We start from the raw sequence: 84,648 nt of genomic DNA, 5'->3' as shown, positions 1-84,648 counted from the left end.
ACCTCGAGGTCGACCAGCCTCGGCTAGTCGTTCCTCACCAGGCGGTGGGCACCGGTGACCCGGTGCCCCCCGCCTACGCCCGTATCACGAGGCACCATGACAGAAGAGGGGGGCCGTGATGTCCACGACCGTCTCATCGTCGACCGTTGACGGTCTCATCAGCGGCCTCGACACCAGTTCCATCGTCAACCAGCTCATCGCCGTCGACTCGAGCGTCAAGACGCGGCTGCAGAGCGGTGTCAGCGCCGCCCAGCTGAAGGTCACCGCCTACCAGTCCGTCAACGCGAAGATGGCGGCGCTGCAGACGGCGGCCGACAACCTGCAGAAGGCGACCGCGTGGTCGCCGGCCACGGCGACGTCCTCGCAGGAGGGTGTCTCCGTGGCGACGACCGGCTCCGTCCTGCCGGGAGCGTTCAGCGTCACCGTCACCCAGGCGGCGAGCGGGCGCTCCGTCACCAGCAGCGCCCTGACGACGGACTCGACCGGCAAGATCACCTCGAGCCTGCCGCACGTGCCGTTCGACATCGTGAAGCCCGACGGCTCGTACGTCACGATCGCGCCGACGTCCGGCACCCTCAGCGCCGTGGTCGACGCGGTCAACAAGGCGGAGGGCATGGGGTTGCGCGCCGTCGCGATCCGCGTCAGCAGCAACGAGTACCGCCTCCAGATCACCTCCACCGGGACCGGTTCGTCCGGCGGTGACTTCAAGGTGGTCAAGGCCGCGAACGGCGCGACGGCGACGTCCGGCGCGGCGGGGACGTACGGCACCGCGTACGGCAGCATCGACGAGACCGCAGGCAACGCCGGTTTCGCCCAGGGCGTGCCGGCGGCCGACGCCCGGATCGAGCTCACCGCCGGCGGAGTCTCCCTGGGGACGCTGACCTCCGGCAGCAACACCTTCGGCGACGTCGTCCCCGGGTTGTCCATCACCGTGTCCGAGGCGGCGAAGGGCAAGACGTCCAGCATCACCGTGGCGAGCGACCCGAAGGCTGTGGCGAGCTCCGTCAAGGCGCTCGTCGACGCGGCGAACGCCGTCCTGTCGGACATCGCCCTCCAGACCCGGGCCGGCGTCACCAACGCCAACGGGTCGGTCACCGGTGGTGGTGTCCTGCGAGGCGACAGCACCCTGCGGTCGCTGCAGCAGCAGGTGATGAGCGCGGTGACGACCGCGCTCGGCGGCACGCGGTCCGCAGCGGAGGTGGGCGTCCAGTCCACGCGGGAGGGTGCGCTCACCTTCACGGAGAGCACCTTCCTCTCCGCCCACGCCAAGGACCCGGCCGCTGTCCAGAAGCTCGTGTCGCCGGCCTCGGCCGGGATCACGGGCGTCGAGGGCCTGGCCGAGCGCCTGCGGGCGGTCACGGTGACCGCCGTCGGTGACCTCAAGCTCACCGGCGCGAGCACCGACGGCATCCTGCGCTCGGCCGTCACCGGCCAGGAGTCGACGATCAAGGACCTCACGGCCCGGATCGCCGAGCAGGACCAGCGGCTGGCGCAGAAGAAGGTGCGGTACCAGAAGTACTACGCGGCGCTGGAGGTCCAGCTGGGCAAGCTGCAGAGCCAGTCCTCGTGGCTGGCCGGTCAGCTCGGCAGTCTGCCGAGCTACAGCAGGGACTGAGCAATACCCAGGAGGCCGGGGAGAGCGTGCGCTCTCCCCGGCCTTCGTCGTTCCCCGCCGCCTTCCGGGTGAACACCGGAAACCGTCGGAGAGACGCTGAGGAAAGGCCTCTCGCCGCCGATGGAGAGCCAGCACTCCCCGACACCACGGAGGACCACCGCATGACCACGACGACGTTCGGCCGGAACGCCAACCGCTACCTCGGTGACAGTCTCGCCACGGCGAGCCCGGCCACGCTCCTCGTCATGCTGTACGACCGCCTCGTGCTGGACCTGCAGCGCGCCGAGCAGGCGCAGCTGGCCGGCGACCGCGAGACGGCGCACGTCAACCTCGTCCACGCCCAGGACATCGTCCACGAGCTGCAGGCCAGCCTGGACGTGACGGCGTGGGACGGCGGGCCGGGCCTGCGCGCCCTCTACACCTGGCTCGTCAAGGAGCTCGTGGCCGCCAACCTCAGCGGCGACGCCGCGCGCACCGCGACTTGCCGCACCGAGACCGTCGAGCCCCTCGCGGAGGCGTGGCGGCAGGCGGCCCTGGAGCACCTCGCGGGCGCTCCGGCCGCCGGCCACGGTGTCGCGTGACACCGGCCCGCCACCTGGCCGAGGCGCCGCCCGAACTGGCCGAGCTCCTCGAGGCCGCGCCCACCTCGGTGCCCGTGCCTCCCGCCCCGGCTGAAGACCCCTGGCGCACGGCCTGGAGCGCCGCGCTGCGCGCCGTGGAGCTGGACGTCGCCGCCGCCGAGCGCCTCATCGAGCGTCTGCACAGCGACGACGAGGCGCCCGAGGCGCCGCCCGCCCGCGACTGGGTCGCGCCCGCCCTGCTGGGCCCCGTGCCGGCGGAGTTCGCCGAGCTCGCCCGCGAGCTGCTGCAGCGTCAGCTCGACGTCAGCGAGCGCCTGGCGGAGGCCATGGTGCAGACCCGCTCGCAGCGGCGCGCCCTGGCCAAGCTGGACCGCGCCGAGCGCCCGCCGGTGTTCGTCGACCGCGCCCTGTAGGCGCCCCTCAGGGCCGGAGGTCCCGGCCCGCCGCCCTCAAGTCCTCTAGATACTGAGCCGAACAGGTGACCATGCTCTCCCGTCTGCGCGACCTGCGCGTCGCCACCAAGCTGTTCGCCGGGTTCGGCGTCGTCTGCCTCCTGCTGACCGCGGTCGTCGCGCTCGGCATCGTCAAGCTGGGCACCTCCCAGCGCACCCTGGAGGCCATGGCCGTCAACGGCCTCGGCTCCGTCCAGAACGTCGAGCTCGTCCGCGCCGACTACGTCCAGACCCGCCTGGACCTGGCCAACCTCGTCATGGTCGAGGGCGCCGACGAGATCGCCAAGGCCGAGGCGAAGATCGTCGAGACCGACGAGGCCCTCGACCAGGCCTGGGCCGCGTACCTCGCCAGCCAGCCCGCCGCCCCGGCCGCCGAGCGCGACCGCTTCGCCGGCCTGCTCGCCGACTACCGCCAGGGCCGCGAGGCGCTGATCCCGCTGGCCGTGGCCGGCGACACGCAGGGCTTCATCGAGAAGCGCGCCGCCACGACCACCCCGATCGCCCTGGAGGTGGACGCCCTCCTCGACACCCTCGCCGAGGTCGAGTCCCAGGCCGCCACGGACATCGCCGCGCAGGGCTCGTCGGCCTACCACACGGCGGTCACGCTGCTGCTGATCGCCGGTGCGGCGGCCCTCGCGTTCGCGATCGCCGTCGCCGTCCTCATCTCCCGCTCGGTCGCCGGCCCGCTGGCCCGCACGCTGACGGTGGTGGAGGGCCTGGCCGGTGGCCGCCTGGACCAGCGGGTGGACTACACCTGCGCCGACGAGGTCGGCCAGCTGGCCGCCGCGGTGGACGCCACCATGGACAAGCTGACGGGCACGATGCGCCGCATCGCCGACTCCTCGACCACCCTGGCCGCCTCCAGCGAGGAGCTGTCGGCGGTGGCCACCCAGCTGTCCTCCGGGGCGGAGGAGTCGGCCACCCAGTCCCAGGTCGTCTCCGCCGCGACGGAGGAGATCAGCGCGAACATCGGGACCGTGGCCGCGGCCGGGGAGCAGATGACCTCGGCGATCCGTGAGATCGCCACCTCCACCTCCGAGGCCTCCTCCACCGCGGCCTCCGCCGTCAGCGCCGCGACCAGCGCGGGGCAGACCCTGGAGCGCCTGTCGGCCTCCTCCCGCGAGATCGGGGACGTGGTCAAGCTGATCACCTCCATCGCCGAGCAGACCAACCTGCTGGCGCTGAACGCGACCATCGAGGCCGCCCGCGCCGGGGACGCCGGCAAGGGCTTCGCGGTGGTCGCCGGGGAGGTCAAGGAGCTGGCGCAGCAGACCGCGCGGGCCACCGAGGAGATCGTGGCGCGGGTGAACGCCACCCAAGCCGACGCCTCCGCGGCGGCCGGGGCGATCAGCGAGATCACCGAGGTGATCGCCCGCATCGACGGCCTGCAGGCCACGATCGCCGCGGCGGTGGAGGAGCAGTCGGCGACCACGAGCGAGATGGTCCGCAACGTCACCGAGGTCTCCACCGGCAGCCAGGAGATCGCCACGAACATCTCCGGGATCGCCGCCAGCGCGGACCAGACGACCTCGGGGGCCACCCAGACCGCCCAGACCGCTGGGGAGGTCTCGCGCGCGGCGGCCGAGCTGAACGACCTGGTGGCCTCCTTCACCCTGCCCCGCTGAACCCCGCCACCACCGACCCACCGCACCCCTCCCCGTGATCTTGCAGGGAAACCCAGCAAGATCACGCTGATCATGGATGGGGGAACGCTCACCCGTCCATGATCACCGCGGGGGAGAGGGGTGCGGGCGGTCGACGGGGGAGGAACCCGCGGCACGACGGACCGCGTAGACACCCAGCGCAGACACCGAGCACAGCGCCCGGCAGGTGCCACGAGCCCCTGCCGGGCGCTCCGTCGTCCCTGCCCGAGAGCGCCCGCCGGTGATCCACCCGGGCCGGAAGTCCCTCTCAAGCGGGGGCCGCTCGTGTCCGAAGCACATCTAGAACCCGCGCCACCCGCCACCACCGGCACCGTCGCGGGACCCGACACCCCGCTCGCAGGAAGCCGGTCTCCATGCCCCTCACGAAGAACGGCGTCTCCGCCGCCGTCCCCGCCGCCCGCACCGCGCCCGCCGCCCCGGCCACGCGCAAGGACGCGCGCGAGTCCGACGAGGCGCGCCGCCGCGCCCGCACCGTCGCCAAGCAGCAGCAGGCCGCCGAGCGCATCGCCGCGGCCACCACCGAGCTGTCCGCGCAGACCACGCAGTCCGCCGAGGCCTCGCGCCAGCTGCGCGACGCCATGCAGCAGATCGCCGCCGGCGCCGAGGAGGCCTCGGGCGCCACCCAGGAGTCGCTGGCCGCCACGAACCAGGTCGCCGCCAGCATCAGCGTGCAGCAGCAGACCAGCCAGCGCGTGCGCGAGACGACCACGACGCTGCAGGCCCTGCTCGGCGAGACCGCCGAGGGCATCAGCAGCCTGGTCTCCAACGTCAGCGAGGCCGCCGACCGCCAGACCGCCTCGGTCGAGACGATCACCGAGCTGGAGAAGCAGGCCGAGGAGATCGGCACCATCGTCGCCGCCGTCGCGCGCATCGCCGACCAGACGAACCTGCTGGCCCTCAACGCCGCCATCGAGGCCGCCCGCGCCCGCCAGCACGGCAAGGGCTTCGCCGTCGTCGCCGACGAGGTCCGCACCCTCGCCGAGACCTCCGAGCGCTCCGCCAGCCAGATCCGCGAGCTCATCGACTCCATCCGCAGCGGCGTCACCGCCGTCGCCGAGGGCGTGCAGGCCTCGGCCGAGACCTCCCGCGGCGAGGTGGAGAAGGGCCGCGCCATCACCGCCCAGCTCGCCCAGATCCGCGGCGACATGGTCGTCATCCTCGACGGCGCCGGCGAGATCGCCTCCGCCGCGACGCAGGCGGAGAAGGCCTCCCAGGACGCGCAGCTGCGCGCCGAGGAGATCGCCGCCGCCGCCGAGCAGCAGTCCGCCGCGGCCGAGGAGGTCCTGCAGACCGTCGACCAGCAGGGCGCCGCGCTGCAGCAGAGCGAGCGGGCCTCCGAGCAGCTGTCGGAGATCGCCGACGAGCTGCGCGGCTCCGCCGACATCGGCAAGTCCGCCGAGGAGGTCGCCGCCGCCGCCGAGGAGCTGGCCGCCGCCGCCGAGGAGATCAACCGCGCCGCCACCCAGATCTCCCAGGCCATCACCGAGATCAGCCAGGGCGCGCAGGCGCAGTCCACCAAGACGCAGGAGTCCTCCAGCGCCCTGAACCAGATCGAGCAGGGCGCCCAGCTCGCCGAGTCCCGCGCCGGCACGGCCGTGGAGAAGGCCGACGAGATGATCGCCCAGCTGGGGGTCAACAAGACCGCCGTCGACGCGATGATCACCGCGATCTCGACCGCCTCGGCCGCGGCCAAGGACAGCGTCAAGCAGGTCGTCGAGCTGGAGATCGTCTCCCGCAAGATCGACAAGATCGTCGACGCCATCGCCAACGTCTCCATCCAGACGAACATGCTGGCCGTTAACGGGTCCGTGGAGTCCGCCCGCGCCGGCGAGTACGGCAAGGGCTTCGCGGTCGTGTCCACCGACATCCGCAACCTGGCCCGCGACTCCGCCGACAACGCCGAGCGCATCAAGGACCTCGTCAAGGAGGTCCAGGACCGCATCGTCGCCGTGCGCGCGGACCTGGAGGAGACCTCCCGCCAGGCCCTCGTGGAGGTCGAGCGCGCCAAGGCGAGCACCGCCCGCCTCGTCGAGGTCGAGCGCGACATGGGCGCCGTGCGCAGCGGCAACGAGCAGGTGCGCGCGGCCTCGCAGGAGATCGCCGCCGCCCTCGGGCAGGTCAAGACGAGCCTGGACCAGATCTCCGCCGCCGCCAACCAGGCCGACACGCTCAGCACCCAGGCCTCCGCGGCCGCCCGCCAGCAGAGCACGGGCGCCGAGGAGCTGGCGACGGCGATCGAGGAGATCGCCGCGCTGGCCGACGAGCTGCAGCAGCCCTGAGCACCCACGTCCCCCGGAGGAGCGCCGTGAGCGAGACCACGAGCGAGGCCACGCACGACGTGGCCCCCTCCACCCCCGGCGACCTCGACGAGGTCACCGGGGTGGAGACGAACGACGGGGCGCGGCTGCCCGGCCAGCGCCCCGCCCCCGCCGGGGAGGAACTCCCCGGCGAGGTCGCCGGCGAGGAGGAGGACGACGACTACGTCACCTTCGAGATGGCCGGCGAGGCGTACGCGCTGCAGATGGAGCGCGTGCAGGAGATCATCCGCGTCCCTGAGCTGATCCGCGTCCCCCTGGGGCCGGCGGCCCTGGAGGGCCTGGCCAACCTGCGCGGGCGCGTCCTGCCCGTCGTCAGCCTGCGCCGCTGCTGCGGCCTGGGCGACGCCGAGCACACCGAGGCCACCCGCGTCGTCGTCGTCGAGGCCGCCGGGGCCACCCTCGGCCTCGTCGTCGACCGCGTCACCGCGGTCGTCTCCGTCGAGCCCGGGCAGGTGGAGAGCGCCGAGGGCGTGCAGGCCACGGTGCGCTCGGAACTGCTGGCCGGGGTCCTCAAGCCCCCGCCCGGCAAGGGCGCCCACGCCGCCGCGCGCATGACGACCGTCCTGGACGTCCAGCGCCTGGTGGCCACCGAGTTCGCCGTCCTGGCCCGGCGCGCCGCCGCCACCCGCTCCAGCACCGGCTGGGCGCCGGCGGCCGGCGCGGGGGAGGAGGACACCTCCGACACCCTGGAGCTGGTCAGCTTCGCCGTCGACGGGCAGGAGTACGCGCTGCCCATCGACCGCGTGCAGGAGATCGTCCAGGCCCCCGAGCGCGTCACCGCGGTGCCCAACGCCGCCGCGCGCGTCCTGGGCGTCATGGACCTGCGCGGCGGGCTGCTGCCCGTCGTCAGCCTGCGCCAGGTGTTCGGGCTGGAGGTGCCGCCGCTGGCGGCCAACAACCGCATCGTCGTCGTGACCGTCGAGCGCGAGGGCCGCGAGTCCCTCGTCGGCGTCGTCATGGACACCGTCCGCGAGGTGCTGCGGGTGCCCGCGGCCCTCGTCGGCGCCCTGCCGCACGTCGTCTCCGGCGGCGGCACCTGCCGCGAGGTGGAGTCGGTGTGCCGGCTGGAGGACGGCAAGCGCCTGGTGTCCGTCCTGTCCGCCGACTCGCTCGTCGACGTCGGCGACCTGGACGACCTGACCGCCGCCGGACCCGGCGGTGCCCGCACCCGAGCCGGTGCGGACCTGGAGGAGGGGGACGACGTGAGCGACGACGGCCGCGGGGACGACGAGCTGCTCGTCGTGTTCCGCCTGCAGGGCGAGGAGTACTGCGTGGCGGTCGACGCCGTGCAGGAGATCATCCGCGTCCCCGAGACGCTGGTGCGGGTCCCGCGCACCCTCGACTTCGTCGAGGGCCTGGTCAACCTGCGCGGCGCCGTGCTGCCCGTGGTCGACCTGCGCACCCGCCTCGGCCTGGACCGCAGCGCCCGCGACGAGCGCCAGCGCATCGTGGTGCTCATCATCCGCGGCGTGCGCACGGGGTTCGTCGTGGACTCCGTCGCGGAGGTCCTGCGGGTCGGCGGCGCCGACCTGGAGGCGGCTCCCGAGCTGTCCCCGGAGCAGGCCGAGGTCGTCACCCGCGTCGCCAACCTCCCGCACCAGGACCGCATGCTGCTCGTCCTCGAACCCGGCCAGCTGCTGGGTGGCGAGCAGGTCGCGCGCCTGGTCGAGGAGGTCCCCGCCGCGGCGGACGCGGCGTGAGCGGGGGAGCCGTCCGGTGGTGAAGGTCCTCGTCGTCGACGACTCCGCCCTCATGCGCAAGGCCCTGTCCTCGATGCTCACCGCCGCCGGTGACGTCGACGGCTCCGGCCCCGTCGAGGTCGTCCTCGCCCGCAACGGCGAGGACGCCCTCGAGGCCATCCCGCGCGAGCGGCCCGACGTCGTCACCCTCGACGTCAACATGCCCGTCATGGACGGGCTGACGTGCCTGTCGCGCATCATGGCCGAGCACCCCGTGCCCGTGGTGATGGTCTCCTCCATCACCGAGCGGGGGGCCCTGGTCACCCTGGAGGCGCTGGAGCTGGGCGCGGTCGACTACGTCGCCAAGCCCGGCGGCACCGTCTCGCTGAACATGGCCGAGGTGGCCGACGAGCTGGTGCGCAAGGTCGTCCGCGCCGCCCGCGCCCGGGTCCGCGCCGGCGGTTCCCTGACCGCGCGGCTGCGCCGGCAGCGGGAGGAGGCGCACGCCGCCGGTCCCCGCCGCCGCGACGGTGCCCCGGCGCGCGCCGGGGCCGCGGCGGCCGGCGGCGGCACCCGCGGCACCGGCAGCACCGGCAGCACCGACCTGGTCGTCGTCGGTTCCAGCACGGGCGGGCCCGCGCTGCTGTCGGCGCTGTTCTCCGCCCTGCCGGCGGACTTCAGCGCCCCCGTCGTCGTCGCCCAGCACATGCCGGCCTCCTTCACCGGGGCGCTGGCCGCGCGCCTGGACGCCGCCTGCCCGCTGCCGGTGCAGGAGGTCACCGCCCTGGTGCCCGTCCTGCCCGGCCGGGTCTACGTCGCCCGCGGCGACGCCGACCTGGTCCTGGCCCGCCGCGGCGGCGGGCTCGTCGCCCGGCCCGCCCCGGCCGGGGCCGGCTACCGCTGGCACCCCAGCGTCGACCGGCTGGTCACCAGCGCGCTGGAGGTCGTCGACCCCCGCCGCACCGTCGGCGTCCTGCTCACCGGCATGGGCGACGACGGCGCGCAGGCCATGACCGAGCTGCACGCCCGCGGCGGGCGCACCATCGCCGAGTCCGAGGAGTCCGCCGTCGTGTGGGGGATGCCCGGCCAGCTCGTCGCGCGCGGCGGCGCCACCCGCGTCCTGCCCGCCGACCAGATCACCGCCCAGCTCACCGGCTGGGTCTGAGACACCCCCCGACACCCCTCAGCACCCCCGCACCACGAGACACCCCGAGGAGAGCCCCATGGGCCTGGTCAAGCGGTCGCCCGAGCAGGGCGCCCCCGACGCGGACCGGCGCGAGCACGCCCGCGACCGCGCGGGCCTGCTGGCCCAGCTGCACGACGCCGACCCCGAGGCCCGCCGCCGCGCCGCGCTCGACCTGGCCGACGACGAGGACGCCCTGCCGGCGCTGCTGGCCGCCGTGCGCACCGAGTCCGTGCCCGCCGTCCGCGACGCGCTGCTGACCGGCGTCGCCGAGCACGACACCGCCGGGGTGGCGCGCTCGCTGGCCGCGCTGCTGGGCGACGACGACGCCGCCGTGCGCAACGCCGTCGTCGTCGCCCTGCAGACCATGCCGCGCGGGGCCGCGGCCGTCGTGGACGACCTGCTCGCCGACGACGACGTGCGCGTGCGCACGCTGGCCGTGATGGTCCTCAGCAGCCTGCCCCACGCCCGCGTGGGCGCGTGGCTGGAGGCCGTCGTGGACCGCGACGGCGACGAGAACGTCGTGGCCGCCGCCGTCGACGCCGCCCAGCTGCTCGACGAGGACACCGCCGGCCGGCTCGCCGGCGCCGCCGCGCAGCGGTTCCCCGCCAACCCCTACCTGGGCTTCCTCGCCGGCCTGCCGGCGGGCGGGCGGTGAGCGTCCCCGCGGGGACGCCCGCCCGCACCGGCACCGCGGCCGGTGACCTGCTCACCGACGCGCAGTTCGCCCGCGTGCGCGAGTGGGTGTACCGGCGCACCGGCATCCAGTTCGGCGACAACAAGCGCTACTTCGTCGACAAGCGCGTCACCACCTGCGTGCGCGCCCACGGCAAGGACTTCGCCGCGTGGTTCGCCGCGCTGCGCGGCGGGGACGAGCGCCTGGCGCAGGTCCTCGTCAACGAGCTCACCGTCAACGAGACGTACTTCCTGCGCGAGGACCACCAGTTCGACGCCCTCGTGCACAGCGTGCTGCCGCGCGTGCTCGCCCAGCGGCGCGCCGACCGCGACCGCAGCCCGGTGCGCGTCCTCAGCGTCCCCTGCTCGACGGGGGAGGAGCCCTACTCCATCGCCATGCGGCTGGTCGCCGACTGGCCCGAGCTGGACGAGGTCGACGTCGAGGTCGTCGCCGCCGACATCGACACCCGCGTCCTGGACCAGGCCCGCGCCGCCGAGTACGGGCCGCGCTCCATGCACCGCGTCCCGCCCGCGTGGCGCAGCAGGTTCTTCGAACCGGCCGGCGCCGAGCGGTACCGGGTCGTCGCCGACGTGCGCGAGGCCATCGAGTTCACCACCGCCAACCTGTGCGACACCACCGCCATGCGCGCGTTCCGGCAGTTCGACGTCGTGTTCTGCCGCAACGTCCTCATCTACTTCGACGAGGTGTCCGCCCGCCGCGCCGCGGAGAACCTCTTCGGTGCCCTGCGGCCGGGCGGCTACCTCTTCCTCGGGCACTCCGAGTCCATGAGCCGCATCTCGCCGATCTTCGACCCCGTCCGCCTCCCTGAGGGCATCGTCTACCGGCGGCCCGCGATCGGAGCCACCCCGTGAACGAGCCCCCCGAGCAGCACGACCCGACGGACCCGATCGACCTGGCCGACCTCGGGCCCGGCCGGCACGCCCTCGTCGTCGACGACGCGCCGACCGTCCGGATGTACCACGGCGGTGTCCTGCGCGCCGCCGGGTTCACCGTCCACGAGGCCGGCAACGGCTTCGAGGCCCTGGAGCTCCTCCTCGGCGCCGCCTTCGACCTCGTCGTCGTCGACGTCAACATGCCGCAGATGGACGGCTACGAGCTCGTGCGCCGCCTGCGCGCCGAGGCTCTGGCCCCCTCCTGCCCCGTCGTCACCATCAGCACCGAGTCGCAGGAGGCGGACGCCGACGCCGCCTACCGCGCCGGCGCCAACCTGTACCTCGTCAAGCCCGTCGCCCCCGCCCTGCTGGGCGCGGTGGCGGAGCTGCTGACGTCGCCCCTGCCGTCCGGGAGCCGGTCGTGACCAACCCCCTCCTCGCCCAGTTCGTCGCCGAGTCCGCCGACCTGCTCGCCGACGTCGACGAGGGTCTGCTGCGCCTGGAGCAGGACCCCGCCGACGCCGACCTCGTCAACGCGGTGTTCCGCGCCGCGCACACCTTCAAGGGTTCCTCCGGGCTGTTCGACCTGCCCGACCTGACGCGGCTGACCCACGCCGCCGAGGACCTCCTGGACGCCGTGCGCGCCGGGAAGCTCGGCCTCACGCCCGAGATGACCGACGCCCTCCTGTGGGCGTTCGACACCGTGCGCCGCTGGATGCCCGTCATCGAGGCCACCGGGTCGGCTCCCGCCGACGCCGGCCGTGAGGCCGACACGCAGGCGGCCCTGCTGCGCTCCTGGCTCGGCGAGCCCGCGCCCGCCGGTGCCACCGCCGGCAGCGCTCCCGCGGCGGCAGCGCCCGCGGCCGCCGCCGACCTGCCCGCGTGGGTCCTGGCCGTGGGCGAGGAACCGCTGCGGCAGCTGCGCAGCTGGCTGGAGACCACCGGCGCGACCCTGCGCGCCGTGCGCTACGAACCGGACGCCGCCTGCTTCTTCCGCGGCGAGGACCCGCTGCACCTGCTGCGCCAGGTCCCCGCCCTGGAGTCGCTGCGCATCAGCGCCCCGGACCCCCTCGGCGGCATCGACGAGGTCGACGAGTACGAGTGCGTCCTGCAGTTCACCGCGCTGACCCGCGCCGCGACCGGCGAGGTCGCGCACGTGTTCCGCTACGTGCCCGACCAGGTCCAGGTCGCCGAGGTCGGCGCCGCGAACCTGGCCCGCCTGCTCGACGGCGGCCCCGCGCAGGCGCCCGCCGGCGACCCCGCACCCGGTGCCCCCACCGGCGGCGGCACCGCCGACCCCCTGCACGTGCTGCTCCTGCAGGCGCAGTGCCGGCTGCTGGCCACCGACGGCGGCGACGCCGCCCGCACCCGCGCCGCCGGCGAGGTGGCGCTGCGCGTGGCGGCCGCCGCCGGCGAGGACACCGGCGACGGCGAGGAGGCGCTGCGGCGCTTCGCGGCCACCGGCGACTCCGGTGCCCTGGCCGGGTGGATCGTCGAGCTCACCGCCCGCACGACCGCCACCTCGTCCCCGGCCGCCCCCGACCCGGCACCGGACCACGAGGACCCGGTGCGCGAGGTCGCCGCGGCCCCGGCGGCCACCACCGCCCCCGCCACCACCGCCCCCGCCACCACCGCCCCCGCCAACGCCGCCGCCACCGCCACCGCCCGGGAGGCGACCGGTGAGCCGGAGCACGCCGGCGAGGAGGCCTCCCGCGCCTCCCGCGTGCTGAAGGTCGAGCAGGGCAAGGTCGACCAGCTGCTCGACCTCGTCGGCGAGCTCGTCGTCGCCAAGAACGCCCTGCCGTTCGTGGCGCAGGAGGCCGAGGACGCCGGTTCGCGCGCCCTGGCCCGCCGCGTCATGGACGAGTACGCCGTCATCAGCCGCGTCAGCGAGGAGCTGCAGCAGGCCGTCATGGACGTGCGCATGCTGCCCGTGTCCACGGCCTTCGCCCGCGCGCCGCGCCTGGTGCGCGACCTGTCGCGCAAGCTGGGCAAGCGGGTGCGCCTGGTGCAGGAGGGCGAGGAGACGGCGGCCGACAAGGACGTCATCGAGATGCTCACCGAGCCGCTCGTGCACCTGGTCCGCAACAGCCTCGACCACGGGATCGAGACGCCCGACGAGCGCGAGGCCGCCGGCAAGCCCGCCGAGGCGACCCTGACGCTGCGCGCGGCCCCCGACGGCGACGCCGTGCTCGTGGAGATCGTCGACGACGGCCGCGGCATCGACACCGACGCCGTGCGGCGCAAGGCCTACGAGCGCGGGCTCATCGACGAGGCGGCCCTGGAGACGCTGTCGGAGGAGGACGCCGCCGCGCTCGTCTTCGCGCCCGGGTTCTCCACCGCCGAGGTCATCTCCGACGTCTCCGGCCGCGGGGTCGGCATGGACGCCGTGCGCAGCTCCATCGAGCGCCTGGGCGGTTCCGTCAGCACCACCAACCGCCGCGGTGAGGGTCTGACCGTCCGGCTGCGGCTGCCGCTGACGATGGCGGTCTCGCGCGTCCTGCTCATCACCGCCGGCGGGCAGCGCTTCGGCGTCCCCCTCGACGACGTCGTGGAGACCGTGCGCGTCGACCGCGCCGACGTCAGCCACGTCGCCGGCCGTCCCGTCCTGGCCCTGCGCGACGACGTCGTGCCGCTGGTCGACCTCGGCGCCCTCCTCGGCGCCGGGGCGGGGACGGGCACCGGTGCGCTGAACGTGCTCGTCGTGCGCACCCCCACCGGGCCCCTCGGGCTCGTCGTCGACCGCTTCCACCAGAACACCGACGTGATCCTCAAGCCCCTCGAGGGGTTCCTGGCCGGCACGCCCGGCTACTGCGGCACCGCCCTGCTGGGCGACGGCCTCGTCCTGCTGGTCCTCGACGTCAAGGAGCTGAACTCCCGTGCCGCTGCACTTCGCTGAGAGCACCGCGGTCCTGTCCGGGACCGTCACCGTCGACGAGGCCGAGCCGCTGGCCGGCTGGCTGCGCCAGAACCCCGGCGCGCAGCTCGACCTGGCCTCCTGCGACCACCTGCACACCGCTGCGCTGCAGGCGGTCCTGGCCGCCCGGGTCAAGGTGTGCGCGGCTCCTGCCGATCCCTTCCTCAGGGCCTGGGTGCTGCCGCTGCTCGCCGCCGCGCCCGACGTCCCCGCTCCCCACCCCGTTGTCCTCGAAGAGGTTGCACCATGACCACTGTGATGCTGGTCGACGACTCGCCCACCATGCTGATGAGCATCAAGTCCGTCCTGACGAAGGCCGGCATCGACGTGGAGACCGCCGCGGACGGCCAGGAGGCCCTGGACCGCATCAAGGGCGGCCTGAAGCCCAACCTCGTCATCAGCGACGTCAACATGCCGCGCCTGGACGGCATCAGCTTCGTGCGCGAGGCCCGCCGCGCGGGCCTGCGCTTCACCCCCATCCTCATGCTCACGACCGAGTCGGAGCAGACCAAGCGCGACGAGGCCAAGGCCGCCGGCGCGACCGGCTGGCTCGTCAAGCCCGTGCAGCCGGACGCGCTCCTGACGGTCGTCCGCCAGGTCGTCCCGGGCGCCTGAGGTGTCCTGGTTCACGAAGGGACGCGCCGTGGAGGAACCCGCAGGACCGGTGGTCGACCGCGAGGCGTCCGCCGAGGTGCTCGGCCGCTCCCGCGAGCTGATCGACGTCCTGTCCGACCAGCTCGGCGACGTCGTCACCGGCACCGAGGAGGCCGCCTTCGGCGTCATGTCCGAGGTGCAGCAGGTCGACGCCGAGGTCGAGGCCCTCAGCGGCCTGACCCGCGAGCTGCTGCAGCGCAGCGAGGACGGCGCCCTGCAGGTGGCCAGGACCACCAGCTCCAACGCCGCCGAGGTCGAGGAGCTCGTCCAGCTGGTCACCGACCGCGACCGGGCCGTGCTCGACCTGGTCGGCGAGGTCCGCGCCCTGGACCGCGAGGTCGACGCCATCGCCGCCGTCGCGCACGCCACCACGATCCTGGCCCTCAACGCCAAGATCGAGGCCGTGCGCGCCGGGGACGCGGGGGAGGGGTTCTCCGTCGTGGCGGACGAGGTCCGCGAGCTGTCGCGGCAGTCCGCGCAGGCCGCCAGCAGCGTCCGCGCCGGCATCACCCGCGTCACCCAGCTCATGGAGGACCGCCTCGGCAGCGGTGACGGCGCCGGCGGCAGCAGCTCCGAGGCCATCAACGCCCGCCTGGAGGGCATCGCCGCCGCCCAGCACCAGGCCGCCGAGGCGCTGTCCGCCAGCGTCCACGGCACGCAGGAGGCCGCCGCCCGCATCGCCGCCTCCGTGGAGTCCCTGGGCGTGCGCACGACCTCCGTGCTCGCGCAGGCGCAGTTCCAGGACATGACCCGCCAGGCCGTCGAGGGCGTCGTCGCCTCCCTCGCGCAGCTGGGCGGGCAGCTGGGCACCGTGGCCGACCACCTGCGCGGCGCCGCCGGCGCCGAGGCGCTGGCCACGCTGGACGACGCTGTGGCGGCCCTGCGCGGCTCCTACGTCTCGCACCGCCAGCGCGCCGTGCACGCGGCGCGCGAGGGGACGGCCCCGGTCGCGCAGACCGCGGCGATCGAGCTGTTCTGACACGGCCGCCGCAGGGGCCGGTCCCGACCCGGGACCGGCCCCTGCGCGTGCGCCGGTCCGCGCCGCGACGGCCGTCCGGGGCCGGCGGGCGCTCCGCCACGCGGGGGACCCCGGGGCCCGGGCGGTCAAGGCGGAGTCCCGCACCGCCGATCCACCGCACGTGAAGCGTTGGCGCAGAGGCGGCCCCCAAGTGGCGACGGCGGAGCTCAAGGCCTTCACCACGGGCTCCTTCTACCTCATCGGCGGGGTCGCGACCGCGCTGACCACCCGGGCGGCGTGGCACGACCCCGCCCCCCGCACGGTCGTGCTGCTCGTGCTGGCCGCGATCGCCGTCGGCTGCGGCGCCGGTCTGCTGCGCTGGGGGCGGCACCTGCCGCAGTGGAGCTTCCACGCCGTCGTCGGCAGCGGATCGAGCATGCTGGCCGCCGCCGTCGTCCTCAGCGCGGACGACGTGGTGGCGACGGCGGTGGCCGGTCTCTTCGTGTTCTGCGCCGTCGACATCCTCTACTTCTTCAGCGGCGCCCGCGCCCTGCTGCAGACGGGCCTGCTGCTGCTGGCCGTCGCCGTCAGCCTCGGTCTGCGCGGCACCGACCCCGGTGCGGTGGCCGCGCTGGTCCTCGCGCAGGTCGCGGTCGTCATCGTCATCGGGCGCCTGGTCGCCCGCGCCGAGCAGGGAGCCCTGGACAGCCTGACCGGGCTGCCGAACCGCCGCGGGTTCGACGAGCGCCTCGACCAGGCGGTCGCCACCGCCCGGCGCACCGGAGCGCCGCTGGCGGTGGCGCTGGTCGACGTGGACCACTTCAAGGAGGTCAACGACCGCGGTGGTCACCACGCCGGGGACGCCCTGCTGCGGCGGCTGGTCGCCTCGTGGCTCGCCGTCCTGCCCACGGGAATCCTGCTGACCCGCCAGGGCGGCGACGAGTTCGCGCTCCTGGCCCCGGGCAGTTCCGCCGAGCAGCTGCGGCGCTCGTGCGAGCGACTGCTGGAGGTGTCCGCGCCGAGCGCCGTCTCGGCGGGAGTGGCCGACCTGGGAGAGGGGGAGGACGGCGCCTCCCTCGCGCGCCGCGCCGACAGCGCGCTGTACGCCGCGAAGGCGGCCGGCCGCGCCCGCACGTGCGTCGCCGACCCCAGCGACGAGGCGCTGGGCGCCGACCTGGCCGCGGCCGTCGCCGCCGGCGCCGTGGAGGTGTTCCTGCAACCCGTCGTGACCCCGGCCACCGGAGAGCCCGTCGCGGTGGAGGCCCTGGCGCGCTGGCGGCACCCCCAGCGGGGGTGGGTCTCGCCGGCCACGTTCATCCCCCTGGCCGAGCGCACCGCCCAGGTCGGTGCCCTGGGTCGGCTGGTGCTGGAGCGCGCGTGCCGCGACGCCCTGCACCTGAGCGCCGGTCTGGACCGGGACCTGCTGCTGACGGTGAACACCTCGGGGCAGCAGCTCGTGGCGGTCGACTTCGTGGAGGACCTGACCGCTGTGCTGCGGCGCACCGGGTGGCCCGCCCACCGCCTGGTCGTCGAGGTGACCGAGAGCACCGTGGAGATCGCCTCGACCGCGGCGCTGGACGCCCTGCAGCGGTTGCGGGACGTCGGCGTGGCGGTCGCCATCGACGACTTCGGCACGGGCTACTCCGCCTTCAGCCACCTCGACACGCTGCCGGCGGACTACCTCAAGCTCGACGCGGCGTTCACGGCGGGGACCACGACGAGTCCCCGGCGCGCCGCGATGCTGCGGGCGCTGCTGGACCTGTGCGCGCAGCTGGGCATCACCGTCGTCGCCGAGGGCGTGGAGACCGTCGAGCAGGCCGAGCTGCTCGACGCCCTCGGCTGCCCCCTGGCGCAGGGGTACTACTACGCCCGCCCCGCCCCGGTGCACGAGCACCTCGAGCGGGTCGTGCCGGCCAGCGGCGGGGCGGGGAGCTCCGCCCCCGGACGCCACCCCGAGGGGACTACCGAACGCGCTCAAGTGCTCTAGACGGACACCCGATGCTCCACGTGAGTGACCGGCCGAAGAGAGCGCCGGCGAAGTCGTCACGAGGAGCGACGATGCCCACCAGCACGCAGGACCGCCCCGCCCGGGCTGCGATCCGCCCGACGGGTGAGGAACGCACGTTCTCCGCCGACGAGCTCATCGTCTCCAAGACCGACCCGCGCGGGATCATCACCTACGCCAACGACGTGTTCCTGCGCGTCGGCGCGTACCAGCTGCACGAGGTCATCGGCCAGCCGCACAACCTCATCCGCCACCCCGACATGCCCAAGGCCGTCTTCAAGCTGCTGTGGGACACCGTCTCCAGCGGCCGCGAGCTGTTCGCCTACGTCAACAACCTCGCCGCCGACGGCGCGAACTACTGGGTGCTGGCGCACGTCACGCCCTCGTTCGGGGCGGGCGGGCGGATCGTCGGCTACCACTCCAACCGCCGCAAGCCCGCCGCCTCCGGCGTCGCCGCCGCCCGCGAGCTGTACGCGGCGCTGCGCGCCGAGGAGCACCGCCACTCCAGCGGCCGCGCCGCCGTGGAGGCGTCCACCGCCCTGCTGACGCGCCACCTGGCCGAGCGCGGCGTCACCTACGAGGAGTTCGTCTGGTCGATCGTGCCGGACGGGGAGGTCTGACGATGGCCCTGTTCCACCGCGGCGCCGCGGGCGCCGACAGCGAGCTGGAGACGTACCGGGCGATGGTCCGCCAGGTCGTCGAGGTGTGCGAGAAGGCCGCCGCCGGCGACCTGGAGGCCCGCGCGGGCGGCGTGCCCGGCGCCGAGGCCCACCCCGACCTCGTCGCCCTGCAGAACGGCGTGAACCGCGCCCTCGACGTCTCCGACGCGTTCGTGCGCGAGGCCGGCGAGGTCCTCACCGCCGCCGCCGAGGGCCGCTACCACCGCCGCCTGCTGCCCGGCGGCATGCGCGGCGCCTACCGCCAGAGCGCGGCCTCCATCGACGCCGGCCGCTCCAGCATGCAGGTCGCCTCGGGCCGCATCGAGGAGGCCCGCACCGCGCGCCTGGACCTCGCCGACAGCTTCGAGGCGGGCGTCATGGGCGTCTCCGAGCAGCTGGCCACCGCCTCCACCGAGCTGAGCGCCTCCGCGCAGGGCCTGTCCGCCGCCGCGGGCGCCGCCAGCGCCGAGGCCGACCAGGCGTCGGTGACGATGGAGGCCCTCACCCGCGCCTCCGAGGAGATCCAGCAGGTCGTCTCCGTCATCAACGCCATCGCCGGGCAGACCCGGCTGCTGGCCCTGAACGCGACCATCGAGGCCGCCCGCGCCGGCGAGGCCGGCAAGGGGTTCGCCGTCGTGGCCGCCGAGGTCAAGGAGCTGGCCGACCAGACCGGCCGCGCCACCGAGCAGGTCAGCACCCAGGTCGGCAGCATCCGCTCCCAGGCCGCCGGCGCCGTGCAGGCCATCTCCGGCATCAACGCCACCATCGGCGAGATGAACGGCCTCGTCGACGGCGTGCGCACCGCCGTCGACGGCGGCGGCGGCTGGGGCGGCGACGGCGACATCACCGGCCTGTCGCAGCTGGCCGAGGAGCTGCGCACGCAGATCAGCGGGTTCCTGCACGGCATGCGCGCCTGAACCCGGCAACGCCGACCGAGCGCCCGGACCGCCTGCACCGCAGGCGGTCCGGGCGTCCTCACGTGGGCGTCGACGGTACCTGCGACGGGTCGCCCGACAGCTCGCCCACGGGCGCCTGGTAGGCGATGAGCGCCGAGCGCAGCACGAAGTTGCGCCCCGAGCGCTTGGCCGCGTACAGCGCCTTGTCCGCCGCGGCCACCAGGTCCGCCGCCGAGCGCATCCCCGAGCGACGCTCGGCCACCCCCAGGCTCGCGGTGATCCGCGGGTAGGCGTCCGGGCCGACGGTGTCCTCCACCGCCGCGCGGATGCGCTCCAGCAGCACCGCCGCGCCCTCCTCGCCGGTGTCCGGCAGCAGCAGCGCGATCTCCTCCCCGCCGAAGCGGTACGCGCCGTCGCTGCTGCGCAGCTGCGAGGTCACCACGTCGGCCACGATCGTCAGCCACTCGTCGCCCACCTGGTGCCCGGCGGTGTCGTTGACCCGCTTGAAGTGGTCCACGTCCAGCATCGCGAACGACAGCGGCCGCTCCTGCCACGCCGCCTCCGCCCACGCCGCGGCCAGGTCCTGCTCCAGCTGGTGCCGGTTCGCCAGCCCCGTCAGCGGGTCCGTCACCGCCTGCCGGCGCGTCAGCTCGTGCAGGCGGACCGCCCCCAGGTGCGCGGCCGCCGCCAGCGTCAGCGCCTCCAGCGCGTCCACGACGTCGCCCGGGTCGGCGCCCTCCGCCTCACCCGCACCGCTCGGGTCCGCGCACAGGCGCACGTGCAGCACCCCCAGGACGCTGCCGGAGCCGATCAGCGGCAGCACCACCTCCCCGTCGCCGGTGCGCCGGCGCCCGTCCGCGCCCACCGCCGCGACGATCGAGGCGTCGCCGTCCGGGCGCGGGGCCTGCGGCTGCGACCACGCCGCGCACGTGAACGCCCCCGGCGCCCCGTCCGCCGCCGTCCACAGCGACGCAGACCCGCCGCTGACCCGCGCGCTGCTGGCGACCACCTGCGCGGCCAGCGCCTGCGTCGAGGAGCACGTGGCCATCGCCCGCCCGGCCGCCAGCACCGCGCGCAGCTGCCCCGCCGTGCGCTCAGCGTCCTCGCGCCGGCGCGCCGAGCCGGCCCGCTCCTCGTGCAGCGCACCGGACAGCGCCGCCAGCGCCGCCGCCACGTCGTCCAGCTCGCGCACGTCCGTGGCCGGCAGCTCGGCCACCCGCTCCCCGCGGTGCACGCGCTGCAGGACCCCGTGCACCGCGCGCACCGGACCGTCCAGGTCGCGCACCAGCCGCCGGCCCTGGTGGGCGAACACCGCCGCCGCCAGCAGGCCCACCGCCACGTCCAGCGCGGCCAGCGCCAGCAGCGTGCGGCTGCGGTCGCGGCGGGCCGCGTCCCGGCGCGCCGTCGCCAGGGACAGGGCGCGCTCGTGGGCCTCGCGGTAGGCGCCGAGGGCCTGCGCGCTCACGGCCGGCACGCCGCGCGCGCCCGGCGTCCCCTCGCGCTCCCACGACTGCGCCCACGCCTGCTCGGCCAGCACGACGTCCAGCAGCCGCGGCCCCAGCACCGGGTCCAGCGCCAGCCGCGCGCGCAGCCGCTCCCGGGCCGCCGCGAGCGCGTCCGCCGACCCGTCCCCGGCCGCGGGCCCGCCCCCCAGCAGCGCCCCGCGCAGGTCCGCCTCGCGCGTCAGGACGGCGTCCTCGTGGGCGGCCAGCGCGTCCACGACCTCCACCCACGCCACGACGTCCGCGCGCTCGGCGCGCACCACCCCGGCGCTCAGCGCCGCCAGCGCCAGCAGCTGCAGCACCACCGCCGCGCCCACCGCCACCAGCGCGCGCCGCCGCGAGGCGCGCAGGGAGGTCGGCCCCCGCCGGCGGCCGGGCCGCGCCGGGGCGGTGGGCAGGGCGGTCGGCGCGGCGTCAGCGGCCACGGGCAGACAGCGCGTCCGGCGCCGGGGCGGGCAGCACCCGGTCGCGACCGGCGGCCTTGGCCGCGTACAGCGCCTCGTCGGCGCGCGCCACCAGCGACTCGTCGCTCTCGGCGCCGTCCCACTGCGCCACACCGCCGGAGAACGTCTGCCCGTCGGCCGTCGCCGCGCGCAGCTCGTCGACGACCTCGACGGCGGCGACCGCCGGCAGGCCCGGCAGCAGCAGCAGGAACTCCTCCCCGCCCCAGCGCGCCAGCACCCCGCGCCCCTGCAGCCGCGCCCGCCAGCCGGCGGCCGAGCCGACCAGCAGCCGGTCACCGGCCGGGTGGCCGAAGGTGTCGTTGTAGGTCTTGAAGCGGTCCAGGTCCAGCAGCGCCACGCACAGCGGCAGGCCCTCGCGCCGCGCCCGGTCCAGCTGCCGCGCCAGCTCCGCCTGCCCGCTGCGGCGGTTCGGCAGCCCCGTCAGGGCGTCCGTGCGCGCCAGCGCCGCCAGCTGCCGCGCCTGGTCCTGCACCTGGCGCAGGAGCCCGCTCATGCGCACCACGACGAGCAGGAACAGGGTGATCGAGGTGAGGATGACCGCCCACACCTCCAGGTCGCGGTCCAGCACGACCTGCACGGCCAGCGTCCCCGGCGACAGCAGGCTCGCGGCTGTCAGCGCCACCAGCCGCGCGCGGGTCAGCTCCGCGCCCTCGCGCGGCGGGGAGTCCGTCAGCCGCCGCATCGACGGGTGCAGCGCCGCGCCCGCCGTGCACAGGTAGGAGGACAGGAACAGCGGGTCGGCCGCCGTCGCGTCGAAGCCGGCGGCGGCGCCGTACAGCTCCGCCAGCTGGTAGACCGCGTCGGCCAGCAGCATGAGGAACGCGCCCGTCACCAGCAGCCGGAACGCCGCCGTCCGCGCGCCCGAGCTCGTCAGCAGCTGCACCAGCACCGCCAGCAGCAGCACGTCCCCGATCGGGTACGCCGCGCCCACCGCCCGCGCCGTCGCGGACGCGGTCGTGTCCAGCAGCGACGGCTTGACCAGCGTCACCCACATGAGCAGCGAGAACCCGACGACGAGGATCGCGCTGTCCACGAACCCGTCCCGGCCGCGCCCGCCCTGCCGGGTGCGCACGAACCGCCAGAACCCCGCCGCCAGCAGCGGGTACGCGGCCAGGTACGCCACGTCGGCCACCGACGGGAACGGCTCCAGGCCCAAGACGTCGAGGACGGTGTAGCCGACGTCGCCGAGCGCCCAGGCGCTCATCCCCGCGCCCACGAGCAGCCAGCCGCCCGGGCGCACCGGGGCGTGCCGGCGCACGCCCGCGAACACCACGGCGGCGCACCCCACCGGCACGACGCAGAACAGCGCCGAGCGAGCCGGCCCCTCGGGCAGCGCCACGACCAGCGCCGCCAGGGCGCCGCCCACCACCAGCAGGGCGCGCACCAGCGGCAGAGCGGGACCGTTCACACCCGCCCCATCGACACCCGCGCGCCCCGTGAGCAGGTCAGCGGGGCAGGTTCACCCCCACGGCGCGACGGCGGGCGTCCCCGTCGCGCTGCGCAGACCGACGCGCACCCGGACGAGGGACCCCTGCGGTCCCGTCTGCACGAACAGGCCGTCCGCCAGGCGACGGACGATGCTCAGCGCGTCACCACCCAGGACCTGCTCGTGGACCGGACGGGTGCCCTCGGCGCGCAGCTCGACGACGACGTCGGCGGGGGTCACCCACACGGCCACCCGCGCCGGGGCCCCGCCCGCGGCGCGCGCGGCCGCGACCTCGTGGACGGCCTGCACGAGGTCGTCCACCCGCTCCGGCGGCAGCCCGGCCGCGAGCGCGGTGCGCCGGCACAGCTCGCGCACGTCGCGCAGCGCGGCCAGGGCCACCGTGAGGGACGGGGCGGGCGGCCGGGGCGCGTCCACGACGCGCCGGTCCCCGAAACCCGGTTCGAGACAGGCGGTCCCGTGGCGCGTCGGCGCGGCCTCCATACCTCGACGGTACGTCGCCGAGCGGTGTCCGGACACCCCGGGCGCGGCGGCGGTCCCCACCGGGCGTCACCGCCTCGCGGCGCCCCGTCACCCCCGCCGTGATCATGGAAGGTTGACCCCTCACCTGTCCATGATCACCGTGATCTTGCTGGAACTCCCTGCAAGATCACGGCGGGGTGGTGAGGGGCACGGTGCGACCCCGACTGCGCGGGCCGGGCGCTCGAGCGCGCCGACCGGCCCGCGTCCCAGCCCCCCGCCCCTGCGGTGATCATGAATGGCTGACCGCTCACTCATCCATGATCACCGTGATCTTGCTGGGAGTCCCTGCAAGATCACGGAGGGGAGGCGGCGGTCGCGAGGTGGGGGAGCGGAAGTCAGCGCGGGGGAGGGGAGAGGGCGTCAGCCGACGACCTGCAGCTCCTCGGCGGGCGCCGGCCGGCCCAGGTGGTAGCCCTGCGCGTAGGGCACGCCCAGCCCGTGCAGGCACTCCAGCTCCTCGGCGACCTCCACGCCCTCGGCGATGACCGCGGCGCCGCTCTCGGCGGCGAACACGGCCAGGCTCGCCGCCAGCGCGCGGCGGGTGGGGTCCAGGTGCACGTCGCGGATGAGGCTGACGTCCAGCTTGAGGAAGTCCGGGCGCAGCGCGAGCACGTGCCGCAGGCTCGCGAACCCCGCCCCCGCGTCGTCGACCGCCAGGCGCAGGCCCTCGCGCCGCAACCCGGCCAGGTTGGCCAGCAGGACGCCGTAGTCGTCCACCGGCTCGTGCTCGGTGATCTCCAGGACGAGCCGGTCCACCGGGGCGCCGGCCAGCGCTCGCACCAGCTCCGGGCTGCAGGCGGTGCGCGGGCTGACGTTCACCGACAGCAGCCCCGTGCCCGGCCAGGCGGCCAGCGCCGCGCGCAGCGCGTCCAGCTCCAGCGGCACCCCCGCGCCCACCCGGGCGGCGTCGCCGAACCAGGCGTCGGGCGTGCCGGTGGGGAAGCGGCTGAGGGCCTCCGCGCCCAGCACCGAGCGGTCGGCCACGGCCACGATCGGCTGGAACACCGGCCGCGGCCCGCCCGCCGCGCGCAGCGCGTCCAGGCGCCGCAGCACCTCGCGGCGCTCGTCGGCGGCGTGCTCGGCCTCGTCCACCGCCCCGGCCACCACCCGGGCCACCACGTGCAGGACGGACGCGTCGCGCGCGCGCAGCTCCGGCAGCGGGCGCAGCGAGGCGCCCCACAGGCTGCCGTACAGGCGCCCGTCGCGCCGGTGCACGGGCACGCCCAGGTAGGCGCGGGCCCCCAGGTCCCGCGTGATGGCGAACGGCACGGCCCCGGCGTCGGCCAGCAGGTCGGGCACGACGACGCTGGTGCGCCCGTCCACCAGGCGCTGGCACACCGACTCCGCCACCGGCCAGGCGCGCTCGCGCAGGTCCGGCACGGTCTGCGCCTGCGCGGCCTGCACCACGCGCCAGGAGGTCCCGTCGGTCACGCACACGCCGACGACGTCCAGGTCCAGCTGCTGGCGGGCCATCTCCAGCAGGTGGGCGACCCGCTCCGTCCACGCCGGCCCCGCGGGCACCGCGCCGCTGCCGGCGCCGGAGGGACCCAGCAGCGCCGGCGCGGCCGGCAGCGCGGTGACCGGGCAGGCGGCCGCGCGGGCGCGGTCGGCGGCCAGCGCGGCGTCGGCCTGCCGCCAGGCGTGCGCCAGCCCCGTGGCGGCCCGCCGCGCCGCCCAGCCGGTGCTGACCGCCGAGCCGCTGGCGGCTGCGGCCACGCGCAGCCGGTCGGCCAGCGGCCCGGCCTCGTCGGGCCCGGCGCCGGGCACGAGGGCCGCGAACCGGCCCCCGGCCAGCCGGGTCAGGACCCCCTCGCCCAGCCGCGCCTGCAGGGCGTGCGCGGCGCGGCGCAGCAGCGCGTCGCCTGCGTCGTGCCCGACGCGCTCGTTGACCTGCGGCAGGTCCTCCAGCTGCACGAGCACGACGCTGGCGGTGGTGCCGTAGCGCTGCGCGCGCTCCTCCTCCTCGCGCAGGGCCCGCTCGAAGCGGGCCCGGTCGCCCAGGCGGGTGACGGGGTCCACCTCGTGGGGGGCCGGGGCGCCGCCGCCCGGCGCCGAGCGGGCCGCCTCGTGCTCCAGCACGGTGGCCAGCAGGTCCGCGGACAGCTGCACGCCGTCCAGCGCGACGTCGGTGTGCCGCACGCGCCGCAGCGACCCGGCGCACACCGTGCCCAGCAGCGTGCCGTCGGCCGCGCGCATCGGGACGGTGAGGTAGGAGGCGAACGGCAGCCCGTTCAGCTCGCGGGCCCGCACCCACGCGGGCACCGCCGACACGTCCTCGGCGAAGCGCGGCGCGGCCCCCTCGACGGCGGCGGCGCAGTAGGTGTCCGTCCACGCCATGACGTCACCGGCGTCGACACCGACCTCGGCGGTGTCCAGGGCCGAGAGGACGACGTAGTCCTCCCCGTCGCGGCGCGAGACGACCCACAGGTCCATCCCGAGCACCGAGTGCAGGAAGCGCAGCGTCGCACCGGCCGCCGAGGTGAAGTCCACGGCCCGCCCTCCCTCCTGCCGTTCCGCGGGGCTCCACAGCATCGCCCCGGACGTACGAGTTGTCACATTCGCAGTACCCAGCGTCATCCCGCGCGCGGGGGCGGGACCGCCGCCCTCCGTCACGCGCGGAACCTGGCCGGCTCGGCCGGCTCGCCGGTCCCGCCACCGGTCCCGGAACCGGTCTCCCCGTCGCAGCGGACCGCGCCGCGCCCGCCCTCCTTGCCCGCGTACAGGGCCGCGTCGGCGCGCCGCAGGGTCTCGGCCACGCCCGTGCCCGGCCACCACTGCGCCAGGCCCACGGTGCAGCTCTGCCCGTCCGGCACGACCGCCAGCAGGCGCTCGGCGACCGTGCGGGCGTCCTCCAGGGCGCACCCGGGCAGGGCGAGGGCGAACTCCTCCCCGCCCCAGCGCGCGATGGTGTCCACCGTCCGCAGCTGGCCCGCCGCCGCGAGCGCGAAGTCGCGCAGCAGCGCGTCCCCGGCCAGGTGCCCGCGGGTGTCGTTGTAGCGCTTGAAGTGGTCCAGGTCCACGATGCCGAAGGTCAGCGGCTGCCCGCTGCGCACGGCGCGGGCGACCTCGTCGGCGGCCGCCTCGTCCCAGCGGCGCCGGTTCGCCAGCCCGGTCAGGGGGTCGCGGTCGGCCGCGCGCGAGAGCCGGCGCAGCAGGTCGGCGCGCTCGACCGCGCCGGCCGCCTCCCCGGCCAGCGTCTGCAGCATCGCCGGCACGTGCGCCGGCAGCGCGCCCAGCCGCGCGCGCCAGAGGACCACCAGCACCCCCAGCGCGCCGTGCGGTCCGCGCACCGGCTGCCACGCCGCCGAGGACCCCGCCCCGGCGCCCAGCGCCTGCAGGACGTCCCGGCGCACGCCGGGGTGGGACAGGGCGTCGGCCGCGAAGACGAGGTCGTGCCCGGCGAAGGCGCGGGCAGCCATCGTCGCCGGGCCGTCCAGGTCCACGACCACGGCGGGCACGCGCGGGCCGGCCGCGCCCGTGGTGCGCAGGTGCCCGTCGCCGTCGGCCTCCAGCAGGTACACCCCGTCCGCCCCGGCGATCTGGCGGGCGGCCGCGCAGATCGCCTCGCGGGCGTCGTCGGCGGCGGCCAGGTCCCGCGAGCAGCGGGCCAGCACGCTCAGGTGCTGCGCCTGCAGCCGCAGGTGGGCCACCAGCCGGTGCACGAGGAAGCCGACCAGGCCGCTGGCCCCCAGCCACAGCACCACCCGCCGCCACTCCTGCAGCGGGTACATCGGCGCCCCCACCACCAGCAGCGGCACGACGAGCGTCGCCGCCCCGCACGCCAGGGCGGCGGCCACGGCGCGCCGGCCGTGGTGCAGGGCGACCGCCACCACCGGCGCGATGAGCACCGGCGTCAGGCCGCTGGCCGCCCCGTCCGCGCCGTGGCGCACCAGCCCCAGCGGCGCGAAGGAGGCCAGCAGCGGCGCCGGTGCCCACGCCGCCGGCAGCCGGTGCCACGGCAGTGCCACCTCCAGCGCGAGCAGCAGCGCGTAGGCGGCGGTCCCGGCCACGATCCAGCCCGGGTGGTGGTTGTGCGGCGGCAGCAGCGTCACGGTCACGGTCAGCGCGCTGAGCACCGCCAGCGGGGCGGCGCGGCGCAGCCGCTGGCCGGGCGAGCGCGGGCCCTCAGGGCGTTCGTCCACGTCGTGATCTCGTCACCCGGACGGGTGACCTTGACCCTCACCTGTCCCTCGCCGCCCCTCCGCGGGGGGCCGAGGTGTCAACTCGTCGTGAATTCGTGTGAACACCTCGTGTCGCCTGCAACGTTCACGGCGGTGCGGACGATGGTGGTGGTGACGCGGCTCACGCCGCGCCGGCAGACCGGCCCGAGACCCGACCCGCGACAGCGCAGGAGCCCACCATGTCGAGCACCCGACCGAGCATCGCCGCGTGCCTCGTCCTGCAGGGCGGGGGCACCCCGCCCGCGCTCGAAGCCGACGTGCGCAACCTCGTCGCCGTGGCCGACGAGGTCGTCGTCTACGACACCGCCGACCACCTCGTGCCCGGTTCGGCGGCCTTCGAGGCCACGCTGCACCCGGCGGTCACCGTCGTCAGCGGCTTCTGGGCCGACGACCGCCGGCGCGCCCAGCAGGCCGCGATGGCGCACGTGGCCAGCGACTGGGCGCTGTGCCTGCTGCCGGGGGAGAAGGTGTGCACCGACACCGAGCAGCTGCGCGCGCTCCTCGTCGAGGCGCAGGACGCCGCGGCGCTGTCGGTGCGCGTGGACGACGTCGTGCGCGGCACCCACCGCTCGCCGCGGCTGCTGCACCGCAGCGGCGCCGGCGCGCCGGCCACCGGTGCGGTCGGCGGCGTGGCCGGCGGGCTGGACGAGGAGGCCGTGGCCGAGGTGCCCAGCCGCGTGCTGACGGTGTGCCAGCCGGTGGCCACCACGGCGAACCTGCCGCGCCAGCGCGGCGTCTTCGACCGCGTCTGACACCCCCACCGGTCCGGCCCGACGGCCGTCCCGCGTCCACCGCTGCCCCCACCTGTCGTGATCATGGACGGCTGAACGCTCACACATCCATGATCACGACGAGTTCCCGCCGTGATCTTGCTGGGGAACCCAGCAAGATCACGGAGGGGGTGGTGGAGGTGGCGGGGGAGCGGGTGGTTCAGCGGCCCGAGGTGGAGAAGTGCTGGTAGTCCTTCAGCGACGACCAGTCCCCGCCCCAGGAGAAGCCGTGGCGGGCGAAGGCGCGGACCACCGGGTCCTCGGCGGTGATGACGCCCGGGGCGGGCGTGCGGTCCACGAAGGCGCGCCCAGCCTCCGGCAGCACCGTCGTGCCGCGCACGTACGGGTTGCGCACGGGGTTGACGTCGATCGCCGTGCCGTAGCTGTGCTCGGAGAAGCGGGTGCCGCCGGTGGTCGTGCGGCAGTTGAACGCCGAGGTGTTGTCGGCCGCCATCGAGGCGTCGTCGGAGCCGCCGAACTCGTCGACCGGGCGCACTGAGGCCAGCGGGAAGCGCAGCGCGTACAGCTCGCCGAACACCGCGGCCACCGCGCCGGCCACGTCGGCGTGCACGACCAGGCGGCCCACCTGCGCGCGCCCGGCGTCGTCGACGTGCGTGACGGTCACCGCGCGCAGGTCCTGCGGGCCGACCGGGCACCCGGGGCGCCAGGAGGCGGGCAGGTCACCGGCGCCGACGGGGTCGATCCGGGCCACGTACGCCGGCAGCGGCGGGGCCGCGCGCACGGCGCGCTCGCGCCGCTCCACCTCGTCGGCCGTGCCCGTGCCCGCGGCCGCGGCGGCCGAGCCGCCCGCCGGCAGCGCGAGGGCCAGCAGCGCGGTGAGCAGGAGCCGGCCTGAGCGGCGGGGCGACGGGCGCACGCGGCAGACCGTAGCCGCCCGGCGGCGCTGCGTCGCGCGCAGCGCACGGCGGGTGCCTCGCGCGGAGCGGGCCTCAGGCCGGGGACCGCTCCGGGCGGGGGGCGGCGGCGTTCTCCTGCGCGGTCAGGTCCACCGCGCGGGCGGCGGCGTGCGCGGCGACGGCGTACAGGTACACGGCCGGGCCGGCCATCTCCATGGCCTCCTCGACCGTCTGCAGGGTGCCGTAGAGCATCCCGCCCTCGTCGACCCCGGCGGAGGTCAGGACGTTGGCGACCATCTCCATGCCGACGGCCCCGCCCACGTACAGGGCGCCGCCGAGCAGCACCAGGGCGGCGGTGCGCCGCGGCAGGGCGCGCAGGAACCCCAGGAAGGCCAGGGCGACGACGGCCACGGCGGGCAGCGCGGCGGCGACCCACGCGTAGGCGAAGACGCCGCCGCTGCCGACGACGGCCGTCATGGGCTCGACGAACTTCTCGTGCAGGGCGACGAGCTCGTCCAGGGACAGGTAGAGGAACCCGGCGCCCAGGACGACCCAGTGCCACCGGAACCGGCGGCGCTCCAGGACGGCGCGCCGGCCGACCTCCAGGGTGACCAGTCCGGCCACGCACAGCAGCATCGCCGAGTACCAGGCGGGCAGGTTCTGCTCGTTGTTGACGTCGACGAACTTGCGCGCGGAGACGACGACGCCGGCGTCCACCCCGAGCGCGACCGTCAGCAGCAGGAAGGCGTAGCTGGTCGCCACGAGGACGGCGGTGACGGCCAGCAGGACGGTCAGCAGGTGGCGTGGTCTGACGGACACGGTGAGCACGTGGTTCCCCCTCGGCCGGCGGGTCCGCTGATCGGGTGACCCCGGACGGGCGCACACGTTAACGCTGGTTGAACGCCGGATGGACGTCTTCGTTCACCCGATCGGCCCTCTCAGGACTGTTGCACCACAACGGGTTCACGCTCGGCCACGTTGAGCAACCGCCCGTCGTCCAGGGTCAGGACCCTCGTCGCGCGGTGCAGCGCGTCGTCACGGTGGGCGAGCAGCAGGACGGCGCGCCCGGCCGCCGCGTCGAGCAGGTCGTCCAGCAGCGCTCCGGCCGTCGCCGTGTCCAGCCCCTCGCCCGGCTCGTCCAGCACGAGCACGTCCACCTCGGCCAGCAGCGCCCGCGCCAGGGCCAGCCGGCGCCGCTCCCCGCCCGACAGCGGTGCCCCGCCGTCGCCCAGGGGCGTGGACAGCCCCCGCGGCAGCGCCGCCGCCCACGTGTCCAGCCGCACCCGCGCCAGCACGTCGAGCAGCTGCGCGTCGCTCGCGCCCGGCGCCGCCAGCAGCAGGTTGTGCCGCAGCGAGGTGGCGAAGACGTGCTCGTCGTCGGCGACCAGCCCGACCACCGAGCGCACCGCGTCGCCGGCCAGCTCGCGCACGTCCACCCCGTCCAGCTCCACGCGCCCGGCGGCCGGGTCCAGGAAGCGCAGCAGGACCGCCGCCAGGGTCGACTTGCCCGACCCCGAGCGCCCGCGCACCGCGACGACGTCGCCCGGCAGCAGGTCCAGGTCCAGCCCGCGCAGCGCCGGGCGGTCGGGGTCCCAGCCGGCGACCAGGCCGCGCACCCGCACGCCGCGCCCGGCCGCCGGGCGCGGCGGCAGCGGCCGCGGGTCCGCGCTCTCGTGGGCGCGCACGGGTGCGCTCAGCAGCGCCGCCGTGCGCCGGTCGGCCTGCCGCGCGCGCACCCGCGCCCGCGCCACCTCCGGCAGGGCGCGCACCCCCTCCAGCGCGGGCAGCGCCGCCAGCACGGCCACCGCCGCCCACGCCGGCCCCGTCCCGGCGACGGCCCCCGTGGCGGCCAGCGCCACGCCCAGCAGCGCCAGCCCGGTGCCGCCGACGGCCAGCGCCGACGTGGCGGCCGCCGCGCGCGAGCGCGCCCGCTCCAGGGAGGCCAGGTCCCTGCCGCGCGCGCGCAGCACCGCCAGGGCCTGCTCGCGCGTGCCGAGGCTGTGCAGGTCCTCCAGCGCCAGCAGCGTCTCGGCGGCCGCGGTGCCCACGGCGGCCAGCTCGTCGCGGTGGCGCTCGGTGCGCCGCTCGGCGCGCGCGGCCAGCGCGGGCGCCAGCACTCCCGCCAGCAGCAGGCCGGGCACGGCCGCGGCCACCAGCAGCGGGTCCAGCAGCGCCGCCGCCCCGGCCGCCACGGCCAGCGCGAGCGCGGTGACGAGCGCCGGGTGCCGGTGGCGCAGCAGCCCGTCCACGCGGGCGTCCACGTCGTCGACCAGCCGCGCCAGCAGGTCCCCGGCCCGGCCGGTGCCCGCACCCGTGCCCGCTCCCGTGCCCGCCCGGTGCAGCGCGCCCGGCGAGCGCGGCACCAGCGCCGCGACGACGTCCGAGCGCCAGCGCGCCAGCCGCGCGAAGGCGACGTCGTGCACGAGCAGGCGCTCGAGGTAGGCCAGCAGCGGGCGGGCGGTGGCGCTGGCCCGCACCGCCACCGCGGCCACCGACAGCGTCAGCACCGGCGGGCGGTCGGCGGCCGTGACGACCAGCCACGCGGCCGCCGCGGTCAGCGCCGTGCCGGCGCTGGCCGAGCCGACGCCCAGCGCGGCGGCCACCCACCCGGGGCGCGGCAGCCGGCGCGGGGCCGGGCCCGCGGCCGGCAGCGGCTCCGGCGCGGCGGCGCCCTGCGCGACCCCGGGGACGTCCGCGGGACCGTCTCCGGGACCGTCCACCGCCGCTGCCGGGCGGACCACGGTCACGACGCGGTCGGCGGCGGCCAGCAGCGCGGGCCGGTGCGCGACGACGAGGACCGCGCAGCCCTCGGCGGCCAGCCGCCGCAGCACGGCGACGACGTGCGCCTCGGTCGCGGTGTCCAGGTGCGCGGTGGGCTCGTCCAGGACGAGGCGGCGGGCGCCGCGGCGCACGGCCAGCAGGGTGCGGGCGATCGCCAGGCGCTGGCGCTGCCCGGCGGACACGCCGGAGGCCCCCGGGCCCAGCGGAGCGTCCAGCGCCAGCTCGCCGGGCGCGCAACCGGCGTCGGCCAGCACCGCCCGCAGCTCGGCGTCGGGGTCCGGGCCGGCGCCGGCGCCGCGGCCGGCGAGGACGGCCTCGCGCACGGTCGTGGCGTGCGGGAAGGAGGGCCGCTGCGGCAGGTGGACCAGCTCGCCGGGGGAGGTGGGGTGCTCCACGCGCCCGGCCGTCGGCACCAGCACCCCGGCGGCCACCCGCGCCAGCGTCGACTTGCCCGCGCCGGAGGCCCCCGCCAGGGCCACCACCTCGCCGGGCGCCACGTCCAGGTCCACCCCGGCGCCCCCCGGGCCGTCCAGCACGGGCGGGCGCCCGGGCACCAGCACCCGCGCCCCCCGCACGCGCAGCCCCTCCGCCGGCGTCCCCGGCGGCACCGGGGGTGCCGCCGGCAGGACGGCGGCCAGCACCGCGTCGACGTCGCCGACGACGGCGGCCGCGTCGGCCGACTCGTGGAAGCGGGCGCCGACCTCGCGCAGCGGCCGGTAGGCCTCCGGCGCCAGGAGGATGACCAGCAGGGCCGTGGCCAGGTCCAGCGACCCGGTGGCCAGGCGCATCCCGGCCGTGACGGCGACCAGGCCCACGCTGAGGGTGCCCACGAGGTCCAGCGCGGTGCCGGACAGGAACGCCAGGCGCAGCACCGAGGCGGTGGCGCGGCGGTGCTCGTCGGTGCGCGCGGCGACCACGCCCACCTGCCGCCGCGCGCGCCGGTGCGCGCGCAGCGTGGGCAGGCCCCGCACGACGTCGAGGAAGTGCACGGCCAGCGCGCGCGTGGCGGCCCACTGCCGCTGCGCGCGCGCCTGCGCCGCCCAGCCCAGCAGCACCGCGAAGACCGGCACCAGCGGCAGCGTCAGCGCGACGGTGACCGCCGACTCCACGTCGTGCAGCGCCAGCAGCACCACGACCGCCGGGGGCAGCAGCACCCCGGGCACCAGGGCCGGCAGGTAGCGGGTGAACCAGGCGTCCAGCGCGGGCAGCCCCTGGGTGAGCAGGGTCGTCAGCCGGCCCGTGCCGTGCGCCTCGGCCCACGCGGGCCCGAGGGCGGCGGCCCGCTCGACCAGCCGCTCGCGCAGGTGGGTGCGCACGGCGGTCGCGGTGCGCTGCGCCAGGCGCGCCGAGGCCCACGTCGCGCCCGTGCGCACGGCCAGGGCCGCCGCGAGCAGCAGCAGGCCGCCGCGGGGGCTCGTGCCCGCCCACAGGGCCACGACGAGGTCGGTCAGCGCGAACGCCGTCACCAGCCCCGCGCCCGCCGCGACCGTCTCGGCGGCCGCGACGGCGGCGATCCCGGCGCGCGCGGGCCGGGCGTGGCGCAGCAGCCGCGGGTCGACGGGCCCGCGCGGGCGGGTCGCGCCGGACGGGGCGCCGGCCCCCGTGCTCGGGGCGGGCGCGGTGGTGGCGGTCACCGGCCCAGCCTGACCCCCTGCCGCCGCTGCGCGCCCGCCGGGCGGGGCGTCTCGCGCTCACCGCCCACGCGGCGGCGGAACACCCAGTACGACCACAGCTGGTAGGCCACGACGCCGGGCAGGACGACGACGCCGACGACCGAGATGAGCTCCAGCGCGCCGTCGCTGGCGGCCGCGCCGCGCAGCGTCACGTCGGCCCCGCCGGCCAGGGTCGTGGGCAGCAGCACGGGGAAGTGCGCGGTCAGGGCGCCGACGACGGCGGCGACGACGGCCAGCGAGCTGGTGGCGAAGGCGAGCGCCTCGCGGCGCGCGGCGGCGGCCACCGCGGCCGCGGTCAGCAGCGCACCGGCCACGGCGGCCGGGGTGCTGGGAGCCAGGACCACCGTCAGCAGCGCGGCGAAGGCACCGGCGGCCGCGGCCGGGACGGCCACCCGCCGGGCCCGGACCCGCAGCGCGCCCGTGGTGCGCAGCGACAGGAACGTCGCGCCCTGCAGGGTGGCCAGCAGGACGCCGGCGACGGCGCCCACACCGGCGCCGGGCGTCAGCAGCGGCTCCACCGAGCGGCCCAGCCCGCCGAGCAGGCCGCTGGCGCGCACCTCGCCGCCGGCGTCCATCGCCAGCCCGGTGACCAGCGCGCCCACGACCGCGCCCCACAGCGCGGCCAGCAGCAGCGAGGAGACGCCCAGGAACGCGTCGCAGCGCGCGCGCCAGCCGCGGTCGTCGTGCTTGCCGCGGAACTCGATGGCCACCCCGCGCACGGCCAGCAGCAGCAGCGCGGCGACCATCGGCAGGTAGGTGCCCGACAGCAGCGCGGCGTACCAGTCGGGGAAGGCGGCGAACGTGACGCCGATCGCGGCGACGAGCCACACCTCGTTGCCGTCCCAGACGGGACCGACGGTGCGCACGGCGGCGCTGCGCTCGGCGTCGGTGCGCCCCAGCAGGGGGCCGAGGTAGCCGACGCCGAAGTCGAAGCCCTCCAGGACGAAGAACAGCACCCACGCCAGGACGGCGACGGCGAACCAGGTCAGGGCCAGGTCGAGGTCCACGCGGGGCTCCTCAGTAGCTCAGGGAGGTGTCGGGGGCGCCGGTGCGCGCGCGGCCGCCCGCGCGGTCGGCGGGATCGTGCCCGTCGTCGCCGGGACGGTCGGCGCCGTCGTCGTCGGCGCGCGCGGCGCCGGGCAGGGCCGGCAGGCCCGCGCGCACGAGGCGCACGGCCAGCAGCGTCCACACCCACGCCAGGGCGCCGTAGACGGCGGTGAAGGCGAGCAGGGACAGCACGACCTCGGCGGTGGAGACGCCGGGGGAGACGCCGTCGGCGGTCCGGTACAGCCCGAACACCAGCCACGGCTGGCGGCCGGTCTCGGTGAAGATCCAGCCGAAGCTGTTGGCGGCCAGCGGCAGCAGCGGCAGGACGGGGACCGACCACAGCACGCCGGCGGCCAGGCGGGTGTCCACGGACAGCGGGCGGCCGGAGCGCGTGACCCACAGGTGCACCAGCGCCACGAGCGCGGCGAGCATCCCGACGCCGATCATCAGGCGGAAGCTCCAGAACGCCACGGGGATCCAGGGCGTGTAGTCGCCGGGGCCGAACTGGGCCGCGTAGGCGGCCTGCAGGTCGTCGATGCCGGCGACCTCGGCGGTGAAGGAGCCCTTGGCCAGGAACGAGAGCAGGCCGGGGACCTCGAGGCTGAACGTCGGCCGGTCGGCGCCGGGCGGGGCGTAGGCGAACAGCGAGAACGGCGCGGACGTGCGCGTCTCGTACAGCGCCTCGGCGGCGGCCATCTTCATGGGCTGCACCCGGGTGATGACCTTGCCGAGCAGGTCGCCGGTCACGGCGGTGCCGGCGCCGGCGGCCAGGGTGGTCCAGGCGCCCACGCGCGAGAGGGCGCGGAAGGCGGCGAAGTCCTCCGAGGCCGGCGCGTGCCCGCCGCGCAGCAGGTGCCACACGCCGACGGCCATGACGAGCGCGCCGCCGGTCATGAGGGCACCGAACATGGTGTGCGGGAAGGCGGCGAGGTTGACCTCGTTGAGCAGCAGCTCGGTGAAGCTGCCCAGCTGCGCGCGGCCCGTCTCGGCGTCGATCGTGTAGGCGACGGGGTTCTGCATGAAGGAGTTGGCGGCCAGGATGACGAACGCGGAGATCGTCGTGCCGACCGCGACGGTCCAGATGGTCGCCAGGTGCAGCAGTTCGGGCAGCCGGTCGCGGCCGAACCACCACAGGCCCAGGAAGGTGGCCTCCAGGAAGAAGGCGAGCATGCCCTCCACGGCCAGGGTGGGGCCGAACACGTCGCCGTAGAAGCGGGCGAAGTCGCTCCAGTTCAGGCCGAACTGGAACTCCTGCACCAGGCCGGTGACCACGCCCACGGCGAAGGTCGTCATCAGCAGCTTGCCGGTCAGCAGGCTCAGGCGCCCCCACCGCTCGCCGGGGTCGGCGGCACCCGCGCCCGCACCGGCGCTCGCGCCCACGGCGGCGGGCGCGCGGCGGGCGGCCCGGCGGCGCGCCACGACGGAGGCGGTCTGCAGCCCGGCCGTCAGCAGCGCCAGGCTGATCGAGAGCGGGACGAAGAGGTAGTGGTACAGCGTCGTGGTGGCGAACTGGAGCCGGCTGAGCTCGGTGACGTCCACCGGGGTGCCTCCGCGGATCGGGTCCTGCGACGGGTTCTACGACGACCCGTCGTAGTGGCTCCACATTACTACGACCAGTCGTAGTACGACGGCTCGCGTTGCGTGTCCCCGCTCACGTACCATCGCTCCGTGGCCCTCGGAGAGCTCGAACGCGACGTCATGGACCGGCTGTGGGCGTCCCCGCACCCGCTGACGGTGCGCGAGGTCCACGAGCTGCTCGCCGGGCACCGCAAGATCGCCTACACGACCGTCATGACGGTGCTGGACCGCCTGGCCAAGAAGGGCGTCGTCACCCAGGAGCGCGCCGGGCGCGCCTTCCGCTACGCCCCGGCCGCCTCCCGCGAGCAGATGGTCGCCGGCCTCATGCTCGACGCCCTCGGCGGCGTGCCCGCCGCCGGCGACCGCCAGGCCGCGCTCGTGCACTTCGTCGGCAGCGTCTCGCCGGCCGAGGCCGCCGCGCTGCGCGAGGCGCTGGACGCCCTGGCCTCCCGCGAGCCCGGCGCCGGGCAGCGGGCGGGGGACAGCGCCCCGGCGTCCTGACGACGTCCGTGCCCCGTCCGGCGGGTGAGGCGGAGGCGGTCCCGTGACCGCCTTCTGGTTCGCCGCGCTCGCGGTGCTGCTGGCCGGCCCGGTGCCGGCCCTGCTGGCGCGCGCCCGGTGGACGTGGCGGGTGCCGCGCGCGGCGCTGGTGCTGTGGCAGGCCGTCGCCCTCGGCGCGGTACTGGCCACCCTGGGCGCCGGGCTGGCCTCGCTGACCATGCTGTTCACCGAGGAGCCGGGGCTGCCGTTCCTGGAGCGCCGCGGCTGGGTGCAGACCACCCTCATCGGCCTGGGCTCGGCCTTCGTCACCGTCGTCACCGTCCGGTTCTGGGTCGTGGCCGCGCACGTGGCCGTGCGCACCCGCCGGCGCCGCCGCCGGCACCGCGAGCTGGTGGACCTGCTGCACCGCACCGAGTCCCACGGCGCCCTCGACGCCGCGCTGCTGCGCGAGGCGGGCGTGCGGGTGCTGTCCGGCCCCGGGCGCATCGCCTACTGCCTGCCCGGGGTGCGCGGCAACCGGGTGGTCCTGTCCGACGGCGTGATCGAGCAGCTGTCCCCGGCCGAGGTGCGCGCCGTCCTGGCCCACGAGCGCGCCCACCTGCGCGCCCGGCACGACCTGGTGCTGGAGGCGTTCACCGCCCTGCACGCGGCGTTCCCGCGGTTCGTCTCCTCGCGCGCGGCGCTGGACACGGTGCGGCTGCTGGTGGAGATGCTCGCCGACGACGCGGCCCGGCGCACCGAGGGCTCGGCCCCGCTGGCCAGCGCCCTGGTGCAGCTGGCCAGCGCCCCCGGCGAGCGCACCGAGGGCGAGACGGCCGTGGGCGCCGACGCGCTGACGCGGGTGCGGCGCCTGGCCGACGGGTGCGGCGAGGACGACCGCACACCCCCGCACCGCCGGCTGTCCGCCGCGCTCTACACCGCGGCGGGCCTCGTCCTGGCCGGGCCGACCCTGACGGTGGCGCTGCCGTGGCTGCGGCTGACCTGGCGGGCCCTGGGCCGCTGAGCCCCGCGGCCGGAGCCGCGCCCGCCGGCTCACACCTGTTGCAGGAGGTACACCTCCAGGCGCACGACACCGGCCTGCGGAGCGCCCTCGCCGACGGCCCGCCAGAAGTCGCGCTTGGCGGAACCGGCGAAGACCTCTGGGGCGGCGGCGTCGAGCAGGCCGTTGGCCCGCCGCGCCAGCGCCGTGCCCGCACCGGGCTCGCGCGCGGTGCCGAACGTCAGGACGAACGCCGCCCGGCGGCCCTCAGCCACCAGCGGGGCGACGGCCTCGGCGACCCGCAGCCGCACGGCCTCGTCGTCGACGCCGGCCACGGCCACCTCCAGCACCACGGGGGCCTGCGCGACGCCGTCGGCCACGACCGGCGCCGGCGGCGGGGGAGCCGGCGGCGCGGGCGGCGCCGGGCTGGGGGTGGCGGTCGGGGTCGGCTCGGCGGTGGGCTGGGCGACCGCCGCGACCGCGGGCGGTGGGCCGGAGGCCAGGTCGACGACGGCGCCGGAGGCCAGTCCGATGAGGGTCAGGGCCAGCAGGCCGTCGGCGAAGACCCACCCGGCCAGCCCGGCCGAGGTGGACGAGCGCGCGGCCGCGCCCGAGCGGCGGTGGCGCCCGCTCACCGGGTCACCCCGGCGCGGCTGAAGCGCGCGACCGCGAAGGGCGCGTCGTCCCCGTCGTCGGTCCGCTCGTCGCGGACCGCGGGGACGTGCGCGGGAACGCTCGCGGGCTGCGGCGCGGGCGCCGCGCCGCGGGCGCGCAGGGCCGCGCGCAGCTCCTGCGCCAGGTCCCGGCGCGGCTCGCGCACCGGTGCGGCGCCCGGAGCGGTGCTGGGGGCGGTGACCGGAGCGGGAGCGGCCGCCCGGGCCGGCGGCGCGTCCACCGCACGTCGCGCCTCGCGGACGGGCTCGCGGACGGGCTCGCGGACGGGCTCGCGGACGGGCTCGCGGACGGCGCGCGCCGGGGCCCGGTGCGCCTCGCGGGGCTCGGGGCGCGGTTCGCGGCGCACCTCGGGACGGGCCTCCGCGCGGGGCTCGGGACGCGGCTCGGGGCGCGGCTCGGGACGCGGCGCGCTCGCCACGCCGTCCAGCACCGCGCCGATGGCGTCGGTCAGGTCGTGCTGCAGCATGCGGCTGGAGTCGCGGTAGGCGCGGGTGACCGAGCGGACGTGGTCCTCCTGCGCCCGGGTCAGGGTGTCGGTGACCCCGCGGGTGACCTCCTGGCCCAGCGCCTCGCCCAGGCGGGTCAGGGCGCGGGTGCTCTCCTCGGCGTGGCGCTCGTGGACCTCGTCCAGCCAGCGCGGCACGGAGCGCAGGTCGGCCACGGCGTGCTCCAGGCCGTCCTCGACGGTGCGCCACGTCTCCAGGGCGGCGGTCTGCGAGGCCAGCAGCGCCGTCATGTCGGCGGTGTGGCGGGTGCGGCGCTGGTGGTCCTCGGCGGCGTCGGACAGGGCGACGCCGGCGGAGGCCAGCGCCTCCTCGGCCGCGTCGGAGGAGCGCTTGACGTCCGCGCGCAGCCCCTCGATGGTCGCGGTGGCGCGCGCGGTGGCGGCCTCGACGTGCTCGGTGAAGGCGTCGCCGGTGACGGCGGTGACCTTCTCCACGCTGCGCAGCACGGTCTCGTGCAGCTGCTCGACGGCCTGCGAGGCGGCCCGCGTCAGCCCGGCGGTGACCTCCACGGAGGAGGCGGAGATCTTCTCCACCGACTCGCGGGCGGCGCTGCTGAGGGCGTCCAGCTGGGCGGTGACCTGGTCGCCGAAGTCGACGCTGTGCTTGCTCATGGTGCGCCCGGCCTCGGCCAGGTCGGCCATCGCGGCGCGCGTCTCGGTGGACAGCTGCGCCACCGACCCGGTGACGGACTCCACGGCGGACAGGACCCGGTCGCGGCCGGTCAGGCTCTCCAACAGGGCCTTGCTGCAGCCCTCCTCCAGCTCGCCCAGGGCGCGCTGCAGGGTGTCGGTGGACGCCTGCAGCGTCCGGGCGTGCTGCTCGCGGTCGCGCTCGATCATCTCCCCGTGCCGGGTGATGGCCACGGACACGTCGCGCTGCAGCGACACGGCGGCCTCGGCGACGCGGGCGCCGCTGTCCTCGGCGGCGCGGGCCGCCTCGACGATGAGGCCGCTGGAGCGCTGCACGTCGGCGACCAGCCCGGAGGTGTCGCCGTGCAGGCGGGTGGTCTCGGCGATGAGGCCGGCCAGGGCCTCCAGGCCGCGCTGGAAGTGCGCGCCCAGCTGCTCGGCGGCGTTGCTGCGGTGCGGGGCCAGCGCCAGGGTGGCGCGGGCGGCGACGGCGCGCAGGCGCTGGCGGTGGGCGCGCTCGGTCTCCTCGGCGCGGTCCTCGTCGGCGCGCTGGCGGCGCTCGGTGGCGACGCTGACGGCGATGGCGGCGGTGATGAGGACGACGGCGGCCTCGGCGACGTGGTCCAGGGAGAAGACGGTGCGCCCGCCGAACCCGTCCAGCCACAGCTGCAGGAACGAGGATCCGGCGGTGGCGTCGCCGGCGGCGACCATGTCGCCGTAGGCGCGGCCGGCGAACAGCAGGCCGACCCAGGTGACGAGGACGGGCGCGAAGACCAGCGCGGTGCGCAGGGCGCCGGAGCGCACGAGGCTGCGCCGCGGCAGGGGCTGCGGGGTGGGACCGTCGACGTCCAGGACGGCGAACAGGTCGCAGTCGGCCCAGCGGCCCAGCTCGGCCCCGCCGCGCAGGGCGCGGGCCAGGGAGGCCAGGGCGGCGGCGCGGTCGGTGCGCGTGTCGGCGCCGGCCAGGTCCTCCACCTCGGCGGCCAGCTCGTCGAGCTCGGCGCGGGGGGTCGGCTCGGCCGTCATGCGCCCCGCGGCCCCGTCCGGGACGGCTGGGGGGGTCGCTGCGCGGTGCGCTGCCGGGGGGACGTCGGCGGTCACGTCGTCCAGGTGGGTCACGGGAGTCTCCAGACTGTCGCTGGCCACTGGTTCGGCGCACCGGGGGGCGCCCTTGAGCGCACAGCGCGTGAGGAGCGGCACCCGTCCCGGTGCCCCGCGCGTCACCCGGACGCAGCAGCCGCGGCCCGGCGCGTGACGAGGCGCGTGACGAGGCGCGTGACGAGGGGGGCCGCGAGGCCGGTGCGCGGGCGGGGGAGCGGTGCTCAACGGCCCGGGTGCGCCCGCGCGGGGGAGGCCGGCGCCGCGGCGCCAGCGGTGCGTGAGGGGCGCTGGGCCGATCGGGTGGTTCTAGCAGGACCCGGCGGGTCGAACGGCCCCGCACGGGCGGCGCGGCTCAAGCGCCCGCCGCGCTGCGCCGAATGGTCACAAGACGCGGGACGTGCCGGCCCTGGGCCGCGCGCTCCGCGCACGCAGCAGGAGGACAGTCGAACCCTCACCGGGCACCGCGCCGGTGAGCCGTCGGAGGGTGGCCGCAGTGCCCGACATCACCAGCATCGCGCTGCACACAGCGCTGGACGGTCTGCAGGCGCGCCAGCGAGCCATCGCCGACAACATCTCCAACATCAACACCCCGGGCTACCTGGCCAACAAGGTGGCGTTCGAGACGTCGCTGGCCGACGCGGTCCGCTCCGGCAGCCCGGCCGCGGCCGCGGCGTCGCCGGTGTCCACGCGCAAGTCGCTGGAGCCCACCCGCGAGGACGGCAACAACGTCAACCTCGACCAGGAGACCATCTCCAACGTCGCGACGAACCTCAGCTACCAGACCGTCCTGGCCGCGCTGAACAGCAAGTACTCGCTGCTGCGCACCGCGATGTCCTCGCAGTGACCCTCCCCGCACCCCGCCCCCCGCAGACGTCCCCCGAGACGCGACGAGCCCGGAGCAACGCATGAGCATCTTCGACGCCATCGGCATCGCCGGCACCGGTGTCACGGTGAACCGCAAGTGGATGGACGCGGTCAGCGACAACCTCGCGAACATCAACACGGTGCGGCGCACCGACGAGGACGCCTTCGCGGCGCGCTACGTCGTGGCCACCGAGGCCGGCGACGGCCGCGGCACCCAGGTCGCCGGGATCGTCACCGGCAGCACCGAGGGCCGGATGGTCTACGAGCCGGACCACCCGCTCGCCGACGCCGAGGGGTACGTGAAGTACCCCGAGATCGACATGAGCACCCAGATGACCAGCCTGATCATGGCCCAGCGCGCCTACCAGGCGAACCTGACCGTGGTCGACCGCGCCAAGGACGCCTACCAGGCGGCCCTGCAGCTCGGGAAGGGCTGATCCGGGTGAGCGTCGAGACGATCGGTTCCGTCGGCGGGATCGGCGGCGTGGGCGGGGTCGGTGGTGCCCTCGGCACGCTGGCCACCGGGTTCGGCCAGGGCATCGCCGACACCGACAACGCCCAGATGACCCGCGCGGTCACCGACGGCGCGGCCACCGCGGTGGCGCCGGCCCGCGCGGTGGGGCCGCAGGCGCTCCCGGGCGCCGGCGGCGCGCAGTCGGGCGCCGGCACCGGCGGGGACTTCGCCGCGCTGCTGGCCGGTGGGCTGGAACGCCTGCAGGGACTGCAGTCCAGCGCCGACCAGCTGGCCGTGCGGGCCGCCACCGGTGACCTGACCGACGTCCACGACTACATGATCGCGAGCAACGAGGCCCAGCTGGCCACGCAGCTGACCACGGCGATCCGCAACAAGGCCGTCGAGGCGTTCAACGAGATCATGAGGATGCAGATCTGATGGCCAAGGCCAGCAAGGGACCCGCCGCGATCGTCGAGGGCGCCCGTCGCTACGCGGGCGTGTTCGGCGGTTTCTCCGCCGGTCAGAAGGCCGTCGTGGTCGCCGTCCTGGTCGCGCTGCTCGCCGGCGGCGCCCTGTTCGCGCGGTGGGCGACCACCCCGACGTACGCCCCGGTGTTCACGAACCTGTCCGCCGCCGACGCCTCGGCCGTGGTGGAGAAGCTGACCGCCGACGGCACCCCGTACCAGCTCGCCGACGGCGGCCGGTCGGTCATGGTGCCCTCCGAGCGCGTCTACGACGCCCGCCTGGCCCTGTCGGGCGAGGGCCTGCCCTCGGACTCGGAGTCCGGGTACGCGCTGCTGGACAAGTCCGGGGTGACCACCTCGGAGTTCGTCCAGCAGAAGACGTACCAGCGGGCCCTGTCCGGCGAGCTGGCCAAGACCATCACGTCGATCAAGGGCGTGGAGACCGCGGTCGTCAACCTCGCCATCCCGCAGAAGGACGTGTTCCTGGACACCCGGGACCCCGTCACCGCCTCGGTGCTGGTGAGCCTGAAGCCGGGCGCGGAGCTGACCACCGACCAGGTCACCTCGATCGTCAACCTGGTCGCCGGCGGCGTGGAGGGCATGGACCCCAAGAACGTCTCCGTCGTCGACGGCGAGGGCAACACCCTCTCCAGCGACGGGTCGGGCAGTTCCGCGCAGCAGCAGCGCACCAGCGACTACAACACCGTCGCCGGGCAGAACCTGCAGGCGCTGCTGGAGGGCGTGCTCGGCAAGGGCAACGTCAAGGCCACCGTCAACGCGACCCTGAACTTCGACGACACGACCACCACGTCGACGGAGTACACCTACCCCAACCAGATCCCCCCGCTGGCCAGCGCCACGACGGAGGAGACCTACACGGGGGCGGCCGGGAACGCCGCGACCGGCGTGCTGGGCCCGGACAACATCCAGGTCCCGGCCGACGGCGCCGGCACCGGCGGGGACTACTCCAAGAAGTCCGCCACGGACAACAACCCGATCAACCGCACCGACACCACGACGACGCAGGCGCCGGGCAAGGTGCAGCGCCAGTCGGTGGCCGTCGTCATCGACGCCGGCGCGGCCGGCGCGGCCGACGTCAACCAGATCACCCAGATCGTCAGCCAGGCCGCCGGCATCGACGCGGCCCGCGGCGACACCGTCTCGGTCGTCAAGACCGCGTTCGACACCTCCGCCGCCACCGAGGCGCAGGAGGCGCTGGACGCCGCCGCCGAGCAGGAGCGCCAGGCGGAGCTGGTCGGCTACGCCAAGACCGCCGCCCTCGGGCTGCTCGTCCTGGTCCTGCTGGTGATCGTGCTGCTGGCCTTCCGCCGGCGCAAGGTCGAGACCGTCGACGTGCTCGACGTCCCGCTGGCGCCGCTCCCGGTGGGCGACGTCACGGCCGAGGAGGACGCGCTCAAGGAGCTGGCCTCCGGCGCCGATCGTCCGGTGGCGCTCGAGGCCGCGCCGGTCGACCCCGCCCTGGAGGCGGCGGCCGCCCGCCGCACCGAGGTCGTCGAACTCGTCTCCCGCCAGCCCGAGGAAGTCGCGGAACTGCTCCGCGGCTGGCTCGCCGATCGGAGGTCCTGAGCCGTGCCGTCCACCGAGCTCGAGGTCGCGCCCCTGTCCGGGGCGCAGAAGGCCGCCGTCCTGCTCGTCCAGGTCGGTCAGGAGAACGCCGCGAAGGTCCTGGCCCACATGCGACCGGCGGAGATCGAGGAGCTGACCGCGGAGATCCTGCGGCTGCGCTCGGTCTCCGCCGAGACCGCCGGCGTGGTGCTGCAGGAGTTCCACGACATGATCGTCGCCCCGCTGCGCGGTGGCGCCGGCGGCATGGACTTCGCCCAGGCGCTGCTGGAGGGCGCCCTCGGCACCGACGGCGCCGCGGAGGTCCTGGGCCGCGTCGCCGAGGCGGCGGTGGTGCAGCCCTTCCAGTTCCTGCACCAGGCCGACCCGCAGCAGATCCTCACCTTCCTCACCGGTGAGCACCCGCAGACCATCGCCCTGGTCGTGGCGCACCTGCGCCCGGACCAGTCCTCGATGATCCTGGGCGGGCTGGCCCCGGAGATGCAGGCCGACATCGCCTACCGCATCGCCACCATGGAGGCCACCAGCAGCGAGTACGTGCGGATGATCGAGGACGTCGTGCAGCGGCGCACCTCCACCGTGCTGCAGGCCAAGAGCAACACCGCCGTCGGCGGCGTGCAGCCCCTGGTCGACATCATCAACCGCGCCGACCGCGGCACCGAGCGCAGCATCCTCGAGGGCCTGGCGAAGGTGGACGCGCCGCTGGCGGAGGAGATCCGCGGGCTCATGTTCGTCTTCGAGGACATCACCACCCTCGACGACCGCTCCATCCAGCTCGTCCTGCGCGGGGTGGAGACGGCCGACCTGGCCACGGCCCTCAAGGGCGTCAAGGAGGTCGTGCGCGACAAGATCCTGCGCAACGTCTCCGAGCGCGCCCGCGAGAACCTCGTGGACGAGATCGACATGCTCGGTCCCGTGCGCACCTCGGCGGTCGAGGAGGCCCAGACGAAGATCGTCCAGGTCATCCGCCAGCTCGAGGAGTCCGGCCAGATCGTGCTGACGCGCGGCGGTGACGATGACTTCGTCGCCTGAGCCCCAGCACGGGCACCAGGACGGCACGGCCCGGCGGTTCGCCGCCGGGCCGGCGGCCGCCGGCGCTGCGACGGCGGGGGCGACCCGCTCGCGCTCGTTCGTGCCGGCCGACACCGCCCCCGCGCGCGCCCCGCGCACCTTCGTCGCCGCACCGGCGTCCTCGGGTGCCGTTGCGCCGCAGCGGTTCACGGGGTTCCAGGTCCCGCGCGGGCCCGGCGACGAGGAGGCCGCGCGCGCCCAGCGCGAGGCCGCCCGCGCCGCCGGGTACGCCGAGGGCTGGGCCGAGGGCATGCGCCAGGCCTCCGAGCGGGCCGCCGCCGAGCGCCTGGCCGAGCGCCAGGCGTCCCGGGCGTCGGCCGCCGCCCACGAGGCGCACCGCGCGCAGGTGCTCGCGCGCGCCGAGGGCGCCCTGCTGGGCGCCGCCGACGCCGTGCGCGCCGAGCGCGAGCCCACCGTCGGCGCCCTGGCCGACACCGTCCTGGAGCTGGCCCTGGACCTGGCCGGTGCCGTCCTGGACCGCGAGGTCTCCCTGGCCTCCTCGCCGGTCCTGGAGGCCGTGCAGCGGGCCCTGCGCCCCCTGGACGCCACCCGGCCGGTCACCGTGCGGCTGCACCCGGAGGACCTGGCCGCGCTCACCGGCCCGGAGGCGCCCGGCGGGCACCACCCGTCCGGCGCAGCGCTCAAGGGCCCGGACGGCGGCGCCGATGCACAGCTCGTGACCTACCTGCCCGATCCCACGCTGCAGCCGGGCGACGCGCTCGCCCGGCAGGGCGACACCGAGGTCGACGCCGGGCTGCGCGCCAGCGTCGCCCGCGCCCTGGAGGCGCTGGTGTCGCCGGAGGCGGCAGCGCGCAGCGAGGTGCCCGGGCGGGCGCGGTGAGCGCCGCGACCTCCGAGCGGCTCGTGGGCCCGGCGCTGGCCCGGCAGGTGCGCGAGGTGCTGCGCCCGCAGCTGGAGCGCGCCACCGGCGCCGCCCGCCCGCTCGTGCGCGGGCGGGTCAGCGGCGTCGTGGGCCTGTCGGTGGACGTGGCCGGCCTGGAGGCCGCCGTCGGCGAGACCGTCCTGCTGGGCGACCCGGCCACCGGCCCGGTCACCCCGGCCGAGGTCGTGGCCGTGGACGCCGGCCCCGGCGGCGCGCCGCGGCTGCGCTGCCTGCCGCTGGGCCACGCCGCCGGCCTGGCCGCCGGCCTGCCGGCCACCGCCACCCGCCGCGCCCCCACCGTCCCCGTGGGCACCGCCCTGCTGGGGCGGGTCGTCGACGCCCTGGGCAACCCCCTGGACGGCGGCGAGCCCCTGCACGCCGCGCCCCGCGCGCCCCTGCACGCCGCCCCGCCGCCGGCGATGGCCCGCGCCCGCGTCGACGCCCCCCTCGGGCTGGGCGTCCGGGCGCTGGACACCCTCGTGCCGGCCGGGCGCGGGCAGCGCTTCGGCATCTTCGCCGGCTCCGGCGTCGGCAAGTCCTCGCTGCTGTCGATGATCGCCCGCGGCACCGCGGCCGACGTGTCCGTCCTCGCCCTCGTCGGCGAGCGCGGCCGCGAGGTCCGCGAGTTCCTCGAGGACGACCTGGGCCCGGAGGGCCTGGCCCGCTCCGTCGTCGTCGTCGCCACCAGCGACGAGGCGCCCGCGCTGCGCCTGCGCGCGGCCGTCACCGCCACCGCCGTCGCCGAGTCGTTCCGCGACCTGGGCGCCGACTGCGTCCTGATGATGGACTCCCTCACGCGCGTGGCGATGGCCCAGCGCGAGGTCGGCCTGTCCGTCGGCGAGCCGCCCGCCACCCGCGGCTACCCGCCCAGCGTGTTCGCGCTCCTGCCGCGGCTGCTGGAGCGCGCCGGGCCGGGCGTGAGGGGCTCCATCACCGGCATCTACACCGTCCTGGTGGACGGCGACGACCACAACGAGCCGATCGCCGACGCCGCCCGCTCCATCCTCGACGGCCACGTCGTCCTGGACCGCCGCCTGGCCACCGCCGGGCACTTCCCGACGATCGACGTGCTGGAGTCCGTCTCCCGCGTCGCCGGGCGCGTGACCACCCGCGAGCAGCGGGCGCTGGCCACCACCCTGCGCCGCGTCCTGGCCGCCCACCGCGACGCCAAGGAGCTCATCGACGTCGGCGCCTACGCCCCCGGCGCCAACCCCGACGTCGACGCCGCCGTGGCCGCCATGCCCGCCATCAACGCCTTCCTGCGCCAGGACCTGGACGAGACCACCCCCGCCGAGCGGGCGTGGGACGACCTGGCGCAGCTGGCCGCCCAGCTGACCCGATCCGGAGGTGCACGGTGATCGCCCGCGGCATCCTCGGCCTGCTCAAGCTGCGCCGCGCCCAGCAGGAGCAGGCCAAGGCCGACGTCTCCCACGCCAACGCCCAGCTGCGCCGCGAGGCCCAGCGCGCCGCCCGCGTGCAGCGCGACCTCGGCGAGGCCCACCTGAGCGACGAGACGATGACCGCCTGGACCGTCTCCGTGGCCCGGCGCGCCGCCCTGGTCGCCGACCTGGACTCCGCCCGCGCCCTCGTGGCCCGCGCCGAGCAGGAGGTCGGCGACAAGCAGGCCGCCTGGGCGCGCGCCCGCCGCGCCGAGCGCTCCCTGGAGCGCGTCGTCGAGCGCCAGGAGCTCGCCCAGGAGCGCGCCGCGCTGGCCGCCGACCAGAAGGCCCTGGACGACCTGACCGTGGCCGCGTTCGCCGCCCGCGCCCGCCGGCGCGCCGGCCTGGCCGGGCCCGCGGATGGGCCCGGGGGGGAGGACGCGTGAGCGGCATCGCCGAGGTCCAGTCCCGCATCGCCGACATCGAGTCCCGCATCGCCGGGCTCGGCGCGGCCGCCGGCCAGCAGCGCCTGCTCACCGCCGCGACCGCCGTGCGCGCCGCCAGCTCGGCCGCGGCCTCCGCCAGCTCGGGCGACGGGGGTTTCGCCTCCGCGCTCGGCGGCGCCACCGGGGCCACCGGTGGCGTCGCCCGCGGCACCCGCTCGCTCAACGCGGCCTTCGGCGGCCGCGCGGTCGCCGATCCGACCACCGCCGCCGGCGGCGACACGGGGGAGCGGCTGCTGGCCGCCGCACGCCCGTACCTGGGCGTGCCCTACGTGTGGGGCGGCACCACCCCGGCCGGCTTCGACTGCTCGGGGCTCATCCAGTACGCGGCGAAGCAGGTCGGCGTCAGCCTGCCGCGCACCGCCGCCCAGCAGGCCAAGGTCGGCACCGAGGTCGCGAGCCTCACCGACGCCCGCCCCGGCGACCTCGTCGTCCTCTCCGGCGGCAGCCACATCGGGATCTACGTGGGGGACGGGAAGATGCTGCACGCGCCCAAGCCCGGTGACGTCGTCAAGATCGCCAAGGTCTGGGAGACGCCCATGACCATCCGGCGCCTGGGCACCACCGCCGCCACCACCGCGGCCGCCGGCCTGGCCGCCGCCGCGGTGTTCACCGGCGTCGGCGGCGCCCCGGCCACCACCGGCGCCGGCTACGTGCGCCCGCCCGCCCTCACCGGCGCCAGCGCCGCCTCCGCCCCGTACGACGCCGCCTTCCGCGCCGCCGAGCAGCGCTACTCCCTGCCCGCCGGGCTGCTGTCGGCCGTCGCCAAGGCCGAGTCCGGCTACGACCCGAACGCCCGCAGCCGCGCCGGCGCCCTCGGGCTCATGCAGTTCATGCCCGCCACCGCCCGCGAGATGGGCGTCGACCCCCTCGACCCCGCCTCCGCCATCGACGGCGCCGGGCGCCTGCTGCGCAAGCACCTGGACGCCTTCGGGTCCGTCCCGCTCGCGCTCGCCGCCTACAACGCCGGACCGGGCAACGTCCGCAAGCACGGCGGCGTCCCGCCGTTCGCGGAGACCCAGAAGTACGTCCAGAAGATCACCGCCACCCTGAACGCCTGGAGCGCCGCGTGAGCACCCCCACCATCAGCACGCTGCCCGTCGCCGCGCCCGCCCCCTCCACCGGGAGCCGGGACAGCGCCGCCTCCGGCGGCGGGGCCGGGTTCGCCGAGAGCTTCGGGCGCGCCGTCGCCTCCCTGCGCGAGGGCGGGGACGGCACCGGCGGCTCGGGTGCTCCCGCGGGCGGGTCCGGGCAGCCGGGCACCGCCGCGCAGGCCGGTACCGACGAGAGCGCGGCCGCCGTGCCGGCTCCCGTCGACCCCGCGCTGCTCGGCCTGCCGCTGGCCCTGCTCGCACCGCACGTCCAGGGCGCCGCGCCGGTCGCGGACGCCCAGCAGGCCGGTCAGCTCGCGGGTGCGGTCGCCGCGCCGGCCGCTGCACCGCTCACCGCGCCGGTGGCGGGACAGGCGGCGGACGCCGCGGGACCGCTCACTGCTCCTGCCGTGCCGGCCGCCGCGACGGAGCCCGGTGCCCCGCGGGCGGCGACGCCCACCGCGCTGGACCGGACCGCCGCGCCGGGCACCGCCACCGGCGCCGCCCCGATCGTCCCGTCGGCCACACCCACCGGGTCCGCCACGTCCGGTCCGGCCGCTGCGGACGGCACCACCAGCGCCTCCGCCCTGCCCACCGGGGCGGTCGTCGCCGGCTCGCCCGCCGCACCCGCTGACGTGACCGGTGGCGCCTCCGCCGACGTGGCCGACGCCCTCGCCGTGCGCGCTGCCGTCCAGGCCGCCCAGCGCGGTGCGGGTACGCCCGCCGGGGACGGCGCAGCCCAGGCCGCCACCCCCGCGACCACTGCCGCGACGACCGCGGCCGCCACCCAGGCCGTTCCGGCCAGCCCCGCCGCGACCGGTGCCCCCGCCACCGCCGGCCCCACCGACGGGGCGGGCACCGCCCCGGCCGCCGCGGGCGTCCCGTCCGCCAGGACCGGCGACGCGGGCACCGGCACCGGCGGGGGAGCGCAGGACCAGCAGAGCGGGCAGCGGCCCACCGCACCTCCCGCCCCCGTCGCGGCCGGTGCCGCCGGCCGGGCGGAGGGCGCGCAGCCCACCGTCCTGGCCGCCAGCCCCGTCGTCCCGCAGCCGGCCACCGCCACCCTCGCCACGGCGGCCGCCGGGGCGCTCGCGGACACCGAGCCCGCTCGGGCCGCCGCCACGGCCTCCGCACCGGTGACCGGTGCCGGGGTGCCCGCTCCGGCCGCCCCGCTGACGGGCGCGGTGACCGCTCCGGTCGTCGCCGCGACGTCCACCCCGCCCGCGCCGCTGCCGCTGACCAACCCGGCCGCGTTCGCGCACGGCCTGAGCGCGCAGCTGTCGCGCCTCCCGCACGACGTGGACGGCGCGCACCGGCTCACCGTCGAGGTGAACCCGCTCGGCCTCGGGCCGGTGCAGGTCAGCGCCGAGGTGTCCGGCGGTGCGCTGCACGTGCAGCTGTCCGGCAGCTCCGAGGCCGCCCGCCACGCCCTGCGCCAGGCCCTCGGCGACCTGCAGCGGGAGCTGTCGGGCACCTCGTTCACCTCCACCAGCGTCGACGTGAGCGCCGACACCCCCGGCCAGCAGCAGTCCCGCGCGGCCGCCGGTGACGGCGGCCCGGGACAGGGCGGGCAGCGGGGTGACGAGCGCGGCGACGGCGGTGCCGGTCGCCGCGGCGGCTGGGCCTCCGCGGGCTTCGGCGCCGACGGCGACCTCGCCGGCAGGCGAGCGGCCGCGGCCTCGGCAGCCGGGCGCCTCGACCTGCGCGTCTGAGCGCCGCCGTCATCCTCCCGGGCGCACGAGAACGCCTGTCCGGCCTACAGATCGTCCCCCGGACGACCGAAGGAGAACCCATGACCATCGACGCGGCCAGCGGTGCGAACCCGTACGCCTCGCTCATCGCGAACTCCGACGCGGCCACCTCGGCCGCGGCGGCGAAGCGGGCGGCCGACCCCAGCACCAGCACGAAGGCGTCCGGCAGCACGAAGGACAACAAGGACACCTTCATGAAGCTGCTGGTGGCGCAGTTGCGCTACCAGGACCCGTCCAAGCCCGTCGACTCCACCGCCTTCATCGCGCAGACCGCGCAGTTCTCCTCCCTGGAGACGATGGAGGCGATGAACAAGAACAACGTCGAGATGCTCGGCGCGCAGCTGAAGCTGCAGGCCAGCACCCTCGTCGGCCAGACCGTCACCTACACCGGGGCGGACGGCAACCCCGTGACGGGCGTCGTCACCTCGGCGTCCTTCACGGCCTCCTCGGCCGGCGGCACCGGCGGAGAGCCGGTCCTGAAGGTCGACGGCCAGGAGGTCGTGCTGTCCAAGGTGGGCAGCGTCGACGTGCCGAAGGCCGCTGCGCCGGTCCCGCCGGCCGGCACCACCACCGGCTGACCTGCTCCAGCACCCCCACCCCGACCCCGCCCGTCCCCAGGAAGGCAACGCCCATGCTCCGTTCCATGTTCTCCGGTGTCAGCGGCCTCCGCTCGCACCAGACGATGATGGACGTCGTCGGCAACAACATCTCCAACGTCAACACCACCGGCTACAAGAGCTCCAGCGTCGTCTTCTCCGACACGCTGTCGCAGCTGACCAAGGCCGCGGGTGCGCCGACCGACGTCAACGGCGGCACCAACCCCTCCCAGGTCGGCCTCGGTGTGCGCGTGGACGCCATCACCATGAACATGACGCAGGGATCGGCGCAGTCCACCGGCAAGTCCACCGACCTCATGCTGCAGGGCGGCGGCATGTTCGCCGTCCAGCAGGGTGACGGGACGTTCTACACCCGCAACGGGTCCTTCACGCTGGACGCCGATGGCTCGGTCGTCACCAACAACGGTGCGTACGTCATGGGCTGGCGCCCCGACGGCAACAACAACATCAACACCAACGGTCAGATCGCCAAGCTCGTCATCCCGTCCGACTCGGTCATGCCTGCGACGCAGACCACGCTGGGTACGGTCACCGGCAACCTGGACCGGACCTGGACGGCCAACGGCCAGCAGGAGGCGACGACGTCCTTCACGGCGTACGACGAGCAGGGCGTCGCCACGACGGTCTACGTGAAGTTCAGGAACAGCGCGACGGACGTCGACAACCCCAGCAACGAGTGGACTGTCCAGTACTCCTTCACCGGCAAGGCCGATGACTTCGACCCCTTGACCGGCGTGACCCTGGACTTCGACTCTTGGACCGACCCCGACACGGGAGTTACCTACAAGGACGGTGCGCGAGCCCTGGTGACCGGGACCCTGGAGATCCCCGCGCCGGGTGGCAACATCCCGCTGAACGTCGAAAAGCTGACAGGATTCGTCGGTACCACGGGCAAGAGCACCGTCCAGACCGCTCAGAACGGTGCCCCCATCGGTACGCTGACCAGCTACTCCTTCGGCACCGACGGCGTCATCACCGGCTCGTACTCCAACGGCTACAAGCAGACGCTGGGTCAGGTCGCCATCGCGACGTTCAACAACGCCGCGGGCCTGGTCAAGGAGGGCAACTCCCTCTACAGCGTGTCGACGAACTCGGGCAACCCGGTGTTCGGCATCGCGGGCGAGGCCGGCCGCGGCGCCATCCTGGCCGGCTCGCTGGAGATGTCCAACGTCGACCTGTCGGCGGAGTTCACCAACCTCATCCTCGCCCAGCGCGGCTTCCAGGCGAACTCGCGCATCATCAGCGCCTCCGACGAGATCCTGCAGGACCTGGTCAACCTCAAGCGCTGACGTCCCTGACGGGACCAGCTGGACGACGCCCTCCCGGGCCGCGTGGTGCGCGGCCCGGGAGGGCGTCCGCGCGTCCGGGACCCGTTCGTGCACCACCTCCGCGGGCCGCCGGCCGGGGGAGTGGTGATCGCCGACGGTGACCGGTTAGCACGAACGGGTGGGGTCGATCAACCCCTCTCAGGTCCACCCCGCGCACGCCGATGGAACTGCTGACACGGCCCACGGAAGGGCCACGATCCCAGCCCAAGGACGGATCCCCGTGATTCTCGTGACTCGCCTCAACGGGTCGGTGTTCGCCGTGAACCCCGACCTGGTCCAGCGCGTCGACGCGACCCCGGACACGGTCATCACCCTCGTGGACGGGGCCAAGTTCGTCGTGACGGAGACGCTGGACGACATCGTGGAGCGCGTCCTCGCGTTCCGCGCCCGCGTCGTCGCCACCGCGCACGCGCTGGAGGAGACGGGGACCGCCGACGTCCTCGAGCTGCCGGCGCACCCGACGAGCGACAGCTCGCACACCCGCAGCACCCCCACCACCAGCGACACCGACGGCGACCTGCCCGCGCCGACCCCGCTGCACCGCAGGAGGCCGTGAGATGGACATCGCATCGATCGCAGGGCTGGTCGTCGCGGCCGTGGCCGTCCTCTGGATGCAGAACCACGAGGGTGGTTCGCCCACCGACATCCTCCTGCCCGGCCCCCTGGTGCTGGTCTTCATCGGCACGATCGGCGTCGGCCTCATGGGCGGCACGCTCAAGGACGGCCTCGGCGCGCTGAAGCAGATGCAGAAGGCGTTCCTCGGCAAGCCGAAGAACTCCGCCGAGACCGTCGGCGTCCTGGTGAAGATGGCCGAGCGCGCCCGCCGCGAGGGCCTGCTGGCCCTGGAGGACGCCATCAAGGAGGTCGACGACCCCTTCCTGCGCGACGGCCTGCAGACCGCCATCGACGGCACCGACCCCGACGAGCTGTACGAGATCCTCACCGCGCAGATCCAGGCGAAGAAGGCCGCCGACAAGCAGGCCGCGAAGATCTTCGGCGACATGGGCGGTTACGCGCCCACCGTCGGCATCTGCGGCACGGTCATCTCGCTCGTGGTCGTCCTGCAGAACCTCACCGACGCCGCGGCCCTGGGCCCGATGATCGGCGCGGCGTTCGTGGCGACCTTCTGGGGCGTGGCCAGCTCGAACTTCTTCTTCCTGCCCGTGCAGAGCCGCCTGATGCGCCTGTCCGGTCTGGAGGTCGCCCAGATGGAGCTGGTCGTCGAGGGCATCCTCGCCATCCAGGCCGGCTCCAACCCGCGCTCGGTCGCCCGCAAGCTCGAGAGCCTCCTGCCGCCGGGGACGGCCGTCGCCGACGCGAAGAAGGCCGCCTGATGTCCGCCGCGGGCAAGCGCCGGCACAAGCACGAGGAGCACGACGAGCACGTCAACCACGAGCGCTGGCTGGTCTCCTACGCGGACATGCTGACGGTGCTCATGGCCCTGTTCATCGTCCTCTTCGCGCTCAGCCAGGTCGACGTCGTCAAGTTCGCCCAGTTCAAGGCGGGCATGACCGACGGGGAGTCCGCCTCCAACCTCGTCCTGCCCGGCAACGACGGCATCAACCAGATCGACAACGGGCAGGACCCGGTCGACCTCGCGCCCTTCGCCGGCGGCGACCCCATGCAGTCCCTCACCGTCGCCCAGGCGGTGCAGGAGGCGCAGGACGCCGCCGACACGCAGCGCTCCGTCTCCGACCTGCAGAAGGCGATCGCCGAGGTCGCCGGCTACCGGGAGCTGGAGGCGCGGATCGACGCGGCCCTGGCGGCCGGCGGCGACCAGGACCAGGTCACCTACCGGATCACCTCCGACGGCCTGGTCATCGGGCTGGTCGCCGACAACGTGTTCTTCGAGAACGCCAGCGCCGACGTCATGCCCACCGGCCTGGACGTCCTGGACGTCGTCGGGCCGATCCTCGCGCAGCTGCCGAACGAGATCGCCGTGCAGGGGCACACCAACTCCCTGCCGCTGCGCGGCAACGCCCGCTACCGCGACAACTGGGACCTGTCCTCGGCCCGCGCCAACTCGGTCCTGACGCACTTCACCGGCCGCGCCGGGATCAGCGACCAGCGCCTGTCGTCCACCGGGTACGGGTCGGCGCGCCCGCTGTACCCGGACGCCGACCCGCGGGCTCTGGCCGGCAACCGGCGCGTCGACCTCGTCGTCGCCTCGCCGTCCCCGGAGTCCGTCAAGGCGCTGCTGCCGCAGGTGGCGCAGAACACGCCCACCGACGGTCCCGCCGAGCTGGACGTCCCCACGGGCGCCGACGCCACCACGGAGAGCACCACCACGGGGACCGCCACCGCGGTCCCCGCCAGCACCACCACCGACACCCACAGCGCGAGCACGACGGGAGGCCACTGACATGGCCGGCAAGAAGAACGACGCCGACACCGCCGAGAAGGGCGGCAAGCTCGGCGGGAAGAAGCTCATCGTCGTGGCAGCCCTGGGCGCGGTGCTGCTGGCCGGCGGCACGGGCGGGGGTGTCTTCCTGCTCACCAAGGGCGACTCGGCCTCCGCCGCCGCCCACGAGGAGGAGGAGCACCTGGTCCCCGGTGACGTCACCGCCCTGGACCCGATCACCCTCAACCTGGCCGACGGGCGCTACCTGAAGCTGGGCATCGCCCTGCAGGCGGTGGCCAGCGAGGGCGGCGGGCACGGCGGTTCCAGCGGCCCCGACGGCAGCAAGGCCCTGGACCTGGCGATCTCCACGTTCAGCGGCGCGCGGATGGCCGACCTGCAGAGCGCCGAGCAGCGCCAGAAGTACAAGGACGACCTGCAGGCGAAGATCGTCGAGGCGTACACGGAGGAGGCGGCCAAGGAGGGCGAGAAGCCGCACAAGACGGTCATGGGCATCTACTTCACCCAGTTCGTCATGCAGTGACCGCCGCCTGACCCGCCCCACCCCTCCCACCCGCCGTGATCTTGCTGGTAGTCCCAGCAAGATCACGGCGGGTGTTCGCGTCACGGGACGAGGGCGGGGAGAGCGGCGGGGAGAGCGGCGGGGAGAGCGGCGGGGGAGGTCCCCTCACCCGCGCGGGCTAGCGCTAAAGGGTGACGGCCGTCCGTGCCGATAGGTACGGCGTGGCACCCGAGACCTCCACCAGCGCAGAGCGGACCGGCGGCCGTCGCTCGCGACGGCGCGGCGTCCCCGTCCCGTACGACTTCCGGCGCCCGACCAAGCTCTCGCGCCAGCACGCGCGCGTCCTCGAGATCACCTACGAGGCGTTCTGCCGCCAGTGGGCCACCCTGCTGTCCTCCACCCTGCGCACCACCGTGCAGGTCGAGCTGGACGGCATCCAGCAGTACAGCTACGACGAGTACGCCGCCGAGCTGCCCATGCCCACCGTCATGGCGGTCGTGGACCCCGAGCCGCTCGTGGGCGCCGGCGTCCTGCACGTGGACACCCCGCTGCTGCTCAGCTGCGTGGAGCGGATGCTCGGCGGCGCCGGCAAGCCCGGCCAGCCGCAGCGCGTCCTGACCGACATCGAGGCCGTCCTGGCCAAGGGGCTGCTCGAGCGGACCCTGGTGGAGCTGGCCGCGAGCCTGACCAGCATCGTCGACCTGAAGCCGCGCCTGACGAGCCTGGAGCAGAACCCGCAGTTCGCCCAGGCCGCCGCCGCCACCGACGTCATGATCGTCGCGGCGTTCCACCTGCAGGTGGAGCAGGCCAGCGGGACCGCCACCCTGGCCATGCCGCTGGACCCGCTGTCCGCCGCGCTGTCGGCCGCCGAGCTGCGCGTGGCCAGCCCCGAGGAGCTGCGGGTGCGCCGCCTCATGCGCGACCGCCTCGACGACCACCTCGAGCACATCCCCGTCGACGTCTCCGTGCGCTTCACCGCCGCGCAGATGCGCCCCGACGAGATCCTCGCCCTCGTGCCCGGCGACGTGATCCGCCTGCCGCACACCGCCGACACCCCCCTCGAGGTCGTCGCCTCCGACGTCCACGTCGCCTCCGCCGTCGCCGGCAGCCGCGGCCAGCGGCTCGCCTGCCTGATCGTCCCCACCCCCGAGGAGAGCTCCCGATGAGCACCGCCACCCACGCCGACGTCCACGCCTTCGTCACCCAGGCCGCCGAGGCGGCGCTGGCGGTGCTGCCCCTGGCCTCGCCCGGGACCCTGACCGGTGTCGTCCCCGTGGCCTCCGCCCCCGACCTGGGCGACGAGGGCACCGCGGTGTCGGCGAACTTCGCCGGCGCGGCCACCGGCCGCGTCACCGTCGTGGTCGGCGAGGCCACCCTGGAGACGCTCCTGACCAGCCCCGAGGGCGCGCTCGACCCCGTCGACGCGCTGCGCCCGGCGCTGGAGACGGCCGTGGCCACCCTGGGCCCGTGCGTGCTGGAGGCCGGTGTCGAGCAGGACCCGGCCGCCGCGTTGGGCGCCCTGGACGGCGGCGCCGTCGCCGTCATCGGCGCCGGGGGCGAGACCCTGGCCCTCATCGGCATCACCTTCAGCGCCGACGTGCCGGCCGCCGCCGCGCCCGTCGCCTCGGCCACCTCGGCCGCCGCGGCCGCCGTCGCCGGTGGCCCGCGCCGCACGATGGACCTGCTGCGAGACGTGCAGATGGACGTCACGGTCGAGCTGGGCCGCACGAGCATGACCGTGCACGACCTGCTGGCCCTGACCCCCGGCGCGGTCGTCGAGCTGGACCGCGCCGCCGGCAGCCCGGCGGACATCCTCGTCAACGGCCAGCTCATCGCCCGCGGCGAGGTCGTCGTCGTCGACGAGGACTACGCCATTCGCGTCACCGAGATCGTCACCCCGGGCACGGAGGCCGGCGCCTGATGGAGGCCCTCGCGGCGTTGGCCCGCATGTCGGTCAGCCTGGTCGCCGTCCTCGGGCTGCTGTACCTGGCGGCCCGCTGGCTGCGCCGCTCCAAGCTGGCCGGCCTGGGCGGCGCCGAGGGCGTGGCCGTCCTGACCCGCCAGGGCGTGGGCCACAAGGCCGGTGTGGCGGTCGTGCGGGTGGGCGAGCGCGCCCTGGTCGTCGGGGTCACCGAGCAGCAGGTCACCCTGCTGGCCGAGACCACCCTGGCCGAGCTGGGCGCCGACGAGGCCGTGAGCGGGCCGGCCGCCGCACCGGCCGCCGAGGAGGCGGCCGAGCCCGTCACCGTCGAGCTGCCCGGGACCGGCGAGCCGGTCGCGCGCGCGGTGGGGGAGCGCTACACCCGCCGCGCCGGCACCCGCGGGACCGCCGGTCCCACCGCTCCCACGAGCACCCCCGCTCCCACCCCCGCCACGACGAGCGCCACGACGAGCACCGCGGCACCCGCCGCCGCGGTCGTGCCCGCCCCCGGCCGCCACAGCGCCTCCACCGGTGCGCTGGCCGGGTCGGCGCTGTCCCCGGCCACCTGGACGAAGGCGGTCGACGTGCTGCGCGAGAGGACGACACGACGGTGACCCACCGCCTGCGCCGCACCGCCGGCGTCCTGATGCTCGGGCTGCTGCTGGCCGCCGCGTTCTGGCTCGCCCAGGCCGGGCACGCCAGCGCCGCCCAGCTGGCCGCCGTCAGCGCGCCCGTGGCCCCCGAGGCGCCCGCCGCGCCCGGCCAGGTCACCATCGACGTGGGCGGCCTGACCGGCGTGGACGGCAAGCCCAGCCAGTCGATCACCATCCTGGTGGCGCTGACCCTGCTGTCGGTGGCGCCCTCGCTGCTGCTGCTGTGCACCAGCTTCACCAAGATCCTCGTCGTGCTGGGCCTGACCCGCAACGCCCTGGGCCTCATGGGCACCCCGCCCAACCAGGTCCTGGCCGGCCTGGCGCTGTTCCTGACGTTCTTCGTCATGGCGCCGGTCTTCAGCGACATCAACCAGGTCGCCGTCCAGCCCTACCTGAACGGCACACCCATCACCGAGGCGTTCGGCGCCGCGCAGGACCCGCTCAAGCAGTTCATGTGCGGGCAGACCCGCGGCGACGAGATCGCCCTCATCACCCGCGCCGCGGACCGCGACGACCCCGCCAACTGCCTGGCCACCCCGATCACCACGCTGATCCCCGCCTTCGCCCTGTCGGAGCTGCGCTCGGCGTTCATCATCGGGTTCGTCATCTTCATCCCGTTCCTGGTCATCGACATCGTCGTCTCCGGCGCGCTGATGAGCCTGGGCATGATGATGCTGCCGCCCGTCACGGTGGCCCTGCCCTTCAAGCTGCTGCTGTTCGTCATGGTCGACGGCTGGAACCTCGTCGTGAAGTCGCTGGTCGCCAGCTACGGCGGCGGCTGACCCCGCGTCCCACGCGTCCCGGGATCCCCACGGACCCCGGGCGTCCCGCGCCGCGCTCAAGCCGTTCACCCGTCCGGCCGAAGCACCTCCCAGCACCCCCCGCACCCGCCCGACGGAAGGCACCTGCGATGACCGACGTGACCGTCATCCACATCGGGATGACCGCTCTCGTCCTCGCCGCCAAGCTGTCCGCCCCGCTGCTGCTGACCGCCCTGGCCGTCGGCTTCGGCATCTCCCTGTTCCAGTCGGTCACCCAGCTGCAGGAGATGACGATCTCGTTCGTGCCCAAGGCGATCGCCGTCGGCATCGCGATCGTCGTGTGCGGGCGGTGGATGCTGCACGAGGCCACGGCCTTCACCACCGACCTGTACGAGCGCATCCCCGAGATCGTCCGCGGCGGCTGAGGCGGTGTCGGGCACCCCGAGCGCGATCCCGCTCGACCTGCTGCTGGCGCTGCTGCTGGCCTCGGTGCGCGTGGTCTCCTTCCTCGTCCTGGCCCCGCCGTTCGCCAACCGCGCCGTCAACGCCCGCGTCAAGGCGATGCTCGCCTTCGCGATCGCCCTGCCGATGGCCGAGGGCCTGCGCGAGCAGGTGCCCGCCGCCGAGCCGGCCGCCCTGATCGGCGCCGTCGCCCAGCAGGTCCTCGTCGGCGGTGTCCTGGGCGCCCTGTGCGCGCTGGTCTTCGCCGCCGTGCAGTCCGCCGGCGACCTCATCGACCTCTTCGGCGGCTTCCAGCTGGCCAGCGCCTACGACCCGCTCATGCAGGCCCAGACGGCCATCTTCGGCAAGCTGTACGCGGCCACCACCAGCGCCCTGCTCGTCTTCACCGGCGGGCACCTGCTCGTGCTGCAGGGGATGCTGCGCACCTTCGACGTGCTGCCGCTGGACGCCGGCCTGGACTGGGCCACCGTCGCGAGCGTCTTCACCGCCGGCATCGGCACGCTCATGCTGTCCGCGCTGCAGATCGCCGCCCCGCTGATCGCGGTCCTCTTCGTCGCCGACATCGGCCTGGGCCTGCTCTCGCGCGTGGCCCCGGCCCTGAACGTCTTCGCGATGAGCTTCCCGCTGAAGATCCTCATCACCCTCACCCTCGGCGGCTTCGCCTACGCCGTCCTGCCCGGGGTGGTCACCGACCTGGCCGGCCAGCTGCGCGAGACCCTCGTGCGCCTGGCCGCCGCGGGCGGCGGGGGGTGAGCCGGGCGTGAGCGGGGAGAAGACCGAGAAGCCGACTCCCAAGCGCCTCAAGGAGGCGCGCCAGGAGGGCAACGTCCCCCAGTCGCGCGACGTCGCGGCCTGGTTCAGCGTCGCCGCCGGGGCCGTGCTCGTCCCGCGCACCATCGAGTCCGCCCGCGACCTGTGCCGCGACACCCTCGCCCAGCTGGGCGACGTGGCCGCCCAGCCGGAGCCCGCGCGCGCCCTGAAGACCCTCGTGGAGACCTTCTCCGGCCTGCCCGCCGTCCTCGGCCCGCTGGCCCTGGTCACCGTGCTGGCCGTCGTCGCCTCCGGCGGCGTGCAGGGCACCCTGCGCCCGGCGACGAAGAAGCTGAAGCCGAAGTTCTCCAACCTCAACCCCGTCAACGGCCTCAAGCAGCACTGGGGGCCGCAGGCGCTGTGGGAGGGGGCCAAGTCGCTGCTGAAGACCGTCCTCATCGGCGTCGCGCTGTGGGTGGTGGCCCGCACCCTGGCCCCGCAGCTGATCGGCACCGGCCTGCTGCCGCTGTCCTCGGTGCTGTCGGCCACCGGCGCCGCCATCGGCTCCATGCTCACCGTCACGATCGTCATCGGCCTGGTCATCGCCGTCGCCGACTTCGCCATGAGCCGGCGCCGGGTCATGAAGAAGCTGCGGATGAGCAAGCACGACGTCAAGCAGGAGCACAAGAACGCCGAGGGCGACCCGCTGCTCAAGGGCGCCATCCGCTCCAAGCAGATGGCCATGTCCCGCAACCGCATGATGGCCGACGTCGCCAAGGCCGACGTCGTCGTCGTCAACCCCACCCACATCGCCGTGGCGCTGCGCTACGAGCCCGGCACCGGCGCGCCCAAGGTCGTGGCCAAGGGCGCCGGCCTCATCGCCACCAGGATCCGCGAGCGCGCCCGCGAGCACGGCGTCCCCCTCGTCAAGGACGTCGCCCTGGCCCGCACGATGTACAAGAGCGTCAAGGTCGGCCAGGAGATCCCCGCGGAGCTGTTCGCGGCCGTGGCCAAGGTGCTCGCCTTCGTGATGAACCTGCGCGCGCGCGGCAGCGTCACCGCCCTCGGCGACGCGCACACCGTCCCCGCCGGCTGACACCCGCCCGCGCCACCCCGCGGGCGCTCAAGCCCCCGGGCGCGGGTGCCGAGGAAGAGGGAGCCAGGACGGCGCAGCAGGGCCACGGACGGGCCGCTGACCGAGGTCACCCGCACGGGTGACCGTGCGACACAGGCGGTGCAGTGAACTTCCGCAACCTCACGCAGATGGCGGTGCCGGCAGGAGTCGTCGGCATCGTGCTGCTGCTCGTCGTGCCGCTGCCGGCGGCGCTGCTGGACTTCCTCATCGCCGCCAACATCACCTGCTCGCTGCTCGCGCTGCTCGTGGTGATGTTCGTCAAGCGGCCCCTGGACTTCTCCGTCTTCCCGGCCCTGCTGCTGGTCCTGACGCTCTTCCGGCTCGGCCTGAACGTGGCCTCCACCCGGCTGGTGCTCTCCGACGGCTACGCCGGCAAGGTCATCGAGGCCTTCGGCCACTTCGTGATCTCCGGCTCGCTGGTCATCGGCCTGGTGATCTTCCTGATCCTCGTGGTCATCCAGTTCGTCGTCATCACCAAGGGCGCCGAGCGGGTCGCCGAGGTCGGCGCCCGCTTCACCCTGGACGCGATGCCCGGCAAGCAGATGGCCATCGACGCCGACCTGAACGCCGGGCTCATCGACGAGGCCGAGGCCCGCCGCCGGCGCGCCGACGTCACCGCCGAGGCCGACTTCTACGGCGCCATGGACGGTGGCTCGAAGTTCGTCAAGGGCGACGCCATCGCCGGCATCATCATCGTGATCATCAACCTCGTCGGCGGCTTCGCCATCGGCATGCTGCAGCGGGGGATGGGCCCGGGCGAGGCCATCAACCAGTACGCCCTGCTCAGCATCGGCGACGGGTTGTCCTCCCAGGTGCCGGCGCTGCTGCTGAGCGTGGCCACCGGCCTCATCGTCACCCGCGCCACCTCCTCCGGGGACATGGGCAGCGAGGCCATCGCGCAGCTGGGCCAGAACAAGCTCGTCCTGCAGATCGCCGGCGGCGCCGCCCTGGTCCTGGCCGTCATCCCCGCCATGCCCAAGCTGCCGTTCTTCCTCGTCGGCGCGCTGTGCTTCCTGGCCGCCCACCGCATCGGCAAGCGCGACGCGCGCGCCGCCCGCGAGCAGGCGCTGGCCGAGGCCGCGCCCGCCCCCGTCAACCCCGACGAGGCCGCCGCCTCCCTGCTGGACGAGATGCGCGTGGACCCCCTCGAGGTGGTCCTGGCCCCCGACCTGGTCGACCTCGTCGACACCTCCGGCGGCGGCGACCTGCTGGAGCGCGTGCGCTCCCTGCGCCGCAAGATCGCCCTGGAGCTCGGCCTGGTCGTGCCGCCGGTGCGCACCCGCGACTCCCTGGACCTGCCGATGTCCACCTACGCCGTGCGCATCTCCGGGGTCGAGGTCGCCCGCGGGCAGGCCCCGCCCGGGCAGGTCCTGGCCCTCGGCGACAACCTGGACGGCCTGCCCGGCCGCGCCACCGTCGAGCCGGTCTTCGGGCTGGCCGGCAAGTGGGTGCCCGCCGAGCTGCGCCACCAGGCCCAGCTGATGGGCGCCACCGTCGTCGACCGCGCCAGCGTCCTCATCACCCACCTCGGCGAGCTGGTCCGCAGCCACGCCCCGCGCCTGCTGGGCCGCGAGGACGTGCGCTCGCTGGTGGACGCCCTCAAGCGCACCCACCCCGTCGTCGTCGACGAGCTCACCCCCAGCGTCCTGACGCTGGGGGAGGTGCAGCGGGTCCTGCAGGCCCTGCTGGACGAGAGCGTCCCCATCCGCGACCTGGCCCGGATCTTCGAGGCGCTCAGCCTCAAGGGCAAGCAGGGCTCGGACCTGGACGGGCTCGTCGAGGCCGCCCGCGCCGCCCTGGGCCCGGCCGTGGCCGCGGTGCACGAGCAGGACGGCGTCCTGCACGTCATCACCCTGGACCCGCTGCTGGAGCAGTCCCTGGCCGAGGCGCTGCGCCCCGGCGAGCACGGGGCCAGCCTCGCCCTGGACTCCGCCACCGCGGAGCACCTGGTGACCGCATCCCAGTCGTGCCTGGAACGCGCCGAGCAGCAAGGGATCTCGGCCGTCCTCGTCTGCGCGCCCCCGCTGCGCGCACCGCTGCGGCGCCTGCTCAAGGTCGCCGTCGGCCGCCTGAACGTCCTGTCCTACGACGACGTCAGCAACCACCCCCGGATCGAGACCGTTGGATCGGTGAGCGGTGTCCATGCACTTGCTTCTTGAGGGCTCTGACCTCCAGGACCTGCTGACGCAGGTCCGTGACCTGCACGGCGAGACCGCCCGCGTGGTCCGCGCCGAACGCGTCCGCAGCGGCGGCGTGGCCGGCTTCTTCACGAAGGAGCACTACGAGGTGACGGTCCAGATGCCCGGTGAGCACGAGCACGACGAGCACGACGGGCACGACGAGATCGGGGGCGTCACGGGCGTCACGGGCGTCACGGGCGTCACGGGCGTCGAGGGCGCTCGCGGCGCCACTCCCGCGAGCGCTCCGGTCCCCGGCCCGCCGCAGCCCGCGCCCGGCCGGCACGCCGCCCCCACCGGTCCGGCCGACGCGGCCGACGCGGCCGACGCCGCCGCGGCCGACGTCGACGGTCTGGACGCGCTGCTGGCCGCCGCCGACGCCGCCGACGCGACCGGGTCCACCGGCGCCGCCGGCGCCGCCGTGGGCGTGGCCCCCGAGGTCGCCGTCGCGTCCGCCGGGGCCCCCGCGGTCGCGGGGGAGGACGCCGAGGACTTCGAGACCGCCCGCCAGGGCCTGCTCGCCATGCTGACCGCCGCCGGCGCCGTCGAGGGCGCTCGCGCGGCGGGCCTCGTGGACGAGGACGACCTGGCGCGCGCCGCGAGCCCGTCCCCCGCCGCGACGTCCCCCGGCCGGGGGCTCAAGGGATCGCCCGCGGGTGCCGAGGAAGAGGGCGTGCAGCCAGACACCCACACGGCCCAGTCCGCCGCGGCAGGCGTCCCCGGCGCCCCCGCTGGGGAGCAGGCGGCCGCCGAGGTGGCCGAGGAGGTCGTGGACCAGTCCCCGGCCACCGCCGGCGCCCGCGGCGACGAGCGCGCGGACCAGCGCACGGACGAGCAGGCCGACCAGCCCGCGGACGGCTTCGCCGCCGCGCTGGCCGCCGCCCGCGCCGAGCAGGACCGTCCCGCGCTGAAGGTCGTCCCCGACGCCGCCGAGCGCGAGGCCGCCGAGCGCGCCGCCCGCGAGCGCGAGGCCGCCGAGCGCGCCGCCCGCGAGCAGGAGGCCGCCGAGCGCGCCGCCCGCGAGGAGCGGACGGCCCGTCCGGCCGCCGCCGACGGCACCTACGACCGCGGCGTCCGCCGCGCCACGGCCCAGGCCCCCCAGCCGGCCCCCCGGCCGGCTCCCGCGCGCAGCCTCGGCGACGTGCTCGCCGCGGCGGACGCCGGTGACGGCGCGGGCCGCCTGGACGCGCTGCTGGCCGCCGGCGCTCGCGGCGGACCGGGTGCGCACGGCGCCCACGGTGTCCCGCACCGGCCCGTCTCGACCGAGGGCCGGTACTTCGCCGCCACGATGGCCTCGGTGCAGCGTCACCTCGCCGCTGACGACACTGCACGAGGTGTTACCCCTGCTGTACGGTCGGTCACTGAGCGGGAGCCTGCCCGTCCGGGGGCACCCGCCGCCCGTCTCCGGGAGGACTTCGTGGGACCTGACCCGTACAGCAGCGACGACGCCGCCGAGGCGGAGGCCGTCGCGCGCCGCGACGCCGCCGACGACCGGGGGCTGCGCCGCCCCGGCCTGCGCCGGCCCGCCCCCGTCGAGGACGCCTTCGGCGACCCGTTCGGGGACCGCGCCGCCGACGCCGAGCCGGCCGACGAGCGCTTCGACGACCGCTCCCAGGAGCGCTTCGACGACCGCTCCCTGGAGCGCTTCGACGACCGTGCCGAGGAGCGGTTCGAGGACCCCTACGCCGGTGCCGAGGCGCACCCGCGCGGTCCGCGCGAGGCGTACGCCCCTCGGCCGGCCCCGTCCGGCCACCCCACCGAAGACCCCACCCGCGCCACCCCGACGGCAGGAGACCCCGACGTGCAGAACCAGGCCAGCTACTTCGAGCCCCGCGCCGAGTGGCGTCCCTCCCTCGTGGCCGACCGCGGCCGCGAGGTGCCGCGCGAGCAGGTCCCGGCCGGCCTGCGCAGCGACCCCCGCGGCGACGTGCGCGGCGACGTGCGGCCCGCGGCGCGCGAGGACGTGCGCGGCGGCTACCGCGAGGACGTGCGCGACGCCTACCGCGGCGACGTGCGCGAGGACTACCGCGAGGACCACCGCGAGCCGGTGCGCTCGACCCGGCGAGACGACGAGGTGCGTGACATGGAACCGACGTATCGTGAGGCTATGACTACTTACAGTGAGCGCACTGCGCCGCGGCGTCCCCAGTACCGCGACGCGGCGGACTCCTCGGACGTCCTGCGCCTGGCGCGGGACATCGAGGTGCCCGGCCCGCTGCGGGTGGGCGCCGGTGAGCTGGTCGTCGTCATCGGCGAGGCGGACGCGGTCGTCGCGGCCAGCATCCTCGTCGCCGACGAGGTCGGCTCGGAGGCTCCCGTGGTCATGGGCCGCGCCGAGGTGCACGACACCGTCACCGCCGACGAGCTGCCCGCCCGCCAGCAGCAGGCGCGCCGCTGGTCGGCCCCGCTGACCGTGGCCCTGCCGGCCCGCCCGACCGCCGCCGACGCCGAGCGCGCCGCGCGCCTGGCCGCCGAGGTCGGCGCCGCCGCCGTCGTCGTCTGCGTCGACGCCACCCGTCGCACCCACGCGGTCACCTCCCTGCTGCGGGCCCTGGAGGGCGCGGGCGTCCCGGCCCGACGCCTGGCCGTGCACCGCGCCGCCGAGAGCCCGGACCCGCTGGACGTCCTGGCCCTCGACGTCCCCGTCGGCTTCCTGGACGGACGCCCGGCCACCTCCGGCGCCTGGGCCGGTCTGCTGCTGGACGCGGCGACCGACCTCGGCGGCGCCGGCCGCTGACACCCGGAAGGACCCGGTAGGACCCCGTGGCGCGAACCGCGGGGGCGGCACCCGGGCGGCGCACCGCGCCGCCCGGGTGGCCCGCCCTCAACAGCCGGGTGCACGTGCGCGTGCACCTGCCCGAGAAGCTCGGCGACCGCGAGCTGGAGCTGCCCACCCGCGTCGAGGACGAGGTGGACGGCGCCCTGGTGGTCGCCGCACCCACCTTCGCCGGTGACCTGCACGTGGCCGTGCCCGGCCTGCCGGTCGCCGTCAGCTGGTCCAGCGACCGCGGCCGCTGCGTCGTGGACGCCGTGCTCGTGCGGGTGGTCCGCCACCGCGTCTCCTGCTGGGAGCTGGAGCCGGCCTCGGACGTGCGCACCGAGCAGCGCCGCCGCTACGCGCGCGTGCGCACCAGCGGCCACGTGCGGGTCCTGCCGGTGCCGGACGAGACCGGCGCGCGCCGCCCGCCGGCCCCGCCGGTGCAGCCCGCCCTGCAGGCTGCACCGCTGCAGGCCCTGCCCGCCCTGCGCCGGGCCCTGCGGGCCGCCGCCGACGGGCGCGGGGAGGACCCCGCCCCGGCGGCGGGCGCCACCGGAGGCACCACCGCGGACGCCGGGCCGGACGTGCCGGTCGAGCCGGAGCTGACGGCAGCCTTCGTGGACCTCAGCGAGGGCGGGGCGTGCCTGCGGCTGGCCGAGCCGTCCTGGCTGACCCCCGGCCGCCGGGTGCGCGTGCTCTTCGACCTCGCCGGCGGTCCCGTGGACCAGCTGGCCGAGGTGGTGCGCGTCGCGCCGGCGCGCGACGTGGCCGACCGCCACGACGTCGTGCTCGCCTTCGTCGAGCCCGTGCCCGCCGCCGACCGGCTGCGCCAGCACGTCATGAGGACCCAGATCGACAACCGCCGCCGAGGAGACCGATGACCGCGATCGTGCTGGCCGCCGCGCTGCTGCTGGCCTCGCCCTCGGTGGTGGCGGCCCTGTCCGGGCGCGGCAGCGTCGACACCGCCCTGTGGCACCTGGCGCTGGCGCTGCTGGTCAGCTTCCTCGCCGGCAAGGTCGTGCGCGCCGTCGTGACCGGCTACGAGCGCGCCCAGGAGGCCGCGGCCGCCGAGCTGGCCGCGGCGGAGGCCGCCGGGGACCAGGGACCCGACGGCGCGCCCCTGGTGCCGGGGGCCCGCCGCCGCGACGACCGGTGACGCGCTGCGCCGGACGAGTGGTGACTGGATCGGCATGGACCGACACGCCTCGTCACCTATGCTGAGCGCATGCTGGTCCTGACGCGCAAGGCGGGCGAGTCCGTCGTCATCGGTGACGAGGTCGTCGTGCGCGTGCTGGAGGTGCGCGGCGACGTCGTCCGGGTCGGCATCGACGCCCCCCGCGACGTGCAGGTGCACCGCCAGGAGGTCTACGAGGCCGTGCGCGAGGCCAACATCGCGGCCGCCTCCGCCTCCGCGGAGGCCATCAGCGCCCTGCAGGGCGTCGTGCGCCGCGCCGGCGGCTGACCCGCCGGTCCGCACCCGCGTGCGACCCGGCCTCGACCTGGCCGGTGGTCGCGCAGCGTGATGCACGTCACCCACCCGCCGGGCTGACGCGGGTCCGCCCGGGAAGACGACCACGCACCACCTCCTTAGGATGCGTACGAGCGCAGCGGTCCGCCGCGGCGCCCGAACGACCGCCGCCCTCCCGGGCGAGAGGACGACGCCGTCTGCGGTTCGACGAGCAGGAGCCGGCGCGCCCACCCCGGGCGGGTCGGGTCGGTCCGAGCCAGGAGGTACGAGATGGACACCACGACGCAGGTCGAGGGTCACGAGGTCGTCGACGTCCGCGACGTGCGCGAGCTGACGACCGTGGCCAACCCCCGGCGCGTGCAGCTGTGAGCTGACGCCCTCGTCACCACCGCGTGAGGCCGGTCCCCCTCGGGGGACCGGCCTCACGCGCGTCCCGGCCCCCGCACCGCCGCCGGTGGCGGGGGAGGGCCGTCAGGCCAGCTTCAGGACCCCGGCGCGGTACCAGCGGTGCAGCAGCTCGAAGCCGTCGTCACCGGTGACCCAGGTGACGTCGGTGTCCTCGGGTGCGCGGGTGGGCTGCAGCGGGGCGCCGCCGGCGAGGATCTTCTCCGCCGGCGTCAGGCGCCGGATGCCGACCGCGGCCACCCGCTCGGGCGCGGCCGCGGCGAACTCCGCGTACAGGCTGGGGTCGTGCTGGCCGTCGTCGCCCACCAGCAGCCACGTCACCTGCGGCAGCTCGCGCGCCAGCCGCGCCAGCGTCTCGCGCTTGTGGGCGCTGCCGTCGCGGAACCAGCCGGTGTTCGTGGGCCCCCAGTCGGTCAGCAGCAGCGGGCCGGTCGGGTAGCCGGAGCGGCGCAGGAAGCGCGTCAGGGTCGGCGCGACGTTCCACGCGCCCGTGGACAGGTACAGCACGGGCGCGCCGGGGTACTCGGCGACGACCTGCCGGTACAGGTCGGCCATGCCGTTGACGGGCACCCGCGCCTTCTCCGAGAGCACGAAGCTGTTCCAGGCCGCGATGAGCGGGCGCGGCAGGCGGGTGACCACGACGGTGTCGTCGATGTCGCTGAGCAGCCCGATCGTCGGCTCGGGGCCCACCACGGTGATCGTCGCGGTGCCCGAGCGGCTGGGACCGTCCTCGCCGCTCCGGACGCCGCCCTCCCCGGCGGGCCCGTCGTCGTCCTCGACGCTCAGGTGCACCTCGTGGGCGCCGGGCGGCAGGTCCACGGCGACCACCTCGTCCAGGTAGCCGCCGCGGTCGGTGCTCAGCCGCAGCTCCTGGCCGCCGACGCGCACCCGCACCTCCTGGTCGCTGACCGGGACGGTGAGGAAGTTGCGCCAGCCGCGCACGGCGGCGCGCTCGGCGGCGGCCCGCTCGGCCTCCTCGGCCTCCCGGCCCAGCAGCACCCGCCCCAGCACCCGCACCCACCCGGGCCCGCCGTAGCCGGGGTAGGCCACGACGCGGGTGTGGTAGCCGCGCCGGCGCAGCCGCGACCCGACGACACCCTTGACGGCCTCCTCGACCCGTGCGGCGCGGTGCAGGCCGTGCTCGCCCGGGCGGGCGGCCACGTCCAGCCCGCGCAGCCGCCCCAGGTCGTGCAGCGCGTCCTCGCGCAGCTGCTCGAAGTCCCGCCAGGCCTGCTCACGCCCCTCCGGGCCGGTCCGGCCGTCCGCCTGCCGCCGTCCGCGCGTGATCACCCGTTCACGCTAACGGGTGCGCGGGGGCTGCGCCCAGCGGCGCGGTCAGCGGCCGAAGCCGGCGGCCAGCCGCGCGAACCCCTCGTCCAGGTCCACCCGCGGCTCCCAGCGCAGCAGCTCGCGGGTGCGGCGCTGGTCGAACCAGTGGGCGGTGGACAGCTGCTCGGCCAGGAACCGGGTCATCGGCGGCTCCTCCGGCAACCGCGCGCGCGTCCACACCCGCTCCACGACGCTGCCGGCGGCCTTGGCCAGCGCCGAGGGCACCCGCCGCGACGGCGCCGGCACCCCGGCCGCCTCGCAGATCGCCGCCAGCCACTCCGAGACCGTGCGCGGCTGGCCGTTGGTGACCACGAACGCCTGCCCGTGCACGCCCTCGTCCTCGGCGCGGTCCAGCGCCGCCACCAGCGCGTCCACCGCGTTGTCGACGTACGTGCAGTCGATGAGCGCGGCCCCGTCGTCCAGCAGCGGCAGCCGGCCCGCGCGGGCGCGGTCGGCGATGCGCTGCACCAGCTGGGTGTCGCCGGGACCGACGACGATGTGCGGGCGCACCGCGACCACCGCGAACCCGGGCGCGTCCGCGGCCAGCGCCAGCAGCTCCGCCTCGGCCTTGGTCACCGCGTACGAGCCGTGCGCGGCGGCCGGGGCGGCCGGGTCGGTGCCCGCCCCCACCAGCGCGTGCCCGGCGTGGGCGACCGAGGGGGAGCTGACCTGCACGAACCGGCGCACCCCGCTGGCGCGGGCCGCCTCGAGCAGCCCGTACGTGCCGCGCACGTTCGTCTGGACGAACTCCTCGTGCGCACCGGTGATCGACACCTTCGCCGCCAGGTGCACCACGGCGTCCACGCCCTGCACGGCGCGGGCCACGGCCGCCGCGTCGGTCACCGAGCCCAGGACCTCCTCCAGCCCCAGCCCGGCGCTGCGCCGCTGCAGCAGCCGCACCTGCTCGCCGCGGCGGGCCAGCGCCAGGGCGGTCTCGCGGCCCAGCATCCCGCTGGCCCCGGTCACGAGCACCCTCACGCCAGCCTCCCCGCCCGCTGCCCGGCCAGGACCCGCCCGGCCCACGTCGCCACCCGCACCCGGTCGATCTTGGAGTTGTGCCGCACGTCCGTGGGCAGCGCCGGCACCAGCAGGACCGCGACCACGTCGCGGCCGGTGGCCCGGCGCACCGCCCGCGCCGTGGCGGGCGCGGCCACGGTGGTGCGCCGCACCGGCGGGTCGGCCTCGGCGACCACCGCCAGCCGGCGCGCGTGCCGCGGGCCCACCCCCACCAGCGCCGCGCGCGCGATCCCCTCGACGGTCTCGGCGCGCTGCTCCAGCCCGACGGGGGTGACGACCTCGTCGGCGGTGACCACCACGTGCGCCAGGCGGCCCTGCACCCACAGCCGGCCCCGCTCGTCCACGTGCCCCACGTCGCCGGTGCGGTGCCAGCGCCCCGAGGGGTTGGCCGCCGCCAGCGCCGCGGACGGGCGCACCCGCACGCTGGCCGCGTGCGTGGCCCACAGCTGGTCGTAGCGGTCCTTGACGTGCTCACCGCCCACGACGACCTCCCCGGTCACCCCGGGCGTGGTCACCACGTCGTCGGCCGCGACGCCGTCGGCGTCCAGCGGCGCGATCCCCACCACCACGCCCGGCACGGGCCGGCCCACGCACGTGCCGTCCCCGGCACCGGCCTCCAGCAGGTCCGACAGGCCCACGTCGGTGGCCGGCAGCACCTCGGTGGCCCCGTACGGCGAGCGCGGGTCGGCCAGCGGCATCAGCTGCCGCGCCCGCTGCAGCAGCGGCACCGGCACCGGCGCCCCCGCGCTCAGCAGCGTCTCCACGCGCGCCAGCGCCGCCCGCCCCGCCTCATCCAGCCGGTCGGCCGTGGCCAGCACGTTGACCAGCGCGGCGGGGGACAGGAACGCCGAGGTGGACCCGCTGGCGGCCACCGCGTCGGCCAGGGCGCTCGCGGTCAGCGTCGCCGGCTTCGTGACGTCCATCGCCGGGACCACGCAGGTGGCGCCCAGCGCCGGTCCCAGCAGGGCGAACGGCGCGAACGCCGAGACCAGCCCGTGGGCGGGATCGGTGCGGATGGCCGCGCCCAGCGCCTGCGCCAGCATGGCCGTCTGCCGGTGCGTGTAGACCACGCCCTTGGCCGGGCCGGTGGAGCCGGAGGTGAACAGCACCAGCGCCTCGGCCTCGGGGGAGGGCTCCGGCGGCAGCTGCGCACCGGCGGCCAGCGCCCGGCGGCCGCGCTCGGCCACCTCCAGCACGGTCGTCTCCACGCCCAGCAGCCGCAGCGCCGCGTCGTCCACCCGCACCCCGCGCGGGGTGGCGGCGATCCGCCGGCCCGGCCAGCGCAGGACGCGCGCGGCGGCCAGCGCCTTGGGCACGCCCACCACGACGTCGACCCCGGAACCGGTCACCGCGCGCGTCAGGCCCCGCACGCCCAGCCCGGCGTCGGCGACCACGGCCACCGCACCGATGCGCAGCACCGCGTACAGCACGGCCGTCAGGTCCGCCCCCGGCGGCACCAGCAGCGAGACCCGCTGCCCCGGGCGCACACCCAGCTCGGCCAGCCCGGCCGCCAGCTCGGTGGTGCGCCGCTGCAGCAGCGACCAGGGGATGCGCCGCACCGGCGGCGGGCCGGAGCCCTCGCGCTCGCCGACCTCCACGACGGCCGGCGCGTCCGGCTCGGCGGCGGCCCGCTCGGCCGTGCGCGCCCACAGCGGACGGTGCTCCGCCCGCTCCGGCGCCTGCTCCTGCGCGTCCTGCAGAGCGGCCGCGTCGGCCGGGCCCTGCGGGTGCACCCGCTCGTCCAGCCAGCGCAGCACCACCCCGGCCACGTCGGCGTCCTCGGGCAGCAGGTGCCCGGCGCCGGTGAAGCGGTGCACGTCCGCGCCGGGCAGGCGCGCGCGCCAGTCGCGCAGGTAGCGCTCGCCGAAGACCGGGTCGCGCGGGCCCCAGAGCACCAGCGCGGGCACGTCGGAGGCGCCCAGCCGGTCGGCGCCGGCGCTGACCTCCTCGAACGCCGGGCGCACCGGGTGGTCGGGACCGGTGGGCACGTCGGCGACGAAGGCCTCCACGCCCGCCCGCTCGGCGCGGGTGCGGTAGGGCGCCAGGTAGGCGGCGCGCACGTCCGCCGGCAGCGGCGGGCGGCACAGCGCCAGGGTGGTGCGCAGGAACGCGTCGGTGCGGCTGGTCACCAGCGGCAGCACGCCCGGCAGCGTCGCCAGCGTCAGCGGCCCCGGCGGGGGCGCGTCGACGGGGTGGGAGGCGGCGGTGTTCATCACGACCAGCCCGGCCAGGCGCCGGGCGGCGTGCCGGCCGCCGCGCGCGTGCTCGCGCGCGGCCCACCCGGTGGCCACGACCCCGCCCCAGTCGTGCCCGACGGCCACGACGTCGCCGCTCAGGTCCAGCGCCGCGACCACCGCGTCCAGCTCGGCGATGCGGTCGGCCAGCCCGCGGCGCACCCCGGTGCGCTCGGAGAAGCCCATCTCCAGGTGGTCCAGCGCCACCACGCGCCAGCCGAAGCCCTGCCCGGACGCCCGCTGCGCCAGGTCGCGCCACAGGTAGGACCACGTCGGGTTGCCGTGCACGCACAGCAGCGTGCCCAGCACCTCCCCGGGCGCGGCGTCGGGCGCGGTGTCCAGCACGTGCCACGTGCGCTCGGTGCCCGAGGCGTCCGGGGCGCTGACCAGCCGCGACCACTCCGGGCGCCACCCGGGCAGGCCGGCCGGCGGCAGCCCCGCCGGCCTCGCGGAGGGACCGCCCGCGGGAGCGCTCACCAGGCGATCTCGATCATGGCGCTGTTCAGGCCCGAGCCGACGCCCATGGCGATCACCCGGTCGCCGGCGGCCAGCTCCGGCGCCGTCTTCGACAGCGTCATCGGCAGCGAGATCGGGCCCACGTTGCCCCAGGTCGGGAACGTCATCGGCACCTTGTCCGGGTCCAGTCCCAGCCGCTGCACCACCGTGTCGGTGTGCACCCGGGAGATCTGGTGGATGACGAAGCGGTCCGCGCCCGACCAGCCCCACTGCTGGTCACCGCCCGCGAAGGCGTCGGCGACGATCTCGATGCCCTCGGTGAGCATCAGCTTGGCGTCGGTGCGCATGTGGTTCATGTCGCCGATGCACAGCTCGTGGTGGGCGGTGCCCGCCCGCGCCGTGCCGCCCAGCACCCGGTGCGCCTCCGGGTGCTCGTCGGCGCGGCCCAGGACCGCGGCGGCCGCCCCGCAGCCCAGCGTCATCGTCGCGAACTGGTCCAGGAAGTCGCGGCGGGTCACCTCACCGCCCTGCAGCCGCTCGATCGTGCCCTGGTGCATGCTGCGCACGTCCTCCGCGCCCAGCACCACCGCGTAGCGCACCGCACCCGCGTCGATCATCGCCGAGGCCACCTGCAGGGCGTTGACCCAGCCCAGGCACGCGTTGGTGATGTCGAAGTTCAGCGCCGAGGGCGGCAGGTCCATCTGGTGGTGCACGGAGGTGGCCACCGCCGGCTCCAGGTGCGGGCGGGTGACCGTCGTGGAGATCAGCAGCCCGACGTCCTTGGCGTCCACGCCCGCCTCGCTCAGCGCCTTCGCGCCGGTCTCGGCCGCCGCCTCGGCCGCGTCCTGGCCGGGGGACCACCAGCGGCGCTCGCGCACCCCGGCGACCTTCTCCAGCAGTCCCGGGCGCAACCGCAGCCGCTCCAGCGTGGGGGCCAGCACGTCGTCGAAGTGCGAGGAGGGGACGACGACGGGCGCCTCGAGGTGGGCCACGGACAGCAGGGCCGCGTTCGCGGGCCGGAAGGAGGAGTTCCCGAGCGGGTCCCCGTGCGTCTGGTCGTTCAAGGGCTTCCCCAGTCCGTGTGCGTGGCCGCGACGTCGTCAGCGGCGAGGGAGCCAGGTTAGCCTCCGCCCGCGCCGGCGCCTCCCGGCGTCCCGATCACCGTCCCGGAGCCGCCCGCGCACCGCCGCCGGGCCGCCCCGCGTCCTCCTCACCGCCGTCACGGGTACGACGAACGGTGTCCCGGGCGCGGTTCCCGCGCCGCCGGGCGGGCCCGGGTCCTCAGGCACGCCGGAGCGGGCGGCGGCCGTGGGACGGCGGCGGGGGAGCGGCGGGGGAGCGGCACCGCCGCGTGCCGAGCGCTCCTGCTGCCGTGCTACGGTTTTCCCCGTCCACGAGGGCCACGACGGCCCGCGTCGGACCACCTGTCCGGGTGGCGGAATAGGCAGACGCGCTAGCTTGAGGTGCTAGTCCTCGTATAGAGGGTGGGGGTTCAAGTCCCCCCTCGGACACTCGTTGAGACAGCGACGACGAAGGCCCCGACCGTTCACGGTCGGGGCCTTCGTCGTGTTCGTGGGCGCCGGCGACCCGCTGCGCCCCTGCAGCAATTTTCACATACTATAGGCTGTGCGCGGCGAGCATACCTCGGCGGCGTCACCGAAGGAGCGCCCCCGGAGCAGGAGTCGCACCGTGAACGCGTCCGCGACCGCCGGCGACGCCGCGCTGCAGGAGCCCCGCGGTGCTAGCGTCGACGCAGTTCAGGGGAAGGTTCCCGTGTGTGGGGTGGGGCGCACGGGTGCCCGACGTCCCCGGAGAACCCCGTGAACCACCGTCTCGCGCACCGGCGCGTCCCGACACCTGCCGCCAGGCCCTCGCTCGTGGCCGCCGGCGGACTGCCCTTCCTCGTCACCGCCCTCCTCGGCCGGGTCCCGTCCTCGATGATCCAGCTGGGCCTGCTGATGGTCGTGACCTCCTCCGGTCTCGGCATCGGCCTCGGCGGCCTCACCGTCGCCGCCGTCGGCGTCGGCACCGCGCTCGGCGCGCCCGTCGTCGGGCGCGCCGTGGACCGCTGGGGACCGCTGCCCGTCGTGGTGGCGGCCACCGCCGTGCAGGTCACCGGCCTGCTGTGCCTGCTCGCCGTCAGCGCCCCGGGCTCACCCACCGCCGCGGTGCTGCTGTGCGCCGGCGTCGTCGGCGCGGCCAACCCGCAGGTCGGCTCGATCGCCCGCTCGCGCTGGTCGCACCTGGCCCGCCGCGGCGCGGGCCCCGACCTGGTGCGCCGCGCCCTGGGCTACGAGGTCGCCGCCGACGAGGTCGGCTTCGTCGTCGGCCCCGTGGCCGCGGGCCTGCTCGTCGCGCTGCTCGGGCCGGTGCCGGCCCTGTGGGTCCTGGCCGCGGCCGCCGTCGTCGGTCAGGGCGCCTTCGCCGCGCAGCTGTGGACCGACCGCGCCACCTGGCCCCGGCGCGCGGCGACGGCGGTCACCGGGCGCCCGCGCGAGGCGCACGGGCCGGCGGAGGAGCGGCTGCCCCTGGCGCGGCTCGTGGCGCCGGCGCTCGCCTGCCTGGCGGTGGGCGCGGCCTTCGGCGCGACCCAGACGGGCCTGACGGCCGTGCACGCCCAGCGCGGCACCCCGGAGCTGACCGGGCTCGTGTACGCGTGCACGGGGATCGGCAGCGCCGTCGCCAGCCTGGTGCTGGCCCGCACGGACCCCCGCGCGGGACTGGCCGCGCGCGTGGCGGCCGGTGGCGCCGTCCTGGTCCTGGGCGCCGCCGGTCTGGCGACGGCGCCCGGCCCCGGCACCGCGGCGGTGTCCGCGCTGGTCGTCGGCGTCGGCGCAGGCCTGCTGCTGGTCAGCGGCTACACCCGCGGTGAGCAGGTCGCCCCCGCGCACGCGGTCGCCTCGACGATGACGCTGCTGGCCACCGCCCTCGTGCTGGGACTGTCCGCGGCGGCGGCGCTCGCCGGTGCCCTGGCGGGTGAGGTGACGAGTGGTGTCGCGGGTGGTGGGGCGGGTGACCCGGCGCGCGCGTTCTGGCCCGTCGCCGCGGCCGGTGTCCTCGCGATCTGCGCCGGCCTGGGGCTGCGCCGCACCGCGCCCCGCCGCTGACGACCGCCGCGCGGGCGGGGCTGGCCGGTCAGCGCCGGTCGTCGGTCGCCGAGGTCAGCCCCGCCAGGACCGTCAGCGCGCCGGCGGCCAGCAGCACCCCGCCACCGGTCAGCGGCAGGCCGTCGTAGCCGACCACCGCGCCCGCGGGGCCGGTGACCAGGAGCCCGACCGTCCCGCCGACCACCACGACGAGGCCGAGCGCGGGCAGCGCCGGCACCGCGGCGGCGGCCAGAGCGGCCAGCACGGCGGCGGTGGAGCCCACCCGGCGCCGCGACGGCTCGCGCCGGCCCGGACCGCTCAGCAGCACCAGCGGCGCCAGCGCGGCGACCAGCGCCGGCCCCGCCACCGACGCCTGCTCGCGCAGCCGCAGCGCCTCCGTGTCCAGCAGCAGCAGGGCGGCGACCGCCACGGGCACCACCACGCACGCGGCCCGGACCCCTGGCGGCAGCGCGGGCGCCCCCGCGGCGCGTCCGGACGGGCGGGCGGCCGCGCAGGCGGCGGCGGTCAGCAGCAGCGCCGCGGTCACGAGCGTGCCCGCGGCCTGCAGCCCGGCGGGCACGTACGGCGACCACGCCGGTGCCGACAGGCCCTGCAGCACCACCAGGGGTGCGGTGGCCGCGGCCAGCGCCCCGGCCGCCGTCAGCCACCACCACCGGCGTCTCGTGTCCTCGGAGCGACCCGCGGCCCGCGGCCCCCCGGTCAGGACGGCGCGGGCACTCGCCGCGGCGAGGGCCCCGAGCGCCACCGCGGTCAGCAGCAGACCCGCGGCCAGCGCGGGGGAGCGGCCGTCCACCGCTCGGCCCAGGAGCGCGTTGGCCACCACGAGCGCCACCCCGCCGCCCGCCCACGCGGCGAGGGGCCCGCGGGAGCGGGCGCGGTCGTCCGCGGCCGGTGCCAGGAGGAGCGCCAGCGCGCACCACAGCGACAGCAGGGCCGCCAGCCGCACGTCGTGCGCCGCGAGCAGGAGCTCGCCCTCGCCGGGCAGGTCCGGGGTGTGCCCGGGACCCAGCGCGCGCGCCTCCCCGGCGCGCACCGCGCCCGCGCTCGTCGCGGCCAGCGCCCACGCGAACGCCGAGGTCGGCAGCGCGAGCACCGCCGCCAGGGCGGTGAGCGGCGGCACGCGCCGCGTGGTGCCGGCGCTCGCGGTGACGAGGAGCCTCACACCGGCACGCTAGGGGTTCGCCCGCGCCCGTGGGGGTCGTCGACGAGGACGGCGTCGGAGTTCGTCGTCCGTTCTCGTCGGCGTCACCGGCGAGCTCGTCCGCCGGCGCTTGCACCAGGGATACTCAAATACTATAGGCTAGGCGCAACACCGCTGGAGCGCAGGACGACGACCGTCCCGGACGACGGGCAGCACCGGATCGCGACGTCCGGGGCGCGGCCCCGGACGTCCCCGCGCCGGTCAGGACCGGGCGCGGGGGGCCAGCCGCTCCAGCTGGGTGACGTGGGCCGGCGTCAGCTCCTCCAGCGAGCGCACCTGCAGCAGCTTCATCGTCCGCACGACCTGGTCGGCGAGGATCTGGATCGTCCGGTCCACGCCCTGGCGCCCGCCGGCCATGAGGCCGTACAGGTAGGCGCGCCCGATGAGCGTGAACCTGGCGCCCATCGCGATGGAGGCCACGACGTCGGCGCCGTTCATGATGCCGGTGTCGATGGCGACCTCGGTGTCGCGCCCGACCTCGCGCACGACGTCGGGCAGCAGGTGGAAGGGGATCGGCGCGCGGTCCAGCTGACGGCCGCCGTGGTTGGACAGGACGATGCCGTCCACGCCGAGGTCGGCGAGCTTGCGGGAGTCCTCGACGTTCTGCACGCCCTTGACGACGAGCTTGCCCGGCCACAGGGAGCGGATCTCGGCCAGGTCGTCGTAGGAGATGGAGGGGTCCATCGCGTAGTCGAGCAGCTCCCCGACGGTGCCGCCGGTCTCGGTGAGGGAGGCGAACTCCAGCTTGGCGGTGGTCAGGAAGTCGAACCACCACCACGGCCGGGCCAGGGTGTCCAGCACCGTGGAGGCGGTCAGCTGCGGCGGGATGGAGAAGCCGTTGCGCTTGTCGCGCAGCCGCGCACCGGCCACGGGGGTGTCGACGGTGAACATCAGGGTGTCGAACCCGGCCCGCGCGGCGCGCTCGACCAGGCCGAAGGAGATGTCGCGCTGGCGCATGACGTACAGCTGGAACCAGTTGCGCCCGGTGGGGTTGGCCGCCTTCACGCCCTCGATGGAGGTGGTGCCGAGGGTGGACAGGGTGAAGGGGATGCCCGCCGCGCCGGCCGCGGCGGCCCCGGCGCTCTCGCCCTCGGTCTGCATGAGGCGGGTGAAGCCGGTGGGGGCGATGCCGAAGGGCAGCGCGGAGGGCCCGCCGAAGACCGTGGTGGAGGTGTCCACCTCGGACACGTCGCGCAGGATCGAGGGGTGGAACTCCACGTCGGCGAACGCCTGGCGCGCGCGGGCGATGGAGACCTCGCCCTCGGCGGAGCCGTCGGTGTAGTCGAAGGCCGCCTTGGGGGTGCGGCGCTTGGCGATCGCGCGCAGGTCCTCGATCGTCAGCGCGGACTCCAGGCGCCGCTTCCTGCCGTTGAGCTCGGGCTTCTTGAAGCTCATCAGCTCCAGGACCTCGCGGGCGTTGGGCACCTGACGCTTCACCGGGCGGGTCATCGGTCCATCCTCGGTCGGGGGTCGTAGCGGACGACGTGCGAGGAGGCGCGGGCGACGGCGCGCAGGTCCTCCAGGTCGGGTCCCAGCCGGCCGGCGGCGCGGGCCTGCACGAGCAGGTTGCCCGTGGCGGTGGCCTCCACCGGGCCGGCGAGCACGGGCAGCCCGCACCGGTCGGCGGTGGTCTGGCACAGCAGGGTGTTCAGGGCCCCGCCGCCGACCAGGTGGACCACCGAGACCTCGTGGTCGGCCAGGCGCGCCGCGTCGGCCACCGCGGCGGCGAACGCGACGGCCAGGCTCTCCACGATGCTGCGCACGACCTCCGGCGGGCTCTGCGGGACCGGTTCGCCGTGGGCGCGGCACCACTCGCGGATGCGCGAGGGGACGTCGCCGGGGGGCATGAACACGGGGTCGTCGACGTCGAAGACGCCGACCGGGCCCTCGACCCGGGCGCAGGCCACGAGCAGCTCGGACAGGCGGCTGGAGCGCTGGGCGTCGGTCGCAGCCGGCTCCCAGTGCCGCAGCGACTCGCTCAGCAGCCACAACCCCATGACGTTGCGCAGGAACCGGGTGCGCCCGTCCACCCCGCCCTCGTTGGTGAAGCCCGCGGCGCGGGCGTCCTCGGTGAGGACGGGCTCGGCCAGCTCCAGCCCGACCAGGCCCCACGTGCCGCAGGAGACGTAGGCGAAGTCCCCGCCCGTGGCCGGGACGCCGACCACCGCGGAGGCGGTGTCGTGCGAGCCGACCGCGACGACGTCCAGCTCGCGCCCCACGACGTCGGCGACGTCGGGGCGCAGCCGGCCCACGCTGGTACCGGGGTCGACCAGGGGTGGCAGCAGCCGCGGGTCGATGCCGAGGGCGCGGGCCAGGTCGGTGTCCCAGGTGCGCTCGCGGGCGGACAGCAGCCCGGTGGTGGAGGCGTTGGTGCGCTCGGCGACGCGGGCGCCGGTGAGCCAGGAGCCGATGAGGTCGGGGACCAGCAGCACCGTGTCGGCGACCTCCAGCAGCGGACCCTCGGTGGCCAGCTGGAAGAGGGTGTTGAAGGGCAGGTGCTGCAGGCCGTTGCGCCGGTACAGCTGGACGGCGTCGACCTTCGCGTGGACGGCGCTCACCCCCGCCGCGTTGCGGGCGTCGCGGTAGTGGAACGGCACCCCGAGCAGGCGCTGCCCGGACAGCAGGCCGTAGTCCACGGCCCAGGAGTCCACCCCCACGCTCCTGGTGCGGCCCGGCGCCAGGCGCTCGGCGGCGGCCAGGCCCAGCAGGACCTGCCGGTACAGCGCCAGGACGTCCCAGTGCAGCCCGTCGGGCAGCGGCACCGGGTCGTTGCCGAAGCGCGCGACGTGCCGCGTGGCCAGGACCGGGCCCCCGGCGCTGTCGGTGAGGTGGCCGAGCAGGACCCGGCCGCTGGTGGCGCCGAGGTCGACGGCCGCGTACGCCTCGTCCTCGGGCCGGCCCGGGTGCGGTCCGCTCATCGCAGGAAGGCGGCGGCCACGCCCGCGTCGACGGGCACGTGCAGGCCGGTGGTGTGCGACAGCTCCCCGGCGGTCAGGACGAACACCGCGTTGGCGACGTGCTCGGGCAGCACCTCGCGCTTGAGCAGGGTCCGCTGGGCGTAGTACTTGCCCAGCTCCTCCTCGGGAACGCCGTACGTCTTGGCGCGCTGGGCGCCCCAGCCGCCGGCGAAGATGCCCGAGCCGCGCACCACGCCGTCGGGGTTGACGCCGTTGACCTTGACGCCGTACTGGCCCAGCTCGGCGGCCAGCAGGCGCACCTGGTGGGCCTGGTCGGCCTTGACCGCGGAGTAGGCGATGTTGTTCGGGCCGGCGAAGACGGAGTTCTTGGAGGCGATGTAGACGACGTCCCCGCCCATGCCCTGGGCGATGAGGACCTTCGCCGCGGCCTGGGAGACGAGGAAGGACCCCTTGGCCATGACGTCGTGCTGCAGGTCCCAGTCCTTCTCGGTGGTCTCCAGCAGCGGCTTGGAGATCGACAGGCCCGCGTTGTTGACCACCAGGTCCAGCCCGCCGAAGGCGAGGACGGCCTCGTCGATCGCGGCGCGGACCGCTCCGGGGTCCGACACGTCCGCGGCCACGCCCACGGCCACGTCGGCGGCCACCTTGGCGCCGGTGGCGCCGGCGATCTCCTCGGCCGCCGCCTGCGCCTTCGCCAGGTCCAGGTCGGCCACGACGACGCAGGCGCCCTCGGCGGCCAGCCGGGTGGCGATGGCCTTGCCGATGCCGGAGGCCGCGCCGGTGACCAGCGCGATGCGGGTGGCCAGCGGCCTCGGCTTCGGCAGGCGGGCCAGCTTGGCCTCCTCCAGCGCCCAGTACTCGATGCGGAACTTCTCGCTCTCCTCGATGGGCGCGTACGAGGACAGGCCCTCCGCCCCGCGCATCACGTTGATGGCGTTGACGTAGAACTCCCCGGCCACGCGGGCGGTCTGCCCGTCCTTGCCGAAGGAGAACATGCCCACACCGGGCACGAGGACGATCAGCGGGTCGGCGCCGCGCATCGCGGGGGAGTCCGCGGTGGCGTGCCGCTCGTAGTACGCCCGGTAGTCCGCGCGGTAGGCCTGGTGCAGCTCGTGCAGGCGCGCGGTGACCTCCTCCACGCCCGCGCTCGCCGGCAGGTCGACCACCAGGGGCCTGACCTTGGTGCGCAGGAAGTGGTCCGGGCAGGAGGTGCCCAGCGCGGCCAGGCGCGGGTGCTGCTCGCGCGCGAGGAAGTCGAGGACCACGTCGCTGTCGGTGAAGTGCCCGACCTGCGGCGCGTCGTGGCTGGCGAGGCCGCGGACCACGGGCGCCAGGGCGGCGGCCTTGGCGCGGCGCTCGGCCTCCGGCAGCGCGGCGTACCCGTCGAGCACCGGGCCGAACGGCTCAGCGGTGGAGTTCTCGGCGATGTGCGCCTCGGCGGTCTCGATGATCCAGCGGGAGTTCGCCTCGGCCTCCTCGGAGGTGTCCCCCCAGGAGGTGATGCCGTGCCCGCCCAGGACGCAGCCGACGGCGTCCGGGTGCTGCTCGTGGATCGCGGCGATGTCCAGGCCCAGCTGGAAACCGGGCCGGCGCCAGGGCACCCACACGACCTTCTCGCCGTAGACCCGCCGGGTCAGCTCCTCGCCGTCGGCGGCGCAGGCGATCGCGATGCCGGCGTCGGGGTGCAGGTGGTCCACGTGCGCGGCGTCGACCAGGGCGTGCATGGCGGTGTCGATGGAGGGCGCCGCACCCCCCTTGCCGTGCAGGCAGAACTCGAACGCGGCGACCATCTCGTCCTCGCGCTCCACGCCCGGGTAGACGTCGCGCAGGGCGCGCACGCGGTCCAGGCGCAGCACCGCCAGGCCCTGCTCGGTCAGGGTGCCCAGGTCGCCGCCGGAGCCCTTGACCCACAGCAGGTCGACGTCCCGGCCGGTCACCGGGTCGGTGCCGGTGCCCTTGGCGGAGGTGTTGCCGCCGGCGTAGTTGGTGAAGCGGGGGTCCGCGCCCAGCGCGTGCGAGCGCGCGAGCAGCTGCTCGACCGTGGTGGTCGTCGTGTCCGTCATCGCGGTCAGGCTCCCCACCCGGCCTGCTGGCCGCCGACGCGCTCGGCGGCGATCCGCTCGGCGTACCCGGAGGCCCGGTAGGCGGCCACCGGGTCCTCGCCCGACAGGCCCATCGACTCGCGCAGCTGCGCCAGCAGCGGGCGCACGTCGGTGTGGTAGGCGTCCATGAACACATCGTTGGCGGCCAGCACGTCACCGGAGCGCTGCGCCGCGCGCAGCGCCTCGCGGTCCACCAGCAGCGCCTTGGCGGTGGCCTGCTGCACGTTGGTCACCGAGCGGATCTGCCCGGGGATCTTCTCCTCGACGTTGTGGCACTGGTCGAGCATGAAGTTCACGCCCGAGTCCGGCCGCAGCGCGTCCGAGCGCACGATCTCGTACATGATCCGGAACAGCTGGAACGGGTCCGCCGCCCCGGCCATGAGGTCGTCGTCGGCGTAGAAGCGCGAGTTGAAGTCGAAGGCGCCCAGACGGCCGGCGCGCAGCAGCTGCACGACGATGAACTCGATGTTCGTGCCCGGCGCGTGGTGGCCGGTGTCCAGGACGACCTCGGCCCTCTCGCCCAGCGCGAGGCAGTGCAGCAGCGAGGTGCCCCAGTCCGGGACGTCGGTGGAGTAGAAGGCGGGCTCGAAGAACTTGTACTCCAGCACCATGCGCTGGTCGTCGTCGAGCAGCGCGTACACCTGCTGCAGGGACTCCGCCAGGCGCTCCTGGCGCTGGCGCAGGTCGTCCTGGCCGGGGTAGTTGGTGCCGTCGGGCAGCCAGACCTTCAGCTCCTTGGAGCCGGTGGCGCGCATGACGTCGACGCACTGCGCGTGGTGGGCGACGGCCTTGGCGCGCACTGCCGGGTCCGGGTGGGTCAGGGAGCCGAGCTTGTAGTCGTCGTCCTGGAAGAGGTTGGAGTTGACCGTGCCGATCGCCACGCCGTTGTCGGCGGCGTGCGCGGCGAGCTTGCCGTAGTCGTCGACGAGGTCCCACGGGATGTGCAGGGACACGCGCGGGGCGACGCCGGTGTACCGGTGCACCTGGGCGGCGTCGCTGATCTTCTCGAAGGGGTCGCGCGGGGTGCCCGGGGTGCCGAACACCTTGAACCGCGTCCCGGAGTTGCCGAACGCCCACGAGGGCAGCTCGATCGTCTGCTGCCGCAGCGCGTCCAGCGCCGCCTGCTGCCTGTCCATGCCGTGCTCCGCTCCATCGGGGGTGCGACGACTCTAGACCGGCCTTGACACGTTTCACAAGCATGTCGGGCGCTGGAGGTGGCAGGGTGCGGCCATGGCGACGGTCAAGCAGGTGGCGGAGCGCGCCGGGGTGTCGCTGGGGACGGTCAGCAACGTCCTCAACCGCCCCGAGGTCGTGTCCGAGGCGCTGCGCGACCGCGTGCTGCGCGCCATCGACGAGCTGGGCTTCGTGCGCAACGAGTCCGCCCGCCAGCTGCGCGCCGGCGTCAGCCGCACCGTGGCCGTCGTCGTCCTGGACGTCGCCAACCCCTTCTTCACCGACGTCGTCACCGGCGCCGAGGCCCTGGCCGAGGAGCACGACGCCCTCGTCGTCGTCTGCAACAGCGGCGGCTCCACCGACCGCGAGGCCGGCCACCTGCGCCGTCTGGCCCAGCAGCGCCCGCTCGGGCTGCTGCTGAGCCCCGTGGAGGACGAGGACACCGCGGACGTCTCGCGCGCACCGCTGCTGGAGGCGCTGCGCCGCCAGGGCACCGCCGTCGTCCTCGTCGACCGCGGCGCCAGCGGCGAGGGCGGCTGGTCCGTCTCCGTCGACGACCGCCTCGGCGGGCACCTGGCCGGACGGCACCTGGCCGAGCGCGGGCACCACCGGGTCGCCTTCGTCGGCGGCCCCATCGGCCTGCGCCAGGTCGCCGACCGCCTCGCCGGCCTGCGCGAGGCCCTGGCCGCGGCCGGCCTGCCCGCCCCGGAGGTCCTCGAGGTCCCCGAGCTGTCGGTGCGGGCCGGCGCCGAGGCCGCCGCCCGGCTGCTGGCGCGCCCGGCGGACGAACGGCCCGGCGCCGCCTTCTGCGCGAACGACCTGCTCGCCCTCGGCGCGCTCAACGAGTGCGTGCGCCGCGGGGTCGCCGTGCCCGCCGAGCTGGCCGTCGTCGGCTACGACGACATCGACTTCGCCGCCACCGCCAGCGTCCCGCTGACCTCCGTGCGCCAGCCGCGCGCCCAGCTGGGCCGCACCGCCGTGCAGCTGCTGCTCGAGCAGGTCGCCGGCCGCCCGGCGCGCCGTGTCGTCTTCGACCCCGAGCTCGTCGTGCGCGCCTCCACCACCCCTCAGGACGCCCCGCCGGCCCCCTCGGACCCCTCGTCCTCCGTGCCGTCCGCGTCGTCCGGGCCCTCGCGCACCTCCAGGCCCAGGTCCGCGGCCAGCAGCGGCGCCAGCAGCAGCAGCTGAGCGGGGTCCACCACCGCGCCGCTCAGGCTGCCGACCCCCGCCAGCGCCGACACCTGCACCCCGCGCAGGTCCACGTCGGCCAGCCGCGCCCCCTGCACGTCCAGCGCCCCGACGCGGCAGCCGGGCAGGGGGGGGCGGGGGGGGGGGGCCCCCGCCCCGGCCCGCGCCCCCCCCCTCCAGCCGCCGAGGCCCACGACGCCGAGGTCAGCGCCCCGGCGGTTCA

71 protein-coding genes and 1 tRNA gene are annotated in these 84,648 nt (G+C 76.0%); 51 read left to right on the top strand and 21 right to left on the bottom strand.

Going from position 1 to position 84,648, the window contains the following annotated elements; translation table 11 throughout:
- Nucleotides 1–118: 118 nt before the first annotated feature.
- From fliD to ACRYMY_RS07065, 17 genes are all read left to right on the top strand, one after another.
- Nucleotides 119–1,615, top strand: a complete 1,497-nt coding sequence (gene fliD / locus ACRYMY_RS07145) for a flagellar filament capping protein FliD (RefSeq protein WP_432546573.1) — start codon at nt 119–121, stop codon at nt 1,613–1,615.
- 161 nt (nt 1,616–1,776) lie between these two features.
- Nucleotides 1,777–2,196, top strand: coding sequence for a flagellar export chaperone FliS (fliS, locus tag ACRYMY_RS07140; RefSeq protein WP_432546572.1), 420 nt, complete (start codon nt 1,777–1,779; stop codon nt 2,194–2,196).
- Nucleotides 2,193–2,609, top strand: coding sequence for a hypothetical protein (locus ACRYMY_RS07135; protein ID WP_432546571.1), 417 nt, complete (start codon nt 2,193–2,195; stop codon nt 2,607–2,609). Before fliS ends, ACRYMY_RS07135 begins: the two co-directional genes overlap by 4 nt.
- A gap of 71 nt (nt 2,610–2,680) precedes the next feature.
- The gene (locus ACRYMY_RS07130; protein WP_432546570.1) at nt 2,681–4,273 is read left to right on the top strand and encodes a methyl-accepting chemotaxis protein; all 1,593 of its coding nucleotides are present in this window, start codon (nt 2,681–2,683) and stop codon (nt 4,271–4,273) included.
- Nucleotides 4,274–4,665: 392 nt separating this feature from the next.
- On the top strand, nt 4,666–6,591 hold the full coding sequence (locus ACRYMY_RS07125) for a methyl-accepting chemotaxis protein (protein WP_432546569.1): 1,926 nt from the start codon (nt 4,666–4,668) through the stop codon (nt 6,589–6,591).
- Between the two features lie 26 nt (nt 6,592–6,617).
- The gene (locus ACRYMY_RS07120; RefSeq protein ID WP_432546568.1) at nt 6,618–8,330 is read left to right on the top strand and encodes a chemotaxis protein CheW; all 1,713 of its coding nucleotides are present in this window, start codon (nt 6,618–6,620) and stop codon (nt 8,328–8,330) included.
- A gap of 16 nt (nt 8,331–8,346) precedes the next feature.
- On the top strand, nt 8,347–9,474 hold the full coding sequence (gene cheB / locus ACRYMY_RS07115; RefSeq protein ID WP_432546567.1) for a chemotaxis-specific protein-glutamate methyltransferase CheB: 1,128 nt from the start codon (nt 8,347–8,349) through the stop codon (nt 9,472–9,474).
- A 58-nt stretch (nt 9,475–9,532) separates the two neighbouring features.
- A complete protein-coding gene (locus ACRYMY_RS07110; RefSeq protein WP_432546566.1) occupies nt 9,533–10,150 on the top strand; it encodes a HEAT repeat domain-containing protein in 618 nt (205 codons plus the stop codon).
- Complete coding sequence (locus tag ACRYMY_RS07105) at nt 10,147–11,040, top strand: CheR family methyltransferase (RefSeq protein ID WP_432546565.1); 894 nt, start codon at nt 10,147–10,149, stop codon at nt 11,038–11,040. The genes ACRYMY_RS07110 and ACRYMY_RS07105 overlap by 4 nt, the downstream gene beginning before the upstream one ends.
- The gene (locus ACRYMY_RS07100; protein WP_432546564.1) at nt 11,037–11,486 is read left to right on the top strand and encodes a response regulator; all 450 of its coding nucleotides are present in this window, start codon (nt 11,037–11,039) and stop codon (nt 11,484–11,486) included. The genes ACRYMY_RS07105 and ACRYMY_RS07100 overlap by 4 nt, the downstream gene beginning before the upstream one ends.
- Nucleotides 11,483–13,960 (top strand): chemotaxis protein CheA, encoded by a 2,478-nt coding sequence (locus ACRYMY_RS07095; protein ID WP_432546563.1) that lies wholly within the window; start codon nt 11,483–11,485, stop codon nt 13,958–13,960. The genes ACRYMY_RS07100 and ACRYMY_RS07095 overlap by 4 nt, the downstream gene beginning before the upstream one ends.
- On the top strand, nt 13,941–14,228 hold the full coding sequence (locus tag ACRYMY_RS07090) for a hypothetical protein (RefSeq protein ID WP_432546562.1): 288 nt from the start codon (nt 13,941–13,943) through the stop codon (nt 14,226–14,228). Before ACRYMY_RS07095 ends, ACRYMY_RS07090 begins: the two co-directional genes overlap by 20 nt.
- Nucleotides 14,225–14,593 carry a response regulator gene (locus tag ACRYMY_RS07085; RefSeq protein ID WP_432546561.1) on the top strand — a complete coding sequence of 123 codons (369 nt, stop codon included), beginning with the start codon at nt 14,225–14,227 and terminating at the stop codon, nt 14,591–14,593. The genes ACRYMY_RS07090 and ACRYMY_RS07085 overlap by 4 nt, the downstream gene beginning before the upstream one ends.
- A gap of 28 nt (nt 14,594–14,621) precedes the next feature.
- Nucleotides 14,622–15,611 carry a methyl-accepting chemotaxis protein gene (locus ACRYMY_RS07080; protein ID WP_432546560.1) on the top strand — a complete coding sequence of 330 codons (990 nt, stop codon included), beginning with the start codon at nt 14,622–14,624 and terminating at the stop codon, nt 15,609–15,611.
- Nucleotides 15,612–15,801: 190 nt separating this feature from the next.
- On the top strand, nt 15,802–17,577 hold the full coding sequence (locus tag ACRYMY_RS07075; protein ID WP_432546559.1) for a putative bifunctional diguanylate cyclase/phosphodiesterase: 1,776 nt from the start codon (nt 15,802–15,804) through the stop codon (nt 17,575–17,577).
- Nucleotides 17,578–17,648: 71 nt separating this feature from the next.
- Entirely contained in the window at nt 17,649–18,215 is a 567-nt protein-coding gene (locus ACRYMY_RS07070; RefSeq protein WP_432546558.1) for a PAS domain-containing protein, read from the top strand.
- Nucleotides 18,216–18,217: 2 nt separating this feature from the next.
- Nucleotides 18,218–19,171, top strand: a complete 954-nt coding sequence (locus ACRYMY_RS07065; RefSeq protein WP_432546557.1) for a methyl-accepting chemotaxis protein — start codon at nt 18,218–18,220, stop codon at nt 19,169–19,171.
- Nucleotides 19,172–19,229: 58 nt separating this feature from the next.
- Here ACRYMY_RS07065 and ACRYMY_RS07060 read toward each other — a convergent pair whose 3' ends face one another.
- The 5 genes from ACRYMY_RS07060 to ACRYMY_RS07040 all read right to left on the bottom strand — a co-directional run bounded on the left by ACRYMY_RS07060 (nt 19,230) and on the right by ACRYMY_RS07040 (nt 27,224).
- The gene (locus ACRYMY_RS07060) at nt 19,230–21,077 is read right to left on the bottom strand and encodes a diguanylate cyclase (protein WP_432546556.1); all 1,848 of its coding nucleotides are present in this window, start codon (nt 21,075–21,077) and stop codon (nt 19,230–19,232) included.
- Nucleotides 21,067–22,524 (bottom strand): GGDEF domain-containing protein, encoded by a 1,458-nt coding sequence (locus tag ACRYMY_RS07055; RefSeq protein ID WP_432546555.1) that lies wholly within the window; start codon nt 22,522–22,524, stop codon nt 21,067–21,069. The genes ACRYMY_RS07060 and ACRYMY_RS07055 overlap by 11 nt, the downstream gene beginning before the upstream one ends.
- A gap of 51 nt (nt 22,525–22,575) precedes the next feature.
- Nucleotides 22,576–23,043 (bottom strand): ATP-binding protein, encoded by a 468-nt coding sequence (locus tag ACRYMY_RS07050; RefSeq protein WP_432546554.1) that lies wholly within the window; start codon nt 23,041–23,043, stop codon nt 22,576–22,578.
- Nucleotides 23,044–23,442: 399 nt separating this feature from the next.
- Entirely contained in the window at nt 23,443–25,572 is a 2,130-nt protein-coding gene (locus ACRYMY_RS07045; RefSeq protein WP_432546553.1) for an EAL domain-containing protein, read from the bottom strand.
- A 119-nt stretch (nt 25,573–25,691) separates the two neighbouring features.
- Nucleotides 25,692–27,224 (bottom strand): GGDEF domain-containing protein, encoded by a 1,533-nt coding sequence (locus ACRYMY_RS07040; RefSeq protein WP_432546552.1) that lies wholly within the window; start codon nt 27,222–27,224, stop codon nt 25,692–25,694.
- A gap of 218 nt (nt 27,225–27,442) precedes the next feature.
- Between ACRYMY_RS07040 and ACRYMY_RS07035 the strand changes: the two genes are divergently transcribed.
- Nucleotides 27,443–28,015: a hypothetical protein gene (locus ACRYMY_RS07035; protein ID WP_432546551.1), complete on the top strand. Its 573-nt coding sequence runs from the start codon at nt 27,443–27,445 to the stop codon at nt 28,013–28,015.
- A gap of 178 nt (nt 28,016–28,193) precedes the next feature.
- Here ACRYMY_RS07035 and ACRYMY_RS07030 read toward each other — a convergent pair whose 3' ends face one another.
- The 5 genes from ACRYMY_RS07030 to ACRYMY_RS07010 all read right to left on the bottom strand — a co-directional run bounded on the left by ACRYMY_RS07030 (nt 28,194) and on the right by ACRYMY_RS07010 (nt 35,930).
- Nucleotides 28,194–28,910 carry a M15 family metallopeptidase gene (locus tag ACRYMY_RS07030; protein WP_432546550.1) on the bottom strand — a complete coding sequence of 239 codons (717 nt, stop codon included), beginning with the start codon at nt 28,908–28,910 and terminating at the stop codon, nt 28,194–28,196.
- Nucleotides 28,911–28,983: 73 nt separating this feature from the next.
- Nucleotides 28,984–29,718, bottom strand: coding sequence for a hypothetical protein (locus ACRYMY_RS07025; protein WP_432546549.1), 735 nt, complete (start codon nt 29,716–29,718; stop codon nt 28,984–28,986).
- A 110-nt stretch (nt 29,719–29,828) separates the two neighbouring features.
- Nucleotides 29,829–33,305, bottom strand: coding sequence for a thiol reductant ABC exporter subunit CydC (gene cydC, locus ACRYMY_RS07020; protein ID WP_432546548.1), 3,477 nt, complete (start codon nt 33,303–33,305; stop codon nt 29,829–29,831).
- A complete protein-coding gene (cydB, locus tag ACRYMY_RS07015; protein ID WP_432546547.1) occupies nt 33,302–34,351 on the bottom strand; it encodes a cytochrome d ubiquinol oxidase subunit II in 1,050 nt (349 codons plus the stop codon). The genes cydC and cydB overlap by 4 nt, the downstream gene beginning before the upstream one ends.
- 10 nt (nt 34,352–34,361) lie before the next feature.
- A complete protein-coding gene (locus ACRYMY_RS07010; protein WP_432546546.1) occupies nt 34,362–35,930 on the bottom strand; it encodes a cytochrome ubiquinol oxidase subunit I in 1,569 nt (522 codons plus the stop codon).
- 129 nt (nt 35,931–36,059) lie between these two features.
- Here ACRYMY_RS07010 and ACRYMY_RS07005 point away from each other — a divergent pair, with 129 nt between their 5' ends.
- Together ACRYMY_RS07005 and ACRYMY_RS07000 are read left to right on the top strand one after the other, a co-directional pair.
- Nucleotides 36,060–36,470 (top strand): BlaI/MecI/CopY family transcriptional regulator, encoded by a 411-nt coding sequence (locus ACRYMY_RS07005; protein WP_432546545.1) that lies wholly within the window; start codon nt 36,060–36,062, stop codon nt 36,468–36,470.
- Between the two features lie 43 nt (nt 36,471–36,513).
- Nucleotides 36,514–37,473 carry a M56 family metallopeptidase gene (locus ACRYMY_RS07000; protein WP_432546544.1) on the top strand — a complete coding sequence of 320 codons (960 nt, stop codon included), beginning with the start codon at nt 36,514–36,516 and terminating at the stop codon, nt 37,471–37,473.
- Nucleotides 37,474–37,502: 29 nt separating this feature from the next.
- On the opposite strand, the gene ACRYMY_RS06995 is transcribed toward ACRYMY_RS07000, so the two are convergent.
- Complete coding sequence (locus tag ACRYMY_RS06995; RefSeq protein ID WP_432546543.1) at nt 37,503–38,084, bottom strand: hypothetical protein; 582 nt, start codon at nt 38,082–38,084, stop codon at nt 37,503–37,505.
- Complete coding sequence (locus ACRYMY_RS06990) at nt 38,081–40,285, bottom strand: coiled-coil domain-containing protein (protein ID WP_432546542.1); 2,205 nt, start codon at nt 40,283–40,285, stop codon at nt 38,081–38,083. The genes ACRYMY_RS06995 and ACRYMY_RS06990 overlap by 4 nt, the downstream gene beginning before the upstream one ends.
- Nucleotides 40,286–40,853: 568 nt before the next feature.
- Between ACRYMY_RS06990 and flgB the strand changes: the two genes are divergently transcribed.
- The 28 genes from flgB to csrA all read left to right on the top strand — a co-directional run bounded on the left by flgB (nt 40,854) and on the right by csrA (nt 67,289).
- Complete coding sequence (gene flgB / locus ACRYMY_RS06985; RefSeq protein WP_432546541.1) at nt 40,854–41,204, top strand: flagellar basal body rod protein FlgB; 351 nt, start codon at nt 40,854–40,856, stop codon at nt 41,202–41,204.
- A 61-nt stretch (nt 41,205–41,265) separates the two neighbouring features.
- Nucleotides 41,266–41,661 (top strand): flagellar basal body rod protein FlgC, encoded by a 396-nt coding sequence (gene flgC, locus ACRYMY_RS06980; protein ID WP_369054536.1) that lies wholly within the window; start codon nt 41,266–41,268, stop codon nt 41,659–41,661.
- A gap of 5 nt (nt 41,662–41,666) precedes the next feature.
- On the top strand, nt 41,667–42,116 hold the full coding sequence (gene fliE / locus ACRYMY_RS06975; RefSeq protein WP_432546540.1) for a flagellar hook-basal body complex protein FliE: 450 nt from the start codon (nt 41,667–41,669) through the stop codon (nt 42,114–42,116).
- Nucleotides 42,116–43,729, top strand: coding sequence for a flagellar basal-body MS-ring/collar protein FliF (gene fliF / locus ACRYMY_RS06970; RefSeq protein ID WP_432546539.1), 1,614 nt, complete (start codon nt 42,116–42,118; stop codon nt 43,727–43,729). Before fliE ends, fliF begins: the two co-directional genes overlap by 1 nt.
- A gap of 3 nt (nt 43,730–43,732) precedes the next feature.
- Nucleotides 43,733–44,758, top strand: coding sequence for a flagellar motor switch protein FliG (gene fliG / locus ACRYMY_RS06965; protein WP_432546538.1), 1,026 nt, complete (start codon nt 43,733–43,735; stop codon nt 44,756–44,758).
- Nucleotides 44,742–45,638 carry a FliH/SctL family protein gene (locus tag ACRYMY_RS06960; RefSeq protein ID WP_432546537.1) on the top strand — a complete coding sequence of 299 codons (897 nt, stop codon included), beginning with the start codon at nt 44,742–44,744 and terminating at the stop codon, nt 45,636–45,638. The genes fliG and ACRYMY_RS06960 overlap by 17 nt, the downstream gene beginning before the upstream one ends.
- 47 nt (nt 45,639–45,685) lie before the next feature.
- A complete protein-coding gene (locus ACRYMY_RS06955; RefSeq protein WP_432546574.1) occupies nt 45,686–47,038 on the top strand; it encodes a FliI/YscN family ATPase in 1,353 nt (450 codons plus the stop codon).
- Nucleotides 47,035–47,505 (top strand): flagellar export protein FliJ, encoded by a 471-nt coding sequence (locus ACRYMY_RS06950; protein ID WP_432546536.1) that lies wholly within the window; start codon nt 47,035–47,037, stop codon nt 47,503–47,505. The genes ACRYMY_RS06955 and ACRYMY_RS06950 overlap by 4 nt, the downstream gene beginning before the upstream one ends.
- The gene (locus tag ACRYMY_RS06945; RefSeq protein ID WP_432546535.1) at nt 47,502–48,635 is read left to right on the top strand and encodes an NlpC/P60 family protein; all 1,134 of its coding nucleotides are present in this window, start codon (nt 47,502–47,504) and stop codon (nt 48,633–48,635) included. The genes ACRYMY_RS06950 and ACRYMY_RS06945 overlap by 4 nt, the downstream gene beginning before the upstream one ends.
- On the top strand, nt 48,632–50,365 hold the full coding sequence (fliK, locus tag ACRYMY_RS06940) for a flagellar hook-length control protein FliK (RefSeq protein WP_432546534.1): 1,734 nt from the start codon (nt 48,632–48,634) through the stop codon (nt 50,363–50,365). Before ACRYMY_RS06945 ends, fliK begins: the two co-directional genes overlap by 4 nt.
- Before the next feature lie 80 nt (nt 50,366–50,445).
- Complete coding sequence (locus ACRYMY_RS06935; protein WP_432546533.1) at nt 50,446–50,982, top strand: flagellar hook capping FlgD N-terminal domain-containing protein; 537 nt, start codon at nt 50,446–50,448, stop codon at nt 50,980–50,982.
- A gap of 53 nt (nt 50,983–51,035) precedes the next feature.
- Entirely contained in the window at nt 51,036–52,310 is a 1,275-nt protein-coding gene (locus tag ACRYMY_RS06930) for a flagellar hook protein FlgE (protein WP_432546532.1), read from the top strand.
- Between the two features lie 259 nt (nt 52,311–52,569).
- Nucleotides 52,570–52,905, top strand: a complete 336-nt coding sequence (locus ACRYMY_RS06925; protein ID WP_432546531.1) for a flagellar FlbD family protein — start codon at nt 52,570–52,572, stop codon at nt 52,903–52,905.
- Nucleotide 52,906: 1 nt separating this feature from the next.
- Nucleotides 52,907–53,683, top strand: coding sequence for a motility protein A (locus ACRYMY_RS06920; RefSeq protein WP_432546530.1), 777 nt, complete (start codon nt 52,907–52,909; stop codon nt 53,681–53,683).
- Nucleotides 53,683–54,711: an OmpA/MotB family protein gene (locus ACRYMY_RS06915; protein WP_432546529.1), complete on the top strand. Its 1,029-nt coding sequence runs from the start codon at nt 53,683–53,685 to the stop codon at nt 54,709–54,711. Before ACRYMY_RS06920 ends, ACRYMY_RS06915 begins: the two co-directional genes overlap by 1 nt.
- Before the next feature lies 1 nt (nt 54,712).
- Nucleotides 54,713–55,231 carry a flagellar basal body-associated FliL family protein gene (locus ACRYMY_RS06910; protein ID WP_432546528.1) on the top strand — a complete coding sequence of 173 codons (519 nt, stop codon included), beginning with the start codon at nt 54,713–54,715 and terminating at the stop codon, nt 55,229–55,231.
- Nucleotides 55,232–55,431: 200 nt separating this feature from the next.
- A complete protein-coding gene (locus tag ACRYMY_RS06905; RefSeq protein WP_432546527.1) occupies nt 55,432–56,376 on the top strand; it encodes a flagellar motor switch protein FliM in 945 nt (314 codons plus the stop codon).
- Nucleotides 56,373–57,131 (top strand): flagellar motor switch protein FliN, encoded by a 759-nt coding sequence (gene fliN, locus ACRYMY_RS06900; RefSeq protein WP_432546526.1) that lies wholly within the window; start codon nt 56,373–56,375, stop codon nt 57,129–57,131. Before ACRYMY_RS06905 ends, fliN begins: the two co-directional genes overlap by 4 nt.
- Nucleotides 57,131–57,745, top strand: coding sequence for a FliO/MopB family protein (locus ACRYMY_RS06895; RefSeq protein ID WP_432546525.1), 615 nt, complete (start codon nt 57,131–57,133; stop codon nt 57,743–57,745). The genes fliN and ACRYMY_RS06895 overlap by 1 nt, the downstream gene beginning before the upstream one ends.
- Nucleotides 57,742–58,566 carry a flagellar type III secretion system pore protein FliP gene (gene fliP, locus ACRYMY_RS06890; protein WP_432546524.1) on the top strand — a complete coding sequence of 275 codons (825 nt, stop codon included), beginning with the start codon at nt 57,742–57,744 and terminating at the stop codon, nt 58,564–58,566. Before ACRYMY_RS06895 ends, fliP begins: the two co-directional genes overlap by 4 nt.
- Before the next feature lie 128 nt (nt 58,567–58,694).
- Nucleotides 58,695–58,970: a flagellar biosynthetic protein FliQ gene (locus ACRYMY_RS06885; protein ID WP_432546523.1), complete on the top strand. Its 276-nt coding sequence runs from the start codon at nt 58,695–58,697 to the stop codon at nt 58,968–58,970.
- A gap of 4 nt (nt 58,971–58,974) precedes the next feature.
- Nucleotides 58,975–59,760 (top strand): flagellar biosynthetic protein FliR, encoded by a 786-nt coding sequence (locus ACRYMY_RS06880; protein WP_432546522.1) that lies wholly within the window; start codon nt 58,975–58,977, stop codon nt 59,758–59,760.
- 7 nt (nt 59,761–59,767) lie between these two features.
- The gene (locus ACRYMY_RS06875) at nt 59,768–60,853 is read left to right on the top strand and encodes an EscU/YscU/HrcU family type III secretion system export apparatus switch protein (protein WP_432546521.1); all 1,086 of its coding nucleotides are present in this window, start codon (nt 59,768–59,770) and stop codon (nt 60,851–60,853) included.
- Nucleotides 60,854–60,996: 143 nt separating this feature from the next.
- A complete protein-coding gene (flhA, locus tag ACRYMY_RS06870; RefSeq protein ID WP_432546520.1) occupies nt 60,997–63,051 on the top strand; it encodes a flagellar biosynthesis protein FlhA in 2,055 nt (684 codons plus the stop codon).
- Nucleotides 63,029–65,806 carry a hypothetical protein gene (locus tag ACRYMY_RS06865; protein WP_432546519.1) on the top strand — a complete coding sequence of 926 codons (2,778 nt, stop codon included), beginning with the start codon at nt 63,029–63,031 and terminating at the stop codon, nt 65,804–65,806. The genes flhA and ACRYMY_RS06865 overlap by 23 nt, the downstream gene beginning before the upstream one ends.
- 26 nt (nt 65,807–65,832) lie before the next feature.
- A complete protein-coding gene (locus ACRYMY_RS06860) occupies nt 65,833–66,708 on the top strand; it encodes a PilZ domain-containing protein (RefSeq protein WP_432546518.1) in 876 nt (291 codons plus the stop codon).
- Nucleotides 66,705–66,983, top strand: a complete 279-nt coding sequence (locus ACRYMY_RS06855; RefSeq protein WP_432546517.1) for a hypothetical protein — start codon at nt 66,705–66,707, stop codon at nt 66,981–66,983. The genes ACRYMY_RS06860 and ACRYMY_RS06855 overlap by 4 nt, the downstream gene beginning before the upstream one ends.
- Nucleotides 66,984–67,052: 69 nt before the next feature.
- Nucleotides 67,053–67,289, top strand: coding sequence for a carbon storage regulator CsrA (gene csrA / locus ACRYMY_RS06850; RefSeq protein ID WP_369054573.1), 237 nt, complete (start codon nt 67,053–67,055; stop codon nt 67,287–67,289).
- 477 nt (nt 67,290–67,766) lie between these two features.
- On the opposite strand, the gene ACRYMY_RS06845 is transcribed toward csrA, so the two are convergent.
- The 4 genes from ACRYMY_RS06845 to ACRYMY_RS06830 are packed head-to-tail and all read right to left on the bottom strand — an operon-like array spanning nt 67,767 to nt 73,800.
- The gene (locus ACRYMY_RS06845; RefSeq protein WP_432546516.1) at nt 67,767–68,990 is read right to left on the bottom strand and encodes an App1 family protein; all 1,224 of its coding nucleotides are present in this window, start codon (nt 68,988–68,990) and stop codon (nt 67,767–67,769) included.
- Between the two features lie 45 nt (nt 68,991–69,035).
- Nucleotides 69,036–70,007, bottom strand: a complete 972-nt coding sequence (locus tag ACRYMY_RS06840) for an NAD-dependent epimerase/dehydratase family protein (protein WP_432546515.1) — start codon at nt 70,005–70,007, stop codon at nt 69,036–69,038.
- Nucleotides 70,004–72,757, bottom strand: a complete 2,754-nt coding sequence (locus ACRYMY_RS06835; RefSeq protein ID WP_432546514.1) for an alpha/beta fold hydrolase — start codon at nt 72,755–72,757, stop codon at nt 70,004–70,006. Before ACRYMY_RS06835 ends, ACRYMY_RS06840 begins: the two co-directional genes overlap by 4 nt.
- Entirely contained in the window at nt 72,754–73,800 is a 1,047-nt protein-coding gene (locus tag ACRYMY_RS06830) for a 3-oxoacyl-ACP synthase III (RefSeq protein ID WP_432546513.1), read from the bottom strand. The genes ACRYMY_RS06835 and ACRYMY_RS06830 overlap by 4 nt, the downstream gene beginning before the upstream one ends.
- A gap of 362 nt (nt 73,801–74,162) precedes the next feature.
- Here ACRYMY_RS06830 and ACRYMY_RS06825 point away from each other — a divergent pair.
- Together ACRYMY_RS06825 and ACRYMY_RS06820 are read left to right on the top strand one after the other, a co-directional pair.
- A tRNA-Leu gene (locus ACRYMY_RS06825) sits at nt 74,163–74,247 on the top strand.
- Between the two features lie 366 nt (nt 74,248–74,613).
- Nucleotides 74,614–75,843: an MFS transporter gene (locus tag ACRYMY_RS06820; protein ID WP_432546512.1), complete on the top strand. Its 1,230-nt coding sequence runs from the start codon at nt 74,614–74,616 to the stop codon at nt 75,841–75,843.
- A 28-nt stretch (nt 75,844–75,871) separates the two neighbouring features.
- Here the strand turns inward: ACRYMY_RS06820 and ACRYMY_RS06815 are convergent, their stop codons facing one another.
- From ACRYMY_RS06815 to rhaI, 5 genes are all read right to left on the bottom strand, one after another.
- A complete protein-coding gene (locus ACRYMY_RS06815; RefSeq protein WP_432546511.1) occupies nt 75,872–77,005 on the bottom strand; it encodes a hypothetical protein in 1,134 nt (377 codons plus the stop codon).
- 240 nt (nt 77,006–77,245) lie between these two features.
- On the bottom strand, nt 77,246–78,493 hold the full coding sequence (locus ACRYMY_RS06810) for an alpha-hydroxy acid oxidase (RefSeq protein WP_432546510.1): 1,248 nt from the start codon (nt 78,491–78,493) through the stop codon (nt 77,246–77,248).
- Nucleotides 78,490–79,962, bottom strand: coding sequence for a rhamnulokinase (locus ACRYMY_RS06805; protein ID WP_432546509.1), 1,473 nt, complete (start codon nt 79,960–79,962; stop codon nt 78,490–78,492). The genes ACRYMY_RS06810 and ACRYMY_RS06805 overlap by 4 nt, the downstream gene beginning before the upstream one ends.
- Nucleotides 79,959–82,025 carry a bifunctional aldolase/short-chain dehydrogenase gene (locus ACRYMY_RS06800; RefSeq protein ID WP_432546508.1) on the bottom strand — a complete coding sequence of 689 codons (2,067 nt, stop codon included), beginning with the start codon at nt 82,023–82,025 and terminating at the stop codon, nt 79,959–79,961. Before ACRYMY_RS06800 ends, ACRYMY_RS06805 begins: the two co-directional genes overlap by 4 nt.
- A gap of 5 nt (nt 82,026–82,030) precedes the next feature.
- A complete protein-coding gene (gene rhaI / locus ACRYMY_RS06795; protein ID WP_432546507.1) occupies nt 82,031–83,200 on the bottom strand; it encodes an L-rhamnose isomerase in 1,170 nt (389 codons plus the stop codon).
- 94 nt (nt 83,201–83,294) lie between these two features.
- Between rhaI and ACRYMY_RS06790 the strand changes: the two genes are divergently transcribed.
- Nucleotides 83,295–84,425 (top strand): LacI family DNA-binding transcriptional regulator, encoded by a 1,131-nt coding sequence (locus ACRYMY_RS06790; RefSeq protein WP_432546506.1) that lies wholly within the window; start codon nt 83,295–83,297, stop codon nt 84,423–84,425.
- Nucleotides 84,426–84,648: the final 223 nt, after the last annotated feature.

The organism is Kineococcus haloalkalitolerans, assembly GCF_050871905.1.
Taxonomy (GTDB): Bacteria; Actinomycetota; Actinomycetes; order Actinomycetales; family Kineococcaceae; genus Kineococcus.
Note: the sequence above shows the minus strand (reverse complement) of the source record. Positions and strands in the feature narration are given on the sequence as shown.

What these genes read in the sequence shown, in the direction of transcription:
- fliD (WP_432546573.1), top strand. Translation starts at nt 119, where the DNA reads ATGTCCACGACCGTCTCATCGTCGACCGTTGACGGTCTCATCAGCGGC.
- fliS (WP_432546572.1), top strand. Translation starts at nt 1,777, where the DNA reads ATGACCACGACGACGTTCGGCCGGAACGCCAACCGCTACCTCGGTGAC.
- ACRYMY_RS07130 (WP_432546570.1), top strand. Translation starts at nt 2,681, where the DNA reads ATGCTCTCCCGTCTGCGCGACCTGCGCGTCGCCACCAAGCTGTTCGCC.
- ACRYMY_RS07125 (WP_432546569.1), top strand. Translation starts at nt 4,666, where the DNA reads ATGCCCCTCACGAAGAACGGCGTCTCCGCCGCCGTCCCCGCCGCCCGC.
- ACRYMY_RS07110 (WP_432546566.1), top strand. Translation starts at nt 9,533, where the DNA reads ATGGGCCTGGTCAAGCGGTCGCCCGAGCAGGGCGCCCCCGACGCGGAC.
- ACRYMY_RS07085 (WP_432546561.1), top strand. Translation starts at nt 14,225, where the DNA reads ATGACCACTGTGATGCTGGTCGACGACTCGCCCACCATGCTGATGAGC.
- ACRYMY_RS07070 (WP_432546558.1), top strand. Translation starts at nt 17,649, where the DNA reads ATGCCCACCAGCACGCAGGACCGCCCCGCCCGGGCTGCGATCCGCCCG.
- ACRYMY_RS07065 (WP_432546557.1), top strand. Translation starts at nt 18,218, where the DNA reads ATGGCCCTGTTCCACCGCGGCGCCGCGGGCGCCGACAGCGAGCTGGAG.
- ACRYMY_RS07050 (WP_432546554.1), bottom strand. Translation starts at nt 23,043, where the DNA reads ATGGAGGCCGCGCCGACGCGCCACGGGACCGCCTGTCTCGAACCGGGT.
- ACRYMY_RS07035 (WP_432546551.1), top strand. Translation starts at nt 27,443, where the DNA reads ATGTCGAGCACCCGACCGAGCATCGCCGCGTGCCTCGTCCTGCAGGGC.
- ACRYMY_RS06990 (WP_432546542.1), bottom strand. Translation starts at nt 40,285, where the DNA reads ATGACGGCCGAGCCGACCCCCCGCGCCGAGCTCGACGAGCTGGCCGCC.
- flgC (WP_369054536.1), top strand. Translation starts at nt 41,266, where the DNA reads ATGAGCATCTTCGACGCCATCGGCATCGCCGGCACCGGTGTCACGGTG.
- fliF (WP_432546539.1), top strand. Translation starts at nt 42,116, where the DNA reads ATGGCCAAGGCCAGCAAGGGACCCGCCGCGATCGTCGAGGGCGCCCGT.
- ACRYMY_RS06960 (WP_432546537.1), top strand. Translation starts at nt 44,742, where the DNA reads ATGACTTCGTCGCCTGAGCCCCAGCACGGGCACCAGGACGGCACGGCC.
- ACRYMY_RS06935 (WP_432546533.1), top strand. Translation starts at nt 50,446, where the DNA reads ATGACCATCGACGCGGCCAGCGGTGCGAACCCGTACGCCTCGCTCATC.
- ACRYMY_RS06930 (WP_432546532.1), top strand. Translation starts at nt 51,036, where the DNA reads ATGCTCCGTTCCATGTTCTCCGGTGTCAGCGGCCTCCGCTCGCACCAG.
- ACRYMY_RS06920 (WP_432546530.1), top strand. Translation starts at nt 52,907, where the DNA reads ATGGACATCGCATCGATCGCAGGGCTGGTCGTCGCGGCCGTGGCCGTC.
- ACRYMY_RS06915 (WP_432546529.1), top strand. Translation starts at nt 53,683, where the DNA reads ATGTCCGCCGCGGGCAAGCGCCGGCACAAGCACGAGGAGCACGACGAG.
- ACRYMY_RS06910 (WP_432546528.1), top strand. Translation starts at nt 54,713, where the DNA reads ATGGCCGGCAAGAAGAACGACGCCGACACCGCCGAGAAGGGCGGCAAG.
- fliN (WP_432546526.1), top strand. Translation starts at nt 56,373, where the DNA reads ATGAGCACCGCCACCCACGCCGACGTCCACGCCTTCGTCACCCAGGCC.
- ACRYMY_RS06895 (WP_432546525.1), top strand. Translation starts at nt 57,131, where the DNA reads ATGGAGGCCCTCGCGGCGTTGGCCCGCATGTCGGTCAGCCTGGTCGCC.
- ACRYMY_RS06885 (WP_432546523.1), top strand. Translation starts at nt 58,695, where the DNA reads ATGACCGACGTGACCGTCATCCACATCGGGATGACCGCTCTCGTCCTC.
- ACRYMY_RS06855 (WP_432546517.1), top strand. Translation starts at nt 66,705, where the DNA reads ATGACCGCGATCGTGCTGGCCGCCGCGCTGCTGCTGGCCTCGCCCTCG.
- csrA (WP_369054573.1), top strand. Translation starts at nt 67,053, where the DNA reads ATGCTGGTCCTGACGCGCAAGGCGGGCGAGTCCGTCGTCATCGGTGAC.
- ACRYMY_RS06810 (WP_432546510.1), bottom strand. Translation starts at nt 78,493, where the DNA reads ATGACCCGCCCGGTGAAGCGTCAGGTGCCCAACGCCCGCGAGGTCCTG.
- ACRYMY_RS06805 (WP_432546509.1), bottom strand. Translation starts at nt 79,962, where the DNA reads ATGAGCGGACCGCACCCGGGCCGGCCCGAGGACGAGGCGTACGCGGCC.
- ACRYMY_RS06800 (WP_432546508.1), bottom strand. Translation starts at nt 82,025, where the DNA reads ATGACGGACACGACGACCACCACGGTCGAGCAGCTGCTCGCGCGCTCG.
- rhaI (WP_432546507.1), bottom strand. Translation starts at nt 83,200, where the DNA reads ATGGACAGGCAGCAGGCGGCGCTGGACGCGCTGCGGCAGCAGACGATC.
- ACRYMY_RS06790 (WP_432546506.1), top strand. Translation starts at nt 83,295, where the DNA reads ATGGCGACGGTCAAGCAGGTGGCGGAGCGCGCCGGGGTGTCGCTGGGG.